We start from the raw sequence: 115,343 nt of genomic DNA on the forward strand, positions 1-115,343 counted from the left end.
TGCGGTGAATTGCAACCGTGGGAAAATGTTCTATAAACAAAGAGTACATTAGTGTTTGCAGGTTGAAAACCTGCTTTTTCGGAGCTACTTATGAAGTTCAAAGCATATAAGCATTCAGTCGAAGTCATTGATCGTCTCAGTTGAAGATCAATTGAATCGACTGAAAGTGTAAGAGCAGTTTAAAAGGTTTTGGCCAGTAGTAGCACTAAACGCGTGTCGGCGATATCACTGTCGTCTATATCTGTGCTGTGTAGCGCTAGGCTAGCATCAATGCCATGCCAAGACTTTTCTACCGTTGCACTATAATCCACATAGTTCTCTCCCAGTGCCTCTTCTCCACGCGAATAGCCGACTTGCAGGGTCAGTGAAAATTCGTTGGCTAAGGGGATCAGGTAAGCAGCGGATAAATAGCTGACACTTTCATCACTGTTGATGTAGTCATTGGTATAACCAAACAATAAACTAAAGTTACTTATCTCTGCATTAACCAGCAGTTCGCCATAATCTGAATCGTCACTGCTGGAATAACCTTGATAAGAGTAATAGTTAAACCCAATATCCAACAGCACATGCTCAAATTCGTGCGCGTACCCTAGGTAGTAATCAATTTCAGTATTTGCATCATCGTTGAAATCGACATTAGAGCCCCAAATCCCGCCATACCAACCCGATTCAGACTCGAAATCAACACTCGCTTGTAAAGCAGGGTTACTGTCAGTTTGGCTTATACCTCTGAATACGTAGTCTGAAGCGATGCCGACGGTAAACGAAGGTGCTGAGTGAGCAGTTAAAGGAGATAGTGCGATCAGACCCGCAATAATGGTAGTTGATTTCATGGACTTATTGAGCCTCAAAGTGCATTGATACGCTCTATAACTATAGGTTGAGCAGAGCAAGTAGACAAAGCGCTTATAGCTATTTTTTTACCGTCCAAGGAGGGTTCAACAACGCTTAAGAGTCAAGGCTAGAACATTGCCCTGACTCTACCATCACTGCAGCTACTTTGTGCCTCTGGCAAACCGCTTTCGGTGCCATAACAGCAATAACAACGCAAGCAGCCCGCTACTTGTTGTGGTACCTCCGCCACTATCACTGCTAACAGGTGTTGGTTGTGGCACTGCCGAGCGGTTGGGATCCAATGGATAAGCATCGTTGGCGTCAACTACACCATCATTATCATCATCGTTATCCGCGTTATTCCCAATTCCATCACCATCCGTGTCCACGCTCTCTGTCGGATCGAGCGGGAAAGCGTCTTCATCATCATTGACGCCATCATTGTCGTCGTCCTCATCGGCATTGTTGCCTATGCCGTCTGCGTCAGTGTCTGTGGACTCAGAAGGGTCTAGTGGAAATGCATCTTGAGTATCATTAACACCGTCATTGTCGTCGTCCTCATCCGCATTGTTGCCAATGCCATCACCATCCGTATCTACGGTCTCTGTCGGATCAAGTGGGAAAGCGTCTTCATCATCATTGACACCATCATTGTCGTCGTCTTCATCCGCATTGTTGCCAATGCCGTCACCGTCAGTGTCAGTGTCTTCGGTCGGATCAAATGGAAAAGCATCAATGTCGTTGGTTGCGCCATCATTATCGTGATCATCGTCAAGGTCATTTTCAATGCCATCATCATCCACATCGTTGCCGCCATTGGCGTCAGCACCGATCAACATAAAACCGTTAAGTTCTTGTTTGGTGATGAATTCATCATAACCATAGCTAATGCGCAATGAGCCTATTTCCTCACCGCGGAACATGGGGAGCGTAGCCGTTACATATTGGGGATTAGCTTGGTTAACGCTGGTTTGTAAAGTGACCCAATCGTTATCACCCAGCTTTAATTCAACCGCTACAGACTCTGCTAAAAAGTCTGCAATATATACTTCGACGGCAGGATTAAGTTTATTGACTGCCTGGTCAAAGATACGCGTATCATTTTGTAGCAAGCTCACCAACTTTAAATTTGTCACATAGAAATCGACAGTGTCTTGCAATGAATGAGTCAACGAGGAACGATAAGTTTCACCAAACAAGGTATTATCGAACTCAATAATTAATTGCGCCTGTTCACAATTAAGCTCTGGTACAATATGGGGGTCGAAACTAGAAGCTTTCAGCGTAACAGCCTCAGTCACTTCACCATCGCACTGCCAATAATACGTAGCGTTCGCAGCGTTATCATAGTTGTTCAATTGAGTATCGTTAATAAATGCTCGGTCAAAACTGGTACTACTTGAATACCAATACATTTCACTGCTCTGCGCTGAGATGTCGGCAGTAAAATATGTGCCCCCGCGGCCAATCAAGGTACTTGCATCGCCGACCTCGACCAACTGATCGGTGTACGGAATGTATTTAACTATCTGACCATTGGCACCTGTGGCGAGGCGGTCGGTAGAAAACCACGCTTCAATTTCATTTTCACTGACAAAACCACTCACGGCTAACTCCACCATGCCGCCGCTGAATGTATCGGTAGTTTTATAATAATTGAACCTGCGTGCGGTGTAATTATCGCCTGCGCCAAGTCCACTTCCATCAGGATCATAGGTCATACGATTAAAACCAATTTCCTCAGGAACTAAAGTAGGATCGACGTTGATCGTGAAATGTTCATCATTGGCTAAATCCAAACTCACGATTTCTGATTCTGCTTGCCCTGCGTCCCCGCTGATGGAAATCACATAAATATCCATTTCCTCAGGACCATCGGCAGATTGATCCTCGGTGGTGAAGGTATAATAGGTTGACGCAGAATCTGTCAGCGCATTGACCGCTAGCACAGGGTGTGAAAAGCCCCACGCCCAAGTTCCAGAACTAGAGCCATCGAGATAAACTCCAAAGCTTGCCGTCGAGCCATTGCCAGATACTGGAACAGTTTCACCATCGGAATCTAAGATTGCTTGATAGCCAAAAAACTGAGTTAAATCTGCACTTGAAAGAGAAAGCTCTGTGTCTTCTACCACATCTAAAGCAGTTGCAATATAGCCATTAAGCTGCGCACTCTCAGGCAATCCTGCATCATCACGTAATTGAGGATCGTCGAAAAAGCCAAAGCCGGCCGTTATATTGAGCGGAATTGCCGGTACTTTAACCGCCTTTGACTGCCCTGCCGGCAGATCGATAAAACGATAGAACCCCTCGGCATTATTTACCAATGATACAAATATGGATTTATCCGTGTCTTGCGACAATGCAACCTCAAAGGATTTCTCTAGCACGACTGGTACTTGGAGCGTTTGCTCACTGCTGATAATTTGTAAATTATCGAACAATACCATCGCTCCATTTTCAGGTGTTGGAAGTGCAGCCACATCGGCTATTTCAATGGTAAAGTCCAGGCTCATGGCGCTATTGGCTTCTAGCGTCAACTCCACCTCATTAATTGTGAGAGTGATGCCGTCTGGGAGCGCATCGGGTAGTGCGAGACTAATATCAACAGCGTCATCACTTAAGTTTTCAACCAGCAATGAAGCCGTATTTGTCCAACGGGTCGCCTGATTGTCTACCTTTCCAAAACTTAAGATCCCTTGCGGTACAACCAATGTGGCAGCAATAGCCGCTGGTATATTCATGCGGCCGGTGCCTTGCGCGAAAGGATCCTCGCCTAAGTCAACCGTTCCGGCCATTAACTTACTTTTAATATCCCGCGCTGACATGTCGGGAAAGGCCTGCTTCAATAACGCGGCAGCTCCAGCGACATGAGGCGCGGCCATACTGGTACCGCTCAGACTTCCGGTCGCCGAGTCAGGTAACGCCGATAAAATATCGCTACCCGGCGCAGTAATTTCCGGTTTTAATACCCCAGACGCTAGCATTTCACCTTTCGAACTAAAATAAGACAGTTCGTCACTTTTGGTACTAGAAGCTACGGTAATTGCATTGCGCGCGCTGGCGGGTGAAGTACTCCCAACATCGCCGTAACTCCCTCCATTACCGGCTGCGACAACGACGACAATACCAGCGTCTACAGCAGCGTCAGTCGCCTGGCTTAATGGGTCAGTTGCATCACCGCCACCACCTAAACTCATGTTGATCACATCAACCTGATCGTCCGTTTGTGGGTCTCCATCCGGATCCACAGCTCGTTCGATCGCAGCAATAATATTAACGTCTGAGCCAAAGCCTTGATCTGAAAGCGCTTTGTAGGCATGCAATTTAGCCTGTGGTGCCACCCCCAGCATCGTGTCGCTGTTTGCCGCAACGATGGCCGCAACATGAGTACCATGACCATCGCCATCCATCGGATCGCTATCGCCGTAATGGAAATCATAGCCATCAGTGACTTTGCACTCTGCACCAAAACACCCCCCTAGCGCGGGGTGCGTATAATCAATGCCGGTATCGATAATAGCGACCGTTATGCCGTCGCCCTGCAAGCTCTGCTCGTTGCTATCGGTCATCGCCCAAACGTCAGGAGCACCCACTAGAGGAACACTCTCAGCTAACGACTTGTAATAATAAGACTCAGCTACCACCCGCTTCACTTGTGGAAGCTTTTGTATCGCCGCTATTGTGTTGTCGTTAGCAATGACCACCAACGCATTCGACACGCGCTGAAATGCTTTGTCTAGGGCGACTTTTGGTGCGACCTGTTGCATCGATTGCCAAACATTATCTTGTTCAGCTTTTAACTGATAAAAATAATCCCTCACAGCTCCCTTAACCGCAGACTTATCTTGCGACGTCTGTTGTGTCAGTCCATTTTCGTCCGACGCAGCTTGTAGTAGCGAATGTCGATAGGCCAGTAGCGAGGGATTTTGCAATTCAACAATGTAGCGACGCTGTTCGTTTACGCCTAATTCAATCAACGGATACTGGCGATGTTTGGAATGGGTAATGGCGAGGGTTTGATGGTCCGCTAGATAGGCTGTGCGTACACCATTGTTCACCACTATATCCCGGGCTAGTGGTGGCTTTGATTGGGCAGAAACAACAGTACTGGCGAGGCCAGCTAATACAGCTAAGGCTACCTTTGATTTCATGATACGTCCTTGTAGAGCAAATTCTTATTATTGAAAGTTTGAAAAAAATAATAGCCACAGTCTAATTTTCATGCAACCGGTTTTAGCCTTAAGGCTTTTTATTGCATGTACAAAAAAGGAGACACTTCGGTCTCCTTTTCGATACAGACTGGGGCTTACTCCCCGTCACCGCGATACATGTCCATACTTGGGCATGAGCAGATCAAGTTCCGATCACCATATACATCATCAATCCGGTTGACGCTTGGCCAGAATTTATTCTTAGCCACTGCTGGCACTGGGTAAGCCGCTAGCATACGGTCGTAGCTTCGAGTCCAGTTAGCATCACAAATATCCGCCAACGTATGCGGCGCATTGTGTAATGGATTATCGGTAGCATCCCACTCCCCGCTTTCTACTTTGGCGATCTCTTCGCGAATGTGGATCATGGCCTCGATAAACCGATCAAGTTCAACTTTAGCTTCTGACTCTGTTGGCTCGATCATCAACGTGCCAGCCACTGGGAAACTCATGGTTGGGGCGTGGAACCCGTAGTCATTCAAACGCTTGGCAATGTCCATCTCTGACACACCCGATGTTTCCTTCAGCGGACGCAGATCGATAATGCACTCGTGTGCAACGCGGCCATTGCGACCTTTGTAAAGTACTGGATAATGACCTTCTAATTTCTTCGCCACATAGTTGGCGTTTAGGATCGCGACCTCAGTAGCCTTTTTCAGACCTTCACCGCCCATCATCTTAATGTACATGTAGCTGATCGGTAGGATTGACGCACTGCCCCATGGTGCTGCTGAAACAGCTCCATTATCACGGCCAGTATTGTCGATACTGACCACTGTATGGTTAGGTAAAAACGGCTGTAAGTGCGCTTTAACGCCGATCGGCCCCATACCTGGACCACCACCGCCGTGGGGGATACAGAAAGTTTTATGCAGATTCAAATGCGACACATCAGCACCGATAAAGCCGGGTGAGGTGATCCCTACCTGGGCGTTCATGTTGGCACCATCCAAATACACCTGACCACCGTGCTCATGCACGATGTCACAGATTTCACGCACTGTTTCTTCGTACACACCGTGAGTCGATGGATAGGTGATCATCGCGCAAGAGAGATTATCTGCAACTTCTGCCGCCTTTTTACGCAAATCCGCTAAATCAACGTTACCGTCTTTGTCGCAGTTAACCACGACAACTTTAAGACTGACCATCTGCGCCGATGCCGGGTTGGTACCGTGGGCCGAACTTGGGATCAAACATACGTTGCGATGCCCTTCGCCGCGGCTCTGATGGTAACGTTGAATTGCCAATAATCCGGCATACTCACCCTGAGCACCAGAATTTGGCTGCATTGACAATGCATCATAACCCGTGATGTTAATTAGCCAATCACTGAGCTCGCCAATCATCTCGGCGTAACCTTGAGCTTGATCCAATGGCGCAAACGGGTGTAGCTGACCGAACTCTGGCCACGTGATAGGGATCATCTCTGCTGTGGCATTGAGCTTCATGGTACAAGAGCCCAACGAGATCATCGAGTGATTCAAGGCTAAATCTTTGTTTTCCAAGCTCTTAATGTAACGCAACATCTCGGTTTCTGAGTGATACTGGTTAAATACCTCATGCGTTAAGATAGCAGTTTGGCGATGCAAATCTGCTGGAATAGACGTTGAACCCTGAGTGGTGACTTCAGCATCTAATTGCTCGATATCCAAACCGTGGCCTTCCCCGAGCAACACATCAAACAATGCAGCGATATCATCGCGAGTGGTCGTCTCGTCCATCGTGATGCCAACAGCATTATCTAGGTCGGCGCGTAAGTTCATACCGCGGGCACGCGCTCGCTCAAGCACCACCTGTTGGTCATCAACCACCACACCGATAGTATCAAACCAGGTACTGTGCAATAGGCCAACTTCTTTTTGGCTTAACCCGGTTGCCAAAATATCTGCCATCCGATGGATGCGTTGGGCAATCGTTTTCAGCCCCTGTGGACCGTGATAGACCGCATAAAATGACGCGATGTTGGCCAACAATACTTGCGCAGTACAAATATTTGAATTGGCTTTCTCACGGCGAATATGTTGTTCACGGGTCTGCAGTGCCATGCGCAAAGCAGGATTGCCGCGCATATCTTTACTTACGCCGATAATCCGCCCCGGCAAAGAACGCTTATATTCATCTCGCGTAGCAAAAAAAGCTGCGTGTGGGCCACCGTACCCCATGGGTACACCAAAGCGTTGTGCGCTACCAAAAACCACATCCGCACCCATTTCACCGGGTGATTTAAGTAATACCAAGCTCATGATATCAGCCGCCACTGCAACGATACCTTTTTTGCTCTGCACCGCAGCGATTAGGTCACTGATATCAGTGACTTCACCGGTTGAGCTTGGGTATTGCAGTAGTGCACCAAACACATCATGCGCTGTCACGCTTTCAGCTGGGCCAGTCACAACCTCAAAACCGAACATTTCCGCGCGGGTCTTCACCACATCGATAGTTTGTGGAAACACGTTATCGGCAACGAAGAACGTATTGCATTTTTTATTTTTGCTAACGCGTTTTGCCAGCGCCATCGCTTCAGCAGCTGCTGTAGCTTCATCAAGCAATGATGCTGACGCCAAGGGTAAACCGGTTAAATCAATCGTGACCTGTTGGAAATTAAGGATCGCTTCTAAGCGCCCTTGTGCGATTTCGGGTTGATAAGGGGTATACGCCGTGTACCAACCAGGATTTTCCAACACATTGCGCAAGATAACATTCGGTGTATGAGTACCGGTGTATCCCATACCAATAAACGAACGAAACACTTTATTTTTGTTGGCGACAGCCTTGAGCTGCGCAAGCGCATCTACTTCGTTTTCTGCCACGCCGACATTAAGCGGCTCCGGTAAGCGGATCCCTGCTGGTACGGTCTGACTGATCAGATCGTCCAAGGATTCGGCACCGATGGTTTCTAACATTTGGGCAATTTCTTGCTGGCCAGGTCCAATATGGCGTCTTACAAAATCCTGAGGTTGCTCTAGCTGAGCCAAAGTCTGATTGGTATTTGACATAATCGAGTACTAGTTGTGTTGCGCAATGAATATAAGTGCCGCGACTATGCGCGGCACATGAGTTTTAGCAGCGGTTTACCGCAAATTTAGTCTTCGTCGATGCTAGCTTCGTAGCCGTCGGCATCCAATAAGGCGTCGACTTCACTGGCGTCGTCAGCTTTAATCTTAAACATCCAACCATCGCCGAAAGGGTCTGAATTGACCAGTTCAGGCGAGTCTTCAAGATCTTCATTAACAGCGATGATTTCACCGCTGATAGGCGCATAAACATCAGACGCCGCTTTTACTGACTCGGCAACGACAATATCGTCGCCCGTGCTAACTTGATCACCGACATCCGGTAGTTCGACAAACACCATGTCTCCCAGCAGATCTTGGGCGTGTTCAGTAATACCCACAGTGAATACACCATCACCTTCTGGGCGAACCCACTCATGAGTAGCGGTATAACGAAGCTCTTTTGGAATGTTGCTCATAATTGATCCTGCTATTGAATTTTAGTTATCTGTTAAAACACTTTTGCCATTGCGAACAAAACTGGGTTTTACCACATTTACTGTAACCCACTTTTTGCGCATTTCCACTTCAACTGTCTCGCCTACATCAGCAGGTACCCGAGCCATGGCAATCGAATGGCCTAAGGTAGGAGAAAATGTACCTGAAGTGATAACACCATTCCCGGCCTCACAGCGAACGGCCTGACCTGCTCGCAGTACGCCCTTATCTTTCATTACCAAGCCCACTAACTTGTCTGTGCCGGCAGCTTTTTGTTGCTCTAGCGCCGCGCGCCCAACGAAGTTACGATCCTGTGGTTCCCAAGTAATCGTCCAGCCCATATTCGCCGCTAACGGGGATATCGTTTCATCCATATCTTGCCCGTATAAGTTCATACCAGCTTCTAAGCGCAGCGTATCGCGCGCGCCCAGTCCGCACGGTTTTACTCCTGCGTCGAGTAGTTGTTGCCATAACGCAACCGCATCAGCTTTGTTGACAATAATTTCGTAACCCGCTTCACCGGTATAACCCGTCGTGGCGATGAAAAGGTCTTCGGCTTGTACACCAAAAAACGGCTTCATACCTTCGACCGCTTCTTTTTGTGCCGCAGAAAATACCTGCTGCGCTTTTTGCTTGGCGTTGGGCCCCTGCACCGCAATCATTGCAAACTCATCGCGAGCCTGAATATTGACAGCAAACCCTTCGGCTTGCTGATTCAACCAGTTCATGTCTTTTTCACGCGTTGCTGAATTAACCACTACCCGATAATTGGTCTCGTCGAAATGATAAACAATCAGGTCATCAATAACCCCACCCGCTTCATTTAACATACCGGAATAAAGCGCTTTGCCTTTGACTGTTAATTTGGCGACGTCATTCGCTAGCAAATGGCGAAGATACGCCTTTGCTTCTGCACCCTGCACATCAACAATCGTCATGTGCGACACATCGAACATTCCGGCGTCTTGTCTAACTGCATGATGCTCTTCGATTTGCGAGCCATAATTGATGGGCATATCCCAACCAAAAAAGTCGACCATTTTGGCACCAAGGTCTACGTGGGCTTGATATAAAGCAGTATGCTTATTCATAGTGGTTGTCGCTACGCTGTTACTTATTTAGCCATTGAGTATAGAAAGCACCTGCTCGACAAACAAATTTGAATTACTTATCATCTCATAAGTTTTTTAAATGTATTTAGCACCTAACATTAGATTACTTAATCATGAAGCAACTCTCAATGGACGCTCTGCGAACGTTTGTCACCATAATCAACCAAGGCGGGTTTGCTAAAGCGGGCGACTTATTGGGCCGCTCGCAACCCGCTATCAGCCTACAAATAAAGAAACTTGAATCGCAACTCAACAGCAAGCTTTTTAGCAAAGTTGGGCAGCGTTACCAGCCAACTACCCATGGGCAGTGGTTGTATCAAAAAGCGTCCCAAATTCTTGCGTTGAATGATGAAGTATTCCATTTTAGTGAGCAAGACCCGCTGCGCGGCCGGATGCGCTTGGGGATCCCGAGTGAGTTCGCGTCGATATTACTGCCCTCAATCATTGGAGAGTTCTCCTCTCAATATCCTGATGTAGCGTTAGAAGTTACTTCATCATTGAGTCGTGATTTATTGCATGAACAGCAGCGTGACGCTTTTGATGTGATCCTAGCGCTAACCGATGACTCTATGGCTGCTCAAGCTGACTATCAGGTCCAAGATGAGCTGGTCTGGATAAGTTCACGCGGTCAACCAACAGACTCCGGCCTGATTTCTCTGGTTCTCGCCCCTGATGGCTGCGTCTATCGTAGCCGCGTGATCGAGTGTTTGAAACAACAAACGGTGCCCTGGCGTATCGCCTATACCAACGCTGACCTCAGTGGTCTCAGTGCAGCTATGAGTCAGGGCATGGGAATAACAGCACTAGCTAAACGCAGCGTGCCGGATAACCTAGTCGTTATAAACAAACCTTTCTTACCGGATTTAGGTAAGGTCAATATCTGCTTGTTCGACTTAGCCAAACAGCGGAGCCAGCGGAATCAGTCCACCATCAGTCGTACATTAATGCAATTTATTGCGCGGCGCCTGCCACGCTCTTGAAACACTTGAGAAATTTCAAATCTGGCGTAAGCTGAATGTGTTGGAGTTGTAAGTTGGCTATGGAACGGTCCCATCACTTAACAGGAATTACTATGACGTTTAAACACACACTTTCAAAAACTGCATGTTTAGCCGCGATTGTCGGCTTGGGTTTTGTTGGCAACGCGACTGCTGATGACCATGAAGAAACCTACTCAACAGAAGCGTATTGCTTATTACAAAAAGAAAATGTAGACCCAAGGTACTTACAAGCGTACGCCGACAAGTTAGGTCTTGTGCCGTCACGCAAAACGTGTCGTTCATTTTTGGAATTTGCTGAAGCGGTAACGCCAAAAGAGTGGGACTACCCGCAAGGCCGCCCATACCCTGGTAGCGTGATCCGCTTGACCAAAGATCAAATCGAGAAAATTAAAGCTGCGAAAAATAGCGATAAGTAATCGTTTCGTCCCCCTAGAAACTAGGGGGAAATCTTGATTTCTGAGTTGATCATAGCCGCATAAACCGTCAGATTAGACAAACGCATCGCACATTTCCCACGCGCTTTTTATTGAAATTTATTCTGCCCCTACTGACATCGTTTGATGACGTAGTTGCCCTAACAACACCTCTTGCTCATAAAGATTGGCGCCTTTGGCGTCGAGCGCACGCAGCGTAATCCGTGTATTTTCCAGCGGCTCTTGCCAGGCAATATCGAGCTTGCCGAAATGGGACTGGCGGTGAACGCTACTGACGCGAAATGAGTTGAGTTCATCGACAGGTTTATATGCGTCTGTCATGCCACTGACGGTAAAATCCCAGAGTGGATACGGCGGTTTGTCACCGAGCTGCCCCTTATCAACCGACACCTCTGTGAGATGACGATCGCCGGAAATGATCACAACACCGGAAGCGTTGGTACTAGAAATCAATTGATACAAACGTTCACGCTCGTGAGGCATATTCCCCCAGGTTTCCCACCCATGCTCATGAGCTACCACCTGAATACTACTGATCAGTAAACGGATCTCCGCGGGCTTGAGCAACTGCTCTTCCAACCATTGCCACTGGGTTTCCCCTAGCAAGGTAAGGGTTGCGTCAGAGGTCGGTTTGTATGGCCCGAGCCCCTCCTCATTGCTGTTCTCTTTACGCAATAAAGGATCACGATGATAACGCGTGTCTAACATGATCACCTGTACACGCTTGCCTGGTTCGCCAAAGACTCTTGAATGATAGATTCCAGCTTGTTTGCGAATGGGGTCATTATCAGCAAAACCGAAAAAATCAAGGAATGCTTGCTGGCTTAATGACTTCAATGGGTATTCTTTACCCCCATCATTCATGCCGTAGTCGTGATCATCCCAAGTTGCCATGATAGGTACCTGAGATCTAAAATCGGCAAACGCTGGCTTGCTGGCGAGCGTTTGATAAGCCTCAGTAAAGCGTTTTGGATCGCGCACGGGATGGGAAATACGTTGCCCCCATTGATCAACGTGGACATCAGCGTATTGATTATCACCAATAAATAAAAACAAATCGGGCGATGCCCTTCCGATGGTCTCCCAAATGGGTTGCGGTTCACGCTCTTTTGCACATGAGCCAATAGCAATACTGTTAATTGCATCTGGCCATCGCGGGCTGGCAGCGACACTCGAAACTACAAATAAGGCGCACCCAATTAAACCGTACTTCATACTGACTCCCATACCCAATTGATATGCAGTGTGATCAACCATCTAGAGTATTGCAACTCTTGAGATATTGCCATTCATGCGTAATGACATCATTATTTGCTAAATTCATCAAATGCCTGCATGGCATCTGCAGCGTACATCAATGAAGGACCGCCTCCCATGTAAATCGCCATGGCTAAGGTTTCTTCCACTTCTTCTTTGCTGGCGCCTAACTCAACCAATGCCTTTACATGAAAACCGATACAACCATCACAACGGGTCGAAACACCAATGGCCAGCGCAATAAGCTCCTTGGTTTTCTTATCTAAAACACCATCGGCCGTGGCGGCCTTAGCCATCGCGGAGAATCCTTGCATAGTCTCATTAATATCTGTGCGTAGTCCTTTCATATTTTTCGAAATGCGCTGGGTAATTTCAACGTATGACTTACTCATAGGGGGCTCCTTATGATCGTATAGGGTTAATCTCTCAACATGGGTAATAACAATAGTTCTATGTCACTTACCATTAAGTTTGCGTAACAAATAAAACTTCATTATATTAGCGATTACTAATATTAAATCAAACGTTTTAAGATGCTTCTTGCGCCTAATTTCGAAACCTTTAAAACCAGTGTAGTAAAAGCTGAACAGCTGTTAAAGCTGCTGGCGAACCAACACCGTTTACAGATTCTTTGCTGCCTACTGCAAAGTGAAAAATCAGTTGGCGAGCTCGAAGAAACTCTAAATCTGTCGCAGTCAGCCATATCTCAACATCTCGCAAAATTGCGTCATTCCGGGATAGTTTCAGGCCAGCGTAGAGGGCAGAAAATCTTTTATCAATTAACCAATATTGAAGCGCATGCCATTTTAACAACACTCTACTTAGCCTACTGCAAAGATAAGTAAAATCTAATATAGGAGAAAGTTATGCAAATCCAAAATGCAACTGCACAACAAGTCAAACAGTGGTTAGATGATGGGCAAGCAGTATTAATTGATGTGCGTGAACCCAACGAATTTACTCAAGCGCACATCCCTGGAGCAACATTGTTGCCGCTTGGCAATATTAGTGCAGCAGACTTACCAAAAGTGCAAGAGAATATCGTTATTTATTGCCAAAAAGGCGGCCGTGGCAATAAAGCCTGTATTAAGGTCACCAGCGAAAGTGATTTGACGGTATTTAATCTTGAAGGTGGGATTGAAGCATGGGCTGCCGCGGGCTTTCCCGTAAATAGTTAGATAATAATTTATCGCGCAGAGCATGCAGAAATGCGTTCCTATGGTATGGTTAGCACACCACGAAATCATAAAGTTAACCCTATCATGAAAATCGCCCTTATCGCTTTTCTTGCCTGCTTTTCATTCACCACATATGCCGCGCCAGGCGCGCCAGCGCCTGCTCGACAGGCCGCAGAAGGAGAAGGTCCTTACCCTCAGTTGATTTTACGTGGTGTCACGTTAATCACCGGCGAAGGTGCTCCGCCACGGGGGCCGGTTGATATCGTCATCGAAAACGATCGGATTGTGAACATCGTGAGTGTCGGGCATCCGGGCGTTCCAATTGTTGCTAAGCGTCCTCAGCTTGCTGAGGGTGGAAAAGAAATAGATTTGCATGGCCATTATGTTCTTCCTGGCTTTGTGGATATGCATGGCCATATCGGTGGGTCAGCTGATGATATTCCGGCTGAATATGTGTTTAAGTTATGGTTAGGGCATGGCATAACGACCGTGCGGGAACCCGGCAGTTTCAATGGCCTTGATTGGGTTATGGATCATGTTGAGCGCAGTGCTACAAACACTATTGTCGCGCCCCGGATCGTGCCCTACCTTGGGTTTGGGATGGGTTCCAAAGAGCCGATCGCAACCCCAAAGCAGGCAAGAGATTGGATTAAACAGGCGGCCAAACAAGGTGCCAAAGGCGTAAAGTTTTTTGGTGCTAGCCCAGAAATAATGCAAGCGGCGTTAGACGAAGCCCAAAAGCGCGGGCTGGGTACTATGATGCATCATGCACAATTGAATGTAATGAGCATGAACGCGCTTGATTCCGCTCGCTTAGGGCTTACCACCATGGAGCATTGGTATGGATTACCTGAAGCGCTGTTTGAAGATCAGATTATTCAGGATTACCCCACAGATTATGACTACAATGATGAACAGCACCGTTTTGCTGAGGCAGGCAAATTGTGGCAACAAGCCGCAGCGCCGGGGAGCCCCAAGTGGACGGAAGTACGGGATGAGTTGATCGCGCTCGATTTTACCATTAATCCAACGATGACAATTTACGAAGCCAGTCGCGACTTGATGCGAGAGCGTTTCGCTGAGTGGCATGCTGACTATACCCTCCCCACACTGTGGGAATTTTTCACTCCCAGCCGTTATGCGCATGGTTCTTATTGGTTCGATTGGACAACCCAAAACGAGATTGACTGGAAACACAATTTTCAACGCTGGATGACATTTCTCAATGACTTTAAAAACCATGGCGGGCGCGTAACCACAGGTTCAGACGCGGGCTACATTTATAAAATATACGGTTTCGCTTATGTGCGAGAATTAGAACTTCTGCAAGAGGCCGGATTTCATCCGCTAGAAGTTATTCAAGCTGCCACGCTAAACGGAGCACAGGCGCTGGGCATGGACAACGAAATTGGATCGATTACTATCGGCAAAAAGGCCGACTTTGTTATTGTAAAAGAAAATCCATTGCATAATTTTAAAGTGCTTTATGGAACTGGGCACTACCAATTAAACAGTGCTAACGAACCCGTTCAAACCCAGGGCGTCGTTTATACCGTGAAAGATGGAATTGTCTTTGATTCTCAACAGTTATTAGCCGATGTTCGTGCAATGGTAAAGCAAGCAAAAGAGTAACGCCACAACGCACATGATTTAACGGACACGAGTACCAACAAAGAATAATCCAACAAGCATCATTAAGAGGATTATTGGAGGCTCAGGCGGGGGCTCGCTTTGAGATTCATGCTTTGTGGCCTTGCCATTAGCAATGAATTTTTGCAATAAATCAGATTGACTCTTTGCATGACTGGCGGCGACCGTTGACTGGGGAGTCTCGTTCCCGGTGCGCTGACGTTCAAGGTTACCTTCATCATTAATGCTTTGACGCGTGAAAGGGTTTGCATCTGATGCAGTATTGTTTTGCTCAATGCGCTCATCAGACATTGTGGCTGGCTGTGACACGTCGGCTGATTTTGCGCCTACAGGTGATACCAACAATAGCGTTATAAAAATGGCTAAATATTTCATGATGATCCCCTAAACAAAGCTCAGAACAGAGGATAGCCAGAGCAACTAACTAGGCCTATGGCAATTTCCGCCATTTTTGCTACTCAATCACCAAGGGCCTGCTGCATAAGAAAACGTTTGGCTGGTGCGAGTTCGTTAGCGCCGGCCATTCCCAGTCCGCGGATAAGCTTTATAACGGGTTGGCTGCCAGAAAATCCGCGCTTGAACCCTTCCATGGTGGCAATCATCTTAACTGCCGCAGCCTTTCTATCTCGTTCAAAAGCGCGTAAGGGGGCAATGGCACCCAAATCCTCAATGGGGATATTCACGATAGCCTCAGCCAACGCAATGCTGTCCTGAAAACCAAGATTCACGCCCTGACCAGCGAGCGGGTGAATAGTATGCGCGGCATCACCAATCAACACTGCGCGATTGGATACCCATTGCCGCACATAACGCATGGTCAGAGGAATGCAATGCCGTGAATTAAGCAATTCGCATTGCCCTAACTGCATATCCAGGTGAGTTGCCAGGCGCTGACAGAACTTGTGTTCAGGCAGCCCCATCAAATCCTCAGCATACTGAGTATCTTGCGACCAAACGATGGAACACTGATCGATAGCGCTGAGAGGTAAAAATGCCAACGGACCTGTTGCAGTAAATGCCTGACGGGCAGTTTGTTGATGCGGTTGCTGAGTTTTAACCGTAGCGACAATTGCGCTTTGGTCATATTGCCAAAACGTCATGGGCGTTTGCATTAAGCGGCGCACTGTCGAATTAGCCCCATCGGCCCCGACCACCAAGCGTGCTGAAACTAGTTTTTGGTCTGCGGCCAAAAGTAATGCGGATGAATCATTAGATTCAATTTTGTTGAGCTGGAAATCCTCAATAATCGTTGTATTGGGCTGTCCTTTGACAACCGCATACAACGCATTAACTATGTTTTGATTCTCAACAATACAGCCTAACGCTGCATGTTCAGTGTCGGCAGCAGAAAAATCGATTCGCGCAAAGCTATCCTTTTCCCAAACCTGCATATTGGTGTATTCGCAAACTCTCTCCGACTGGACTTTGGACCATGCATTCACTCGTTGTAACAATCTTTGCGAAGTAACATTCAATGCCGATACGCGGCAATCTGTAACCTCTGGAAGCTCGCGATGCACCCTCCCTTGGCTGAGTACAACCACCTGCAAGTCACTGTCGGCTAACTGCGCTGCCAGCGCCAAGCCCACCATTCCAGCCCCGACGATGGCGATATCACAATTAACCAAAGCGATACCCCATAGCTCTGCGCGCAAAGCGTTGTTTTAGTGTGGAAAATTTATTCATTGCTAACAGTCCCACATTGCGACCAACCGTTAACGGGAAGAAGGTATTCGAGAAACAGCGGACCAACCCGTCAGTGCTGTGCATAATCAGTTGACGATCATCTTTGCGCATTTGCGCATACGTGTTCAGGTTGGAAAAGCTACCGATATCTTCGACATCAGTGTTTTGCAACAAAGCGACTAGATCCATAACGTCTCGTAATCCCAGATTAAATCCCTGCCCGGCAATCGGGTGCAAGGTTTGTGCGGCGTTCCCTACGACTAAACTGCGATGCCGCGTTACCTCTGAAGTATATCTTAAACACAATGGATAACTTTCACGTGCGCTGACTCGAACGCAGCGCCCAAAATGCGCGCCCAATAATGGCGTTAATTCACGGATAAAGAATTCATCATCATGCATTAAATGTTGTTTATATTCAGATGAGTCCTGTGAAACTGTCCAGACCAATGAATATAGCCCGCCTGCATTACCGGCTTGATTTAACCTTAGAGGCAGCAGAGCCAAGGGGCCACTCTCGGTAAAGCGCTCGTAGGCCCAGTTTTGGTGTGCAGACGTTACTTCCAGATTGGCAATTATTGCCTCTTGCGCGTAGTGTTCTGTGTTTTCCTCGTAGCCTAGATTTTGAGCAATACCTGATCCACCACCATCGGCAACAACCAATAAACGAGTATTCAATGTTTTTCCGTCAGAAAGAGTAATGTGCTGATGTGTCGATCCCGTCATCACTTGCGTGATCTTGCACGGACAACGAAATTGTAATCGACTATCCGCTCTCGCCAACTCTTTTTCCAGCGCCTGAAATAAACTTGTTCCCATCGCTTGCAACGGTGCAACGACACCCAGAAATGATTGCTTAAGCTCAGTTGCAGAAAGAAAACATTTTCCTATGAACCCCTGATCAGACACTTGAATGTGATGGATCTCACACCCATGCAGTTCGCCAAAATGCTCACTGACACCCTGAATTAACTCGGCCAAATATTGATACGTCGACGCTCCAAGCGCTAAACAGCGACTATCAAACGCTGGATGATGCTGCGCTTGCATAACTTTCGCTTCAACCAACGCGACTGACAATGATGTACAGCGAGCTAACGCCAGCGCTAAGGATAAACCCACTACGCCAGCGCCCACGATAGTCACGTCAGCATCGAATGCAATCACGTCATTGGGTTGCTTAGAGTTCGCGGCCACGTTGGATCAACGCCTCAATATCGGAAATAGTTTTAGGCACGTCCGCAGTCAAATTGATAAAGCCTGTATCCGTGATCACAATGTTATCTTCGATTCGCACACCAATCCCCTGATATTGCTCAGGCACATTCGTCGTAGGACCAAAATACAATCCTGGTTCAACTGTTAATACCATGCCAGGCAATAAAGGCCGATCGTTACCGTTAATTTTGTAATCTCCCACATCATGCACATCAAGTCCCAAGTAGTGCCCTAGTCCATGCATAAAGAAGGGTTGATAGGCTTTCTTAGCGATCAATGCTGCACATTCACCCTGCAATATATCTAGTTTAATTAAGCCATTCACCAACACCTCTAAACAGGCGCGCGTGGCTTTTGATAAAGTACTGCCTGGTCGTAATTGTTCGAGTGCCGCTGCCTGAGCATCGAGTACTAACTGATAAATTTGCGCTTGTGGCTCTGAGAAGGAACCGCTGATAGGAAACGTTCGCGTGATATCAGCAGCATACCCTGCATATTCAGCACCAGCATCAATGAGCACCAATTCTCCATCATTTAGAGCATCACTATTTTCGGTGTAATGTAAAATACAGGCGTTCTCTCCGCTACCGACAATAGTGTTGTACGCAGCATGTCGCGCACCTCGCGAGGCAAACTCGTGTAACAGAGCCGCCTCTAACTGATATTCATACTCCAGTTGCGTAACCTCACGCATGGCGCGGCAATGCGCAGCAGCGCTAATCGTTGCCGCTTTTTGCATCAACTCCAGCTCGTCAGGCTGCTTGATTAACCGCATTTCATGCAGTATCGGACGCACATCTAACAGAGTCTGTGGCGCTTGCTTACTCTGCTTAGGTGCACTCCTCAGTTTGTCTAACGCCGCAAAAACCAACTCGTCAGCAGACGCTGACTGGCCGATGGCAAAATATAAATGCGCATGTCCGTCAAGCAAATCGTGTAACGCCCATGGAAGTTGTTCAACTGTACAAGTATCGTCCATTAAGTAAGCGCTCAAGGCGGCATCGGGCCCCACTCTTCGACCGTGCCATATCTCTGCCTGTTGGTCCTTGTCCAAACAGGCAAGTAGGCTGTACTCCCCGTCATACTGATCGCTATTGGACAAGAGTAACCACGCATTGGGCTCATGAAACCCAGTTAAATACCAAAAATCACTGTCTTGACGAAAGTGATATTCGGTATCGCGACTGCGCGTTTTTAATTGTGCCGCAGGAACCACAACGACACTATTCGGTTGGAGTTTGGCGAGAAGTGCACGGCGACGTGCCAAAAAAGCAGTGCTATCCATACAACAGAAACCCTTAATGAACGGTTGGTGGCGCTTGACTATCGTCTAAGGGCGAATGACCAAGCTCGCTGAAACACAACATGGTCGAAACCCTCACGTATTCTTGGACTTCAAAGAGCGCCTTTTCGGATTCCTCATCGTCGGTCATCGCATCTTCTAATTTGACAATTTCAGCAAAATCTTCCAGCGCTTCTTTGACATCATCTGAGCAATTTGACAAGTCATTTTGCTGCAAACCGAAACCGGTCATAAAGCCCTGAACATAATTAATTAAGGCACTGCCACGTTCGTTTATTGGCGCTGAGTCATCGGGTAGCAGTAAGGAAAGCGCAAACTCGCCATCCACCATCTGCTGGCTGGTTTGTTCGAACAATTGCTGCAACGATTGTTCAACCTCTTGTGCTAATGGTTCACCTGCATTAAACATATCGGCAATGGCAGGCATCCAATTCCGGTCGCTCAAGGACAATCCTCCAGCCATCATGCCGCACAAAATGCCTTGTAATTCAGCAGCATCTGCAGTCACCTTATTGCGCATTAGCAGCGCTGATAACGTTTCGTAATGTAGTTCGCTCAAAAAACACTCTCAGGCTAAGAAATCACCTTTGTATGCTAACAAATTTATTCCAATACTGCGCGCTGGAAATATGATCTGCTTTCTACTTTCCAACGTTTGCGCTACCCTTACGCCAATAATAATTCAAACAATGCCTCCTGGGGTATTTGCCAGTTCATTCATGTCCCTGGCCGATGCTTTTTACCAAGGAAGTTGATTCCACTGCTTTTGTGCAAGCTCGGCTCGTATCGAGACGCCTGCGGCAGTGATGAAACTTCCGCCCTGAACTTTCGGTTCACGGGCGCACATGAACAGCGGTACTTTGGGAGGCGCCTTTTCAGTTAACAGGAAAACGATGGCCGTTATTAATTTTGGCTCAATTAACATTGACCATGTTTATCAGGTTGAGCATTTCGTTCAACCTGGTGAAACAATTGCTTCACATCACTACCAACAATTGCTTGGCGGCAAAGGCGCGAATCAGTCAATTGCGTTGGCTAAAGCCGGCGCTGAAGTACGTCATGTTGGACGCATCAACAATAACGACGCGCACATCAAGCAAACACTGATAAAACAGGGTATTGATTGCAAACACGTGCAATGCACAGACACCCCTTCCGGGCACGCGATTATCCAAGTGACTCCCAATGGTGAAAATGCAATTGTGCTATTTGGTGGCGCTAATCAAGAACTTGATCATAAAACGGTATTAGCGGCGCTCGATAACGTTAAGTCGACTGACTGGGTGTTAACCCAAAACGAGACTTCGGCGATTGAAGATGCGCTTAAACTAGCCAAAGAGAAGGGCTTGAAGGTCGCGTTTAATCCCGCGCCGATGACGGAATCGGTTAAGTCTTTGCCACTTGAGTGTATTGACCTGCTTATAGTCAACGAAGTCGAAGCCGCAGAATTTGCCGGAACCCAGGATATGGCTGGAATTGAGGCATACTTTACTGAGCACTGGCAGCATGGCGAGGTGATTATCACGTTAGGTAAGCAAGGCGTTATCATGTTGCGCAAAGGACAAAAAATCGAAGTCTCAGCGTTTGTTGTTGACGCCATCGACACCACTGCTGCAGGTGATACATTTATTGGCTATTTCCTCGCCGCATACACGGATCATGTCGATCCTAAACAGGCGTTGACCCGCGGGTGTGCAGCTTCTGCATTAGCTGTTACTGTTGAAGGTGCCGCGCAGTCGATTCCAGATGTTGATAAAGTTAATCGATTTTTAGCAAAGCACAGCTAAACCTATTTAATTGGACACACACATGGCAGAAAAAATAATTTTAGATACGGATCCGGGAATTGATGATGCGATGGCAATTTTCTTCGCGTTTCAATCGCCGGATATTGAAGTTCTAGGCTTAACCACTGTATACGGCAACGTGCCTGTAACCATGGCTGCACGGAACGCGGTTACGTTATGCGAACTTGCTGGACAGGATATCCCAGTTACTCAAGGCGTAGGGATGCCTTGGGTAGGTCCGGAATCTTCATATGCGCACTTTGTGCATGGCGACGATGGCTTTGGCAATATTGGCTTTCCGCTCTCAGATAAACCGCTTGATCCGCGCAGTTCGGCCCAATTTATCATTGATACTGTTCGGGCAAATCCTGGCGAAGTTACGCTGGTAGCAATTGGCCCATTGGGTAATCTTGCTTTGGCGTTACGTCTTGATCCAGAGTTACCTAAGTTGGTTAAGGGAGTCAAGATCATGGGTGGTGCAGCCTTTGTGAAAGGCAATGTCACTCCCGTAGCAGAAGCGAATATATGGAATGATGCCTTCGCTGCAGACATCGTTTTTAGTGCTGATTGGGATATCACCATGTTTGGTCTGGATGTCACCAACAACGTTCCCTTTGACCCTAGTTTTGTTGATGTGCTAGCCAGCAAGAATGGTAAGCTAGGTGGCTTCGTACAGCAATCTGCGCAGTTTTACATTGATTTCTATTCACAAAATCGTGATGACCGCGTGTGTTTCTTTCACGATGCGTTTCCGCTAGCTTTTTTGATTGATGAAAGCTTATTTGAACTCACCGAAGGCCATATCCGCGTCGCGACTGATCCATTAAATCGCGGTCAAACTGCCGTAGCTCCGCTGGGCACGACGGCGAGTCCATTATGGTTAGACGCGAAGAAAATCAAAGTCGCAACCGGCGTGGACCATGCCCGACTGACTCAGTTGTTTATCGATACCTACGCTAAATAAGCCTTGGAGCAAGCAGATAAATCGGCATTGCGCCGCCACTTCAGAGCGGCGCGTAATGCGTTATCAGAGTCACAACAACAACAGGCGGCACAAGACTTGTGCCACCAGCTGTCCACGCTATCCCTCTTCTCTAAAGCTAAAAGAATTGCCGTATATCTGGCCAATGATGGTGAGTTGAATTTGACTCCAACCATAACTGCATGTTGGCAGCTAGGTATAAAAACTGCGTTGCCAGTATTAGATCCGTACCGTTCAGGTCATTTGCAGTTTCAGCACTACCATACGAATACTCCAATGAATGCTAATCGGTATGGCATCGCTGAGCCAATCTACTCAGCTAACGATTGTGTCCGCTTAAACGAATTAAATGCACTGTTCCTGCCGCTAGTTGCGTTTGATAGTAAAGGCAACCGCTTAGGTATGGGGGGGGGCTTTTACGATCGTACATTAGCTGACTTAGAAAGCGCAGATAAACCAATTTTGATTGGTATTGCCCACGATTGTCAGCATACTGAGGAATTGCCCACAGAGCCTTGGGACATTCCACTCGACTATATTGTAACTCCCTCTTTGAAGTTAGCTGCCGCGGGATAGAAAAACGCTAAAAATTTTTCTGCTTGCTCTAAATTCAGCCTAAGTTGCGCTACAATTAGGCGCTTCACAGTTGCTGTATTTCAATCAAGGCTCACAATGACAAAAGACGATAAAAAACGCGCTGCAGCTACCGCTGCTGTCGCTTATGTGCAAGAAGACAGTATTATTGGGGTTGGCACGGGCTCTACCGTGAACTATTTCATTGACGCTTTAGCCCCTATCAAGCATAAGATCCAAGGTGCGGTGTCTAGTTCAGATGCATCGACCGCGCGACTGAAGGCTCTGGGCATTGAGGTTTTTGATCTCAACAGCGTGGATGATTTAGCGATTTACGTGGATGGTGCTGATGAAATTACCGAGCACAAACACATGATCAAAGGCGGTGGGGCGGCACTAACACGCGAAAAGATAGTCGCAGCAGTGGCTAAACAGTTTATTTGTATCATCGACGATACTAAACAAGTGCCGATGCTCGGTAAATTCCCGTTACCGGTTGAAGTGATACCGATGGCACGCTCCTATGTTGCGCGAGAAATTGTGAAACTGGGTGGCGACCCGGTCTATCGTCAAAACGTGATCACCGATAATGGTAATGTGATTTTAGATGTGCACAACTTAAACATCTTGAATCCCAGTGAACTTGAATATCAACTCAATAATATTGTCGGCGTCGTGACCAACGGCCTTTTCGCCCAGCGCGGAGCAGACCTAGTCTTGGTTGGCGGTGAAAATGGCGTTGAAACCCTGAAATAGCACAATTAAGTCTTTTTATTTACCAAGACATCTGGTATTTTCCAACTTCTTTTGGACGTCTAGATGTCTTAACTAACCTTCAAGCCGAGAGCCACGCATCATGAGTAAAGTTTCGCTGCCTAAAGATAAAATCAAGATCCTGTTATTGGAGGGCTTGCACCCCAGTGCAATCGAGACACTAGAAAGTAACGGCTACCACAACATTGAGAGTTTAAAAACGTCGTTACCAGAAGATGAATTGATCGAAAAAATTAAAGATGTGCACTTCATTGGGATCCGCTCACGCACTCAGCTAACTCAACGTGTCATTGATGCAGCTAACAAGCTGGTGGCCGTTGGCTGCTTTTGTATCGGTACCAATCAAGTTGATCTTGCGGCAACTCAAGCTCGCGGCATCCCGGTGTTTAACGCGCCATTTTCCAATACTCGCTCAGTCGCTGAATTGGTGCTGGGTCAAATTATACTGCTGTTACGTGGCATTCCAGAAAAGAACGCCAAGGCGCACCGCGGTGAATGGTTAAAAAGTGCCGTTGGTTCCTTTGAAGCGCGCGGTAAAACACTCGGTATCATTGGATATGGACATATCGGAACACAGTTAAGCATTCTCGCTGAGCACCTTGGAATGCGGGTGCAATTTTTCGATATTGAGGACAAACTGGTGTTGGGTAACTCAAGCCAAGTCAAAAGCCTTAAAAAACTTTTGAATACATCTGATGTCGTTACCCTTCATGTACCTGAAACCGTGCAAACGATGAACATGATTGGCAAGAAAGAGTTAGCCGAAATGAAACCCGGCGCTATCTTAATTAACGCAGCCCGCGGCACAATTATCGACATCGACGCGTTAGTGGACGCGCTGCAGCGTAAGCATATCAGCGGTGCTGCGATTGACGTTTTTCCAGTCGAACCCAAATCTAATGATGAAGAATTTGAGTCACCTTTACGCCAATTTGATAATGTAATTCTCACTCCGCATGTAGGAGGAAGTACACAAGAAGCACAAGAGAACATTGGTATTGAGGTCGCCGGTAAACTGGCCAAATACAGTGATAACGGTTCAACTTTATCGGCTGTTAACTTCCCAGAAGTTTCGTTACCGGCACATACTGATACGTCGCGACTGTTACATATCCATATCAACCGTCCTGGTGTATTGACCCAAATTAACCAGGCCTTTGCAGACAAAGGTATCAATATTCTCGCGCAGTATTTACAAACCAACGACAGTATTGGATATGTAGTTATTGATGTAGAAGCTGACCGCGCAATGGATGCATTCGCAGAAATGGAAAAAATTGAAGGTACGATTAAAGCCCGCGTATTGCACTAGCATTAGCTAACCTTGTGGGGACTGACTATCGTATTCGACGGTCAATCATTATATCCCATATCAAACGCAAAAAAGGAGAGTCGAGACTCTCCTTTTTTCACCCATAAACGGCTTCGCGCCGGCCTTGTTTTTTTAACAGCAAGGCAAGCAACGAGACGTTTAAAAGAATGTGTAAACCAATGTGATGGCCGTTTCGGTGTCAAGGTTATCGACACCTTCCGCAACATCGCTGTTATGATCCAGCTTTAATGATAGTTTCATAGAAAGCGCACCACTGATCGTAGCAGTCAATGCTGATTCTGCCCGCGACTTAGTGTTGTCTGAACCAATTTCAGTACTGAACTTTTGAGTGAACTTAGAGGTTTCAGAAATGAACCACGTGTAATTAAAAGCACCACGTAAGATTGCGCTATCAAGATCTTCACCAGTTTGGCTTTCAGAAAATGAATAACCAGGACCAATACTGTAATCGAAACTGCTTGTTTCATCTTCCCAGACTTTCTGGTTCCAACCGGCAGCGATAGTCGCTTGATATTTAAAGTTACTAAATCTGTCATCTTCATACGAAGCAAAGGCAAAGATCCGATGATCAGGGTTTTCTAATTTATAGTTTCCCTGTGCCGAAGCAAAGAATTTCTGCGCTGAAGTCTGTTCAACGTCCTCACCTAAATCGTTAGTGACCGTATCTTGCTTATACAGGCCCTCAACTAAATACTCGTTGCTCCACTTTTCTAGCTCTTGCTTGGCGTTTAAGCCAGCACTGGCGGATGTAGTTTCGGTATTTCCCGTGGTAAAAATCAAACCAAATTCACCGTCCATCGTAAACGTGGACTCTTCAGCGGCTGTCGCATTAAACGCCGCTAACACTGCCCCAGCAATAACTAACTTTTTCATGTCTTTTCCTTTCATCGAAATGGTTAACTCCCTCGTTTGCAACGGCAATGCGATCAACTTGGGTATACTATGATTAATTGATTAAAAAAATTGATAAACCAAAGCTACAGATGTTTCTGTATCCAGGCTTTTTGTCTCTGCATCATTTAGGCCACTATTGTAATTCATTATAAACGAAAGCTTCATCGCCATTGAATCCATTATTTTAGCCGAAATCGAAGTCTCAGAGCGCGAGCGCGTGGTCGCATCGTTTGCTTCAGTGCTTAAAAACTGTCGCAGCTTGGCGACATCGGACAATTGCTGCTTGTACTCAATTGACGCGCGTAATATAAATCCATGTTTTTCTTCATCCACCGCACCATCATGCTCAATCGCCACACCATAACCAGGACCAATGCTGTATCTGAATTGATAGTTTTTTTCGTTAATCGCTTTTTGTGCCCATCCTGCAGCAATTGCAGCCTGATACTTGTATGCACTAAATCGATTATTGTCATACTCGCCGAAGACAAATAAACGATTGTCAGGGTCATCGAGCTTATAGTCCATTTGTGCGGTTGCGTATACTCGTTGCGCAGTTACATCTGTCCTACGACCTTCGTCGCTATCTACTTCAGATTCTTTGTACAGTAACTCTAGACGGTATTGATTACTCCAATTGTGAGTTTCATGGGTCGCATCCAATGCCCCCTTGATACTCGACGTGTTGGTATTTCCCGACGCGGTAATAAACCCGAGCTCACCATCCATTTCAAATATTGGGTCTGAATCCAGTTCATAATCTACGTCAAAATCCAAATCATAAACTGACTTCATAATATTGGCACTGGCTAACACTGAGCCATGCGCGCAAAAACAAACACCCAATAACATGAGATGTAACTTCATCCAGCCTTAACCTTCTAACTCAATAAGGTACTAGCAATACGCGCTGTATCACGATTCGTCATTTCGGTAATTTCAGCAATATCGTCATCACTTAAGCCCAGTGCCGGCTGAGTGTCATCAGCCCACAATGCTAGTGCACGATACTTTTCTTTATGCGCCTGTGATTCGGTAAGCTGCGCAGCGAAGGTCATAATCGCCACATCTTGGTCTTGCGCCACTCTAGCGCCGTTGTGCATTTGCGCTATCGGGTAATAAATTGGCAGGGGTAATTTCCAGCGCTCTAAAATAGCACCGCTACACTGAGCAAACACGAAACCAAGTACCTTTCGTTGCTTTTGCCAAGGTACGCCCGTCTCATTTTCATCAATAATTTGTCGGTATTGTTCAGAAGCATTTTTGGCAATCACAAGCTCAGCCAAACCTTGTAATATACCCATTGCAAAAAATCGGTCTGTGGCTCGCTTTTTTAACACGCCGGCAGTATTTTTGGCTGCCATACCGCAGTACACCGAATTATGCCAATGTCGATTCATATCAACGAGGTCATTGTCAAAGTGCTTGAAGGCTAATGACGCAGTTTCTGCCATCACAATGTTATATAAAGCTTCACCACCAATGACGGTGATCGCTTTGGTTACTGATTCAATTTGGCTAGGAAATCTAAACAATGCACTATTCGCTAAGCGAAGCACTTTTGCACTTAAGTTCGCATCCACAGCAATCATGCGCGCAATATCATCTAGATCATGCTTTCCGTCATCCAGCATGCCACGCAACTTTATGCAAACTTGCGGCAGTGTGAATGACTCTGATGCAGAGTCTGCAAACGTTTCTATCGGCATGTCATACCCCAATCCTCAAACTACTTAAAGTATAACGATAAACGCCTTATGAATTAAGGGTTTTTTACTTTATAGATAGATTAATTATGGGCTTAATGGAGTCACTGTGACTGATCGCCAGAACCGAACAGATCGCTCTGTTCGGGCGCCTGTTCAATGTCTGCTTGTGACCTTTTTAACGACGCACTCGCTCTACGCTTACAATTTTGTAAAATGATACGCTTGGCGGCATCAGAGATTTGCGTCCAATACAGCCGTTCTTCTCGACTCCTAAAGCAGCCTTTACAGAAACCGCGCTGATTGGCCTCGCACACACCGATACAAGGGCTTGGAACAGAAAACATTTCAATCTGTTGCAGCTGTGGATTAGGATTTTGTGAACTCATAGCATAAACGTAGCCGATGCATGCTCAACACTATAGCGCATTATATATTTTGATCGTTAGTTTATTCATACCCTCGAAGCACTACCTTGAATTGTGAACATGAAGGCTTTAATGCGCTATGACTAGCTCTCTAATTGCTAACTATTGCATGTACATATAATACCGTGAGACAAAGAACGTCTAACTCTATCGCCGCAATTATCGCGTATTCCTAAGTATTTCTTAAATCATTCGTTTAGAAAGAATGTCAAGTTTTGATGAATTTATGTAAAACAGGCTTGACACGCACTATTTGCAAAGCTAGCATTACATAAAGTCAAGCTTAGTTGACTTTATGTTTGAGAAGGTAAATTTTATGGTAAATATTGAATCAAAACCCTTGGCACAGCGCATGCGTGAGTCTAATCGCAGTTTATTTATTTGGACGAGCTGCTGGGTGATTAGTCTTGCAGTAATTGCTTTTGGCCCAAAGTTTTTCTGGGACTATGCGCCAACCTACAGCGTCATAGCGATTGCCGTAAATCTGTTTATGGGTTATCGCATGATTATTGCTAACAAGCGTCATTTTGATGGTTTAGATGAGTTACAGCGCCGTATCCACTTCAATGCGATGGCCATTTCGCTGGGTGTAAGTATGGTATTTGGAGCGATATATGGACTGCTTGAAGCTATCCGCTTGATCTCCTTTAGCCCAAATCCGTCCAATATTCTGTTTGTAATGGGGATCAGCTATATCGTTAGCGTGTTTATTGGGTTTAGGAAATACCAATGAAAAACCGATTAAAAGTACTTCGTGCTGAGCGTGACTGGACCCAAGCCGATTTAGCGAAAGCCTTGGATGTCAGTCGCCAGACTGTAAACGCAATCGAAACTGGTAAGTTTGACCCAAGTTTGCCATTGGCATTTAAAGCAGCCCGTATCTTCGCATGCAGCATTGAAGATATCTTTCAGGATCAGCAATAAAAAAGCCAGCAAACGCTGGCTTTTTCAAAGCTGTTAACGAATTAACGTTTCTTTGCCTTTGGATTCGGCATGTCGGTAATGCTTCCTTCAAAGATTTCTGAGGCTAAACCGATAGACTCATTCAATGTTGGGTGTGCATGGATAGTTAAAGCAACATCTTCAGCGTCAGCGCCCATTTCAATCGCTAAACCAATTTCGCCTAACATTTCACCTGCATTGGTGCCCACAATAGCGCCACCGATAACTCGCCCTGATTCTTTCTCAAAAATCATTTTGGTAAGTCCATCTGTTGCTGCAGAAGCAATTGCCCGACCAGATGCTGCCCATGGGAATGATGCCGTTTCGTAATTGATACCTTGCTCTTTAGCTTCTTTTTCAGTTAAACCAACCCAAGCAACTTCTGGCTCAGTGTACGCCACTGAAGGAATACAACGTGGGTCAAAGAAGTGTTTCTTACCTGCAATAACTTCTGCCGCCACATGCCCTTCGTGTACCGCCTTATGCGCTAACATTGGCTGGCCCACAACGTCGCCGATAGCGTGGATGTGCGCAACGTTGGTGCGCATTTGCTTATCGACATTGATAAACCCGCGATCATCAACATTAACACCGGCTTTATCCGCGTCGATCAGTTTACCATTTGGCTTGCGTCCGACCGCAACCAATACTTTGTCATAACGAACCGGCTCTTTAGGCGCTTGTTTACCTTCAAAAGTTACGTATAAACCATCGTCTTTCGCTTCAACTGCAGTAACTTTGGTTTCCAGCATGAGGTTAAACTTGTTTTTCAAGGTTTTGGTGTAAACCTTAACAATGTCTTTGTCTGCTGCTGGGATCAGTTGGTCCAGGAATTCAACCACATCAATCTGTGTACCAAGAGCATTATAGACAGTACCCATCTCAAGACCGATGATACCGCCACCTAATACCAACATTTTTTCTGGAATGTCGGCCATTTCTAAGGCACCAGTAGAGTCAATGACTCGAGGGTCATCCGCGGGAATAAATGGCAAAGATACTGGCTCTGAACCGGCTGCGATGATGGCATGTTCAAATGTGATGGTGGTTTTACCATCATTGCCTTCGACCTCGAGGGTGTTCGCACCGGTAAACTTACCGTAACCTTGCACATGTTTGACTTTGCGCATTTTAGACATGCCAGCTAAGCCTTTTGTCAGCTGGTTAACTACGCTGTCTTTCCAGGCGCGAATTTTATCAAGGTCAAATTGAGGTTCGCCAAATGTCACACCGTGTGCAGATAGGTGTTTTGCTTCCTGAATTACCTTAGCCACATGCAAAAGCGCTTTGGAAGGAATACAACCAACATTCAAACAGACACCACCTAGGGTTTCGCGGGCATCTACCACGACCGCATCCATACCTAAGTCTGCAGCACGGAACGCTGCGGAGTAACCACCAGGGCCTGCACCTAACACGACTACCTGAGTTTTTATTTCGCTCATTACGACCTCAAATTTAATTCAAATCAGAATGCCAACATACGTGACATAAGTATGCGCAGATTCTAATGTTCTGCGCATCCGAGTGCAAAAATATTAGGTAAATTGTTGAACAAAATACCCATTTTTCCAGTTTTACAGCAGAATTTGGCGTAAATCGCCCAATACACTACTCAAGTGCACAGCAAACCGCGCTGCGACAGCACCGTCAATAACCCGATGGTCGTAGGATAGTGATAATGGCAACATCAAGCGCGGCTCAAACTCTTTGCCATTCCACTTCGGTTTCATTTCACTTTTTGATACCCCTAATATGGCGACATCCGGCGCATTTACAATAGGAGTAAATGCAGTACCACCAATTCCACCCAAGCTTGAGATAGTGAAACAGCTGCCCTGCATGTCAGCAGCTTTTAATTTGCCGTCTCGCGCTTTAATGCTGATTTCAGTCAATTCTCTGGATAATTCCAGCACGCCTTTTTTATCAACATCTCTCACCACCGGCACTACCAATCCTCCCGGCGTATCCACTGCAATACCGATGTGGTAGTACTTTTTCTGGATCAACGATTCGCCAGACTCTGACAGTGAAGTATTGAACACCGGATAGGCCTTCAACGCATCTGCGCACGCCTTCATCATAAACACTAGCGGCGTAATCTTAACCCCAAGCTTGCGCTTTTCTGCCAGCGCATTTTGTTCTTTACGGAACACTTCCAAGTCAGTGATATCAGCTTCTTCAAACTGGGTCACGTGTGGAATGGTAACCCAGTTGCGGTGCAGGTTCGGACCAGAAATTTTCTGTATACGCGTCAATGGAATTTCTTCCACTTCACCGAACTTACTAAAGTCTACTTTGGGCGGTGCCAGTACTTGTAAGCCTCCGCCACCCGCTGATACGTTAGCGCCTGGCGTCAGCTTCGGTCTGGATAGTTCATATTTAACGTACGACTGGACATCTTCTTTCAAAATCCGGTTCTTCGAACCTGTACCATTCACTTGCGTGAGGTCAACACCAAACTCCCGCGCCAGACGACGCACCGATGGTGATGCATGTACCTTGCCTGACTTCTGCTTTTCACCCGCAGACGGATGATGCGGTACCGGCGGTGGTTTTGGTGCAGCGCTACTGGTTTCGCTGGATTCTGCTTTTGGCTGCTCAGCTTGACGCTCTTGGGCTTTGTTCGGCTCGGCTGGTGCTGACTCAGCGCTAGCGCCGGCAACCTCGAGCAATAACACCAAACTGCCCTTAGACACTTTGTCTCCGACGCTTACTTTCAAGGTTTTTACCGTACCTGCTTGCGGTGCGGGTACATCCATCGTCGCTTTATCAGTCTCAAGTGTAATAAGGCCATCCTCTTCAGCGACGCTATCACCTTCTTTAACTAGTACTTCGATAACATCCACGTCGCTGGCATCGCCAATATCCGGAACGCTAACTTCTACAACACTTGGTCCGGCAGCAGATTCACTCTGCGCTGGAGTTGACGCAGCGTCATCGGAGGTTCTCTCCTGCGACTGCGCAGGGCTGCTCGTTGAGCTTGAACTTGCAGCTTTGTTATCCTTTCCACTCATTTCTAGAATGACAGAGCCTTGTGAAACTTTATCACCGACACTGACCTTAAGTGCAGTGATAACGCCAGCTTGCGGAGCAGGTACATCCATGGTCGCTTTGTCAGTCTCGAGTGTGATCAAGCCATCTTCTTCGGCAACCTCATCACCCTCTTTGACTAAAATTTCAATGATTTCAACATCACTAGCGTCACCAATATCTGGGACGGTTACCGTCACTGACTCGTTATTGTCGTTTGCTGGAGCAGCACTGCTCTCCTGTGTGGTTTCTGGCTCAGCCTCTGCTGCCTGAGCAGCTTCAGAATCATCATCTTGCGATTCACTGCCTGCGCTGACCTCAAGCTCGGCTAACAAATCGCCTTGCTTGATTTTGTCACCGACTTTTACTTTTAATGATTTCAGTGTGCCTGCAAATGGCGCTGGTATGTCCATGCTGGCCTTGTCACTTTCGACAGTTACCAGTGAACCATCCGCTTCAATGCTATCGCCCTCAGCCGCACAAAGCTCAATGACTTCAACTTCATCATCACCGATATCGGGTACTAATACTTCTTTAATCGACATACTTTACTCTCCCTATCGGTTTAGGCGTAAAACGGGTTAGGTTTGTCTGCGTCGATACCGAGCGCATCTGCAGCCTTAGCTAACGCCTTCGCATCTAATGAGCCGCCCTTATGCAACTCATATAGCGCTGCATAGGCGATATGTGCGCTATCCACCTCAAAATGCCGACGTAAATTGGCGCGACTATCCGAACGCCCAAAGCCATCAGTACCGAGTACCTTGTAGGTGCCTGGTACAAAAGCTCGAACTTGATCTGCATAGTTCTTGATGTAATCCGTTGCCGCAATAGTTGGCCCTGCGAAGCCCTCTTCCAACACTTCAGTGATGTACGGCTTTTGCGCTTTGGCATCCGGCTTCAACATATTGTGGCGCTCGACATCATTGCCGTTGCGTGCCAACTCGTTAAACGAGGTTACACTGTAGACTTGGCAAGCAACGCCATAATCGTCGTGTAAGATTTTTGCCGCTTCCTGCACTTGCAACAAGATGGTGCCCGAGCCGAGCAGGTTCACTTGTTTCTTAGCATTTGCATTGCCTAAGCGCTCAAGCGGATAAATCCCTTTGATAATGCCCTCTTCACAACCTTTTGGCATCTCAGGCTGAACGTAGTTTTCGTTCATTACAGTCAGGTAATAGAACACGTTTTCCTGATTCTCTAGCATCCGACGGATCCCGTCTTGCACAATTACTGCGACTTCATAACCGAATGTGGGGTCGTAACTGATACAGTTTGGAATTAAACCAGCCTGAATATGGCTATGACCATCCTGATGCTGCAGACCTTCACCATTCAATGTGGTGCGCCCTGCAGTACCACCAACCAAGAAACCTCGGGTTTGTGAGTCACCCGCCGCCCAGGCCATATCACCCACGCGTTGGAAACCAAACATTGAGTAATAGATGTACACCGGCAACATCGGCAGATCGTTCAATGAGTATGAAGTACCTGCGGCGACAAAGGATGACATGGCACCCAATTCATTAATGCCTTCTTGCAGTACTTGCCCTTTTTTATCTTCACGGTAGTAAGCAACCTGATCCTTATCTTGTGGGATGTATTTCTGCCCAGAGTTGCTGTAAATACCCACTTGACGGAACAAACCTTCCATCCCGAAAGTCCGTGCCTCATCAGGAATGATTGGTACCACACGCGGCCCTATTTGCTTATCTTTAAGCATAACGGTCAACACGCGCACAAACGCCATCGTGGTTGAAATCTCGCGGTCGCCTGAGCCTTTGATTATAGCTTCAAAAGCTTTCAACGGCGGAGCTGGCAACTCCTCTGAACTATTGACGCGACGCACCGGCATGTAACCGTTTAATGCTTCACGCTTTTCGCGCAGATATTTCATCTCTGGGCTATCTTCGTCAAACTTGTAGTAATTCAAATTAGCGCAGTCATCGTCTGACAATGGGATATTGAAGCGGTCGCGGTATTTCTTAACCGACTCGGTATCCATTTTCTTAACGTTATGGGCAATGTTTTTGCCTTCACCGGCTTCACCCAAACCGTACCCTTTAACTGTCTTGGCTAAGATCACTTGTGGACGACCTTCAGTCTCGGTTGCTCGTTTATAAGCAGCGTAAACTTTTACTGGATCATGACCACCGCGGTTTAAGCGCCAAATGTCTTCATCAGACATATTAGCAACCATGTCTTTAAGCTCAGGATACTTACCGAAGAAATTGTCACGCGTGTACGCACCACCTTTGGCTTTGTAATTTTGGTATTCACCATCAACTGTTTCGTTCATCACGTCGAGTAACTTACCTGACGTATCGCGCGCCAATAACGGATCCCAATAGCGCCCCCATATGACCTTGATCACTTCCCAGCCAGCACCCCGGAAAGTACCTTCGAGTTCCTGAATGATCTTGCCATTACCGCGTACAGGACCATCCAATCGCTGCAAGTTACAGTTGATAACAAAGGTCAGGTTGTCGAGATTTTCCCGTGATGCCAAACCGATAGCGCCCAAGCTTTCCGGCTCATCGACCTCACCATCACCCATAAAACACCACACGCGTTGGTTAGAACAATCTTTCAATCCACGATTGGTTAGGTATTTAAGGAAGCGAGCTAAGTAAATCGCTTGCATTGGACCTAGTCCCATCGAAACCGTTGGGAATTGCCAAAAGTCAGGCATCAGTTTGGGGTGAGGATATGAAGACACGCCCTTACCATCTACTTCCTGACGGAACATATCGAGTTGGTCGGCACTTAACCGGCCTTCAATAAACGCACGTGAATAAATGCCGGGGGATACGTGACCTTGAACAAACAAAAAATCGCCGCCATTATCATCCGTTGGAGCGCGGAAGAAGTGATTAAAACCTACGTCATACAACATTGCTGAAGACGCAAAGCTAGAGATGTGACCACCCAATTCAAGGTCTTTCTTCGAGCCACGCAATACCATCATCAACGCATTCCAGCGGATCGCATTACGGATCTTAGTTTCGATGGTTTGATCGCCTGGCATCGTCGGCTCTTGCCCGGCCGGGATACTATTGATGTAGGCAGTAGTAGCATCATACGGTAAATGAGCCCCGTTGCGACGCGCTTTTTCGATCAAAGACTCGAGTAAAAAGTGGGCACGTTCAACACCTTCATTTTCCAGAACCGATTCTAACGAATCGATCCATTCCTGTGTTTCTTGAGGGTCTTGGTCGTGCTGCATCATTTCTGACATGGTGCGGTCCTATCGTTGACTAACTGTATTATTCATTTTGGATAAGCCTAGCGCATTCAATCGTTTTTTGCGGCCAAATGTGAGGCTAATCCGTCTCTATTCTTCTAAGCGCTCGCTGCATGCGCAGATCACGCTGATTAATTTTTAACAATGTGGCTTCAATAAAGGCCAAGTGTGCATTGCTGGCAGTACGCGCAAGCCCAGGGTCGCGCTGGATGATTGCCGTCACAATTTTCTCGCGTTGTGCACGGATCTCTGCCGCTACGTTTGGCTGCTGTGCCAACATATCCAAGTTCCGTCGGATATTTTCTATCAACATAGATTGCATGGTACGCATGACATGCACTAACACCATATTGTGAGACGCTCGCGCCATCGTTAAATAAAACTCTCCTAACGCTTTCGCCTGACCACTTGTGTCAGTATCACTGGATTGATTAACTCCGAGCAACGCACGTTCAAGCGCTGCATCATCCTCTTTTTGCCCGCGCAAAGCAGCATAGTAGGCTGCCATACCTTCAAGCGCATGACGAAACTCCAACAAATCAAACTGAGTTTCCGGGCGCTCTGCCACCAATGCCAACAATGGATCTGTCATTGCTGAGTTGAGCTTGCGATTAACAAAAGTGCCGCCACCTTGGCGTCGGGTTACCAAGCCTTTGGCTTGTAGGTTTTGTATAGCCTCACGCAAGGAAGGGCGCGAAACCTCAAATTGGACTGCAAGTTCGCGCTCAGAAGGTAACTGCTCACCCGCCAACCAAGAGCCATCTAAAATCATGCTCTCGAGCTGTTCAGTGATTACGTCTGAGATTTTTTGTCGCGCCTGCAACATTGCCCCTACCTTTGTGACTTGCGATTGTTAAAATTTAAACAAATACCAAGCAAATGGTAATACCATTTAACCTATTAATCGGTAAGTTTAGGGCACTCACCATTATAGGTAAATGTTTTTTCTGCAAATAACCGAGGGGTAGCTTGGATCATAAGCTATACATCAAAGAAAACAGGGTATACAAAGTGATCCGACCTGATCCAACAGATCTCTGTCAGAAAGACAATAGGCAGGTATCCGGGATTAACTCGGCCTAAATTGCAAAGCAAACGCTAAAAAAATGTCAATCCACGTTCACATTTATAATCGCGCGATGTGAGTTTGGCGGTAGCGGCACTAAAGCCATCCAGCTAGGGTTAAAACAGACACGACCATCACCATCAACAACATGTTGCGTTTCGCTAATTTAACCAATACTTTTGGCTCTTCGCAGCAGCTGTATATGTCTGCACCTTCTGCAATAGGAACCGCTTCGGTATCTTCAGCGGCTTTGGAAACTTGGCATAGTAAGGTTTTGGCTGAGACTGAAAAATCCAGCAGTAACCCCGCCCAGACCGAAAACGCGCGTGCAAAATGTCCAACCAGCAGAAATCCCAAGGAAGCAATACGCACTGGCAACCAATCAATCCAATACTGAAAGGTCCCAGCGGCTTTCATCCAATCACTCGCCGCCTCCACTTGAGTATTATCTTTAGTATGTGCTTGTTCTTGTGTTTGAATGAATTGTATTAGCGATGCAAAAGACACATAAAATACCGCTCCGGCTGCGCCAAAGAATGTAAAGAAAACTAAAACAGCGGCGTAGTGAGTGTAATTGAGCCATACCAACTGCTGCCCAAAGGTATCACTGGCACCATTTTCATTTGGGCTGTGCCCCAATTTTTGGGCATATAATTCGCAAGCCACAAGGTCGCCACGATTAGAAGCTTGTAAAAACCCCCGATAAGCAGCGCGCAAATGCGGGCAGCCAAAACACAGCAGTAAAATCACGGTGTTTGCGAGCAAGCTCAACAAGCTCGAATCCAACACATCCATTAACAAAGCTGTCGCTAAGGCTGGCACAAACCCAATAACGAAAATTTTCCAGACCTCAGCTGACGGAGTTAGCCACCCCTGCTGTCGCACCCAAGCGAAATAACGCTGTAAGTGATACTGTGCTCGCCATCCTTCGGTTTGTGCAGTCACACGTTCAATCACGAGCGCCAGCAATAAACTAATTAATGTCATCATTAACGTCCTAGTGTGCGTCTAAAGTAAGCCCAATCAAAGGCTGTTCCGGGGTCGGTTTTTCGCCCAGGAGCGATATCATTGTGCCCAACAATACGCCCAAGCGTTATTAAAGGATAGTGTTGCCTAAGCACACCTGTTACCTGCACTAGCTGCCCGTATTGTGCCTCGGTATAAGGAATATCATCAGTCCCCTCAAGCTCAATGCCAATAGAAAAATCATTACAACGTTCGCGCCCTTGAAAACTCGAAATTCCTGCATGCCACGCGCGTTTGTTAAATGGCACAAATTGGATTAACTTGCCGCAGCGGCGAATGAATAGATGTGCAGAGACTTTTAAGTGAGCGATTTCAGCAAAAAAAGGATCACGTTCGGCCTGTAAGTGGCCGGTAAACAAGTCAACAACATCATTGCTACCGAATTGTCCAGGAGGAAGTGAAATGTTATGCACAACCAGTAACGAGACCTCCTCGGCGGGCCTTTCGTCGGCAAAAGGTGAAAGAGTATGCTCGCAGTCGATTAACCAACCGTCAGCAATTTTCATCAATTTTGTCTCAATTCCCGTATAGTGTAATAAAGCATGACGTTATTAAGGTAAAGATGCAACAACAAGAGCCGACTGCAGATGGGGTAACTAAGTGGATGGTGCTACTGGCATGGATAGCCGGCTTAGCACTCGTTACTTATGTATTTGCCGATTTACTCGAAGAACAGTTCAATCCCAACCAATCGCCTACTTCGCAGCGCAATGGTAGCCAAGTCGAGGTGCGCTTGGAACAAAACAGAGCGGGCCATTATGTGGCAAGCGGTACCATCAATAACCAACCCGTAGTATTTCTGCTCGACACCGGTGCAACAGATGTCTCCATCCCTGCACATCTAGCTTCTGAATTGGGCCTGACCCCAGAGCGTAAAGCCTATGCCCAAACAGCAAACGGCATCGTCATGATAGCGGAAACCACTATCCGCTCAATAACCCTTGGCGATATACAGTTAACCGATGTGGCGGCAAATCTAAATCCCGGTATGCAAAGCGATAAAATACTGTTGGGTATGAGTTTCTTGCGCCAGATAGAATTCACGCAAAAAGGTAACGAATTAGTGCTGCGTACTCTATAATCGCGCCAGATTTTATTTTTAACGAGAGTACCCAGCCAGCATGCAATTGCCTGACTATATTAAGAAACAAGAAATTACTCGCCTCGTTACGTGGAGTTTAGCCGAGGATTTAGGTGGTACAGTCGATAGTGCCTACGACTTAACTGCGCAGCTGATCGCGCCGGACACACAGGCAACTGCAGTGGTCATTACTCGCGAACCAATGGTGCTCTGTGGGCAACTCTGGGCTGAGGAAGTCTGCACTCAAATCGATACCGGGTTGCAATGCGTGTGGCACGCGCAAGATGGTGAATCATTGCAGGCTAATCAATCCATTTTAACGCTTTCGGGCAATGCAAGAGCAATCCTAACTGCTGAGCGCAGTATCCTAAATTTGCTCCAAACACTTAGTGCTACCGCGACGCAAACTCAGCACTATGTAACGTTGTTGGGAAACACCAAAACACAATTGCTCGATACGCGCAAAACTATTCCTGGCTTACGTCTAGCCCAAAAGTACGCTGTGCTTTGTGGCGGCGGGACTAATCACAGGGTCGGACTATTCGATGCTTTTTTGATCAAGGAAAATCATATTGCAGCATGCGGCAGTATCATGGCAGCGGTGAACAAGGCCCGTGAAATAGCACCTGAAAAGCCCGTTGAAGTCGAAGTTGAAACAATTGCAGAATTCACTCAAGCCATTGATGCAAAAGCCGATATCATTATGCTAGACAATTTTCCGCTGCATCTGATCCAACAGGCAGTTGAGTTAAATCAAGGGCGAAGTAAGCTTGAAGTGTCTGGCAACATAACTGATGAAGATCTACCATTGTTAGCAGCAACAGGTGTTGATTTTATTTCGAGCGGTGCGCTCACCAAGCATGTTCGCGCCATCGATCTGTCGTTACGTTTAACTATGAAATCAATCAGTTAACTAATGGATGTCGCATTTGAGACACACAGGTATATGTTTACATACTTGTCAGTTGCGCAACTCCATCTATACTTTGAATCAAGTACCGAGGCGCAAAACCCAAAACCGGCTTAGGTACCCTTTAAACTTTAAATACACAAAGCGTTAGACGGCGCGCGGAGAGATACCATGAACAACTCAATGACTAGTAAAAAAGGTTTTACCCTAATCGAATTGATGATCGTTGTTGCGATTATCGGTATTTTGGCAGCAATTGCATTACCTGCATACCAAAACTACACCAACAAGGCGAAATTCACTGAACTGACCAATGCCAGTGCGGGCGTTAAATCACAAGTTGAAGTATGTTATCAGTTAGAAGGTGACATTAACGTATGTAACAATGGTGCAAACGGTATCCCAGCAGCGATTCCTCCGGCAGCTGGTGTACCTGGCGTATCTGTAGCGGCTGGCGTTATTTCAATTACGGCTCCGACTGACGCAACGGGTGCTCTTGCGGGCTCTTCATACACGCTTACACCTGATACAACGAATGTAAACGGCGTATTAACTTGGAACGAAACTTGTAACCCACTTGACCTTTGCTAATAGCCTGAGCACATAAAGCCTAAAAGCCCAGTTCCGCTGGGCTTTTGTGTTTAATCGGCGCAGTGCATCGTTACTTCACACAGCAACTTTCGAATTTGGATACCCCTGTATGGCAAAAGCAATAGATACCTATACTTATACTGGCATGGATCGCCAAGGCAATGCTCGCAAGGGCGAAGTTAGTGCAGGTTCAGTAACGGAAGCAAAAAACTTACTGCGTCGTCAGGGCATTTCTGCCAACAAGGTTAAAAAGCTCAGCAAACCCTTGTTTGGTGGTAATAACAAGATAAGCGCCGCTGATATTGCGGTGTTCTCGCGCCAAATTGCCACAATGTTGGGCGCAGGGGTTACGTTGATCCAAAGTTTAGAGATGATTGCTCAAGGTCACGCAAAGCAATCCATGCGGAAAATGCTCGGTGAAATAACCCGAGACGTCCAAGGCGGTAAGCCTTTGTCTGATAGTTTACGTAGCCATCCTGAGCATTTTGATGATTTGTACTGTGACCTAGTTGGTACTGGGGAACAATCGGGTGCTTTGGAGACGATTTACGACCGTATTGCGGTCTACATGGAAAAGGCCGAAGCGCTCAAATCAAAAATTAAAAAAGCGATGTTTTATCCCATTGCGGTAATCGTAGTGGCGTTTATTGTAACCACTATTCTTTTAATCTTCGTGGTACCGCAATTTGAGGAAATCTTCAGCAGTTTTGGTGCTGAGCTCCCTGCCTTTACTCAGTTAGTACTGGGTATTTCCCGCTTTGTGCAAGATTACGGGATATATATTGCCATTACTCTCGGTATTTCTGGCTGGGCATTTATGCGTGCTCACAAAAAATCAAAATCGCTACGCGACAGTGTCGATAAGAAGATCCTTAAGATCCCTGTGATTGGCGAAATCCTTAAAAAAGCGGCTATCGCCCGCTTTACCCGAACCTTATCAACAACCTTTGCTGCCGGTGTTCCGTTAATTGGTGCTCTTGACTCTGCCGCTGGAGCATCCGGGAATGCAGTCTACCGGGACGCAATTTTGCACATCAAGAAAGAAGTTGCCGGCGGTTTGCAAATGAATACTGCCATGCGTGCAACCGGCGTGTTTCCCGATATGGTCAATCAAATGATTGCAATTGGCGAAGAATCAGGCGCAGTTGACGACATGTTAAGTAAAATAGCCTCAATTTACGAAGCTGAAGTTGACGATATGGTCGACGGTCTTACAAGTTTGCTAGAACCGTTAATTATGGCAGTTTTAGGGGTTGTCATTGGCGGCTTGATTATTGCCATGTATTTACCAATCTTCCAGATGGGTAACGTTGTTTAATTAGTTCTGGTAGGCTTAGACAAAATTTTATCGCAAGGCGTGTGATATGTCCGCTGTGTTTGCTTTGTTACACCAATCTCCCGCATTCTTTTTAGGGCTCGTTTTTATTGTAAGCCTTATGGTGGGGAGTTTTCTAAACGTCGTAATATATAGACTGCCAGTCATGATGGAGCGTCGCTGGAAGGCTGAATTTAATGACTACTTTAAAGCTGAAACGAACAATAATAACGATACTCAGCCGGCGCAAACCGAGCGCTTTGATTTAATTAAACCGGACTCTACCTGTCCAAAGTGCGGCCACAAGATCCGTGCGTGGGAAAACATTCCTGTCATTAGCTGGCTATTGTTGCGCGGCAAGTGTGCAAGTTGTAAAACGCCGATTAGTATTCGCTACCCTAGTGTTGAATTGATAACCGCCCTATTGTCAGTATGGGTTGCTGCGACCTTTGGTTTTGGCAGTGCGGGTATACTGGCCGTGTTCGTGACCTGGATTCTGGTCGCGCTTACCTTTATTGACGCTGACACCATGTTGTTGCCCGATGAATTAACCTTGCCACTACTTTGGCTAGGCTTAATTGCTAGCTTGTTTACTACATTTGTATCGCCACACGAAGCAATCATCGGTGCTGCAGCCGGCTATTTGTCATTATGGAGTGTTTACTGGTTGTTTAAACTGTTAACTGGTAAAGAAGGTATGGGCTATGGCGATTTCAAATTACTCGCCGCATTAGGTGCTTTTACTGGTTGGCAGGGCTTACCGATTATTATCATTTTGTCTTCTTTCGTTGGCGCGGTAGTTGGGATCGCGCTTCTTGTATTTAAACGCAATGGAGTAGGACAGGCCATTCCCTTCGGGCCTTACCTTGCGGCAGCGGGTTGGTTAACGCTACTTTACGGCGAGCAGATCCAGCAAACCTACTTACGCTGGGTACTCGCGTGAGTGATTACGTTGTTGGCTTAACGGGTGGCATTGGAGCAGGCAAAACGGCCGTCAGTGATGCATTTGCAGCCTTAGGCGTAAATGTTGTCGATGCCGATGTGTGCGCCCGAGAAGTGGTAAGTCTTGGCAGTCCAGCCCTTAATGCCATCAAACAACGTTTTGGCAACGAAGTCATCGCAGCAGATGGCAGTTTAAATCGGCCTCGCTTACGACAAATCGTATTTACTCAGCCAGAGCAAAAACAGTGGCTAAATGATCTTCTACATCCTCTCATTCGAGCGCGAATGCTCGAATTAATTGCCCAAGCACATTCACCCTATTGCTTATTGGTGGTTCCTTTGCTTCTGGAAAACAATATGCAAAACCTGGTGCAGCGGGTAGTGGTGGTTGACGTGCCAGAGCAACTGCAAATAGACCGCGTTTTAGCCCGCGATGGTAGTGACGAGGAAACCGTGAAGGGGATTTTGCAGGCGCAACTAAAACGTGAAGAACGTCTATCTCGCGCAGACGATATCATCGACAATTCACAGTCCTTAGAAGCACTTAATCAGCAGGTCAAAAAACTTCATCAGCAACTACTTGAGTACGCTCAAGTCTCATCAAACACTTGAAATTTTTTGCTTTTTCCTGTGTAGTGCCGTTTGAAGGAATGGGGAGAGGCTATGTCATCAGCGGTATACGAATTTCCGCTCAACGAAAAAGTGCGTAATTACCTGCGAATAGAGCAACTATTACAGCAGTGTGCTGGTAATGCCGAAGTTCATCACAATTCGGCCAATATCCATTTTTTCGAAGACCTCTTTACATTATTGGAGTTGTTTGAACGCCTCGACGTGCGTTCCGACATACTTAAAGACTTTGATGCACAGGAACGTAATCTAGTGCATTGGTCGCAACATCCTAAAATCAATAGCGACGCTCTGCAACAGACCTTGCAAACGATCATTCGTATGCGCGAGGCGGTGAAAAATACCAAGCGTATCGGCAGTGAGCTAAAAGAAGATCCATTTATCGCTTCCATTCGCCAACGTTTCGCGATCCCAGGCGGTTCGTGTAGCTTCGATTTACCCAACTTATACTTTTGGAGTAATCAAGCCGACGAAAAACAACACAATGATAAACAACAATGGTTGTCCAGTTTTCAAGTCATTGCCAGTGCGTTGGAGTTAACCTTATCTTTCCTACGTCAACGCGGTCAATTCCAAGCGGTTACCGCAACCAATGGTTTTTTCCCTGGGCTCAGTGATGATCGTGGTGAATTGATCCGCATACGCTTAGACGTAAATACTGGATGTTATCCGACATTAAGTGGCAATAAATATCGCTATGCACTGCGTTTCATGCATTTTGGGCAAGGCGATACCGCAAGTCGTCCGGTTGAAGACGATCTTAACTTTGAAATTGCGAGTTGTTGAAATGCAAGTCACCTGTCCTACTTGTCAAAAAAAGCTTGAATGGTCTACAGACAACCCTTTCCGCCCATTTTGTTGTAAGCAGTGCCAACTAATCGACTTGGGTGATTGGGCGACTGAAAGTCATGTTATTTCGTCTCCGGCCAATGATTCGGCCGCTAGTATGGAATTCGACGAAGAAGCCATCGCTGAGCTTATTGAAAAACAGCAACCTGAGTTTTTTAGATCATGAGTACATCCGCGCAGCAAATCAATACAATATTATTGGTCGGCGGCACTCATGGCAATGAATTAACCGGCGTTAGGATTGTTGAACAATGGTCGACAGTGCAACAACAATTGCCAACGACGAACATTGATATCAATACACTATTGGCTAACCCTTTAGCAGTTGAGAAGCGCGTGCGTTTTGTTGATGATGATCTCAATCGCCAGTTTACTGCCTGCAATTCTTCACCAGCGTCACCGAGCAGCAATGAAGTGCAACTGGCTACCAACTATAACGATATGTTTGGGGTTAACAGCGCTCAACAACCAGATTTAGTTATTGATATTCACAATACTACGAGCAATATGGGGGCAACGCTAATCTGTGTGTCAGATGACCCCTTTAATCAAGCCTTGGCGCGCTTTGTAAAAGACCAACTTCCTGCGGTTAATGTATTGCTTGAAAATGAGAAAAGTTACGCAGCGCATCCCTATCTATGTACCCTCGGTAAAGCTGGGATCATGCTTGAAATGGGTGCACAGCCGCAAGGTGTATGTCGAGCGGATCTCATGCTCCATAGCCTTGAGCTATTAGCTAGCATCATAAGCTTCTGTGAACAATGGAATAGCCAGACTCTACCCAGCTCTGCAGCCTGCGAAGTGTTTCAATTTATTGAAAACATTGAGTTCCCTCGTGATCCGGAAGGTAAGGTCAATGCGATGATCCATCCGCAATTACAAGATGCCGACTTCCTGCCGCTACATCCTGGGCATGCTATGTTTACTGGCTTTGACGGCAAAGTAGCAAACTGGCAAGGGGAAGAGACTGTCTATCCACATTTTATCAACGAGGCGGCCTACCAAAGGTTACATGTAGCCTTCGCTACCGCGAGAAAGATTTTTTGGTAACCGAAGTATGCGTCAAACTGGATTAAGGAAAACACCGTTGAAACGAAGTATGCATGGCTTTACGCTAATAGAATTGATAATTGTTATTGTCCTCTTGGGGATCTTAGCAACGGTTGCGGCGCCGCGTTTTCTCGACCTATCGTCTGATGCAAAAATAGCTACGCTGCAGGGTATAAGCGGCGAATTGAAGGCGACCATTGGTTTGGCGCAAGCGAAGGCGCGGGTCAATGGCTTGAGACCTGTGGCAACAAACCCTGGTGGTAGCCAGCAAACAGAATTTGTTGTTGATTTTGGTTTTGGCCAAACTGAAGTAGACTGGCGCAACCTTTGCCCCGAGAGCCGTGCTGAAGTCGGTAGTCGACTCGAATTCCTCGATTTTATCAATATCTCCGGGGATGACTTCGAGAGTCGAGTAACCAATCAATATACGCTATTCGGTTACGATGTACCTGCCTCGGGCATCCCGACCAATCAAGGGTGCTATATCCTGTATGATTCATTTGGGGATCCTGAGTGCACGCTTGAAGTCATCACTGCTGATTGCTAAGGGTGAGGGTAGTTGCCTTGTTTGAGGCGCTCAAGGATAGGTGTATTAGCACTCGGAAAGGTCAGCTCATCAAGTGCGGAAAAAGCCACCCACTCTACGGGTTGACCTTCAACGCCTCTGGGCTCCCCGATAAATTCATGCACTACACTCATATGCAGATTGACGGTCTTTTCCGGATAGTCAAAGCGTAACGAGAACCAAGGTTGTTGCACTGTCACAACAATCCCGATCTCTTCCTCTAATTCACGCTCGATGGCTTGGCTGAGAGATTCTCCTGACTCTATCTTACCGCCAGGAAATTCCCATTTATCGCCTTGATGTAGGTGTTTAGGACGTTTTGCCAGCAAGACTTGACCGCCCTGAATAATAACCCCTACCGCAACGTCGATTGCGTCAGACACTGTCAATCGCCCCTACTGACTCAGCTCAATTTACCGTGACACTGTTTGTATTTCTTACCTGAGCCACAAGGGCATGGGTCATTGCGGCCGACCTTTGGACCTTGGCGCATTTGTGCTGACCCTTTAGCGTCGCCGGCTTCATTCAGTGATTCATGCTCAAATTTCTTAGACATCGCCTCAGCCTGTTGACGACGTTGCTCCTCAACGGCTTCGACATCAGATTCAGCTTTGACTTGGACCTTACTTAAGATCGAGATAACCTCTACTTTCAGGGCTTCGAGCATGCCAGAGAATAGCTCGAAGGACTCACGCTTATACTCTTGCTTCGGATTTTTCTGTGCATATCCGCGCAGACCAATACCTTGGCGCAAATGATCCATCGCAGCCAAATGTTCTTTCCAGTGGCTGTCCAAGTTTTGTAACATCACGGCTTTTTCAAACTGACGCAGCACTTGCGGACCGACGACATCTTCTTTGGCTTTATAAGCGTCAGTGATCGCACCCAAAATGCGCTCACGCAGTTTTTCTTCGTACAATTTATCGTCTTCATCCAACCACTGCTGCAACGGTAAATCGACCGCAAAATCGCCTTTTAAACGTACTTCCAAATCAGCAACATTCCATATTTCTTCCAATGACTGTGGCGGAATATATTCATCGATAACGCCATTAACAACATCCTCGCGCACAACCGATATCGTGTCGCTGATGTCACCCTCGTCCAACAACTCATTACGTTGTTCGTAAATCACCTTACGCTGGTCATTGGCAACATCATCGTATTCGAGTAATTGCTTACGAATATCAAAGTTACGTCCTTCGACTTTACGCTGCGCATTTTCAATGGCTCGGGTTACCCATGGATGCTCGATGGCCTCGCCTCGCTGCATTCCTAAGCGTTTCATCATGTTACCCATCTTCTCTGAGGCAAAGATACGCATCAACGCGTCATCTAACGATAGATAAAAACGTGAGGAGCCTGGATCTCCTTGGCGACCAGAACGACCGCGCAACTGATTGTCAATACGGCGTGATTCATGGCGCTCAGTACCAATGATATGTAAGCCGCCTGCGTCCAATACCTGCTGGTGGCGCTCTTTCCATTCAGACTTTATGCGTTCAACGGTTTGTGGTTTAGGATCGTTTATAGCTTCCAACTCAGCTTGCAGATTCCCCCCCAACACGATATCGGTACCACGACCGGCCATATTAGTGGCAATGGTAACTGCGCCAGGCTTACCCGCTTGGGCAACGATATCTGCTTCCTGTTCGTGGAATTTCGCATTCAATACCTTGTGCGCGATCTTTTCCTTTTTCAGAATACGTGACAGTAACTCTGAATTTTCTATCGAGACAGTACCTACTAAGGTTGGTTGACCGCGCTTAACGCAATCTTTAATGTCTTCTACTATGGCCTCGTACTTTTCTTCTGCGGTTAAGTAGATGAGATCCGGCATATCTTTGCGGATCATGGGCTTATTGGTTGGAATAACAACTGTCTCTAAGCCGTAAATATGCTGAAATTCGAACGCTTCAGTATCTGCTGTACCGGTCATACCGCCGAGCTTATCGAATAAGCGGAAATAATTCTGGAAGGTTATCGACGCGAGGGTTTGATTCTCATTTTGGATTTTAACCCCTTCCTTCGCTTCTACCGCCTGGTGCAGACCTTCCGACCAACGGCGGCCCTCCATCGTACGCCCAGTATGTTCGTCAACGATGACGATCTCACCGTCTTTGACAATATAATCAACGTCTTTGCTAAACAATTTATGAGCACGCAAGGCTGCATTTACGTGGTGTAGCAATGAGATATTTTGCGCCGCAAATAATGATTCATCAGCGGGTAGTACTCCTTCCCGCTGCAAAATTTCTTCCACGTGGATCTGACCGCGTTCGGTCAAATGAATTTGTTTACCTTTCTCATCGATGGTGAAGTCACCATCGCCTTCCTGGCCTTCTTCGTCTTCTTTCTCTTGGCGAATTAGCTCTGGAATAATTTTGTTGATCTTGGTGTAGAGCTCAGAACTATCCTCAGCGGCCCCGGATATAATTAACGGAGTACGGGCTTCATCGATAAGAATTGAGTCGACTTCATCAATCACTGCGTAGTAAAGGTGACGCTGTACACGGTCTTGGGGGCTAAACGCCATATTATCGCGCAGATAATCAAAACCAAACTCATTATTAGTTCCGTAAATTACGTCACAGGCATAAGCTTCTTTCTTTTGTGCCGGACTCATTCCAGGTACATTACAGCCAACTGAAAGGCCTAAATATTCAAATAAAGAGCGACTCCAATCGGCATCACGTCGCGCCAAATAATCATTGACGGTAATAACGTATACACCTTTACCTGTCAGCGCGTTAAGGTATGTAGGTAAGGTAGCGGTAAGCGTTTTACCCTCACCGGTACGCATTTCAGCAATTTTGCCCTGATGTAATACCTGTCCACCAAGCATTTGCACATCGAAATGCCGCATGCCGTATACCCGCTTACTCGCCTCTCGCACTACGGCAAAGGCTTCTACCAGTAACGCGTCTAACGCTTCACCTTGTTCAATGCGTTGCTTAAATTCGCCAGTTTTAGCTTTAAGCTGCTCATCGCTCAACTGTTCTAAGTCAGCTTCTAAACCATTGATCGCATCAACCGTTTTGCTCATTTTCTTCAACAAGCGGTCATTGCGACTTCCAAAAATCTTCTTTGCAATACTGGCGAACATGTTTTAATCCAATTTCTTTTTTAATAAGTTACTTGCCTGCGCGAGTTAATCCAGCGTAGGCCTTGATGTTCTGCGAGGGGGGTTCGACAATGTCAAACCTCAGGTGTTAACGCTGCGTTGTTTAGTAAACAAATGGCAGCGGGTCTATCTGTTGTCCTTCACGCAATACTTCATAATGTACATGGGCTCCGGTGGAACGTCCGGTACTTCCCATTACGGCGATCTGTTGCCCTTTGGTCACAACGTCACCGATGATAACCTTGATCTCTTCATTGTGACCATAGCGTGAGACCAATCCATTGCCATGATCAATCTCTACTAAATTTCCATAACCATATCTCTCACCTGCCCAGGTCACCAAGCCAGCCGCTGTTGCAATCACAGGGTCGCCATGATTGCCAGCAAAATCGAGGCCTTTATGCATAGCAGGCTCACCTGAAAATGGGTCATCTCGCATGCCATAATATGACGACAACCACCCTGAGGTTACCGGCCGCCCTGCAACTTCGCTGATGGATTGGATATGGTGACCCAACAAGACACTTTCAAGTGCCTCAAGTTGTTTTAGTTGGTACTCCATATCGACATTCACTGCAGCAATAGCATCAAGCAATGCAGATGAGGCAAGCTGAGTTTTTTGCGCGGATGCAGCATCGTCATCTGTAACTGCTACGTCTGATGCGTCAAGGTCGATGCCTCCACGTTGAGCAATAACATCGCTGCGTAGACTCATTTCACGCAGTTTTGCTTGAGTCGCCGCCAACTGTTGTTTCACCACCGCAAGTTCGCCTTGCGTTTGCTCGTAAAGTTGGGCAACTCGCTGTTGTTCTAATTTAAGACCTGATTTCACCACATGAACACGCGTGAGGTATTCGTCAATATTCTCCGTAGGACGACTTGAGACGAGGGCGATCAAACTCAACAACACGGTAACGCTAACCAGCGTTCGTGCTTTAATATGTCGAACGAATCGAATTCGTTTGCTGCGTACTAATACAGTGAGTTTCATAGTGTTCTTTATCGCTAATTCGCCGGCGTATTCTACCGCGTTGAATAAATCACACAATCCCCTTTTGAAAATAGGGGCTTTAATTGCAAGTTAACAGAACACATATTACGGACCAAAAATAAAAAATGCCGCTTTGTTATGCGGCATTTTTGTTTAAACCAAGGCGGGTTGTGTAAAGCTGATTGGGGCTTCATCAGCTGAGTGATAAGTCACGAACTCCCAACTGCTTGTATCCGCTAGCATGGCGTTTAGTAGTTTATTGTTCAGGCCGTGGCCTGTTTTGTAGGCAAAAAGCTCACCAATGATGCTGTGCCCGCATAAGTACAAATCACCCACCGCATCCAAGATTTTATGCTTTAGAAACTCATCGTCGTAGCGCAAACCCTCTGGGTTAAGCACTCGGTACTCATCAAGCGCTACGGCGTTTTCCATGCTACCACCGAGAGCCAAATTGTGGGCGTTCATATACTCAAGGTCACGCATAAAGCCAAAAGTTCGCGCCCGGCTCACTTCGTTAACGTAGGATGCTGAATCAAAATCCATCACCATGTGTTGACGGGTTTGGCTAATCACCGGATGGTCAAAGTCAATTTTAAAATCGACCTTAAAGCCATTGAATGGACGTAACTCCGCCCACTTATCACCGTCTTCAACACGGATAGGTTTATTAACCTTAATAAATTTCTTCGCGGCGTTTAACTCTTCAATGCCAGCTGACTGTAATAAAAATATAAACGGGCTTGCGGACCCATCCATGATCGGTAGCTCGTGGCTATCGACTTCAACAATAATGTTATCAATACCCAAGCCAGCCAAGGCAGACGCTAAATGCTCAACGGTATGAATACTAATGCCATCGGCATTACTTAAGCAGGTACAGAGCATGGTGTCACCAACAGCATTCGCACGCGCTGGAATATCAACGTGCGGATCAAGGTCAACACGCCTAAACACAATTCCTGTGTTGGCAGGCGCTGGCCGGAGAGTCATTGTGACCTTTTCTCCTTTGTGAAGACCGATTCCAGTCTCCTGAACAGCTTGTTTAATTGTACGTTGACTTATCATATCTACATGTACCTAAAAATCGGTCGCAAATTATAGAGCATTGTCACAAAACTGTCAAAAACAGGTCCGACTTGCTTGCTAATTTGCGCTAATTTTGCTTAGTCTGCCTGCTTACGCAAAAATGCTGGAATATCAAGATATTCCAAATCATTGTTGGGTTGCGCCAGCTCGTCGGTCTTTAACGCTTGATTGCCATCCGTCGCTTGATGCGATGCGGACTCGCGCGACTGGGTAAAGTTCTTCGCCGAACTTGTTAAGCGTGACCCTTCGCTGCTAACCAGAGAAATATCAGGTTTGCGTTCAGCGCCGATGCCTGTAGCTACCACGGTAACGCGTAGCTCATCAGTCATTTCCATGTCGATAACCGTACCTACAACCACCGTAGCATTTTCAGATGCAAAGGCTTTAACGGCATTACCGACAGTCTCGAATTCGTCAATAGCAAAGTCTGGACCAGCGGTAATATTGACCAAAATACCGCGCGCGCCAGACAAATCGATGTCTTCAAGTAACGGACAGGCAATCGCTGCCTCGGCAGCTTCTTCAGCACGGTCTTCACCTGTAGCTCTGCCGCTACCCATCATTGCTGTGCCCATTTCCGACATCACCGTCTTCACGTCGGCAAAGTCCACGTTTATGAGTCCCGGACGAGTAATAAGTTCAGCAATACCTTGCACGGCTCCACGAAGTACATCATTCGCGGCACTAAAGGCCTGTAATAATGGTGTGCGTGGCCCCATCACTTTAAGCAGCTTCTCATTCGGAATTGTGATCAGTGAATCCACATGCTTGGATAATTCTTCAATCCCCTGATTAGCGAAATCACTGCGCTTTCGACCTTCAAATGGAAACGGTTTAGTTACCACTGCAACCGTCAAAATCCCCATTTCACGGGCAATCTTTGCCACTTCAGGCGCTGCGCCAGTGCCGGTGCCGCCACCCATACCTGCCGTAATAAACACCATATCGGCACCATCTAAGCTTTGACGAATGGTCTCACGATCTTCACACGCAGCCTCACGACCAATGTTCGGATCGGCACCTGCGCCAAGCCCTTTGGTAACACTGGTACCAATTTGCAATGTGACATCAGCAGACGAACTGCGTAATACTTGTGCATCGGTATTAACGGCGATAAATTCTACGCCCTCAATACTTTGCGAAACCATGTGCTCGATCGCGTTACCGCCACCGCCACCTACTCCAATCACTTTGATGACAGCGTCTTCGCCATGACTATTCATTAATTCAAACATACTTACTCTCCGGTTTTGTACGTTCATTGTGCTTGGTTAATCAACTAAACCATCCAGGGTTTAGGTAAATCCACCAAACGATTTAACGCTTAAAATTCACCCTTAAACCAGCTTTGGACACGACTAAAAATGCCCTCGCCAGACTTACTTTTTTTAGTTTTCTTATTATCCATGTGGAGCTTTCCGTACTGCAATAACCCAACTACAGTCGCAAAACTCGCATCATCTACATACTCAGATAATCCTTTTACTGCAAGCGGCTTACCCACTCGCACAGGCATCTGAAAAATTTCTTCAGCAAACTCAACGGCACCTTCCATTTTCGCAGTGCCTCCGGTCAATACCAAGCCCGCTGCGATTTGTTCGGCTAATCCACACGCTTGGATTTCTTCATAGATCAGTTCAAACAGCTCTTGGTATCGTGGCTCAATAACTTCCGCCAGTGTGTGGCGTGACATCGCACGAGCCGGACGACCACCAACACTAGGTACCTCAATGGTATCTTCCATACTGACCATATCTTTCAATGCGCAGGCGTAGTTCACCTTGATTTCTTCAGCATTGCTAATAGGCGTACGGAATATTTTTGCAATATCGCTGGTGATTTGGTTGCCAGCTACTGGAATAACTGCGGTGTGGCGAATGGCACCATCTGTATAAACCACAATATCAATGGTACCGCCGCCAATATCGACTACACAAACACCCAGTTCGCGCTCGTCGTCGGTAAGCACCGCGTAGCTCGAAGCCAACGCAGAGAAAATTAATTGGTCTGCATGTAAGTCGCAACGTTCAACCGATTTGACAATGTTTTTCGCCATGTCATCAGCACAGGTGATGATATGCGCGTTAGCTTCCATCCGCACTCCAGACATACCAATCGGATTTTTGATCCCTTCTTGTACGTCAATCGTGAATTCCTGCGGTAACACGTGCAGGAGTCGGCGTTCCGCTGCGATAGGCACTGAGCGCGCGGCATGGATAACGTTATCCACGTCTTCTTGCGTCACTTCCTGATTATTGATTGGCACCATGCCATTCTCGTTTTGACACTGCACATGACGACCAGAAATTGCCAAAAAGACCGAAGAAACCCGGCAATCTGCCATCAATTCCATTTCATTGATCGCACGCTGCACCGATTGAACGACCAGATTCAAATCATTTACGCCGGCTTTGTCCATGCCTTTTGATGAGTGCGTACCAACACCAACCACGCTCAACGAATTGTCGTCTAATAACTCTCCGACAACCGCCTTGATCTGGCTGGTACCGATATCTAAACCAACGATTAGGTTTCTATCCATTACTTTGGACATACTTATACATTCTCACTCATGTTACTGGCATCCGACCATCCCACTGCTAGTCCGGTGTCGTAGCGTAAATCAATATATTCAACGGCTCTTTGCTGTTGTTTTATCAAAGGGAAAACATCCACAAAACGTTGTAATCGGTCGATAAATTCCTGTCGACCTAAATTCAATTTAATCTGATTTTTCAGCGTCAATTGCCACGCAAATCGTTCACTCAAAAACAACTCATCAATCGGCAATGCTGCACCTGCTAAAATCATTTGCATGGCGTTATACCCCTGCAATGCCGTTTTCTCACTCCCACCTGGACCATACAGGCGCGGCAGACCTTGAATCGCATTACCTCCAGCAAATGTCTCGCCGAAAGGGTTTAGCAACAAATCGTCATTCCAATGTGCTACGGCCTGTTGCTCAACGATATAAACCGTTAAGCGATTCGGCCATTGTTTGCGCACTGAGGCCCGGTAAACCCAAGGCTGTCTCTCCAACAACGCGTAAACATCATTTACATCTAAGGCAAAAAAACTGCCCGGCTGTTGCTTGCGGATCAACGCCTCTAAACGACTTTCATCGATGTGCGTGCGTTCTCCCTCAAACACGATCTGTTGCACAGGCATCGCTTGAGCGTCATTTAGCCAACGGTACACACTTGCAGCGGTTAGCCCGCCCACAATCAATACCAGCACTAAAAAAACTACGCCAGCCCAAAATGTCGTGCTGCGCTGCTCAGTCGGGGTCATGACACTGCACTCGCCAAACTGGTCGCCAAAATCTCAACCACCAATTGTTGAAAACCAATACCCGCAGCGGCTGCCGCTTTGGGCACTAGACTCTTTTCAGTCATTCCGGGCACGGTGTTAGCTTCCAACAGGAAGAATTCACCGTGCGTATCCTGCATTAAATCAATCCGGCCCCAGCCACTGCATGACAGTGCCTCGAAAGCCTGCAACGAAAGCGCGGCAATGCGCTGCTCGCGTTCGGTAGATAATCCACTGGGGCAAAAATACTCCGTGGTGTTATCCTGATATTTGGCAGAATAATCATAAAAAACATGAGGGGTAGACATACGAATGGACGGTAATACTTGGCTACCTAAAACGGCAACCGTGTACTCCGGACCATCAATGAACTGCTCTATTAATACGTGTCGATCATAGTCGAACGCTGCTTTTACGGCAGTTTCTAATTGTTTAGCGCTTGTCACTTTTGCCATCCCAATACTCGAGCCTTCTCGAGCAGGTTTGACCATGACGATGTTCCCCAACTCATGCATTATAGCGCCGCATGATCCAACGTCAAAGCGCCTTTTGTCAGCAATTTTATATTTTGCTGTTGGTAGCCCTAAACACTGCCATATTTGTTTGGTATGAACCTTGTCCATCGCCAACGCAGATCCAAGAACACCGCTGCCTGTGTAGGGTATTTTAAGTTGCTCCAAAGCCCCTTGTAATGATCCATCTTCGCCACCTCGGCCATGTAGCATGATCATTACTCGGTCAAACTGCTCAGAGACTAATTCAGTTAAGGCTCTCTCTGCCGGATCAAAGCGATGGGCATCAATGCCCTGAGCATGCAACGCAGCAAGCACGGCAGCCCCTGAGTTCAGCGACACTTCGCGTTCAGCTGATTGCCCGCCAAACATCACCGCGACTTTACCGAAATCGTGTGCTGAATAGCGCTGCATAGATGTCGTCATTGCGCCAACCTCCGCTGCATATCAGGTAATGATAATTCTGCCGCTTGTAAATTCTTTGCTAATGCGCCAACACTACCCGCTCCCTGAGTCAGCAATACATCTCCAGGCTGTAGCACGTTAGATAATAATTCTGGCAATTTGCTGCTCTCGCCAACATATATTGGTTCAATTTGCCCACGCATACGAATCGAGCGACATAACGCACGACTGTCAGCACCTTCTATGGGCTGCTCACTGGCCGCATAAACATCAAGTAAAAGCAATACATCCACGGTCGATAATACGTCGACGAAGTCTTCGTAAAGGTCGCGGGTACGCGAATACCTATGCGGTTGAAAGATCATCACAATCCGCTTTTGTGGCCAATTGTTCCGTGCTGCCGCTAAGGTAGCTTTAACCTCAGTGGGGTGATGACCATAGTCATCAACCAAGGTAACAGCTCCGCTGCCAACAGAAAACTCACCGAGCTGTTCAAAACGGCGTCCAATGCCGGCAAATTGACTAAGTGCAGATTGAATGTGCTGCGCTGAGATGCCTTCGTCCTGTGCAACCGCAATTGCAGCAAGCGCATTGAGTACATTGTGCTCGCCGGAGAGTTTTAATTCGATAGGCAAATCGGCAAAACCCGTTCGCGATACGTGAAACTGCATACCGCCAGGCACTGCGCGTATATGCTTTGCTATCACGTCATTATGCTCGGCCAGACCATAGGTTAGTGTATTGCGCCCGATCCGTGGCTGTAAATTACGGATCACAGGGTCATCTCCACAAACCACTGCGCGGCCATAAAACGGGAGATTATGCAAAAATTGAATGAACGTATCCTGCATCCTTTCGAAGTCGCCGTCATACGTGTCCATATGGTCAGCCTCAATGTTAGTGACCACTGAAATCATTGGCTGTAAATGTAAAAAAGACGCGTCCGATTCATCGGCTTCAGCAATTAAGAATCGACTGGTGCCAAGTTTTGCGTTGGTACCGGCACCATTGAGTAGGCCACCGATGACGTACGTAGGATCTAGGCCTGCTTCAGCGAAAATAGTGGCAATTAGACTCGTTGTAGTGGTTTTACCATGGGTTCCGGCAATCGCTATACCATGCCTAAAACGCATGATCTCGGCCAACATTTCAGCGCGGCGAATAATCGGGATACGTTGCTCTTGTGCGGCTTGGATCTCGGGGTTTTGCGGATTTATTGCGCTCGACACGACCACAACATTAACGTTTGCTATGTTGTTGGCTGCATGTCCAATATGAACATTCGCTCCCAAGCGACTCAAGCGTTCAGTCATCGCATTGGTCTGAATATCTGAACCGCTGACTTGATAACCTTCGTTTAATAAAACTTCAGCAATACCGCCCATACCAGCGCCACCAATTCCAACGAAAAAGATATGCTGGATCTGGCGCATTTGTGGATTTTTAAACGGTGTCATGTCATTCATAAAACCGCCCCTCCGATAGTCTTCCTGCGCTTACTATTACTGACTTGGTCACATATCTGAGCAACCCGTTGAGTCGCATCAGCAATTGAACAGTCAAGAGCATTTAGGCGAACTTCATCCAACTGTTTAGGATCCTCTTGAATAGTGGCCAACAATTGTGGCAATTGGGTTTGCATATCTACTTGGTTGACTAAATACCCTGCGCGTCGCTCTACCAATGACCGAGCATTAGCGGTCTGATGGTCATCAACGGCATGCGGCAATGGAATAAAAATAGCGGCAATTCCAGACAGCGAAATTTCTGTCACGGTTATCGCTCCAGCGCGACAGATCACCAAATCAGCCCATTGATAAGCTGCTGCCATATCTTCGATAAATTCGCATACCCTGATGGTCCCGACTGGATGTTTTTCAATGTACGCTTGCTCCACAGCCGCTGCGTTACCCTTGCCGGTTTGATGCTGAACTTCGATATTGTGGAGTGATGCCAACAGCCCTGGTAATTCTTGGTTAAATGGCCTAGCGCCCAAACTTCCACCAATGATTAAAATCCGCAACGCACCTCCCTCACCAGCGGCGTGCGCTGATGTCGTTTGGCCGATACTCGCGCGGACAGGATTACCTGTAACTTCAGTTGCCGAGGATTGGGGTAATCCCCGCGCAGCGCCTGCAAATCCAAGTAGTACTCGCGATGCTATTTTTGCTAACCAGCGGTTAGTAAGTCCTAACACGGCGTTTTGCTCATGAATGAGCAAGGGTATTCCTTGCATGCGCGCGGCGATGCCACCCGCTCCGCTGGCATACCCTCCCATTCCGAGCACAACATCAGGTTGTAATCGACGGATCAGGCGCCATGCGCTGCCGATCGCTGTGACCAATTTGATAACTGCACTGATTTTACTCAGCAGGCCCTTTCCACGTAGTCCACTCACCTCAATAAAATGGATAGGTATTAAGTGCTTGGGTACGATTTCAGCTTCCATATGATCGGCAGTGCCTAACCAATGCACTTCCCATCCTTGTGCACGCAGGTACTCAGCTACAGCGATACCAGGGAATATGTGCCCACCAGTTCCACCAGCCATGATCAAAATGTTTTTTGCTGAACCAGAAGCCAAACTAGTCATCATTGGCCTCCTGACTTTCTGCTGGCTGCGTTAAACGCCTCTTTCCGCGCACCTTGCTGTTACCCAAGGCTTGTACTCCCTCAACACGCATTTCGAAATCAATCCGCAGGAGAATTGCGGTTGCAACCATCATGGTTATCAGACTCGAACCACCATAGCTTACCAGAGGCAATGTCAATCCCTTGGTGGGTAAGATACCAGCGCTAGCCCCTACATTTATTGCAGTTTGAAAACTAAACCAGATGCCAATGGCATAAGCCAAAAATCCATCGAAAGGTCGATTCTGAGCAATCGCTTTATTGCCAATACCCAAAGCCTTGATGACTAAAACAAGAACCAGAACTAAAACACTAACTACCCCAAAAAAGCCCAGTTCTTCTGCGAGAATAGCAACAATAAAATCGGTATGTGCTTCAGGCAAAAACTCAAGTTTTTGTAAACTATTGCCGAGTCCTTGACCAAACCAATCCCCACGTCCATATGCCATCAATGATTGCGTGAGCTGGTATCCACTGCCAAACGGATCGGCCCAAGGATCTAAAAACGAGGTAATCCTGCGCATGCGATATTCTTCAAAGACAATCAGCGCAACTACGGCCAGCAGTCCAACAAACACCAAGGCAAAAAATTGCCATAACCGTGCGCCAGCGAGAAACAGTAAACCAATCGTCGTTACTAGCATAACTACTACAGTTCCAAGGTCTGGTTGCAGTAGTAAAAGTAGCGCCAAAACAAAGAAAACAATGAGTGGCTTTACAAACCCTTTTAAATTTTCTGTAACCTCTTCATAGCGACGTACCAAGTAACCGGCCAAGTAACAAAAAAAGAATAGTTTGGCGGGTTCGGCCGCTTGAATTGTAATTGGCCCAAACACCAACCACCGTGTACTACCGTTTACATTGCGCCCAATCAGCAAAACTGCCACCAGTAAGCCTATGGCAGCCAATAATAAGTAAGGATTGGTCACACGCCAGAACTGCATCGGTATTTGTAATACAACGATGGCAGCTGAAATAGCCAAGCCCAAATAAATAGTGTGGCGAATGGCGAAATGAAATGGATTATCGAACAATCGCGCAGCGACCGGCATTGACGCCGATGTCACAATAACAAAGCCAATGGCCATCAATGCTATAGACACTAATACGATGGTTAAATCGTAATATCGCGGTGCATTATCACTATGCTGTAAAGCAAACAGTTGAGCTAAGGATAATTTCGCCGGTGAGAAAGACATCATGCTGCTAGCTCCGCAAAAGCTTGCTTGAAACAATCACCACGATGTTGATAGTTTTTAAACATATCCAGGCTAGCACATGCTGGAGCCAGCAAAATAATATCGCCTGACTGTGCGATGCTTTCAGCTAATTCAACCGCTTGCTGCATGTTGTCTACATAAACACTGTTGGGCTGCATTGCGAGAAATTGACGACCATCACGCCCCAGTGCAATGACGTAACGAACGTCAGTTAACTCTGCGGCTAGGACTGCCAAATTGGCGCCCTTCGCTTCACCGCCCATAATCACAATTAAATTATTCTGTGTTTGTTTTTTAGCTGCCACAATTGACGCTAATGCAGCACCAGGATTGGTAGCTTTTGAATCATTGATCCAGATTACACCTCGACGCACACCAACTTGTTCGTAGCGATGCGCAATTCCATGAAAATCTTCAATCGCAGCGACAGTCAACTGCGGCTCAATGCCCGCTAATATGGCAACTAAATAGGCCACTTGCACATTCAGCACATTGTGTTCGCCGGCTAGATTACAGCGCGAAAAATCAAGCGCAGCTATGCCATTGTGATAAACAATGTGGTTTTCGGGATTCCATGCCATACCAACCGGCGCGGGAGACAAACCAAAACTCAGGTGCGCATCGTGTTTAAAAGCGGATAGCACAGGATCATCGCGCAAAACCAAACACTGCTTAGCACCACCGTATATGCGCATCTTCGCATTCCGGTACGCTTCCATCGTATGATGTCGATCCAGATGGTCTTCAGATATATTCAGCACCGCTGCAATATCGCAGTGTAATGAACTCGTGGACTCAAGCTGAAAGCTGGATAACTCTAGGATGAACCAATCCACCGCGCTGTTCTGCTTATCCTGCAGTGCATCAAGCACGGGGGTACCTATATTACCAATCACAGCCGTCTTAACACCTGCTCTGGTAAAAATATGGCCGAGTAAAGATACCACTGTGGATTTGCCATTTGACCCTGTTATACCGATGATTGGCCGCGTATTCGCCTGTGCAAACAGTTCAATATCACCCAAAACAGCAACACCTGCCTGTTTCGCGTATTCAAGGGCAGGCAAGTCGAAGGGTACACCAGGACTCACAACCACAGCGTCGAACTGAGACAGTGACTGCGCTGGTATCTCACCCCAAGTTACCGGCTCGCTGACCTCTGCTAAAGGCGTCGCTCGAGTATCAAATAGAGTGACATTAGCAGCTTGCTGACGCAAATAACGCGCACATGACAAGCCAGTAAGACCTGCCCCAATAATCGCGATATTTTTGTCTGTATACTGAGTCACTTAATTAGTACCTTTTAGCGCAATTTCAGCGTTGCTAACCCAACGAGCACCAGGATCAAGGAAACAATCCAAAAGCGCACGATAACGCGTGGCTCTGGCCAACCTTTAAGCTCATAGTGATGATGGATCGGTGCCATCCGGAAAATCCGCTGACCCCTTAATTTAAATGAGCCAACTTGTAATATCACCGACAAGGTCTCGATTACAAAAACGCCGCCCATAATAATTAGTACAATCTCTTGCCGCACCAATACAGCCAAAATCCCCAACGTACCGCCCAAAGCCAGAGACCCGACATCCCCCATGAACACTTGCGCTGGATAGGTGTTAAACCATAAAAACCCAAGCCCTGCGCCAACAATTGCTGTGCACACAATCATCAGTTCACTGGTTAAAGGAATATAAGGGATATTGAGATATGCAGAGAAATTAACATTGCCGGTTACATAGGCGAAAATTGCCAAAGCCCCAGCCACTAAAATAGTGGGGACTATCGCCAGACCATCGAGCCCATCAGTCAAATTGACAGCGTTACTTGTACCTACAATAGCAAAGTATGCGATGAGTAAATATAACGCGCCTAGTTGCGGCATCACTTCCTTAAAGAAAGGCACCAATAACGCGGTCTCCGCATCCAGTGTTGCAGTGCTATATAAGTAGTACGCAACGACAATCGCAATAACGGATTGCCAAAAATATTTCCAGCGGGCAATCAACCCCTTTGGATCTTTGCGGATCACTTTGCGGTAGTCATCAACAAAGCCGATGACTCCATAGCTCACTACAATAGCAAGCGTTGCCAAGACATAACGATTTGTAAGATCAGCCCAGAGTAAACTGCTTACGAGTATAGCGGCGAGAATTAGCAAGCCTCCCATCGTCGGCGTTCCCGCTTTAGCTAAATGCGTCTGGGGACCATCGTCACGTACTGTTTGACCAATCTGAAGACGTTGTAACCAGCGGATCATTGCGGGGCCTATCAAAATAGCAATCAATAGCGCGGTCAGCGTGCTCAAAATCGCGCGCATCGTGAGATACGAGAATACGTTGAATCCCGGTTCAAACTGGGTTAGCCAATCAGAGAGCCAAATTAACATGCGATTTTCTCCCGTCGGCGTTCACGCTTTCCCAACGGTGATTCCTCTATAGCTTGAGTGACTCGTTCCATCTTGGCGCTGCGCGATCCTTTTACTAGGATAGTGATATCGCGCTGTTCCAGTGCTAAGTCAGAATTTAGAGTCGCAATCAGTGCCTCTAGCTCAGTAAAGTGTTGACCATTGGCTCCTAACACAGCACTCGCATGTTGGCTGAGGACTCCCAATGTGTACGCTTGTTCAATACCTTTTTCTAGCGCGTATTGGCCGATTTCCTGATGGTACACTCGCGCTTTGTTACCCAGTTCTGCCATATCACCTAAAATCAAGATACGCCGACCTGAATAGCTGGAAAGTAAATCGATCCCCGCTTTTACAGAAGCCACATTGGCATTGTAGGTGTCGTCTAACAGACGGATCTGATTAGATAGTTGCTTGACGTTTAAACGCCCGCTGACCTGCTGCATAGTGGCTAAGCCATCGCGCACATCTTCGAGTGTGGCGCCCACATTCATAGCCAAAGCGGCGGCGGCTAAAGCATTGCCGACATTATGGACCCCAGGAAGAACCAAATTGATCCCCGTCGAGCCTTGTGGTGTTTGCATATGAAAGGACGCACAGCCATCTAAACCTAAGGTGATATCAGTTGCATGAAAATCACTCTCTGAGCTACCTTCTTGGCTAAACGTTTGTACATTATGGCGCTTCAACTTGCCTTGCCAATACTCTATAAATTGACTATCTGCATTCAATATCGCCGTCCCTTGCTGCGTAAGCGCTTTGAAGATTTCGCTTTTCGCTCTTGCGACGCCAAATAAACTCCCAAACCCTTCTAAATGTGAGGCTGCTGCGTTGACGATAGTGGCAACATCAGGCTTAACCAGGTCGACGGTGTAAGCAATTTCACCTAAATGATTGGCACCGAGCTCTAGCACTGCAAAATCATGTTGAGATTCAAGGCGCAACAAGGTGAGTGGAACGCCAATATCATTATTGAAATTTCCAGCAGTGGCCAACACGCTGCCGCGGCGCTGTAGGATCGCTGAGGTCATTTCCTTAACTGTGGTCTTACCGCTACTACCTGTAATTGCGACCGTCTTCGGTGCCACTTTTTGCTTTATAGCGGCTCCTAAAAGGCCGAGCGCCAAATGTGTATCTTCAACTAAAATATACGGTAACTCAGTATGTACGGCTTGGCTTACAATTAACGCACTCGCTCCTTTACGTTCAGCTTCAGTAATAAATGCGTGGCCATCAAAATTTTGCCCACTTAAGGCTAAAAATAGCGCGCCATCAGTTAAAGCTCGCGTATCGGTTGTTACCGCATCGACTGTTACATCGTTGCCGTGCAAAGTGCCTTTCACATGTTCAGCAATCCATTGAAGAGTAACCGCAATCATATTGAATGCTCCTGTAAAATTTGCTTAGCAAACGCGCGTTCATCATAAGTGAGGCGCTCACCATTAATTTCTTGATAAGTTTCATGGCCTTTGCCAGCCAACAAAATAATGTCGTCTGGCCCTGCAGCGTTTAATGCATGTCTGATCGCACTCTTGCGATCATCAATCACCTCAACCGGGCAATCATTCGTAATCCCTGCTCGAATGTCTTGACTGATGGCAGAAACCGATTCGTTGCGCGCATTGTCGGCAGTAAGCACAACATGGTCGGCTAACTCACTAGCGACCTTCCCCATCTGGGGGCGCTTACCGGTATCGCGCTGACCACCACACCCAAACACACACCATAATTTGCCTGCACAATGCGCTTTTGCGGCTAAGAGTGCATGCTCTAAGGCATCAGGTGTATGTGCGTAGTCAACAATTAAACTCGGCGTGTTAGCTTGTGCAAATAGCTCCATCCGACCAGGAACTGGCACCAGACGCGGTAAGCCAGCCAATACATCAGCAAAGCGTGTTCCAAGGGCTAAAACACTGGCCGCCGCAGCTAGCGCGTTGTATACATTGAAGTGCCCGACCAGTTGTAACTTGATAGGGCTATTGCCCCAACTGCTGTAAAGTTCAAACTGTGTCCCTGTGGCGGTACTGGTAATATTGCGAGCACAACAATATTGTTGTTTTGGGTTGAACTGTTGCGTGTCTACCTCTACCCCATACCAGGTGATTTTTACGTGTTCGGGCGTGTTGGTTGCCCAGTTCTTGCTCTCCGGATCATCGGCATTGAGAACCACATGACGTAACGCTGGTTGGCTAATTAAGCGACGTTTCGCTGCAGCATAGGCTTCCATGGTGCCATGATAATCGAGGTGATCGCGTGTCAAATTAGTAAACACCGCCACATCGGTTTTAACTTGATTTAGCCGGCCTTGAACCAAAGCATGCGACGATGCTTCGAAAGCGACTTGATGCACATCTTGTTGCGCCATCTCAGCCAGAATGTAATGCATATTCAATGCATCAGGAGTGGTATTGAGACTTTCGATTAGTGAGTCCATGCTAAATGGATGCTGATACAATCCATATCCAAGCGTGCCGATCAAGCCACACTTCATGCCTAACTCGCAGCGCAATTGACTCAACAACTGTGAAACTGAAGTTTTACCATTGGTGCCAGTGACCGCAATTGTCGTCATTTTGGTTGCCGGGTAATCATAAAAGGCAGCCGCGAGCGCCGAAAGCTCCTGGGCTAAATTGTAAAACTCGACGATCACCGAATTTTGCCGCATGGTGCATCGGCCATGCGATGCGGCATCATCAGCCTCACAAATGATAGCCGGAGCCCCAAGACTAATCGCCTGTGGAATAAACTCTCGGCCGTCTAACTCATGCCCCTTCACTGCTAAAAAAGCGGTCTTAATTGACACTTCACGACTATCCAGAACCAAACGCTCAACGCGCACATCTGGCGCGTGTACGCCGAATTTGGCTAATAGTGGTTCAATACTTTGTACAAATTGACTAATGACCATGGCTTTGCGCTTCCAGCCATTGAACCGTAGAAATATCACCGCCAGTAGCGTCGGGCGCTACGTTCAAGAGCCGTAATGCGCCTCCCATAATTTGCGAAAACACGGGAGCGGCGGTATCACCTGAGTGATACAAGTCACCACCCGGTTCGTTGATTAACACTACGGTGACTAACTCTGGGTCAGAAACAGGTGCCAAACCGGCGAAAATATTCACATACTCATCACCGTACCCACCCGCAACGGCCTTGCGGCTCGTGCCCGTTTTACCGGCAATACGATAACCATTAACACTGGCCTTTATCCCTGAACCACCGTCTTGAGTAACGCTCTCCATCATAGCAATAAGCGCCTTAGTATTGCGCTCAGAGACCACACGGACTTCCTCTTCGAAAGCTAGTGGGCGTTGTTCGCCTAAAATAATATTGAGGTTTTTCTTGATCCCGCCGTTGGCGATAGTGAGGTACATTCGCGCCAGTTGGGCCGGCGTGACCGAAATACCGTAACCAAAACTTAGCGTAGCGAGTTCAAATTCAGACCAGCGATTGCGTTCGTGAAATAAACCTGAACTCTCGCCCGCGAGCAAGGTTCCCGTATCTGACATCAAGCCCATGTTGTAATAGGTATCGATCAAGAATTCTTTAGGCACCGCTAAAGCCAACTTTGATGTTCCCATGTTGCTGGACTTTTGCACGACTGTGGTCAAATCAATTTTGCCTAGGTTGCGCGGATCAGATACCACGCTGCCGCCGAGCTGCATACGTCCGGGCGAGGTGTCAATCATCGAGTCAGGTTCAACAATACCAAACTCTAAAGCCGCCAGTACGGCTAATGGTTTTACTGAAGAACCTGGTTCAACAGGGTCAGTAATGACACGATTGCGCACCCGATGAGGTGCCACTGTTTGACGGTTGTTTGGATTAAAAGAAGGACTGTTTACCATCGCCAGAATGTCGCCAGTCGCGACATCAACCACAATCGCAGATGCCGATGCTGCCGCATACGTCTCAGTGGCTTGTTTGATAGCTTTATAAGCCATTGCTTGGATACGCTGATCGATGGTTAGTTGTAAATCTTTTGCCTGCTCACCATTGGTTTGCTCAATGATTTCTACTTGTCGACCTTTCGCATCACGACGAATGGTTCGACTCGATGGTGTGCCCGTCAAATGATCATCGAACAAACGCTCTAGTCCCTCAATACCGCGGTCATCGACATCGGTAAAACCAATTAAATGCGCTGCCACCTCGCCCGCGGGGTAATAACGCCGTGATTCATTGCGTAATCCGACACCAGGTATATCAAGTTGCTCAACATATTCAGCCATTGCTGGAGACACTTGGCGTTGCAAATAAACAAAACGACGTTTAGGGTCATCTACCTTATCCAACAATTCACTAATATCTTGACCAAGCACTTCTGCCAACGCTAACCAGCGACGTTGCTGATTAAATGCATTCTCTTGATGAATAATTTTGGGATCTGCCCAAATTGCTCGGACGGGAACGCTTACCGCTAACTCTTCGCCATTGCGATCAACGATTAACCCGCGATGAACAAGAGAGTTACGAGTGCGAAGAGTACGATTGTCACCTTGCTCAATGAGTGCGTCGGGCGCAATTACCTGAATATAGGCTGCGCGCATAGCTAACACCGCAAATACTGCCAAAACACTGCCCAACACGACAAAGAAGCGCCAGTTAATAAGATTCGGCGCCTTGTTTTGTTTAGCGCCGCGCAGTTTAGGACGATTACCGTTGGGACTAACCGCAGAACTGTTATTCACTAGCACTGTCATTTGAGCCTCACTATCACTTCATCTGCAGGCTCAGGGCGACGCATATCTAAATCACGTTTAACCAAACTTTCTATGCGGTTGTGCTCGGTTAATGCGCCTTGCTCAAGAAGTAAGTGTCGCCATTCCACATCGAGGCGATCTTTCTCTTGCATAAGTTGCTCACTGGCAATAATGACCTGCCGGTTCATATGAGCACTCAAAATCACGGCGAGGGCGCTAACGATTACCAATAAAAACAACAAAACCCGCATCGGGTGGCGGGCTGCATCAGTCAGCATAATGACGACTGGATTAAAGGTGGTTGGCACTTGAGTCATAACTTTTCTGCCACCCTAAGCACAGAACTCCGCGCTCGCACATTTTCATTCAATTCTGCTTGATCAGGCTTAATCGCCTTGCCGATCAGCCGGAGTACTTTATCCGCATCTATTTCAGCCTGCGTAACAGGCATATGTGCAGGATAGCTTTTCCCCTTACTCTGCTCTCGCATAAAGCGCTTAACCAGGCGATCCTCTAACGAATGGAAACTGATCACTGCTAGTCGCCCCTCTTTGGCAAGTACCTCAGTGGCAGCTTTAAGGCCTTGGCGAAGTTGATCAAGTTCGGCGTTGATGTAAATTCTGATGCCCTGAAAACTGCGAGTCGCAGGATGCTTGTGCTTGTCTTTTACCGGCATCGCTTGGTCGATGATCTGCGCCAATTGAGACGTTGTGGTAATGGGGGTATGCGCTCGGTGCTCAACAATCGCATGCGCAATACGTTTACCAAAGCGCTCTTCGCCGAATTCTTTAAGCACCTGCGTGATATCCTGCTCATCAGCAACAGCCAACCACTCGGCAGCACTGATCCCGCGCGTGGTGTCCATGCGCATATCCAGTGGCCCTTCACGCATGAAACTAAAACCACGTGATGCATCATCGAGTTGTGGAGATGAAACGCCGAGATCCATCAAGACACCGTCAACCTGACCCACAAGACCTTGTTCTTCACATACGCGCTGCAATTCACCAAAAGGTTCATGGATAATTTGAAAACGCTCATCAGCGTTGAAACGTTGAGCAGATGTAATGGCCATGGGGTCGCGATCAAACGCAATCAACCGTCCTTCGCTTGAGAGTTGGTCTAAGATCGCCTGCGAGTGGCCACCACGACCAAATGTTGCGTCAATGTAGAGTCCGTCCGGTTTTATCTTAAGACCGTCGATACAAGCATCTAGCAAGACCGAGCGATGTTCAAACACGCCAGCCGTCACAGTGAGAAGTCCTGCAAACGCTCTGTGAGTTCGAAGCCCCCCGCTTGCTCTGCTGCCATATCATCGTTGACTTGTTCACTCCAGAGCGCCGCATCCCAAATTTCAAAGCGGTTCAGCTGTCCGACCAGCATGATTTGTTTGTCGAGCTTTGCATGAGCTCGCAACGGGGGAGGTAAAAGAAACCGACCACTTTTGTCCATTTCACCCTCTGTCGCATGGCCCAAAAGCAAGCGCTGTAAGCGCCTCTCTTGCGGGATCATAGATGAGAGTTTGGTGAGTTTAAGTTCGATTTCTTCCCATTCGGTAAGTGGGTAAAGCAGCAAACAGCTTTGTTGTATATCAACGGTGCAAACCAGATTTCCGCCACAATCATCAAGCAGCGCTTGGCGATACTTGGTGGGAATAGCCACCCTGCCTTTACTGTCAAGATTGATTGCATTAGCGCCGCGGAACATTCCCCTAGCCTTCTTTGTTGTTTTTTATTATTCGTATTTTGAAGCTCTAATTTGCAAACTACTGACCGTCAAAAATTATTATGATCCACAATTTGCCACTTTTACCCACATTTGTGAGTTTAGGTACCCAATGGCCCCACTGTCAAGCTAAATTCGGGATAAAACCGTAATTTTCGTGCTGATAAATCGCGCGCAAAACGCTAATTTTTGTGAAGTCGCTGATAAGATTAAAAAAAACGCCAAGCAAGGCTTGGCGTTTATTTTTTTGAAAAGTGCGGTTGGTCAGTAAAAGGATCTTAAGCGTTTGCTTGCTCAGCTTCTGGCTGTACCGCACGAATCTGTAAGCTCGCGATAGGAGCATCAGTATTATTTGACAGTTCAATCAAGCGGTTAAGTTGGCCCAACGAGATCATCGTTGCGTAAATAGCACCTAGGAAACCATTTTTATGCATTTCCATAACCACATCATCGTTAAGTTCACGCAGTTTCTTTTCATTGATTGACATCATGCCAGTCACGTTGCGCTTTTGACCATTCGCATAGGTTAAACCGATCTCAATTGACTCTAATAAACCAAGCTCGACAACTTGCTTGACAAATTTTTGTGTTAATAGCTCGCTGTTAGCCAAATCAGACAAGAATTGTTGACGCTTATTGAGGAACTCTGATGGTTCACCCGCTTCGGTGAATACAGCTTCGCCACCTTCTTTATTCAATAACTCACTGTTTTCATCAAAGAAAACGCCTAACTTATCGCCATCTGGACGCACATCAAAAGGGTAACGCTGGATGTTCATAGGTACGTGAGGTCCCTGCCACGCGCCATCTTTCACATAGAAATTTTGGTTTTGCTCTGTCCCCAACATAGCAACTACGTGGTAATTACCTGATTGTGGATCTTGAATAAAAACAATTGGCATTGAACCGGCCAATTGAGCAAACTCACGAATCGTTGCTGCTGCCAAGTGACTGTTTTTCGCAAACTCAAAGTCTTTGTGCGCGTTAACTTTTAGATCTTTATGTTTTGTTTTATCTAGAGGAATATAATTTACTGCCATGGATTTAATCTCAGTCTCATTAGTTTAGGGTGGACCACACCATCAATTTGTCTATGCATGAAGAAGGATAATGGAGAACCACAAAGAGTCGGTCTGGGTTTTACTGCACAATAAAACTGACCGGTTAAATTTTCGCTGCGTAGTATGTTAGATCTCAGTCCTGTTGTCGACAGGGATTGCGAGATTTATCTGTCTAGGCTAGGGTATCGCTTTACGAAACAGACTCCATCAAGGAAGCAACTCCATGTTCTGCAAAGCAATAGCCCTGGCCAGTGCGGTTACACTTTCAATGTCAGTGGTACAAGCAAACGACGATGATCTCGCCAAGACTGCTAACCGAATCGCCCAAACGAGTATTATTGTCGATGGTCATATCGATGTGCCGTATCGCGTAAAAGAGCAGTGGGTTGATGTAACCCAAGCAACTGTGGGCGGTGATTTCGATTACCCGCGCGCGAAACAAGGGGGATTGAACGCTCCCTTTATGTCAATTTATGTACCTGCATCATTGGATAATAGCCCACGTTCAACTCAGCTTGCCCACGAATTAATTGACTCGGTAGAGGCCATTGTGGCTCGTGCGCCTAACAAGTTTGCCATTGCTACCAGCGTTGCAGACGTGCACGACCATTTCAAACAAGGGCTTATATCGCTCCCCATGGGGATGGAAAACGGCTCGCCTATTCAGGGCGACCTAGCAAACTTGAAAACATTTTATCAGCGTGGCATACGCTACATAACGCTGGCGCACTCGCAAAGTAATCATATCAGTGACTCTTCCTACGACTTACGTCGCCAATGGAAAGGGCTTAGTCCATTTGGTAAGGAGCTAGTCAAAGAAATGAATGCGCTTGGGATTATGATTGATATCTCACATGTTTCAGATGCAGCGTTCTACCAAGCTTTGGAAATTAGCCAAGTACCGGTTATCGCCTCGCACTCAAGTTTGCGTAAATTCACGCCTGGTTTTGAACGCAACATGGATGATGAAATGCTCAAAGCGCTTGCGCAAAACGGCGGCGTCATCATGATCAACTTTGGCTCCGGGTTTATTAGTCCTATGGCGCGACAATGGCGCGATAAATTAGGCGAACGCCGTCAGGCCCTGATCGATGAGTTTGGTGAAGATAGCCAACAAGTAACCGAGTTTAATGAGCAATATCGCGAACAAAACCCTTATCCTTTTTCCAATTTGGATATGGTCCTTGACCATATTGATCACGTTGTAGCCACAGTTGGCATTGACTATGTGGGCATTGGTTCTGACTATGACGGGGTTGGCGACTCGTTACCCGAGGGTTTGAAAGACGTCTCCACTTTTCCTAATTTAGTCGCAGGACTACTTGCCCGCGACTACAGTGAAGCGCAAATTCGACAAATCCTTGGTGGTAATCTATTGCGGGTTTGGCAACAAGTTGAAGACTATGCCGCGCAGCATAGCTCATAGCCCAATTCACATGAATTAGAACATCAAGCTTACCAGGATCACCGTGACCAATATCAGCATGTATGGCAATGGCGAAGACCATAACGATAATGGTTGCGGTGTTTGGTTCGGCTCCACAGATTGATTAACTGGGGCAGTATCCATGAGCAAGCTTTGACGCCTTTGTGAACGCTTGCGCTGCCAATAGACCATCGCCAGCGTGGCTACAAACAATGCTATTGCCAGCCACATATCGAAGCCTTCGTATATATAGGCAGCCCAGAAATAAAGAAACACATAGGCTGCACCGCTTAACCAAAAAAATACTTTCACAACTACTCCGCAGGATTTAACTTTATTTGTTGTTGGATGAAATGAGTCAGCATTGCCAACATATGTTTATGCAACGGATTCGGCTCAGGTACAAAACAAAAATCAACAACTTCATCAAGTGGTGCTGTTACCGCCATCGCTTGAACTTGAGCATTATCTAAAAGTAAGTCACCGTGACAAAGTTCATAACGTTCGTCAACGATAAAGGTTGTGTTGGCGGCTAGATTAACCGCTAGGAAATTCTCTACGCCATGCAACGGCGTAGTTACATCCGCAGCTGAATGCGCTGCAAAGGTCGGTATGCTTGGATTGGCCAGTGCCAACTGAGATCGGATTTGACGGATCACTTGCATCAATTCAAATGCAGCAAATAGACTAACGTCTGGATATTTGTATGGATTCATGCCATGTGACACGTAATCCCCATCGATCCATTTCGCAATTGTTTGCATGCCCACAATGCGGCTCATTTGTTCTGCATTGTTAGATAGTGCCAATGCAGCTGAGAATAGCAGCAATCCGGTAACCGTATTTGGGTTGTTTAGCACATATTCGGTGGCAAGAGCACCGCCTGCAGAAAAACCACCAACGAAATGCAGGCGCCCGAGGCCACGACTTAAGTTAATAATTTCTGCCACGCTATCGCGCCACCTTGTCTCGAGTTCTGGGTCTTGCATGTCTGCATCAGCATCTCGTAGGCCATGACCCGGTAACAAAGCAACGACAACATTATAACCTTGTTGGTGCAGCGCAGCCGCTACCGAACGAAAATAAAATGGCGAATCACTGAGTCCATGAAATAGCACGATAACGGCATCGGTGGTTCTTTGATGGTGAAGTATGTAAGGCGCGTTACCTTCATTGCGCAGCACCAGAGAACAGACTCGCGTTGTATTAAGGTCTTGCTGCATGCAGCGTTGTGGATGCCCTAAGTGAGTTTGATAATACTGCTTAAATGCGTCGACAGCGGTGGCAAAATCACTCGCCTGTGAATAGTGACTAACTAACAGGCTCAGCGCTGCTACGCTGAGCCAACATCTACTGCTCAATTAAAAAATGCCTCTAAGTCATCGCTACCGCCAATGTGTTTTCCACCGATAAACACCTGCGGAACAGTATCTCGCCCACTGATAGCTTTCAAGCTAGTGAAACTTGCGGCTTGACCCAACACAATTTCCTCATAGTCAAAGCCCTTGTCCTGCAACATCGCTTTCGCCTTGGCACAATAAGGGCAGCCCGGTTTAGTGATGATTGAAACCGGCTCGCTAACTTCAGCATTGGGAGCCAAGTAAGTCAGCATCGTATCGGCATCCGAGACTTCAAATGGGTCACCAGGTAAATCAGGTTCAATAAACATCTTTTCAATAACACCATCTTTAACCAGCATAGAGTATCGCCAACTACGCTTACCAAAGCCTAAATCGGCTTTGTCAACGAGCATGCCCATTTTATCGGTAAACTCACCATTGCCATCGGCGATAAGGGTAATGTTATTGGCTTCTTGCTGTGCGGCCCATGCGTTCATAACAAACGTATCATTGACCGACATACAAATAATGTCATCTACTCCATTTGCCTTAAACACTGACGCTAACTCATTGTATCGTGGTAAATGGGTCGACGAACAAGTTGGCGTAAATGCTCCCGGCAATGAAAATACAATGACGGTCTTATTGGCGAATAATTCGTCAGTCGACTTTTTTACCCAAGCGTCGCCCTCACGAAGCGGAAACGTGACCTGCGGAATGCGTTGCCCTTCCTTATTTTCAAAATTTGGATTACTCATGTTTTTTCCTTGCTGCAATGTCGAGAACTAAGCATAGTGGTATGTGTAGTATTTGCATAATCAATTAATCCTATCAACGCAATCGGAACACACTGCATGGGTATCAAATCGCATGCTTTTATATCATTTCTCATGCCGAGCTTCGATTGCGGCAACACCTACTCAACGTTATCTTTTGACTACAAGCAGAAGTTGTTGTTCCTAAATCGGAACAGCTTTGCATGAGAGGCAAAACCCATGATTATGGTTATTGGTGGCGAAAAAGGTGGTACGGGAAAGAGTCGTATTGCACAAAATATGGCAGTGTACTTTGCCGTTGAACAACAGAAGTCAGTGGTTCTAGTAGACTGCGAAACCAATAAATCCACTAGCAGTTGGTGTATTGATAGAAACAGAAACACCAACCTCGTGCCGATCAAATGCATTTCACTGAATGGCAAAATACGCAATGAATTGCTCAACTTGGCGCATCATTACGATGTGGTGATTGTCGATTGCAGTAGCCACGATAATTTAGCGTTGCGTTCGTCTATTGCGGTTGCCCAGCATGTTCTGCTACCACTAAAACCGAAACGCAGAGACATGCACAGCATAAGCATAATGGAGGATGTTGTTGCTACCTGTCGCATGGTAAACCCAAAAGTCAATGCCGCATTTGTACTGACTCAATGCTCTACCATTACAAGCATGTCTGCGCGTATTAATGCAGCCAAAGAACATTGTCGAGGTTTTGAAATTCAGGTGCTTAACTCTGTGACGTACAGTCGCAATGTTTATGATGATTCGGCAGTGGAAGGAGGGTCAGTGCTGGAAAGTGACACGAAGGGGAAAGCCGCTACCGAAATCCGCGCGATTGCTGAAGAGCTCGTCGCACGTGCAATTAGCAAAAACGATTGGCGCCCACGAATTGATGATCTGGCCAGTGCGTAAATTGCACTGTAGTGATGTGACGCGGAATTCAAAATTGTTGCGATTTTTCTGCGTAAATACCTTTATTTTGCTGCTAAACCACTATACTTTGAACATATATTGAACAATGTCCATAATAGGGAAATTCTTTTGGTCGATAGTTCAGGTGCTACTTACAGGAGTCATTACACTCCCTTTTTGATGCCTTTGGTCACACGGTTAAAGTGGCGTGTTGTCGCCATCATTTGTGTGTTCTTATGCTGTTCGCAAAGTTACGCACAAACCGAAATTGAATTACAAAACGTAATGTCAAAAAATGGCTATCTCGCCTATTCCAGCGCACTCAGTTTATATCGCCAAGGCGCGCTAGAGGAGTCTCAGGCCGTTGCGCTAGCATTACTGGAAAATGCCCAACCAGAAACCCTCGACGCGGCGGCCGCCAAACGCATTATCGCCCTGATCGCAATGCGACGGGGGCAATACGACTTTGCCCAGCGCACGTTAACCCAAGTCTTGAATGAATTCCGTGCACGCGAAAAAATCCAGTTAGTCGCCCTAGTCCAAGCTGACCTTGGTAACAATCTCAGTCAACAATCATTACATTCAAACGCATTAAATCTCTACAATAGTGCCCTTAGCACCCACGAAGTTTTTGGCAATACTGAACAAACCGTAACGCTGTATAATAGTATCGCAGCGACTCTCGAGAAAATGGGCCAGTATGAGCGGGCCTTGGAAGCCTTAACCAAAGCGCTAGAGTTGCAACGCGAAAAAGGGCAAAGACAAGAGTTAACCGTTACGTTGTTCAACATCGCAGAGATCCATCGTGAATTGGCTCAGCTGGAGCAAGCTGAAGCGTATTTTAACGATGCACTGACACTAGCAATAGAGCTTAACAACCAAACCCAAGTAGCAAGAATTCAATCAAAGTTAGGATTTATCCACATCGAAAGTGGTAATTTTGCCGCCGCCGAAGCGTCGTTTAACCGAGCTATTAATTGGTTAGCCAAAATGGAACATTCGTTAACGCTTGCCGAGTCCAGAGCCGGTCTTGGGCAAGCATTAATCGGTCAAAATAAAATAGCTGACGGAATGGCGCTGTTGAACGAGGCGCTAACCCATGCAGAAGCACACGGCTTTTTAGCGCTCAAGACAAAAGTACGACTAATCCTTGCGCAGGTCCATTTACAACTTAGCAATTATCCAACGGCACTCGAGCAAGCTGAAATAGGATTAGAAGAAGCCACTCAGCGGAAAGAACTCCCAAGGCAAGCCGAATTTGAATCCGTACGTGTAGAAATCTATGAAAAAACAGGTGAGTTTGCGCTAGCGTATGCAGCATTAAAGCGCCAAAAGCAAATTGAAGCTCTTATTTTACAACAGCGGCGAGACAACGCGTTAACGGCGCTGCAGGCCGAAGTTGAGTATGTTAGGCAGGAACAAGACATTGCATTACTGCGCAAAAACAAGGCCTCGGAATTAAATCTGGCAGAACAGCGAAATGCACGCAATGTGCTTATACTCGCCAGCCTAATCGTGTTTTTATTGCTCGCATTTCTATTTTTCAGTCGCCATGCGCAAAAGCTACGCAATGAACAACTCACAGGGATCGTTAAACGCCGAACACAAGAACTCGAAAAGAAAAACGAGGAATTGCAGCAGGCCTATCGCACATTGGAACATATGAGTTTACGTGACTCATTAACGGGTTGTTATAATCGCCATTTTCTAGACGCTAACCTGCCGGCAGAGGTCAATCGCAGTCTATTTAGTCATCGTTCGGCTAAAGAGAGCAATCAACCACCTTCGCTGCACAATGATCTACTGTGTTTTTTGCTCGACATTGACGACTTTAAAGCAATTAACGACACTTATGGTCATGTAACGGGCGATCGAGTTCTGATTCAGTTTGGTAAAATTATCGCCAATGTTTTTCGCCACTCAGACTTACAAGTCCGCTGGGGAGGAGAAGAATTTTTAGTTATTTGCCGGAATACACCGCGCTTAGATGCCGCCATGCTCGCCGAACGTTTACGTGCAACAATTGCAGATACTCCATTTAGAGGGAGTAATGAGAAAAAATTCCACGTTTCCTGCTCGATCGGCTTTACCGCTTTTCCGTTAGACATTGAGCAACCCGAAAGACTTTCATGGGAGCAATGTTTTGGCTTAGCAGACCATTGTTTATATTCTGCTAAGCGCTCTGGTAAAAACTGTTGGATTGGGATTACCCAAGCGACTGAAAATAGCCAGGAGCCACTCAGTCCCCAAGAAAAGGCATTAGCTTTGGGCGCTTTGGAAGTACAAACGTCGCTTAATCATTTATCCTCAATCAAGTGGCAAGAAATAATCGCAGATACTCCAACTGATTAGCTATACACCCGTTTTCAAATCTTCAAGGTGATATTTGTCGATCAATGAATATAACGTTGGTCGGGTTACACCTAACAATTCAGCTGTTTTCGACATATTCTTATCTGCTCTTAAATAAGCTCGGCGGATCGCCTCGCTTTCTGCGTTTTCTCTCACTTCACGCAAATTTAAAATTTCTTTTACTGCTGGCGCTTCGGCCGACCGTAACCCAAGGTCTTCGGCTGTCACCAACTGCCCTTCCGCCAATATAACTGCGGATTTGAGCTTGTTCTGCAATTCCCGGATATTACCCGGCCATGGATGTGCCAGCATGGCGTTGATGGCGCATTCACTGAATCCTTTAACCTTAGCGTTGAAGTCACTGCAGTATTGGGTTAGAAATGTTTTAGCAAGTAAGATAACATCTTGCTCTCGCTCTTTAAGCGGCGGGATTTCTATAATGATTTCCCCTACGCGATAAAATAAATCTTCGCGGAAAGCTTCCTCAGCCACCATTTGTTGCAGATTTCGATGGGTTGCGCAAACCACTCGAATGTCGACCGGTATTTCAGTACGGCCACCGACACGTTCTATTACACGCTCTTGTAGAAATCGGAGCATTTTAGCCTGTAGACCAATTGGCATGTCGCCGATTTCATCTAGAAACAACGTACCGCCCTGCGCCATTTCGATTTTTCCTAGGGTCGTTTTATTGGCACCGGTAAACGCTCCCTTTTCATAACCAAATAATTCACTTTCCAGTAAATTTTCTGGAATTGAAGCACAGTTAATAGCGACAAAAGCCTTTTCGCTGCGTTGACTGTGTTCATGAATACTGCGCGCGAATACTTCTTTACCGGTACCACTTTCTCCCAGCAATAACGCACTTATATCAGTTTGCGCTATCTTCTCGGCTCGTCGACTCGCGGCTTGTATGCTTGGGCTATTACCAATTATCTTGCCCATTGAAGGGTTGGTGCGCACTAAAATCCGATTTTCATGCTCCAGTTGTGCCAAGTTTAATGCCCGATTGATAATGATTTTCATCGTATCTGAGTCAATCGGCTTTTGATAAAAATCGTAGGCTCCTAGTTCTATGGCCTTTAATGCGTTGGCTTTATCGTTATTGCCAGTTACTACAATTACTTTGGTATGCGGTGCCAGGGAGAGGATCTCTGACAAGGCTAAAAGTCCTTCGGATGCATTGGTAGGGTCTGGTGGCAATCCGAGATCTAAAGTGACCACTGCCGGCTCATGACGACGCAGCTGGGCTATCGCAGAACTTCTATCTTCGGCGTAGACAAGCTCAAAGTCAGTCAAACTCCATTTTAGTTGTTTCTGTATTCCTAAGTCGTCATCTACCACTAACACTTTTGTCATTGCGTTTCGCTTCCCTTATATCCGGCAAATTAATTGGTTGGGATTACTAAAGTAAAGGTCGTGCCTTTACCTACTTCGCTTTCTACTTCGATACTACCACCGATCGATTCAAGGTAGCTACGTGCATCATACGCACCAATGCCCATGCCAGCATTCCCCTTCGTCGTGTCAAAGGGTTTATATAAGCGATTGCGGATAAACTCTGCAGTCATTCCTTCACCGTTATCACTTATCGTCACTAGCTGCTGTGCATTCCCATCGTTGTACTCCAATGTCACCAAGACCCAGCCATTATCGGCAGTCGCCTGTTGCGCGTTATTGAGCAAGTGGTACATAACATTAGCAAACTTTTCAGCGTCCACAACGACATCGGTTTCTGAGCCTACTTTCAACTCAGGGCTGGGTTTTAGCGTTGCGCAACGTTGTTCAATTACCGTAGTAATAATGGCAGATAGTTTGAAGCTACCTTGCTTCGCTTGCGGTGCACTTTGCTTGTCAGTTAATTGCGAAAGCATCTTATCCATACGCGACTTAGTATGTTGCAAGGTCTCAAAAGTATCGTCTATAAACTCTGGATTATGCTTATGTTGTTGCGCATTACATAGAATCAAATCAATTTGGGCTAACACATTCTTTAAGTCATGCACTACAAAGGCTGACATTCTCGAGAACGCAGCGAACTGAGCATTTTCGGCAATTTGATTAGCAGCTTCATTATGAAAAATAAAATTACTAATTTGCGCGGTTACGGCATTCAAGTAGTCGCGCAACTCCCAATTTAATCGAACTTGTGCTTCTTGACTTCCTTTCAATACAACAATTCCCCACAACCCCTCATGCTCGAATAGAGGCACTACAATAATTTTATCCAATGCCTGCATTTCGAGTGATTCAAGCTTCAAACCTTCATAAACGTAAGGTTTGACCTTGTATTCCTCACTATCAAACAGCCAACTTGTTGAGTTAAAAAATGCGATAAGCTTGTTACCCACCGTTTCCGGTAAGTCCGCAAAGGCATCCGTCTTTGCAACATCCTGCAAGTTACCTTGCTGCAGCTTGAATAAAGCGCCTTGCTTGTACTGTAAGGCCCCAAGATAACCATGTAAGGCATTTTCATAGACATCCGTTATGTGGTCGCTTTGCGCCGTTAATGCAGTGGTTAATTTGACCCACTCTTGGCGGTAATCAAACTGATTCGCAAAAAAGTTTTTGGTAATGAAGACTTTTACCTTAGTGCGAAAACTTTGCGATAAAAATACCGTTGCTAACAGGGTTAGCGATAACGCAATGAATACTACTTGAATTGTGGCGCCCCATTGACCGCCGATATATTTCACCGCATAACCAATGGTTGCCATGATCAATAAATAACCACCAGCCACTAATAGCAGCGAACTATGTAGAACGACTTCTCTGGAGATGAAAATATCGACGCCCCAATGCTTGATGCGGCGAATCGCGATAATGAGTAGTGGCGCTAGTAATAAATAAATATATCCTCGTGCGGCTACGTACAGTGGCTCCACCTGAGCAACCATTGTTGCATTGGCATAGGTGACAAATTCAAACAAATTAATCACGCCAAGATATAACACGAGGGGCTTAAATGCCCAGCGATGCTCGCCAGCCTGACGGTAAACTTGTTCCAACAACACTAAGACCTCAAGCGCAATAATCGTTTGCAGGAGGAAGCGCCACGGCGTTGAGAGAAGCCCAAATTCGGGTAGTACGATAGCAGCCGTCGGAACCGCGAGAATAGCCCAGGTTACCGGTCGCGAGAGCACGCCCCACAGTGAGGTAAAGTCGTTGCGTAAAAACGCTGACAAGAACAGCAACCAGACCCATTGCTTACCACTATCAATGTAGAGCAAACGGTCTAGCGTGAAATCACCGCCAATCAAAGTAAGGTGTGCGCCCGCCCACAGCACAGTCACTAAAGTCGATAAGATTAATAAGTATTTTGCCAGTCCTGCCTTACGCACAGTGAGTAACAGTAATAGCAGGAGTAAATACCCCAATCCGGCAAGGCTGTATCCAATATCAGCTATCACAGTTTTTTGATTACCAAACTACCAATTGAGTATCCCGCGCCAAACGAGCACAAAACGCCTACATCATCTCTAACTAAATCCTCATGATTGAGCGCAAAAGCAATGACCGAACCCGCTGAAGCCGTATTAGCATATGTGTCCAACACAATTGGCGCTTCATCAGCACCTGGTAAGCGGCCCAGTAGCTTTTTACTGATAAGCGTGTTCATATTGATGTTGGCTTGATGCAACCACCAACGCCGGATTTGCGGGATAGTAAGACCGCAAGCAGTAATGTGTTGTTCTAGATGCTCAGCCGCTAATGGACAAACTTCTTTAAATACTTTGCGCCCTTCTTGATGAAACAACTTATCCGGTCCATATGGATCAGCGTCTGTCGCATGGGTCATGTAGCCAAAATTTGACCTGATATTGTTAGAAAAGGCGGTCAGGGCTTTGGTACCCAAGATCTCAAATACATGCTTACCACGCGCGGTGTCTCTGCGCTCGACAACAGTTGCCGTCGCCACATCACCAAAAATAAAGTGACTGTCACGATCGGTGTAGTTTATTTGGGGCGAGACTAATTCTGGATTGATCACCAGCACGCGCTTCGCAGTGTTTGCTTTTACCATCTCGTAGGCGCGATGCAAACCGAAGGTTGCAGCCGAACAAGCGACTAACATATCAAAACCGAATCCGGTAATACCCAAGGCATCTTGAACTTCAATTGCAATGGCCGGATAAGAACGCTGTGTATAGGCACAACTGACAATAACCGCATCGATATCTGTAGGATTAAGAGCAGCAGATTGAATGGCAGTTTTTGCTGCGGCGACTGCAATTTCGGCTTGTTGACTCAACTCTTCATCACTACGCTCGACAATTGCAGGACGCATCCGATTGATATCTAGCACACCATCCTTGCAATAGATATAACGACTCTTTATGCCAGATGCTTTTTCAATAAATTCTGCACTGCTGTGAGGTTTAGCCTCGAGTGTACCGGCAGCAATCGCTGCAGCATTCTCGGCATTGTATTTGTCAGCGAAGTCGTTGTAGCTTGCGACTAGCTCTTCATTGCTTATGGTGTGCGGAGGAGTCCAGACTCCAACTCCGCTAATAACTACCGCGTCTGTCATAAGTGTTCTCTGTGTATTTGGATGACATTAACTCTGTCTATTAATACTAGAATACCCTGACAACGCTTGATTGTCATGAAACAAAAAAGGCGCCTCAAGCGGCGCCTTTTTGATTTTTTGTAACATTTAGTTTTGGGTAATTTCCCAAACACTTACGGTACCACTAACTTCGTTACCACTGATTAGTAGAGGGTTACCCGTAGCGCTATCTTCAGCTGCCACGAATACAAGGCTTTCCGGCGCAAGGTCACCAATTACATCAGCTACACCAAGGCCTTCGGTAAGATCACGATTGATAACATATTCGGCAAATTTCACATCGTATGGATTAGTCACGTCATACACCATGATCCCGCCCATACGCTCAAGTCCGATAAAGGCGTAGACACGGTTGCCAATCATGCCAACTGTCAGTGCTTCAGGCTCAGGCCCTTTGTTTTCAGAGCGCGAGTCACTTTCGTTAACATCATTATCATTGTTGAACTGAGCGCCATGGACTGAAGCAGTGATACGTTCGAAATCGTCACCAGAATCGAATACCACTAACCCATTTTGATCCCAAACAGTAAATGAACGGCCACCATAGGTATACGCCATATCATATTCACCATCGCCATCAGCATCACCAATCTCAGCACTTACGCGCAGACCGTCTATGCTGCCCATCATTTTCAATGATTCAAGTTTTGAGCCTGGCTCAGCTGCAATATCTTCGATTTTCACTTCATCGGTATAGGATAAGCAACCATCATCAGCATCAAAATCAATTCCGCCAGCGGCGGTACAAGCGGCCTGATCGGCTGCAGGGAAGAAGTATTCGCGTGCATCACCCTCGTTTGCCGTTACTAGGAAAGTTGCTCCTTTCCACTCATAACTGGCAATCGTATCCGGCATGTAGACACCATACAGACCATCGTATTTACCGAAGCTCACTGCACCATCTTCATTACCGTCAAAATTCAATTCTGACCAATCTTTGAAGCCCAACCCAACAAGCTCTACAGATAAGTCTTCTAAATCGACGATGGCGACGCCATTGTTTTCTTGCAAAGTCACGTAAACGAGGTCATTGGTTGCCTCGATGGCTTCAGGCTCCAGGTCCTGTGCAACCGTAATATCGATCAAGTTGCCATTAATCGTGCGACCTGAAGGATTTGGAAAAACCATACCCTGTGCTTCCAAGTCTGCTTGCTGGCCATTAAACTGAGTAAAGTCTACCGTTTCGGCGGTTTCTTCAGGCTCGTTGTTCGCGAGTATATCAATGACTGAAATACTGCCTTCAGGATCATTGCTATAATCTCCATTTGGCTCACCTTCATTGGCAACAATCACTTTGCCGCCGTCAGGAGTGAACTTGACCATATCAGGTAGGTTGCCAACAGCAACACCATCTAGCAACGCTGGCGCATTATCGTTAAGACCATTGTAAAACAAGACCATGCCGTTATCGGCTTGAGTTGCCCCGGAAACTGCGACGGCAAGCAAATCACCAGAGACTGCAATACTATTAACACCGCCTAAAGCAGTACCCTCAAATTCAGTCGGTAGAGTAATCGACGTCGCTGACAAATTGACCAGATTAATCGGGTCTGAAAGTGCATCTGACGTTAAACCACTGGCATTGATAATCGCAATCGTTCCAGCTGAGCTATTCGTTGCGTATATGCGCTGCGTCTCTTGATGGTATTGCACAATTTCAGCAGCTCCACTAGCACCCAAACTTGCGCGGCCAACAATCGACAGCGTAATACCTAAAGATGCATCTGAGCCATCCTGACCGTCTTGTCCGTCCTGACCATCTTGCCCAGGCGCACCATCTTGTCCGGGATCGCCTTGTGGCCCTTGTAAGCCTTGTTCACCTTGTAATCCGTCGTCACCGTCTAAGCCACATCCTGCTAACGTCGCTGACACAAAAAACGCCAGAAGTCCGTACTTGAATACTTGTCGAGCCGCCATTTGCCTTCCTTTTTTTGTCGTTATTGCCACACAATAGTTTATTATTGCTTATCATGCTAAATACTGTGGACTAAGTCCACACCATTTATTCTTTTAAGCGGAAGTCAAAGGTAGACGGTTATTATTACAATTGCATGAAGTTGCCAGCACAACGCTCTGCAGCAACGGGATAAAGTTCAACAGCATGTGTAATGCGCACAAATACGCAATCACCCATAAATGCGGCATTGGAATCAGTGACTACGATAACCGAGTCTCCATTTAAGTCTGCAAGTTCATATTCGTATCCGCGTCGAGAGCCCTCGACAACTGCAGTGATAAGACCAAACAAAACACCGCCCCAAATCGCTCCCCTTAGTGCGTGAGCTCCATCAATATGCGCACCTGAAATAGCACCATGCATCATGCCATCAGCTATATTCGGTCCCATTGAGGATTCCAAATGGACAGGTTCAACTGCATCTACCCAAGCGTAAAATTCAGTTATGGGTTGCGGGTGTCGGTGTGCGTGGGCTGCACATCCTCCAAGTGCCCAAAAGGTAAGCACTACAAGTAATCCATACATAGTTTTTTGCATGCCAAAATACTCTCAACCTAAAATCTAATAGTGAATCCACAAAGCTGAATAGACCCTTAACGATAGGATTATTTTAACTTGCTTCTCGACGTTCAAATGACGCAAGATATCATTCATCCTATCGCTGAATCGATGAGCTACATATGCTTAAAAAATTTGTTTATACCACTGCTTTACTCACTCTATTGGGCTGTGCGACGTCTCCAACCGGCAGAAATCAAGTGCTGCTTTACTCCGATAGTCAATTATCTGAAATGGGCGCGCAGGCATTTAACGGAATGAAGGATTCAATCCAGATTTCCAATAAAGCAGTTGAAAACGAGTATGTGCAATGCGTCGCTCGTCCAATTATTGCCCAAGTGAGTCCGGAAGTATTTTCCGGGCAATGGGAAATCGTTGTGTTTGATGATCCACAAGTGAATGCTTTTGCCTTACCCGGCGGTAAAATTGGGGTTTATACGGGACTATTGCAAGTGGCCGAAAATCAGCATCAACTAGCCGCAGTAATTGGTCATGAGGTTGGCCATGTTATCGCCCAGCATGGTAATGAGCGGATGTCGCAAAGCACAATCATTTCTATCGGCTCACAGGCAGTAGGACAAATCATGGCCGCTAACGAAGTTGCTAATTCAGGTCCTATCATGGCGGCAATTGGTCTGGGCGTACAAGTTGGTGTGCAATTACCATTTAGTCGTACTCATGAATCTGAGGCCGATGAAATTGGACTTACCCTCATGGCTCAAGCTGGTTTTGCACCGCAGGAAGCTATCAAGTTGTGGGAAAACATGGAAGCGGCCAGCGGGGGGCAGCGCCAACCCGAATTGTTATCTACTCACCCAGCACCACAAACCCGCATTGCAGCATTAACAGCATTGCTGCCTGAGGCACAATCGATTGCACAACAACAAACGCAAAAACCTAAATGTCGGAGTTAGGAGCACATTAGCAATAAAAAAGGCCGCAAGTTGCGGCCCTCTTTTGTGCTGCCCAAAGGTAAGTTAGTCTTCTTTGTGAACGTGCACATCCATTTGTGGAAATGGGATTGAAATTCCTTCTTTATCGAAGCGCAGTTTCACAGCTTCTGTGAAGTCAAACTTTACACCCCAGTAGTCGCCGCTTTTAACCCAAGGACGAACTACAAAATTTACACTACTATCGCCCAGTTCTGAAACGGCAACTTGAGCCGCAGGCTCTGCAAGAATGCGTTCATCTTCTTTGACCATGGCTTCAAGCACTTGCTTGGCCTTAAGCAAATCATCGCCGTAACCAATACCAAAAACCATATCTACACGACGCGTTTCTTTGGCTGAGAAATTAGTAATGTTGCCGCCATAAATGGCGCCATTAGGAACGATAATTTCTTTGTTGTCTGGCGTGGTCATGATCGTGGTAAATATACCGATCGACTTCACCGTGCCCATTGTGCCACCCGCTTCAACAAAATCACCCGACTTAAACGGCTTAAATACCAACAGCATGACGCCGGCAGCAAAGTTTTGCAGTGAACCTTGGAGCGATAAACCGATAGCTAAACCAGCGGCACCTAAAATAGCAACCAGTGATGTTGTATCCACACCCAACTGATCAAGTGCTGCAACAATGACAAACAACATCAGTACTGCGTTGATAATTGAGGCTAAGAATGCAACTAGCATTTCATCGTATTTTGACTTTGCCATCACCTTGCTAAACAGTGACATCAATATGCCAACGACAATCTTACCGACAATATAGATAAGGATGGCGAAAACAATGTTAATGCCCCACGGGATCACATAGGTATTAACCAAGTTTTCAATTTCTTCAGCAGAGTACATGTATAAATTCCTTCTGATTGGGTTAACTATTTAACCAGAAGAAAAAATAGCAACATTTAGGCACATTTGACAATGAAAAAAACAACTCATTGTTTTGCCGAATTTTTCTCTTCTTTCCTTTCGGCTTTGAACCTATTGTTAAGAAGTTGAAGAGTGGTTGTAGTGAAACTGTTAAAAAGCTGTCACCAATCGCAGACACCTTTTACTTAAAGACTTTTAGCCAAATTTTTTTAGCAAATAAACTGGATTTTTCTGAGAAATTGACTATATTTCCAGCACGCTATAAACCTGCTCAGAGGATCAGGTGGCGAATTTGAATTAATATTTTTAAAGGAATTGAAAATGTTATTACTATCTATTTTGTTTACTGCAGTTTGCCTACTATTTATATACGCTTTAATGAGAGATACCGGAGATAACACGCCAGACGCGCGTGCCACCGGACATGTATTAACTCCAAACGGCGCCACAAAACAGGCTCGCAGAATCAGCAGCAAAGAGACCCAAGCGGTCAGCTTAAGCTAAAACTCAACTAAATACTTTGGCGCGCAAGCGCCTTTTTATTTTTGACCGTGTGCTGAACATTGTCGGCGTGGTATTCTTCCCGCATATAAATAAACATCTCTTATCCACTATGCGAATTTCCCGTTTTTTTGTTGCTAGCGATTTAGCTGTCGACACTGCGGTCATCATGCCCGCAGAGACTGCGCACTACATGGCTAACGTACTTCGGCTTTTGCCACAAACACCGGTAGTCCTATTCAACGGAGATGGCAACGAATATAGCGGCGTTGTCAGCAGTATTAGTAAGCGGCAGGCTGAGGTTTACATCGATGCGAAGTTGGCGATTGACCCACAATCGCCGCTGGTTCTCCATCTAGGTCAAGCGGTTAGCAAAGGCGATAGAATGGAGTGGGTGTTGCAAAAAGCAACCGAACTCGGGGTCACCCATATTACTCCCGTAATAACTGAACGATGTGCGGTCAAGTTAAGCGCAGAACGATGGGATAAAAAACTTTCCCAATGGGCGAAAATCATTCAAGCTGCGTGTGAGCAATCTGGCCGGAATACCCTACCGGTATTAAATAACCCTATCCACCTACCTGATTGGTTAAAAACATCTTCTGATCAGACTCGCATTTTATTTGATCCTTCGGCGCACCAGCGTATCCAGCAGCTCGAAGGTAATTGCCGAGGTTTCCGCATTTTGGTCGGCCCAGAGGGCGGTTTATCTGAACAAGAAGTCTACACCGCCGTTCAAAATGGCTATCAAGCGTTAACGATGGGGCCTCGCATTTTGCGTACTGAAACGGCGGCAGTTGCTGCTATATCCATACTGCAATCAAACTTCGGTGATTTTTGATGGTATCCCGAATTATCTGACAAAATTTTGACACACCTCAAAATTGAGTTTACCGTTCCAATGTTATGTTTGATTGTATTAACGCGAAGGTATTACGCAGTAACTTGAATGTCCAAAAAGCCTGAAGAAAGTGTCAGCACGGAGCAAATCACACAGTTAAAAAACAGGAGCGCAGTCGAAATCGGGAGAGCCAAAGCGCTCGACCAATTGATTAGTGGTGCGCCTTTAAAAACCGTCGCTCACACCATGTTGCAGGGTATTGAAGAAGCGCACCCAGGCGCGCGCTGTATTATTATGCTGCTTAATGAAGATAAAATAACCCTTTCTCCGCTGGTTGCGCCTAGTTTTTCATCTGACTTAGTTAAAGCCTTTGCGAATTTCCCGGTTGGTGCCAATAGTGGCTGTTGCGGCGCTGCGGTGTTCCATAAGAAACCTGTATATGTCGCCAACGTGCAAACCAGCAAAGACTGGCAACCTGTGGCAGCGATAGCCAAACAAGCGCGACTAAAAGCTTGTTGGTCAACTCCGCTAATTTCTCCAGAGGGTGAGGTCTATGGCTCCCTCGCGCTATACCCTAGCGAGAGACGGGAGCCAAGTGAAGATGATATCTATGCGCTTGATTATGAAGCGAAAATTTTGAGCGTTATCATTGAACGCTCGCGCATGATTTCAGCATTAAAAAAATCACATAATGAATTGGAGCTGCGCGTCGCAGAACGAACGAAGGAGTTAAGTGAAGCCAATGTGCTGCTTAGTAAAGCGCTCGATCAGCGCAATGAAGTGCGCATGCAATTACTGGAGATGGAAAACATGGCAGCGCTTGGCACTATGATGTCGAGCTTAACCCATGAGATTAATACCCCAATTGGGGTAGCGATTACCGCGGCAACCTACTTGCGAGCGATGCAACAAAAGTCGAAGACGCTTTTTGAACAAAATGCTTTGAAACGCTCTGACCTTGAAGCGTTTTATTTAGAATGTGGTGAAGCCTCTGAGATTATCGAGCGTAACTTAGCTCGTACCAGTCAATTGATAACGACCTTTAAACAGCTTTCGACCGACCAACACTCACAAGAACCTCGTAGCATCAATGTCATTGATTATATTGATGAAATACTCTTGTCTTTAAAACCGCGCTTGAAACGTTTTGGGCATTTATTTTGTTTGGATGTAAACCCCGCGTTAGAAATTCAAACAAACCCCGGTGCACTTGGGCAAATTCTGATCAACTTGATTATGAATTCAGCCATCCACGCTTTTGAACCTGGCCAACGGGGGAGGATTACCATCCGGGGGCGAATTGACAATAGTCATGACCAAAATGCGCACCTATTATTGGACTATCGTGACAATGGTAAAGGCATGTCTGAGCACACGGTAGCAAACATTTATAAACCATTTTTCACCAATGCCCGCAACAATGGTGGCACTGGCTTAGGCATGCACATTTGCTACAACTTAGCAGTGGATGTACTCAAAGGTACGTTGGATTGTGAATCGGTGTTGGGTAAAGGTACTTTGTTTCGATTACGGATCCCTGTCAATAATACCGAAAGTGACTAATACTTTACGCGTAGCTTGAAAAAAATTTTCTCACCGCCACTTTAATTATAAATCTCGAATGCAAGGATCCTCATGAGCATTAAATTAGCCATAGTCATGGACCCCATTGATGCCATCAACATTAAGAAAGACAGCAGTTTTGCCATGCTGTTGGAAGCGCAAGCACGTGGTTACTCGCTGCACTATATTGAAATGGCAGACCTTTATATTGATGATGGCCACCCCTATGCCAGTTGCCGTGAATTAACGGTACAAGAGGACCCTAAGCAATGGTTTACGCTGAGTGAACGTGCAGAAACATCATTGTCGCATTTTGATGTCATTTTAATGCGCAAAGATCCCCCGGTAGATGCTGAGTTCATTTATGCAACCCACATGTTAGAGTTGGCGGAAAGGCAAGGCTGTTTAGTTGTTAACAAACCGCAAAGTTTACGTGACTTCAACGAAAAACTTTTCACTACTTGGTTTGCTGAACACACCCCCCCCACATTGGTGACTGCCCAGAAAGCAAAAATTAAAGCGTTTCATGAACAGCATCGAGATATTATTTGCAAACCACTTGATGGTATGGGCGGAGTGTCTATTTTTCGCGTCACTGAAGATGGCACCAATTTAGGTGTGATAGCGGAAACCTTAACCAAAAACGGCCAGCAATATGCCATGTTCCAACGCTATCTGCCCGCCATTAAGGAAGGTGACAAACGTGTGTTAATTGTCGCTGGCGAAGTGATACCTTATTGTTTAGCACGTTTACCCAGTGGTAATGAGACCCGTGGAAATCTGGCTGCTGGGGGCACCGGCAGACCTCAGCCAATCAGCGCGAGTGATCGGCAACTAGCAGAGGCCATCGCACCTACTTTGGTAGAAAAAGGTTTACTCTTTGTCGGCTTAGACGTGATTGGTGATAAAATCACAGAAATTAATGTAACCAGTCCGACTTGTGTACGTGAACTTGAAGCCGCTTACAATATCAACATCTGTGGCAAGTTATTTGACGCTATAGAACTAAGGATCAATCAATAAGATATGTCAGACCAGGTCACCTTTGAGAACCACTTTTTAATCGCCATGCCGAGCTTGGAGGACCGTTACTTTTCGCGGTCACTTACCTACATTTGCGAGCATAATGAGCAAGGTGCGATGGGGCTGGTGATCAATCAACCGACGAATATGAATTTGAAGGCATTACTTGAACAGATTGATGACTCGGTAGTGGTGGACGATGCCCACGCAGAGAAGATCGTTTTGGCCGGCGGTCCGGTTTCCCAAGACCGAGGCTTTATTTTACACACGACTCAAGAGGGTTGGTCTTCAAGCTTGGCATTAACATCTGAAATCATGGTGACCACATCAAAAGACATCTTGCCTGCCATCGCTACCAGCCAGGGACCAGAAAAGTCATTAGTTACCTTGGGGTATGCAGGTTGGACGGCCGGCCAGTTAGAGCAAGAGATCCAAGAAAATAGTTGGTTAATTGTCGCAGCCGACCGTGACATATTGTTTGATGTACCTATCCATAAAAAATGGCAGGCTGCAGTAAATAAGCTAGGGGTTGATATCTGGCAACTGGCACCCAACGCCGGGCACGCGTAGCATGCAAGGAACGCTGTTAAGTTTTGACTATGGCATCAAAAGTATTGGTGTGGCAGTAGGGCAAAGCATCACTGCCACTGCTTCACCACTACATGCATTAAAAGCGACCGATGGTATTCCAGACTGGCGTAAAGTTGAACAACTCATCGCGGAATGGCAACCAAATGCATGCATCGTTGGCCTTCCCCTGAATATGGACGGCACAGAACAATCCATAACTGAACGTGCTCGCACCTTTGCTAATCGCTTAAAGGGACGTTTTAATTTAAAAGTAGAGCTGTGGGACGAGCGCTTGACGACAGTCGATGCCAAAGCTGAGCTCTTTGCCATGGGGGGATTTAAAAAGCTCGATAAAGGGAAAATTGATAGCGTATCAGCCTGTTTGATCCTGCAAAGCTATTTCGAAAATTACTGACTGTTTACGCCTAGCGACAATGTTGGCACTGCCAGCAAACCTCAAAGCTCGCACTATTGGCTTCGCCACAATTTAAACAAACCCAATCTTGGCCATTATTCTTGTTTGCGCAATCGTGCTGAAAAGCATCGATAAGCGCATAAGCTTTGGGTGCCCATTCAGGATCCGTAAGCCAAACTTCGGGCTGTGCATCCAATGGTGATACCTCGCCTATGGCACCAGCAATGAACTCGTTTTTGAGGAAGCACGGGATCCCGTGCTCCTCTAGCAATGACTTGATCCTAAACACCAAAAAGCGGTCATAATCGCGATAGATCAGCAACTTATCTAATCCATATCGATCGATACATTCGACAATGAACCTAGTCCTGAGCCTTCATTGGTATCCAACTTAATCATTAAGCGCAGGTCATTCGGAGAATCCGCATGATGGAGCGCCTGATCCAACGAAATCCGTCCGGCTTTATAATGATCATATAGCGCCATATCAAAGGTTTGCATGCCCGCTTCTTTCCCCTTTTGCATTGCCTCTTTCAGCGAACCGATATTATTTTTTTGGATCAAATCCGTGATTAAGGGCGAATTCAATAATATTTCTATCGCTGCTACCCGACCTTTACCGTCAATAGTTGGAACCAATTGCTGCGCCACAATCGCGCGGATATTCAAACTTAAATCAAAGCGTAGCTTTTCATGTAAGTCTTTAGGTGCGAGGTGCATGATCCGCTCAATCGCTTGATTGGCATTGTTTGCGTGCAGAGTTGCCACACATAAGTGGCCGGTATCTGCAAACGACATAGCATATTCCATGGTCTCCATTGAGCGGATCTCACCAATCAGAATAACATCAGGTGCTTGACGTAAAGATGACTTCAATGCATCGTCAAAAGACAGAGTGTCAATACCGACTTCGCGTTGCGTCACTACACACTTGTTATGTTCGTGTACAAACTCGATCGGATCTTCGATGGTTAAAATATGGCCTTTAGAATTCGCGTTGCGATGACCAATTAAGGCCGCTAGCGAGGTTGATTTACCGGTACCCGTTCCCCCAACAAACAGCACCAATCCGCGCTTCGCCATAATAATGTCTTTTAACACTGGCGGTAGCCCCAAATCATCGGCTTGTGGAATTTGAGTTACGATGCGTCGAATAACCATTCCGGCCAAATCGCGCTGCCAAAATGCGCTACAACGAAAACGTCCAATTCCCTCGCGAGCGATAGCAAAGTTACATTCCTTGCTGGTTTCAAACTCGTCGCGTTGCTTATCTGACATTGCCTGGTGCACTAAGTCCAAGGCATCGTCGGCCGAAAGTGCATCATCCCCTAAAGGGGTTAACTGGCCGTTGATTTTAGCACTTACCGGGTAGCCAACAGTAATGAAGACATCCGATGCGGACTCGCCTACCATCTGTTCTAAATAATCATCGAGTGAATGCATGGCCTAGAATCCTGGTTTAGGTTGTTTATCGATAGATTTACCTGCCGCGTCCTGCGGAGTGATAACCCCCATGCCAACGAGTTTTTGCAAACACTGATCCATCGTTTGCATACCATGCGCCTGCCCGGTTTGAATGACAGAGTACATCTGTGGCACCTTATCTTCACGGATGAGGTTACGGATAGCAGGTATACCAATCATTATTTCATGCGCTGCAATTCGTCCTCCCCCCACTTTTTTCAGCAAGGTTTGAGAAATGACCGCGCGCAATGATTCTGAAAGCATAGAACGCACCATGGCCTTTTCTTCAGCTGGAAACACATCAATGATCCGGTCGATGGTCTTTGGAGCTGAGTTAGTGTGTAGCGTACCAAAGACTAAATGCCCGGTTTCCGCTGCAGAAATCGCCAAGCGAATAGTTTCCAAATCCCGCAACTCACCCACCAGAATAACGTCTGGATCTTCACGCAATGCACTACGAAGTGCATTGTTAAAGCTATGCGTATCACGGTGGACCTCACGTTGGTTAATGACACAAAGTTTGTTTTCGTGCACAAATTCGATGGGATCTTCGATGGTTAGAATATGCTCACGCTTATGCGTATTGATGTGGTCTATCATCGCGGCCAAGGTGGTACTTTTACCACTACCCGTCGCTCCAGTAACCAAAACTATCCCCGTGGGCTGATTGATTATATCTTTGAATATGGCCGGCGCCCCAAGATCATCTAAAGTTAACACTTTGCTGGGGATTGTCCGTAAGACCGCCGCCGCACCACGATTCTGCACGAACGCATTAACCCTGAAGCGCGATAAATCTTTAACTTCAAAAGAAAAATCGGTTTCAAGATTTTCTTCATACTCCTTACGTTGCATATCATTCATGATCTCATAAATCAGCGCATGTACTTGTTTATGATCCAATGCTGGAACGTTTAAACGCCGCATCTCACCATCCACACGAATGATAGGCGGTAATCCTGCGCTTAAATGTAAATCCGATGCGTTGTTTTGCACACTAAAGGCTAAAAGTTCGGTAATATCCAAGGTCTGTGTCTCCGAGAAAACTAAACACGCTATGCAAACAATAGCAGATCGACTGGAAAGCGCCTACAAGATGATTGCGCACGCAACTGAAGTTGCCCATCGTCCAGCAAAATCAGTTAAATTACTAGCAGTTAGCAAAACTAAACCCGTATCAGATTTACAACAAGCGTATGCTGCAGGGCAACGTTTGTTCGGGGAGAATTACGTCCAGGAAGGCGTCGATAAAATTATCGAAATGAGCGCGTACAGCGATATTGAGTGGCATTTTATTGGGCCGTTACAGTCCAACAAAACTAAAGCCGTGGCTGAACACTTTGCGTGGGTACAAAGTGTTGATCGATTAAAGATCGCACGGCGTTTATCGGCGCAACGACCAACGGACCGCAGCCCCTTAAATATCTGCATTCAAGTCAATATTGATAACGAGGAAACAAAATCAGGAGTGGCACCAGACGAGGTTGAGGATTTCGCCAAGGAACTTACAAAATTACCAAATATCGAGTTACGTGGATTAATGGCAATCCCGAGCAATTCTAGCGACGTAGCAATGCAAAAGGCCAGTTTCAGCCGCATGAATGAATTGTTCACCCACTTGAAACAGCAATATTCAACCATAGATACATTATCTATAGGAATGAGTAATGATGCGGAAATTGCGATTGAGTGCGGTTCCACTATGGTAAGAATAGGCACGGCAGTTTTTGGGCGCAGAGATTAATCAAGTCAAGGCAACAATATTTTGGGAGTAGCATGCAAACTAAACACGTAGGATTTATCGGCGCGGGCAACATGAGCCGCAGTATTATCGCAGGATTGATCGAGTCAGGATATTCACCTAGCGCGATTACCGCTAGTAACCGGTCGACTGAGAAATTGATGAACCTACAAGATGAATTTGGCATCAACATCACCACTGACAACGATGCCGTTGTTGCCTACGCAGATGTTATTGTTATGTCAGTTAAACCACAACTGATGGCCGACGTGCTTGGCGCTTTAGATACTGCACAAATTACTGACGATAAGGTTTTCATGTCAATTGCTGCGGGGATTAAGTTACAGCGACTGAGCGAAATGTTACCGGCAGCGTCAAAGTGGGTGCGTGCAATGCCAAACACGCCTAGTGCAGTGGGAGCTGGCCTTACTGGTCTGATTGCCAACAGCAACGTTAGTGAAACAGAACGCGATCTCTGCGGTGATTTAATGGCAGCTGTTGGCGAAGTTGTTTGGGTAGACGAAGAAGCACAAATCGATGGCGTGATTGCGGCCGCAGGCAGCGCTCCTGCCTACTTCTTTTTGTTTTTAGAGGCGATGCAAGCAGAAGCTGAAAAAATGGGCTTCAGTCACACTCAGGCGCGTTTAATGGTGCAACAAGCTATGTTTGGTGCAGCCAAAATGGTGGTCAAGAATCCAGATGTTGAACTTTCCACGTTGCGTGAGAATGTGACATCCAAAGGCGGTACTACCGCTCAAGCACTGCAAACTTTTATGCAGGGTGGCTTAGAAAAATTGGTAAGCCAAGCGATGCAGGCTGCGGTCAAACGTGCCGAAGAAATGTCGAATGAATTTTAACTAAAAGAGCCCTTTATGAACGCTACTTATTTTCTGATCACAACCTTGTTCAACCTTTATTTGATGGTTGTTTTATTGCGTCTATGGATGCAATGGGTTCGCGCTGATTTTTATAATCCATTGAGCCAAGTCGTGGTAAAGGCAACCCAACCCGTGGTCGGCCCAATGCGCCGGTTGATACCCTCGATTGGCCCCTTCGATACCGCGACCTTTCTTTTCGCATTGTTAGTGTCTGTCGCTAAGATAACCACAATATCCTTAGTATTTAATGCAAACTTTGCACCGCTTGCGGTTGTTATTTCAGCCGGTGTCGATGTACTACGAGAAGGTTTAAGCTTGGTATTCTGGATCCTGATCTTACGAGCGATATTAAGCTGGATTAGCCAAGGTAATAATCCTATCGAATATGTCACCATGCAGTTAACTGAACCCTTCTTAGCTCCGATCCGCAGATTCATTCCGCCGATGGGAGGACTAGACTTATCAGTTTTGGTGGCGATCATAGGATTGCAATTTATTCGTATTTTACTGGGCGACATTTTCGGCGGCTTTTAATTTCTGGGGAGAAAACATGCGAGATTTCGCGTATGGATTAATTGGGCTCATTTTACTGGCCCTAAGTGGTGGAGCTAACGCTGAGCAAAAAGTTACACTGGGGGATTGGGACGTTCATTACATGGTCGTTAATACGACTTTTCTAACCCCTGAAATAGCCAAAGCGAATGGCATCGTTCGCAGTCGGTTTAATGCATTAGTGAACATTTCTGTGCTCGATGCCACATCCAAAAAAGCGCTAGATCCTGCCGTTTCAGGCAGTGCAACCAATTTGATCGGGACTACTAAGCAACTCAACTTTAAACGTGTTCGCGAAGGTGAGGCTATCTACTACCTAGCAGTATTACCGTATCGCGACCTGGAGACCTATCGCTTCGCAATTCAAATACAATCGGGCAACGAACAACAGACCTTAAACTTTTCGCAAAAACTATATACTGAATAGTCATTCAGCTTTGGCGCCTTCCGACGTCAAAATTTCGGTATTAACCATATCGCGAAATTTTTTTAACATTTCAAAATCTGATTCGGTAAAAACCCGCGGCTGTGGGTCGAAAACGCACAGGGTCCCCAGTGGCTGGTCATCGCTGCTACGTACCACTGCTCCGGCATAAAACCGCACCATGGGGCCTGACAGAACATTTTGCGTGTTCGCAAAGCGCGGATCTTTGCGCGCATCCTCGACATACATTACATCGTCTTCTGCTATCGCATGCACGCAAAACGACACTGACAAATCAGTTTCTGAATCTGAGATACCGTCTTTGGATTTAAACCACTGGCGCTCGGCGTCAATTAGCGTGATAGTCGCTATCGCTACATTAAAATATTGTTTAGCTAAGCGCGTAATGCTGTCAAAGCGCTTTTCCGGTGCGGTATCCAAAAGTTCGGTGCGATATAACGCCGCAAGACGAGCGGTGTCTTGCGCCAAGATTTCTGGGTAATGCATAGCGAATGAAACTCACGTTTAAGGTTAATTAAAACTGGTCAAACATTATCTGATTGCCATCAGGATCAGTAAATACACAGTGACATGGCCCTTCTGTCCCATTGGTTTTAGTAACGGGCGGATAGCCTGCTTCGATCATGCCTTCTTCTATGGCGCGGGCATTGTCGGGGTTGAACGTTAAAATATTGCGCTCAAACATATCTTTAAACAAACCAATCACTACCGCACCTTTTTGCAATATCAACCAGTTTTCTTCGATTGACCCGCAACCTTCACAAATAGCAAATCCAAGAGCCTCATAAAAGGCTTTGGATTTTTGCATATCCTTAACCGCTAAACTTACCGAAAATTGTCCAAGTTCCATTATTACCTCCTGCTCACATAAGGTAAAAATAGTCGTTAGAGGTCGATTCCACAATGTTGCCGACGCGCTTCACCGAGTCTGGCACGCCCATGGCCTATTGCTTTAAACCTAATATGCTTGTAGCACTCGACATTCGATGAGTGAACCTATCTACCTAAAGGCTTTAGCAGCATCTTTTAATGGTTTAGTAGAATTCGATATCTGGTCTTCGACTTGTTTAGAGACTGTGTTTGGCAACTTTTTCGGTTTAGCAAAATAAAAGCCCTGTAAATAATCCGCGCCCATGTCGACCAACATTCGATGTTCTTCTGCGCGCTCGATTCCCTCAGCAATCACTCGAATGCTATTGTCTCTGGCTATTTGGATAAGGTGTTCAACGATGGACTGTTTTAATGGATCCGAATCGATATGTTGCACTAGGTCCATGTCAATCTTAACGTAGTCTGGACGTACATCTTTAAGCATGTTTAGCCCAGACCATCCAGAGCCGACATCATCCAGCGCGACACCAAACCCTGCATTGCGATAAAACGCCAATATGCCACGTAAATGTGCCATATCTGTAACGCGGTGGGTTTCAGTGATTTCAAACACGATATCGCTGGGCTTAAATCCTAAATCCGCAATTGCCGTCGCTGTTGAACGCAGACAATAAGCCGGGTCGTATATACTGGATGGATTAAAATTGATAAAAACCTTGCTGTTAATGCCAGCTTTTGCTGCACATTCAACAGCAGATCGACGCGCAGCTAAATCAACGGAGAAAAGTAGCTCAGAAGAATGCGCCATAGAAAATATTAACGCGGGTGACATCAAGTTTTGGTCTTGATCAAAAGCACGAAATAGAGCCTCATGGGCGAAGGTGCGCAATTCGCCGGGTTTTGAATCGGCATAGACAATCGGTTGGAACCAACTTTCATACCTCTGGTTGTCTATCGCCTCTATAATCCAACTGCTTTTATGCCGATGAATAAACACATCGGCAGGCAGCACTTTACCAAATTGATCCGGTTGCAGTTGCTCTCCAGCTGGCGCAGTAATAATTTTCGATTTTGCCAAGGTTGGGGGTTCAAGAGTGCCAGCGAGTTGCAGCAGAAATTTTTCGATCCGCTCACGGCCGATGGTCAGTGAAATGCAATGCGAGTTTTCAGGTGTTGCGGCATACCCATTAATGCCGCACATGTGTGCCAATTTTCCAAAGGCGTCAGTGGTCGGCACATAGATCCAAAACGTCGTTTCGTCAAAATAGTATTCGTCTATACTTTCACAATCTTCACACCACATACCAAAGCTCCACCACACTGATATATGGATTAAATACTCGAAAAAACCTTATATGGATCGTGTTTTCAGAGAAATCTATTGAGTAAAACAGCGATGTCTACTGCTTGCGTGTAAACACCCAATCTTCCGCTGTGCTCAATGCTGCGTCATACGTGTAACCTTCTACATCGAATTTTTTCAGCTGCTCAACATCAGTAATGTGATTCTGTAGAATAAAGCGAGCCATTAATCCACGCGCTTTCTTAGCAAAGAAACTGATCACTTTATATTGCCCGTTCTTGAAATCTTTAAATACTGGCGTAATGATTTGCGCATCTAATTGGCGTTTTTTTACCGCTTTAAAGTATTCATTAGAAGCAAGATTAACCAATGTTTCTGACCCTATATGGGCAAGCTGTTGATTCAATACTTGTGTAATCCTGTCACCCCAAAACTCATACAAGTTCTTGTGTTTGGGAGTGGTTAACGATGTTCCCATTTCTAGCCGATACGCCTGCATCAAATCTAATGGTCGTAGCACACCGTAGAGACCTGACAATATGCGCAGGTGCTGCTGAGCAAATTCGAGCTCCTTTGGTTGCAGAGAGTCAGCTTGCAAGCCGGCGTATACATCTCCGTTGAAAGTTAGCGCTGCGGGTTTGGCATTATCGTTAGTAAATGGAAATTCAAAACTATTAAACCTTTCTGCGTTTAAGATCGCTAACTTATCACTGATTTTCATTAGCGATGATAATTCAGCAGGCGATAACTGACGGCAAACATCCACCAGCACTTTGGCGTCGCTTAACAATTCAGGTTGAGTCGTTGCATGGCTCACCTTAACAGGTTCGAGGTCTAGATTTTTCGCAGGGGATAACACAACTAACATAACAACAATTTCACTTTCATTTGTCTTTCGTTTGGTTAGAAGATTGCGGCAATCTGGAAAAAACCAAGCGATGACGAAAAATTATATTTAATTCCTGCAGATAACTAGCACTCAAAAGCCGACAGTTATACCCTATGCACATTAAGAACTATGAGAATCCAAAATGTCTGATCAATTGACCGCCTTGCGCGAAATGACAACTGTCGTTGCCGACACAGGTGATATTGAAGCTATCAAAAAATATCAGCCGGTTGACGCCACAACGAATCCTTCATTATTACTTAAGGCGGCAGAGTTACCGCAGTATGCAACCCTTATTGACGACGCAATTGCCTATGCCAAAGCCCAAGGCGGCTCTGTGCTTGAACAAGTTGACAATGCTAGCGATAAATTAGCGGTAAGCATTGGGCATCAAATTCAACAAATTATTCCTGGCCGTATCTCGACAGAAGTTGATGCTCGCCTATCTTTTGATACCCAAGCGACAATTGCTAAAGCGGAAAAGTTGATCCGTTTGTATGCTGATGCTGGTGTCGATAAGTCGCGAATTCTGATTAAAATTGCGTCTACATGGGAAGGGATAAAAGCTGCAGAATACTTAGAGAAACAAGGTATCAATTGTAACCTCACCTTATTATTTAGTTTCGCTCAGGCGCAGGCTTGTGCTGAAGCTGGCGTATTTTTGATTTCACCCTTTGTGGGCCGCATTTTAGATTGGTACAAGAAAAGTACAGGCACTGCTGAATATGCAGCTGAGGAAGACCCAGGCGTACTGTCGGTAACGAAAATCTATAACTACTATAAGCAGCATGGGTACACAACAGTCGTAATGGGAGCGAGCTTCCGCAACACTGGCGAGATCATTGAGTTAGCCGGGTGTGATCGACTCACCATCAGCCCGCAGCTATTAGAAGAGCTAGCCAACACCCCTGGAACTCTAGTCCAGAAATTACAACCTGCCACTGCTCTAAAAGCTCAACCGGCAGCGTTGTCAGAGAGCGAATTCCGTTGGGCGCACAATGAGGATGCTATGGCGACAGAAAAACTCGCTGAGGGGATCCGTAACTTTGCGGCTGACCAAAAAAAGCTGGAAGCATTACTTAAAGCTAAATTTTAATGGGTGTAATGCTTTAGCATTACATATTTATTACCCGCAATTCGTTCGTTGGTCCAATTCTGGGGAGATTAATTGAAAAGTAAGGTTTGCTGACTCAACAGTCAGCAAACCTTACTTTCAATAAGTGATTTATGTCTTGATTATGGGTTAATTTGCGAATTGCATCCTCACTTGCTGATGTCCCTCACAAATAGCTGCTCTGACCATTCGCTTGATTAACAATTCCTGCACTTTTTAACTGCACAGCACTGGCACAATCCTTTACTATAAGAGCGTATTAAAACAATTCCCAGATAAGGACCTATCATGCCGAATACCAATGCTTCTGCTCAATGGCAAGCCCTAAATCAACATGCCAAGCGAATGGACGGCCTGCATATGCGGGACTTATTTTCCCAAGACCCTGCACGGGCATCGCGTTATTCTGCAGAGGCTTGCGGTATCAATCTCGACTACTCTAAAAATCGTATTGATGATGAACTTCTGACGTCATTGTTTGAGTTAGCTCGGGAATGTAATGTCGAGCAGCAGCGTGACGCTATGTTTGCTGGTGAAACAATCAACACTACAGAAGGCAGAGCGGTACTACATACTGCGTTACGCAATTTCAGCGATAGAGCGATCTTAGTCGATGGACTGGATGTCATGCCTGAAATTACTGCGACTTTAGAAAAAATACGCACTTTCACCGATTCGGTCCACAGTGGTGAACACAAGGGTTACACAGGTAGTACGATCAAAGACATTGTAGCGATCGGGATTGGCGGCTCCTTTTTAGGCCCCAAGATCATGACCGAAGCACTAAAGCCCTTACAATCAGATAAAGTCAACGTGCACTTTGTCGCCAACGTTGATGGTTGTCATATCCGAGACGTACTCAGCAAACTGGATCATCGCACAACACTGATTGTAATGTCGTCTAAATCCTTCACCACACAAGAAACCTTGCAAAACACATTGTCTGCCAAAGCTTGGTTTTTAAGCGCTGGTGGCACCCAGCAAGATATTGCAAAACATTTTGTATGTGTGTCTTCAAACGTCAAAGCCGCAGAAGAGTTTGGCATAGCCAGTGACAATATTTTCCCAATGTGGGATTGGGTCGGCGGGCGCTACAGTTTATGGTCAGCGATTGGTTTACCTATCGCTCTTGCATTAGGCTTTGAACATTTTGAAGCGCTGCTAAAAGGCGCGTTCGCGATGGACGAGCATTTCCACAATGCACCATTACAGAGCAACCTGCCCTGCATAATGGCATTACTCGGTGTTTGGTACCGTAACTTTCAGGGCGCACAGAGTCATGTACTACTGCCCTACTATCACTATTTGCGTGGCTTCCCGGCTTATGTGCAGCAACTTGATATGGAAAGTAATGGCAAACAAGTCAATCAAGTTGGCGAACCGGTTAGCTGTGCTACGGGGCCGATCATTTGGGGCAGTGAAGGCACAAATGGACAACACTCATTCCATCAATTGATCCATCAAAGTAACACTTTAATCCCAGCAGATTTTATTCTGCCGCTTAGCGTATACGACAATCAGAGTGATGCGGCTAAACAGCATCATGCAATGCTTGCATCTAATTGCTTTGGCCAAACGCAAGCGTTAATGCAAGGAAAAAGCTATGCCGAATGTCTTGACGACCTTGCAAACAGTAATATCGACGAGCAAGAAAAGGCGCGCTTAGCAGCACATAAAACCATGCCTGGAAATAAGCCAAGTAACATTTTGCGCTTTGAACGTCTCGACCCGTTTACCCTTGGCGCATTAGTTGCTTTATACGAGCACAAGGTTTTTGTACAAGGGGTTATCTGGGGCCTAAACTCTTTTGACCAATGGGGAGTGGAATTAGGAAAAGTGCTTGGTAATCAGGTGCTTGAAGGAATTAACGGCGAACGCGACTTAGCTCAATTTGATGCTTCTACAGCAGCGCAAATCGCCGCTTTCCAACAAGTCCAAAGCACTAAATAGGTGCAAGGGCCCAGTAACCAAAATGTCATCAAATGTTAACTTTGCGTTAACATTTTGGTTTTATCTTGTCAGTCGTTGTGGTATTAATAACGTGTGAGTTGAGCAAGTTGAGAAGTATGCTTCGACGAACACTCGTAGTGTGCGCAAAAATAACTATAAGGAGATCGCCGTGAATAAAAAAGATGTATTCGCGATGGTAGATAGTGAAAATAAATCGAGCAAACAACGAAACAAAAAGCGCAAGTGGCGCGAAATAGAGGCGATTCAAGACCGCTTCAGACTAGAAAAAGAGCTCGCTGAATTCGATATGGATTTCGATTTGGATACAGCAATCAGATAAAACCAAACGGCCGCACTATTATGCGGCCGTTTTTGTTTGTACTGATCAGCTATAGCTGCCAATCAATTGGTTGTTTCTTTTGGGCGACTAACCATTCGTTTGCTGTCGAAAAGTGACCGCAACCAATAAATCCGCGATGTGCCGACAGTGGTGACGGATGCGGGGCATTGAGTATACAATGACGTTTGGGGTCGACATGGCTCGCCTTGCGTTGTGCGTGGCCGCCCCAGAGCATAAACACAACTCCTTCAGATTCGCGGCTAATCACATCGATTACGCGGTCGGTAAATTGTTCCCAACCCAATTTAGCATGTGAATGCGCAGCCCCATGTGTAACGGTTAAAACCGTGTTCAGCAACAAAACACCTTGTTCTGCCCAAGCCTGCAAATTGCCATGGGTCGGGATTGCATACTCTGCATAATCCCTGGTCAATTCTTTGTAGATATTTTTTAATGAAGGCGGTGGTTTTATACCTGCTGGCACAGAAAAGCAAAGCCCATGGGCTTGACCTTCGCCATGATAAGGGTCCTGCCCTAAAATAACCACTTTGACCTGCGCAAATGGGGTTAGGGCAAAAGCGCTAAAGACTTGGTCTTGTGGCGGGTAAATCACCTCACCTTGTTGTCTACGTTGCGCCAATTCCTGCATCATCGCGATGAAATATGGCTGCTGCTTTTCTGCCCCAAGCACATCATGCCAGGTTAATGCCATAACAGCCTAACCTAACGTAGCAAACAAATACGTTTTAAGTGCGGCATAATCAGCACTGCTTTCGGCCGCTAGACTTTCTTTACCTGCCACCTCAGCTAAAGCCGGCGGCAAATTGATCGGGCGACCCAGCACGTTCTCTACCGATTCTCTAAACTTGGCCGGATGTGCGGTACCTAAAAACAAGCCAGTCTCACCCTCTTGTAAATGATGCTGCAAAGCACGATAAGCCACTGCAGCATGGGGTTCGCTGATATAACCTAGCTTGGCAAGCTGCTTCATGGCCAACTGTGTATAATCTTCATCCACCATCTCGCCGGTGATGCAATCAGGCGTGATTTCCTTGCGTGCCAGCATAGCCTCAATGCGCGGCCAATTGTTCGGTTGACTCACATCCATCGCATTTGAGAGTGTTGCGATGGTTGGTTTAGGTTGCCATTGCCCGGTACGCAAAAAGCGCGGCACGGTATCATTCAGATTAGTAGCAGCGACGAAGCGTTTGATCGGAAGGCCCAATACTTTAGCAATAACACCTGCGGTCAGGTTACCAAAATTGCCACTGGGTACCGATACCACTAGCTGCTCACGCTTATCTTTAGGTAACTGCGCCACAGCTTCAAAGTAATAACAAACTTGAGCAACTAAACGGCTAATATTAATTGAATTTGCTGAATTTAAATGCAAACCATCGCGCACATCAGGATCATCAAACGCTTGCTTCACCAACGCCTGACAAGCGTCAAAGTCACCGTCTATCGCAACAGTATGTATATTCCCGCCTAAGGTAGTAAACAATTTTTCTTGCAGTGGGCTGATCTTACCTTTCGGGAACAAGATCACCACATTGATATTGTCGATACCATGGAATGCATGTGCTACAGCAGCGCCTGTATCACCCGATGTTGCCGTTAGAATCGTAATCGGTTGACCGTGACTGATATTCGCCAAGCATTGCGCCATGAAACGGCCGCCAAAGTCTTTGAATGCCAAGGTAGGCCCATGAAAAAGTTCTAAACAGTAGGTTTTGTCACCGATCGCTTCGATGGGTGCTGGGAAGTTAAAGGCTGTGGTAACGATGTTACGCAAAACTTCTGGTGCTAAATCATCGCCGATAAGGTGTGACAGAATCGCGATACTGCGCTCCACCAGAGGCATATCTAATAGTTCGTCGACGTTATCTAATGCCACAAACTGTTCAGGAAAAAATAATCCTTGTTGTTTGCCCAAGCCGGTTTTTACGGCTTGGGGGAAATCCACGCGCTGTTCAGCGACTTTTAAATTAACTAATTCCACGCAACTCTTCTCACTGTTATTCTGTTCTTGCCCCGATTGCCGGGACTGTGCATATATGACTAAATCCATCATCATTTTGCACATAATGTTGTTCTAAATAGGCTTTGATGGTCTCGGCTTTACTTAGTTCATCACTCACGCAAAACACCGTGGGCCCGGAGCCAGATATCCCAAAAGCGAGCCCGCCTAAAGCAAGTGTTGCCTCGCGCGCAGCATCAAATCCCGGCAGCAGTTGCTTACGCCAAGGCTCTGCAATCACATCATGAATAACTCTCGCAGCGCTGGCAGCATCTTGGCGATGTAACGCATCGATAAACACTCCGACTTGGCGCCCAAAGGTCAACACATCAGCGCGCGGATATTCGGTAGGTAAAATATCTCTAGCGGCAGCCGTCGACACGGATAAACCAGAGTAACAGACAACCCAATACCATTGCTTGAGATTAGGCAACACCCGACAAGGCGCTGAATTGTCTCCGGTCATTAACGTAATACCGCCCAGATAGGCCGGTGCAACATTGTCATAATGTATGCTGCCGCTGATCCGCCCTTCTAACTCAGCCATCATATTGAGTAATTGGTCAGCAGAGAATTTCTGCCCCATAAACTCATTTAACGCAGTTAAACCTGCCACAATAGAGGCGGCACTGCTGCCTAATCCACTACCAATAGGCAGACGTTTTTCAAGATGTAACGCCAGCGATGGCAGTGCTTGCCCTACTTTGGCGAGTTGCTCGGCGTAATAGTGATAGCACTGCATGACAATATTGTCTTGCATCGCGCCAGGTAATCGATTGGCAAACTTTCCTGACACCGTAAGTCGCGTCTCAGAAGCGCTTTCAACTCGCACACTGTCACCCAATTGGGTGCCATCGATGGGTTCTATTGCCGCACCTAATATGTCAAAACCAAGACTTATATTACCTATTGAGGCCGGTGAGTAAGCCGTAACCGGCGCAGATTGACTACTGGACATCTTGTTTCCATGGCATGGTTCTTAAAATATCAGCAAAGACGCCCGCTGCCGTAACCGTTGCGCCTGCTCCATAACCTCTTATAACATAAGGAATAGGCTGATAATAGGCACTATGTATCGCCAACGCATTTTCACCGTCTTTTACAGCGGCCAGCGGGTGTTCCAGAGGTACTTCTTGAATGCTCACTGTGCATTTCCCGTCACTAATTGCACCCACATAGCGTAATACTTTGCCCTCTGCTTTCGCTGTTTCTACGCGCTTCGAAAAGGCAGCGTCTACCGCCGGTAGGTTTGCTAAAAAAGCGTCTACCGAACCGGATGCATCAAAATCTTCCGGTAAAACCGACTCAATTTGAATATCCGTTAGTTCAAGCTTCATATCCGCTTCACGTGCCATAATTAACAACTTGCGGGCCACATCCATACCGCTGAGGTCGTCCCTGGGGTCAGGCTCTGTATAGCCCTTTTCGCGGGCTATTTTGGTTGCTTCTGAAAGTGTTTTCCCAGCTTCCAGTTCTCCAAATACATAAGATAGTGAACCAGAAAGGATCCCCTCGAAACGCACCAAACTATCACCGGCACTCAGCAACTTCTGCAAGTTATCAATGACCGGCAGTCCTGCACCCACAGTCGCCTCATATAAGTATTGGCGACTGGTTAACTGTGCCACATCGTGCAGTTGGTGATAATACTTGAGGGATTTAGTATTAGCTTTCTTATTGGGCGTCACTACATGAAATCCGCTTTCCAACAATCCTAAATACATATCGGCTACTGAGTCACTACTCGTGCAATCAACAATGACTGGGTTAACCAGCGCATTATCGGAGACGAAATCACTGATAGTTTCGGCTGAGAAAGTTTGCTCCGCAGCTGCTAAGCGGTCTTTCCATCCGTTGTTGAGGTCGATACCCAAAGGATCCAGTAATATTTTTCTGCTATTTGCAATCCCATAGACGGTTAAACGTACATTGCGCGCTAGTAATTGCGCTTGCTGACGCTCGATCTGGGCAAGTAAAGCACTACCTACGGTGCCGCAACCAATCAGAAATACATCAATAGTGTGTGAATTAGAGAAGAAGTTTTGATGGATAACCTTCACCGCTTTTTTACCCTTGCGACCTTCAATGACAGTCGAAATAGAACGTTCGGAAGAGCCCTGAGCAATAGCCACATTGTTCACTCGAGCTTGTGCGAGTGCAGCGAAGAAACGCGCTGCTAAGCCTTTTTGGTGACGCATGCCATCACCGACAAGTGTGACTATAGCGAGTCCTCTGCGCACTTCGATTGGATCCAGAAGCTGATTTGATAACTCCAATGCAAACGCGTCTTCCAATACATCTAACGCTTTAGTCGCGTCTTTCTCATGGATACAAAAACTAATGCTGTATTCGCTGGAAGACTGGGTAATTAGGCATATCGAGATATTTGCATGTGCCAATACTTCAAACACGCGACTGGCCATGCCAACCATGCCTTTCATACCTGGCCCTGCAACATTAAACATGGCCATATCATCAAGCTGAGATATCCCTTTGACACTGGTCCACTTAGTGCTTGGTTCAGCGCTGATCAAGGTACCTAGTGCTGAAGGGTTAAGGGTATTTTTAATCCAGCAAGGAATATGAAATTGAGCAATCGGACCAATCGTTTTCGGGTGTAAAACTTTAGCCCCAAAGTACGACAGTTCCATGGCTTCTTGATAGGTGAGCTTGTCCAGCAAGACCGCGCCTTCCACTTGATTCGGGTCAGCGTTATACACGCCATCCACGTCGGTCCATATTTCACAGCACTGCGCGTTAATGCAGGCCGCCAAGATAGCCGCTGAATAGTCAGAACCATTACGTCCCAAAGTCACCTTTTCACCGTCACTATTAGCGGCGACAAAACCTGGCATGATCAACAGTTCTGAACCATCCGTGGGTATGTCCGCAAAACGCGCTCGACTGGTCTGTAAGTCCGCAACACTGTCCAAATAGTCACCCTCAGCAACGACGTATTGCACAGGGTCTATAATCCTATTTTTGACACCTGAAGCGCTGAGCAAGTGACTGAAGAGCGTTACACTCACGTATTCACCAATACTTAGAATCCCTGCCGTTACTGCAGGCGGCGCCATCCCTAACAATCGAACGCCTTCTAATTGAGCGGCCAAGGACGATAAACGCTCGTTGATATAGGCTGACACTTGCTCAAGGTCAAATTCTGGCACAGCGGTATGCAGTTCAGTGGCAATGCTGTTTAGCGTCATTTCTAATTTGGCAAACAATTCACCAAAATCGCGACTTTCAGCTGCCTCATCGCAGAGTAAAGACAGTGCATTGGTAACACCTTTAGGTGCGGACAACACCACTGCAGCCCCTTCGGCTGCATGAGCTTGACGGCTAATATCCACCACATTTAAATAGCGCTGCGCGTCTGCAAGTGATGAACCACCAAACTTCATAACCTTCATCGCTTATTCTCCCTTACCTGTTCTCACCGCAAAAAAAAACCCGCTTGGACTAAGCGGGCTTTCGTTGAATTAGCTTTACGCACTAGCCAACGACCGCCCTGTTTAAGGTGGTTGTCATCATGCCGGTAGTGCTAATAATTGTTTTCATGGGTGCAATGTGACGTATAGACGTCTAGATGTCAATACCGTTTTTAAAATTTACCCCATTTGCTGCATCATTTGCTACCACCGAGACGCAACACTAACTGTATCAAAGTCGCATAGAGGTTCAACACGCAAAGAACTGCAATAAGAAAAGTTCCCGGCTATTGCAGCCGGGAACAGTAATTGACTAGATAGGCACTAACTCGATGATCAAGGCGAATTCACGATTTGAGGTGGCAGATAATTTCTTACTTAAATCGAGCTTATTAGTGGTGACCACACTGCCATCAGGCTGCTTAACTTTTAATGTGGCGATGTAACCTGGCTTAGCGAAAGTAAATTCAATAAAGCCATTATAATTCTCAGACACATTCGCACAGTTAAAGAACGGCGTTGATTTTCCTTTTGGCACATCAATCAAACAACTAAAGTTATTCGGTTGTGGATCTATAGAAATCGTCGTTAAGTCGACGTAGCTGGCCTTCTTAGTATTATTAGTTTCACAGCTTTCAGCCACTCCATTGGTGGTAATAATACAGTTAATGTCGACCACTAAGCCGTAAAATTTCTCAGTCCCTGATTTGCTGCTGACTGTAACAGTCACGGTATCATCCACTCGACCAGCAGCGACTTCATCCGGTGATATTGGTCCAGTACCCGTAATACTCGCGTTATATGCGTAGCCCTGTACACCTACGTTGGTCACACCATCGGTTTTCGCTTCCAGACGACCACGGCTGTAGGTGCCATAAAAATCATTCACCGGGTCAACAATAGTTTCGATATCTTCTTGGGTAACCGTTGCAATGACAGGATTTACCGTACTCCAATCCGATAACAAGGTTAGATTAATATCGTAGAAGGGCGTGTAGGCTTTCCAGTCTGGATCATTAGCCGCAATCATACCTTGTACCGCTGCCAAGTGTGATGACGTCATACGGTCAAGATAAATCCCACGGGCAATCAATTGATAACCCCCGGGCAATACTGTCATATCCCGTCCTGCTGGTTTCGTAGGGCGTGCACCGCCAACGATTTCGGCTTCGATAACACCTTCTGAATAGGTGGTATAGGCGGTTAAATTAGCACCGGCAAACAAATACGCATCGTCAAATTCAACAATGTCAATTAACTGCCAATCGGGATACAAGGTAAAGAATCCGTTCACGCGTTTAAAGCGACAGGCCTCGTGATATTTGTCGCCGATACCCGACGCTAACGAAAAGTTACCCAAATTATCGCGGAAGTAATGTTTATGTGGGCCCCCATTTTCCATGCGGTAATAGTCTTCATTGGCTATCGTTGTGGCATTGTCATGATGGTCGCGGCAACACTGAACACATAAAGAGGGTTGTTGGTTATTAGCCGGAACCCCAGTCATTTTTGTCATTTCGCTGCCTGGTTTGACGATTAATTCACCGTTATTCAAAACGGTCATTGCGGCAGACATGCCTTTACCACTGCCAGCCAATGCGCACGTGCAATTAACTGTTAAAAATTCCTCTTGCTCAAGCTTATCGGTTTGATTCTGCAATTCGATGTAGCGAATCGTTTCGAACTGTACAATGTTATTCTCGCCTTGATTATCAATATCAGGTACTGGCTTACTGGTTTCAATCTTTTCGCCGTTACCCAAATCATAAGAAATAACATCCGGAGCAGCGCCTGGCGTGTAAGCGACCTGAGGCTGATTTTTCGCGTTGTTAGTTTCATTCGTTGCCTGGAAACTTCGGCCTACAGGAATGGGAGCAATGTTGCCGTCAATGGTTACATTCTTCGCATTCCCTTCACTGTCTACATAAGCTACCGTGACAGTTACCGCCTTCTGTGAGGGGTATGTGGGCAGCACCAGAGGTAAGCCGGGATTCCCCGCATTTAGCCAGGTATCGGCGGTACCATCTGCATCAGTGTCAACAAAGTATTGGTCTGTTACTTGCCAACTACGGGTAAATTGATGCACCTGCCCAGCGGCTGATTTGATCGCAATATTCACCGGCCCTGCTGCAATTGCACCGCCAAAGTTATTCACAATGTCATTGTACGCAATCACCCCCGCAGTGGTCTGTAACTCTTCGAATTGACGCAGATCATCAAGCTTCTCTTGCGCCAATTCGGTGGCTACGGAGCGTAAATTTATCGTCGTATCCGAACGAATAAACTCACTTTGTAACGTGACATAACCGGTTACACCGATCATTACGATCAATGCCACCACTATTACTTCAACTAAGGCAAAACCTCTCATACTTACCTCTCTAAAAATCGCGCCAGCTGCCAGGAATGCGAGCGACACGCTGGAAAGTGTCGTTTAATTCGAGTTGAGCCAGGACGTCAGCATCGTAAACTGCGTTGTAGGTACCGTTAGCGTGACCAACTGGATGATTTGAAGCAACCACGCCATTGACCAAAGCACCACCAATCATATTGATTTCAAAATTAGCTACTACGCCAGGTTTACGAAAAGAAAAAACCATTCCATTTATCTCGGCGCCACCATTCATGGTTAGATCACCGTCGGTTACTACTAAAATCACCGGGTCAGCGATTGTCCCTACCACTGTACCGGCGTTGATTTGGCAATTGCCATCCATCCAAATTAAGCCTGATGTGCCGGCATTAAGTCCCGCACAGGTGTTGATAATTTGATCCGCATCGGACCTTAACGTGGCCCATTCATTCTCAGGAACGTTAAATAAATACTCCATCAGATCGGTTGGAAAACTCGGATCATTGTCAAGAATATCCAAGTCCTTAAAACCCTTCTCCGAGTAGGGCGAAGAACTGCAGTTGCCATCATTAAATTCCTGTAAGCCACAGGTTGTACCGCTACCATTGTTTAGGTCTACGGCTAAATCTGTCCAAATCGACAATGGAACACCAGTCCCACCACCGTTGGGATTCGCTGCAACCTCAAAGTTGCCTCCCACCGACAAACCTCCCGCTACGATCAGCGGTACATCCGGTGGATTGGCCAGCACCGAATACTGCAAAGCTTGCTCAGTGACTGTTACAGAGGCTAAACCATCCGCTGAAGTTCCAACCGAAGTAATAGTTACCACATCTACCGTAGACGACAGACGATTAACCTGCTGACGCACCCCGTTAGCATTAAATTGGCTTTGATTGGTCAGCACTTCATTAAATGCTGCGCCGTTCCACCGTGGTTCATCATGCAAACGACCGAATGATTTGCTTAAGCCAGCCTCCGCAGCAGCAAATGCTTCTTTATAGTTTTGCGTATTCAGCGTAATTTGATGTTCAACTGATTTGATCCGCCCCGTATACAAGGTTCCTAAAGTCACCAAGACCAACAAAAGAATTGACGCCGCCAACATCATGGCGCCGCGCTGAGAAAAAGAAGAAGGGTGTTGAGGAAGATGATTAATCATAATTTCTTACCACAAAGCTTGAATCGAAACGCCGACTTATCGCATTGTCAGCCACTAGCTGGGCTTGCAGACTGATAGTAATTTCGTTGGCTGCAATGCCATTTTCAATGATTTGATTGAGTACAAAGGTCAGCGATGTCACGACTGTCATACCGGGATCCGTTAATGGTATCCAGCCTAAATCCGCGCATTGTAATCCATTAGTACGCATTTCCACGACGCCATTGCGCAGCCGATAACCGTAGTTTTCATTTACCCCAGCTGCTACGTCCATTACGCCATTATTGTTATCATCGTAGGCAAACACGATGCAGCTGTTGAGTAACTCACCAGGAAACTCACTGATTTGTAATGTTCCGGCAAAGGGCGATGGATTCGCTGCTGGATCGGCAATCATGACCAATGTGCTGCCATTATAGCCAGCACGTCGAACGTCCCGAGTGATCAACGTCATGACGTTGCCCACTTCTTCATTTAGCCTAGAACTGGCCAGTAATTTTGCATTCACGCCCATCCCATAGCCAACTAAACCAGCGAGTGCGGAAATTGCCGTCACGCCAATTGCTAGTGCAATCAATAATTCAATGAGTGATGCGCCGGTTTGTTGTTTTCTACTTTTCACTAACATTGTGGATATGTCCCCAAGTCACCAACCTCAGTGCAAACACGGAGTCTACCTACGGTGTTTAATTCAATGCGCGCTTCGGTACTGCCATCAGAGAGCACAAACGACCCAGCGTTATTTAACGCCATCCCGCGTTGACCGTCATACACCGTGAATCCGTTCCCACCAAAATTAATTTCCTGCAAAACGATATTTTCAAAATCGGCTGCCGCAACCACGCGCTCCACGCCATCCACTAAACAACTATTCGCCACCTGACAGTTGCAAGGTCCAACATCACTAATACCAATGCACCAAGGTGTTGTTGCTTCAAACGAGACCGTCACATTGTTGCCTGAGCTAATCGCTCGCGCGCGCGCAGCTTGCATGGCAAAATAACTCGACTCAACAGCACCTTTGTGTGTCATGGTGCGTTGTGCGTCGATGATTGATGGCGCACCCAACGAGATAACTAATCCGATCAATGCTATGACCACAACGAGCTCGATCAGAGTTAAACCGTGAGTGATGTACGTGCTTCGCAAAATTAATACCTAAACGTTAATTAATTAAATCTATACTATAGTCCTATTGAATCATTGTAGATGAGATCCCGCACTTAAGCGTATCTGTCTGCACAATTGGTATAAGAGGTAATAATTATGTTTTTAATCAAGTCACGCGGATTTAGCCTGATTGAGTTGATGATTGTGGTTGCTATCATTGGGATTATTGCCGCCATCGCTGTGCCCTCTTACACCAGCCATGTCATAGATGCTCGACGCGATGATGTCCAAAAACAATTACTGCAACTACAAATGCAGCAGGAAGCTTTTCGCCTAGAAAATGTTACTTATGCTGCAGCTGCTAATTTAGCCCTGCCGGCGAGCGACTTTTACACATTCAATGTGGCCAATGTATCGGCAACGACATATACCATAACGGCTACGGCTAAGGGCAAACAAACTCAGGATACGGGCTGTACGACTTTAAGTCTTGACCAATCCATGAATCGAACACCAGTGAACTGCTGGTAAATCAAATCCAGCGGTATTCGATTAACGCTCGATATCCCCAAACGTGTGATAAATGTAGGCGTGCACAAGAATACTCAGTGAACGCCTCCCAGTTGGCTCTTTTTCGAAGATTCAGTAATTAAATGCGATAAAACTGATTGCAAGCCGAACCAAACTTACCTACCTTTATAAATCATATAAAACAGACAAATCAATCTTATGTTGTTATTTCACAATAAAACGCAACGGTTTGCGTTGTTTTGCGGAGTTTTACTCATGTCGATAGCCCCATTTGCCAGTGAGTGGCAAAACCCACAAATCGTCGCGGTAAACAAAGAGCCTGCGCGCGCTAACTTCCATGTTTTCTCTGCTGCTCCCGCGAAATATACCGCTTTTCCTTGGGATGCAGAAAACTATCTTTTATTGGATGGCAACTGGCGATTTAAGCTGTTATCACACCCTAATGCTAGTGACGAGGATTTTATCTCGCCTAATTTCGATACTAGTCAATGGCGTGACATGCCAGTTCCCGGCAATTGGGAAATGCACGGAGTAGGCTACCCTAATTACATTAATATGCGCATGGCACACAGCGAATCCCCAGTCGCTGGCGAACTGCCTAGCGACAATAATCCCACGGGACTTTACCGGAAACAATTTGAACTTCCTGTCAGTTGGCAAGAGCAACAAATCTTCATCCATCTAGGCGCGGTGAAGTCGGCCTTTTATCTGTGGGTGAATGGCGCATATATCGGCTATGCTGAGGACTCAAAAACAGCAGCAGAGTTTAATATTACGCATGCTTTGCAACCCGGTCAGAACACAATCGCGTTGAAAGTGATCAAGTGGTCTGATGGCACCTTTCTAGAGCTACAGGACATGTGGCGGTTAAGCGGTATTGAGCGTGAAGTATACCTCTATGCAACCCCACAAACTCGCATTCAGGATATCAACATTAATGCCGGATTAGTCAACAATTACCAAGACGGCCAACTGACAGTCTCTACTGCAGTGCAAGCTCATGGTCATAACGCCGAAGCTGACGCGGTGCAACACACTCTGACCGACGCTCATGGGGTTACAATATGGGAGCACACGGCAGAGATAAAATGGTCACATAAAAACGGTGTGGCAACTGCCCGAGCCTCGCTTGAAAATGTTGCCCGTTGGAGTGCTGAAACACCTCATTTGTACAACCTCAAGACTGCGTTGCTGAATACAGACCAGCAAGCAATCCAGCACACGTGGCAGCGCATCGGTTTTCGAACCAGCGAACTGCGCAACGGGAACGTCCTCATCAACGGTCAACCCGTCCTGTTTAAGGGCGTAAATCGCCATGAACACGACCCACAGACCGGGCATGTGATTTCGGTAGACAGTATGCGACGCGATATTCAGCTCATGAAGCAGCTCAACATTAACGCTGTGCGAAATTCGCATTACCCCAACCACCCGTATTGGTATGACCTAGCAGACGAACTTGGGCTTTATGTTGTTGACGAAGCGAATATAGAGTCGCACGGCATTGGTGCTGCGAACCAAGGGCACTTTTATCAACCTGACGAGCATATGGTGAATATGCCAGACTGGCGGGATGCCTACATTGACCGCGTGCGGAATATGTATGAGCGCACAAAAAATCACGCGTCGGTCGTGATTTGGTCACTAGGTAACGAATCCGGTGACGGTGCAAACACAGAAGTCCTATACGATTGGTTAAAACAGCGTTCCACTTTGCCAGTGATGGCAGAACAAGCCCAACTCAGGGCTCACACTGATATGTACTCACAAATGTACGCCAGCGTAGAATTAATGGAACATTACGCCCTAATGGGAGAAACCCGCCCTATGATCCTATGTGAGTATGAGCACGCCATGGGCAACTCTGTAGGCAATCTCGATGATTATTGGCAATTGATCCGCAAGTACCCGTTATTGCAAGGTGGGTTTATTTGGGATTGGGTAGACCAAACCATACTCACTCAAGCTCGAGATGGAACACCGTTCTTTGGCTATGGTGGCGATTTTGAGCCCGAAGGCGCGTACCATGATGGCAACTTTTCTGCCAATGGCTTGCTCGCCGCCGATCGCTCGTTCCATCCTCATGCCTACGAAGTAAAACACGTATACCAACCTATTCAAGTAAATGCCATAGATTTGCAAAACGGCCAAATCGATGTGTTTAACGAATACTTTTTCAGTAGTCTTGATAATGTAGTGTCTACTTGGCAATACGAACGTAACGGTGTTCCGATTGCAGCCGGTACACTCGACTTGACGGGTATCCGCCCACAATCCAGTAAGTCTTTTACGCTTTCCTTACCTGCCCTTTTGCCGGGTGGACGGGATTACCTTACATTTGAGTTTGCGCTTAAGGCTGCGACACCAACATTGCCGGCCAATCACAGCCTTGCACGCGCTCAGTTTGCACTGCCTTATTCAGCTGCTGTGACTAAAAATAATCACGCATCATTAGCCCCGTTGACCGTGGCAAACGAAGAGACACTAGTAAGTATCCAAGCTTCAAACGGAGTGGCATATCGCATCAATAAAGTGAGTGGTTGGATTGAACAAGTTAGCGTCGCTGGTCAACCCCTACTGCAAGCGCCGATATTACCTCATTTCTGGCGTGCCCCAACCGATAACGACTTTGGTGAAGACTTACCCGACAAAGCAAAAGTGTGGCAATTCGCAGGTAAAAATGCAGAAATCAGTCAATTTAGCGTCGAAAATTCAATAAATGGCACAGTCATTGTAAATACAGAACATTCCCTGCCTGACGTTGAAAGTCGCTATAAATCAATCTATTCATTTAACCCCGATGGCAGCGTGAATATTGATATTTGGTTTTATGCCGCGCCTCACCGTTTCTTCCCAGAATTACCTCGTATCGGCCATCGCTTTCAGCTTGACCAACATTATGAGCAGGTTCGCTGGTATGGCCGCGGTCCACACGAGAACTATATCGACCGCAATACCTCGGCATTAGTTGGACAGTATGAAAGTAAGGTCGAAAATTTGCGTTATGACTATGTACGACCGCAAGAGAACGGCCATCGTAGCGATGTTTTTTGGGTCAGTTTCATGGACCAAAACAAACAAGGATTACGCATTGAGGGTGAGCCGACTCTAGGCTTTAATGCCGCGCATACTGATCTCTATGATTATGACCAGTTTAATAAACAAGGTTTACACCCCCATGAAATTCCCATTCACGACACTATTTTCGTGAATATTGATTACCGCCAACGCGGCATTGCCGGCACCGACTCATGGGGAACCCCGCCACTCTTCAAGTATCGACTTCCTTGGCGGGATTACCGCTATTCATTCCGAATTACTCCGTTGGTGGGGACTGAATAGTCGTAAACAAAAAAATATAATCAATAAAAAAGGCACCCACGGTGCCTTTTTTATGTCAGCTTAATACAAGCCGAATCGCTGTAAAGTCATATGCAAGCGCGCAGAATCAACAGGTTTAGTAATGAAGTCTAATGCCCCCAACGAGAGCACTCGTTCCTGCATTTGCGGCTGGATGTCACCGGATACCACTATAACAAAGACTTCAAGTGACTTTTGTTTGATTTGCTTAAGAACTTCTACGCCATCCATAAAAGGCATGGTCAAATCTAAGAATAATAAGCTGATGGGGCGTTGTTCTAAAATTTCCAGGGCTTGCTCACCGTTGTCCGCCGTAAACACTTGCTCTGCCAATGGCTCTGGCAAGCAGCGTTTAACCATTTTGCGCGCCAGCGATGAATCATCACAAATGAGTACAGGAAACGCCATAACAGGTCCTCTATTATTATTTTTATGAACAGCGTTAGAATTATTTTTTGTTGACCCAAAATAGACAAAGATCAACAAGTTGGTCTTAAAATACCCGATATGTTGCGAAAAGAAAAGTATTCCGCCAGTGCTTCCCCTAAACTACACTCGCGGGGTAAGTTGAATTGAATGCCGACGTACAAGAGATGGTAATGAATGAGAATAAAATAGGCGCCAAAGTGGCCTACCAGATCCTGAACGGATTTGATAAAAATTATCGTTGGTATACGCGCATCACACGCGGCGCGCAATCACGGTTTGAGCAAGGTCAGTGGGCCGCGACGCAGCAAGCGGTCAAAGAACGTATCAGCATCTACGAACAAAGCTTGTCTGATGTGGTTAGCGAAATCTATCAACAAATTCATGTTCATCATCAAGATCTCGCTTTTTGGCAACAACTTAAGCAACATTTTTTACATTTACTCGACCGTCATCCACAGTATGAGCTTGCGGAAACCTTTTACAACTCAGTCATTGGTCGCGTGTTTCGTCACCGCCAAATCGACGAAAGTATCATGTTCGTTCTGC

General features: G+C 46.4%; 108 protein-coding genes and 1 other RNA gene (1 of these 109 only partly in view). 42 read left to right on the top strand and 67 right to left on the bottom strand.

Annotation, left to right across the window (positions count from 1 at the left end; translation table 11 throughout):
- Positions 1-179: 179 nt before the first annotated feature.
- The 5 genes from CSH92_RS05135 to gcvT form a co-directional block, all read right to left on the bottom strand.
- The gene (locus tag CSH92_RS05135; RefSeq protein ID WP_100656542.1) at positions 180-836 is read right to left on the bottom strand and encodes a TorF family putative porin; all 657 of its coding nucleotides are present in this window, start codon (positions 834-836) and stop codon (positions 180-182) included.
- A gap of 162 nt (positions 837-998) precedes the next feature.
- A complete protein-coding gene (locus CSH92_RS05140) occupies positions 999-4,988 on the bottom strand; it encodes a S8 family peptidase (RefSeq protein ID WP_100656543.1) in 3,990 nt (1,329 codons plus the stop codon).
- A gap of 155 nt (positions 4,989-5,143) precedes the next feature.
- Positions 5,144-8,047, bottom strand: a complete 2,904-nt coding sequence (gene gcvP / locus CSH92_RS05145; RefSeq protein WP_100656544.1) for an aminomethyl-transferring glycine dehydrogenase — start codon at positions 8,045-8,047, stop codon at positions 5,144-5,146.
- A gap of 86 nt (positions 8,048-8,133) precedes the next feature.
- Complete coding sequence (gcvH, locus tag CSH92_RS05150) at positions 8,134-8,523, bottom strand: glycine cleavage system protein GcvH (RefSeq protein ID WP_100656545.1); 390 nt, start codon at positions 8,521-8,523, stop codon at positions 8,134-8,136.
- Between the two features lie 21 nt (positions 8,524-8,544).
- Complete coding sequence (gcvT, locus tag CSH92_RS05155; protein ID WP_100656546.1) at positions 8,545-9,633, bottom strand: glycine cleavage system aminomethyltransferase GcvT; 1,089 nt, start codon at positions 9,631-9,633, stop codon at positions 8,545-8,547.
- A gap of 134 nt (positions 9,634-9,767) precedes the next feature.
- Between gcvT and CSH92_RS05160 the strand changes: the two genes are divergently transcribed.
- Complete coding sequence (locus tag CSH92_RS05160; RefSeq protein WP_100656547.1) at positions 9,768-10,634, top strand: LysR family transcriptional regulator; 867 nt, start codon at positions 9,768-9,770, stop codon at positions 10,632-10,634.
- A gap of 92 nt (positions 10,635-10,726) precedes the next feature.
- Positions 10,727-11,071, top strand: coding sequence for a hypothetical protein (locus CSH92_RS05165; protein ID WP_240612740.1), 345 nt, complete (start codon positions 10,727-10,729; stop codon positions 11,069-11,071).
- Between the two features lie 117 nt (positions 11,072-11,188).
- Here the strand turns inward: CSH92_RS05165 and CSH92_RS05170 are convergent, their stop codons facing one another.
- Complete coding sequence (locus CSH92_RS05170; protein WP_164084660.1) at positions 11,189-12,304, bottom strand: alkaline phosphatase D family protein; 1,116 nt, start codon at positions 12,302-12,304, stop codon at positions 11,189-11,191.
- A 92-nt stretch (positions 12,305-12,396) separates the two neighbouring features.
- Entirely contained in the window at positions 12,397-12,738 is a 342-nt protein-coding gene (locus CSH92_RS05175; protein ID WP_100656549.1) for a carboxymuconolactone decarboxylase family protein, read from the bottom strand.
- Positions 12,739-12,879: 141 nt separating this feature from the next.
- On the opposite strand from CSH92_RS05175, the gene CSH92_RS05180 reads away from it, so the two are divergent.
- From CSH92_RS05180 to CSH92_RS05190, 3 genes are all read left to right on the top strand, one after another.
- Positions 12,880-13,191, top strand: a complete 312-nt coding sequence (locus CSH92_RS05180) for an ArsR/SmtB family transcription factor (protein WP_100656550.1) — start codon at positions 12,880-12,882, stop codon at positions 13,189-13,191.
- A 21-nt stretch (positions 13,192-13,212) separates the two neighbouring features.
- Complete coding sequence (locus tag CSH92_RS05185) at positions 13,213-13,524, top strand: rhodanese-like domain-containing protein (RefSeq protein WP_100656551.1); 312 nt, start codon at positions 13,213-13,215, stop codon at positions 13,522-13,524.
- An 84-nt stretch (positions 13,525-13,608) separates the two neighbouring features.
- The gene (locus CSH92_RS05190) at positions 13,609-15,156 is read left to right on the top strand and encodes an amidohydrolase family protein (RefSeq protein WP_100656730.1); all 1,548 of its coding nucleotides are present in this window, start codon (positions 13,609-13,611) and stop codon (positions 15,154-15,156) included.
- Between the two features lie 18 nt (positions 15,157-15,174).
- On the opposite strand, the gene CSH92_RS05195 is transcribed toward CSH92_RS05190, so the two are convergent.
- The 5 genes from CSH92_RS05195 to CSH92_RS05215 form a co-directional block, all read right to left on the bottom strand.
- Positions 15,175-15,549: a hypothetical protein gene (locus tag CSH92_RS05195; RefSeq protein WP_100656552.1), complete on the bottom strand. Its 375-nt coding sequence runs from the start codon at positions 15,547-15,549 to the stop codon at positions 15,175-15,177.
- Between the two features lie 83 nt (positions 15,550-15,632).
- Positions 15,633-16,802 carry an FAD-dependent monooxygenase gene (locus tag CSH92_RS05200; protein WP_124916922.1) on the bottom strand — a complete coding sequence of 390 codons (1,170 nt, stop codon included), beginning with the start codon at positions 16,800-16,802 and terminating at the stop codon, positions 15,633-15,635.
- Positions 16,795-18,057: an FAD-dependent monooxygenase gene (locus CSH92_RS05205; RefSeq protein ID WP_100656554.1), complete on the bottom strand. Its 1,263-nt coding sequence runs from the start codon at positions 18,055-18,057 to the stop codon at positions 16,795-16,797. The genes CSH92_RS05200 and CSH92_RS05205 overlap by 8 nt, the downstream gene beginning before the upstream one ends.
- Positions 18,041-19,363, bottom strand: coding sequence for a Xaa-Pro aminopeptidase (pepP, locus tag CSH92_RS05210; RefSeq protein WP_100656555.1), 1,323 nt, complete (start codon positions 19,361-19,363; stop codon positions 18,041-18,043). Before pepP ends, CSH92_RS05205 begins: the two co-directional genes overlap by 17 nt.
- Before the next feature lie 13 nt (positions 19,364-19,376).
- Positions 19,377-19,940 (bottom strand): UPF0149 family protein, encoded by a 564-nt coding sequence (locus CSH92_RS05215; protein ID WP_276307855.1) that lies wholly within the window; start codon positions 19,938-19,940, stop codon positions 19,377-19,379.
- A gap of 131 nt (positions 19,941-20,071) precedes the next feature.
- Here CSH92_RS05215 and ssrS point away from each other — a divergent pair.
- The 6 genes from ssrS (at position 20,072) to serA (ending at position 24,809) form a co-directional block, all read left to right on the top strand.
- A non-coding RNA gene (ssrS, locus tag CSH92_RS05220) (6S RNA) lies at positions 20,072-20,252 on the top strand.
- Between the two features lie 22 nt (positions 20,253-20,274).
- Positions 20,275-21,168, top strand: coding sequence for a ribokinase (locus tag CSH92_RS05225; RefSeq protein WP_100656556.1), 894 nt, complete (start codon positions 20,275-20,277; stop codon positions 21,166-21,168).
- Positions 21,169-21,190: 22 nt separating this feature from the next.
- Positions 21,191-22,132, top strand: a complete 942-nt coding sequence (locus CSH92_RS05230; protein ID WP_100656557.1) for a nucleoside hydrolase — start codon at positions 21,191-21,193, stop codon at positions 22,130-22,132.
- A 3-nt stretch (positions 22,133-22,135) separates the two neighbouring features.
- Positions 22,136-22,726: a 5-formyltetrahydrofolate cyclo-ligase gene (locus CSH92_RS05235; protein ID WP_100656558.1), complete on the top strand. Its 591-nt coding sequence runs from the start codon at positions 22,136-22,138 to the stop codon at positions 22,724-22,726.
- Positions 22,727-22,822: 96 nt separating this feature from the next.
- Positions 22,823-23,479, top strand: coding sequence for a ribose-5-phosphate isomerase RpiA (gene rpiA / locus CSH92_RS05240; protein ID WP_100656559.1), 657 nt, complete (start codon positions 22,823-22,825; stop codon positions 23,477-23,479).
- A 100-nt stretch (positions 23,480-23,579) separates the two neighbouring features.
- Positions 23,580-24,809, top strand: a complete 1,230-nt coding sequence (gene serA / locus CSH92_RS05245) for a phosphoglycerate dehydrogenase (RefSeq protein ID WP_100656560.1) — start codon at positions 23,580-23,582, stop codon at positions 24,807-24,809.
- A 159-nt stretch (positions 24,810-24,968) separates the two neighbouring features.
- Here serA and CSH92_RS05250 read toward each other — a convergent pair whose 3' ends face one another.
- The 4 genes from CSH92_RS05250 to CSH92_RS05265 form a co-directional block, all read right to left on the bottom strand.
- Positions 24,969-25,703, bottom strand: a complete 735-nt coding sequence (locus CSH92_RS05250) for a DUF481 domain-containing protein (protein ID WP_100656561.1) — start codon at positions 25,701-25,703, stop codon at positions 24,969-24,971.
- 81 nt (positions 25,704-25,784) lie between these two features.
- Positions 25,785-26,591, bottom strand: coding sequence for a DUF481 domain-containing protein (locus tag CSH92_RS05255; RefSeq protein ID WP_100656562.1), 807 nt, complete (start codon positions 26,589-26,591; stop codon positions 25,785-25,787).
- Between the two features lie 14 nt (positions 26,592-26,605).
- On the bottom strand, positions 26,606-27,433 hold the full coding sequence (locus CSH92_RS05260; protein WP_100656563.1) for an HDOD domain-containing protein: 828 nt from the start codon (positions 27,431-27,433) through the stop codon (positions 26,606-26,608).
- A gap of 101 nt (positions 27,434-27,534) precedes the next feature.
- A complete protein-coding gene (locus tag CSH92_RS05265; RefSeq protein WP_100656564.1) occupies positions 27,535-27,819 on the bottom strand; it encodes a DUF1289 domain-containing protein in 285 nt (94 codons plus the stop codon).
- A 355-nt stretch (positions 27,820-28,174) separates the two neighbouring features.
- On the opposite strand from CSH92_RS05265, the gene CSH92_RS05270 reads away from it, so the two are divergent.
- Entirely contained in the window at positions 28,175-28,591 is a 417-nt protein-coding gene (locus tag CSH92_RS05270) for a hypothetical protein (protein ID WP_100656732.1), read from the top strand.
- Positions 28,588-28,782 carry a helix-turn-helix transcriptional regulator gene (locus CSH92_RS05275; RefSeq protein ID WP_100656565.1) on the top strand — a complete coding sequence of 65 codons (195 nt, stop codon included), beginning with the start codon at positions 28,588-28,590 and terminating at the stop codon, positions 28,780-28,782. The genes CSH92_RS05270 and CSH92_RS05275 overlap by 4 nt, the downstream gene beginning before the upstream one ends.
- Positions 28,783-28,823: 41 nt before the next feature.
- On the opposite strand, the gene lpdA is transcribed toward CSH92_RS05275, so the two are convergent.
- From lpdA to ampD, 6 genes are all read right to left on the bottom strand, one after another.
- A complete protein-coding gene (gene lpdA, locus CSH92_RS05280; protein WP_100656566.1) occupies positions 28,824-30,245 on the bottom strand; it encodes a dihydrolipoyl dehydrogenase in 1,422 nt (473 codons plus the stop codon).
- Positions 30,246-30,377: 132 nt separating this feature from the next.
- Positions 30,378-32,378 carry a dihydrolipoyllysine-residue acetyltransferase gene (gene aceF, locus CSH92_RS05285; protein WP_100656567.1) on the bottom strand — a complete coding sequence of 667 codons (2,001 nt, stop codon included), beginning with the start codon at positions 32,376-32,378 and terminating at the stop codon, positions 30,378-30,380.
- A 20-nt stretch (positions 32,379-32,398) separates the two neighbouring features.
- A complete protein-coding gene (aceE, locus tag CSH92_RS05290) occupies positions 32,399-35,071 on the bottom strand; it encodes a pyruvate dehydrogenase (acetyl-transferring), homodimeric type (protein ID WP_100656568.1) in 2,673 nt (890 codons plus the stop codon).
- Between the two features lie 85 nt (positions 35,072-35,156).
- The gene (locus tag CSH92_RS05295) at positions 35,157-35,903 is read right to left on the bottom strand and encodes a GntR family transcriptional regulator (protein ID WP_100656569.1); all 747 of its coding nucleotides are present in this window, start codon (positions 35,901-35,903) and stop codon (positions 35,157-35,159) included.
- A gap of 336 nt (positions 35,904-36,239) precedes the next feature.
- Positions 36,240-37,133, bottom strand: coding sequence for a beta-lactamase regulator AmpE (gene ampE, locus CSH92_RS05300; protein ID WP_100656570.1), 894 nt, complete (start codon positions 37,131-37,133; stop codon positions 36,240-36,242).
- Positions 37,133-37,675, bottom strand: a complete 543-nt coding sequence (gene ampD / locus CSH92_RS05305) for a 1,6-anhydro-N-acetylmuramyl-L-alanine amidase AmpD (RefSeq protein ID WP_100656571.1) — start codon at positions 37,673-37,675, stop codon at positions 37,133-37,135. The genes ampE and ampD overlap by 1 nt, the downstream gene beginning before the upstream one ends.
- A gap of 56 nt (positions 37,676-37,731) precedes the next feature.
- On the opposite strand from ampD, the gene CSH92_RS05310 reads away from it, so the two are divergent.
- From CSH92_RS05310 to CSH92_RS05355, 10 genes are all read left to right on the top strand, one after another.
- Positions 37,732-38,250 (top strand): retropepsin-like aspartic protease family protein, encoded by a 519-nt coding sequence (locus tag CSH92_RS05310; protein ID WP_100656572.1) that lies wholly within the window; start codon positions 37,732-37,734, stop codon positions 38,248-38,250.
- A gap of 40 nt (positions 38,251-38,290) precedes the next feature.
- The gene (gene nadC, locus CSH92_RS05315) at positions 38,291-39,163 is read left to right on the top strand and encodes a carboxylating nicotinate-nucleotide diphosphorylase (protein ID WP_205662123.1); all 873 of its coding nucleotides are present in this window, start codon (positions 38,291-38,293) and stop codon (positions 39,161-39,163) included.
- 180 nt (positions 39,164-39,343) lie between these two features.
- Complete coding sequence (locus CSH92_RS05320) at positions 39,344-39,751, top strand: pilin (protein WP_205662124.1); 408 nt, start codon at positions 39,344-39,346, stop codon at positions 39,749-39,751.
- 109 nt (positions 39,752-39,860) lie between these two features.
- Positions 39,861-41,069 carry a type II secretion system F family protein gene (locus tag CSH92_RS05325; RefSeq protein ID WP_100656574.1) on the top strand — a complete coding sequence of 403 codons (1,209 nt, stop codon included), beginning with the start codon at positions 39,861-39,863 and terminating at the stop codon, positions 41,067-41,069.
- A 46-nt stretch (positions 41,070-41,115) separates the two neighbouring features.
- Positions 41,116-42,009 carry a prepilin peptidase gene (locus CSH92_RS05330; protein WP_100656575.1) on the top strand — a complete coding sequence of 298 codons (894 nt, stop codon included), beginning with the start codon at positions 41,116-41,118 and terminating at the stop codon, positions 42,007-42,009.
- Positions 42,006-42,620, top strand: a complete 615-nt coding sequence (coaE, locus tag CSH92_RS05335; RefSeq protein ID WP_240612741.1) for a dephospho-CoA kinase — start codon at positions 42,006-42,008, stop codon at positions 42,618-42,620. Before CSH92_RS05330 ends, coaE begins: the two co-directional genes overlap by 4 nt.
- 51 nt (positions 42,621-42,671) lie before the next feature.
- Positions 42,672-43,424: a cell division protein ZapD gene (gene zapD, locus CSH92_RS05340; RefSeq protein ID WP_100656576.1), complete on the top strand. Its 753-nt coding sequence runs from the start codon at positions 42,672-42,674 to the stop codon at positions 43,422-43,424.
- On the top strand, positions 43,405-43,653 hold the full coding sequence (yacG, locus tag CSH92_RS05345; protein ID WP_420807491.1) for a DNA gyrase inhibitor YacG: 249 nt from the start codon (positions 43,405-43,407) through the stop codon (positions 43,651-43,653). Before zapD ends, yacG begins: the two co-directional genes overlap by 20 nt.
- Positions 43,650-44,537, top strand: a complete 888-nt coding sequence (locus CSH92_RS05350) for an aspartoacylase (RefSeq protein WP_100656578.1) — start codon at positions 43,650-43,652, stop codon at positions 44,535-44,537. The genes yacG and CSH92_RS05350 overlap by 4 nt, the downstream gene beginning before the upstream one ends.
- A gap of 37 nt (positions 44,538-44,574) precedes the next feature.
- The gene (locus CSH92_RS05355; RefSeq protein ID WP_240612742.1) at positions 44,575-45,084 is read left to right on the top strand and encodes a pilus assembly FimT family protein; all 510 of its coding nucleotides are present in this window, start codon (positions 44,575-44,577) and stop codon (positions 45,082-45,084) included.
- Here the strand turns inward: CSH92_RS05355 and mutT are convergent.
- The 20 genes from mutT to CSH92_RS05455 form a co-directional block, all read right to left on the bottom strand.
- The gene (mutT, locus tag CSH92_RS05360; RefSeq protein ID WP_100656580.1) at positions 45,081-45,485 is read right to left on the bottom strand and encodes an 8-oxo-dGTP diphosphatase MutT; all 405 of its coding nucleotides are present in this window, start codon (positions 45,483-45,485) and stop codon (positions 45,081-45,083) included. The two genes, CSH92_RS05355 and mutT, sit on opposite strands and share 4 nt — an antisense overlap.
- 20 nt (positions 45,486-45,505) lie before the next feature.
- Positions 45,506-48,208: a preprotein translocase subunit SecA gene (gene secA / locus CSH92_RS05365; RefSeq protein ID WP_100656581.1), complete on the bottom strand. Its 2,703-nt coding sequence runs from the start codon at positions 48,206-48,208 to the stop codon at positions 45,506-45,508.
- 121 nt (positions 48,209-48,329) lie between these two features.
- The gene (locus CSH92_RS05370; protein WP_100656582.1) at positions 48,330-49,217 is read right to left on the bottom strand and encodes a M23 family metallopeptidase; all 888 of its coding nucleotides are present in this window, start codon (positions 49,215-49,217) and stop codon (positions 48,330-48,332) included.
- A 153-nt stretch (positions 49,218-49,370) separates the two neighbouring features.
- Positions 49,371-50,282, bottom strand: coding sequence for a UDP-3-O-acyl-N-acetylglucosamine deacetylase (gene lpxC, locus CSH92_RS05375; RefSeq protein WP_100656583.1), 912 nt, complete (start codon positions 50,280-50,282; stop codon positions 49,371-49,373).
- 98 nt (positions 50,283-50,380) lie between these two features.
- Complete coding sequence (gene ftsZ / locus CSH92_RS05380) at positions 50,381-51,538, bottom strand: cell division protein FtsZ (protein WP_100656584.1); 1,158 nt, start codon at positions 51,536-51,538, stop codon at positions 50,381-50,383.
- Positions 51,539-51,627: 89 nt separating this feature from the next.
- Complete coding sequence (gene ftsA / locus CSH92_RS05385) at positions 51,628-52,857, bottom strand: cell division protein FtsA (RefSeq protein ID WP_100656585.1); 1,230 nt, start codon at positions 52,855-52,857, stop codon at positions 51,628-51,630.
- A gap of 2 nt (positions 52,858-52,859) precedes the next feature.
- Positions 52,860-53,594 carry a cell division protein FtsQ/DivIB gene (locus CSH92_RS05390; RefSeq protein WP_100656586.1) on the bottom strand — a complete coding sequence of 245 codons (735 nt, stop codon included), beginning with the start codon at positions 53,592-53,594 and terminating at the stop codon, positions 52,860-52,862.
- Positions 53,591-54,550 (bottom strand): D-alanine--D-alanine ligase, encoded by a 960-nt coding sequence (locus CSH92_RS05395; protein ID WP_100656587.1) that lies wholly within the window; start codon positions 54,548-54,550, stop codon positions 53,591-53,593. The genes CSH92_RS05390 and CSH92_RS05395 overlap by 4 nt, the downstream gene beginning before the upstream one ends.
- Positions 54,547-55,995, bottom strand: coding sequence for a UDP-N-acetylmuramate--L-alanine ligase (gene murC, locus CSH92_RS05400; protein ID WP_100656588.1), 1,449 nt, complete (start codon positions 55,993-55,995; stop codon positions 54,547-54,549). Before murC ends, CSH92_RS05395 begins: the two co-directional genes overlap by 4 nt.
- Entirely contained in the window at positions 55,992-57,125 is a 1,134-nt protein-coding gene (gene murG, locus CSH92_RS05405; protein WP_205662126.1) for an undecaprenyldiphospho-muramoylpentapeptide beta-N-acetylglucosaminyltransferase, read from the bottom strand. The genes murC and murG overlap by 4 nt, the downstream gene beginning before the upstream one ends.
- Complete coding sequence (gene ftsW, locus CSH92_RS05410; protein WP_100656590.1) at positions 57,115-58,359, bottom strand: cell division protein FtsW; 1,245 nt, start codon at positions 58,357-58,359, stop codon at positions 57,115-57,117. Before ftsW ends, murG begins: the two co-directional genes overlap by 11 nt.
- Entirely contained in the window at positions 58,359-59,669 is a 1,311-nt protein-coding gene (gene murD, locus CSH92_RS05415; RefSeq protein ID WP_100656591.1) for a UDP-N-acetylmuramoyl-L-alanine--D-glutamate ligase, read from the bottom strand. The genes ftsW and murD overlap by 1 nt, the downstream gene beginning before the upstream one ends.
- A 14-nt stretch (positions 59,670-59,683) precedes the next feature.
- Complete coding sequence (gene mraY, locus CSH92_RS05420; protein ID WP_100656592.1) at positions 59,684-60,766, bottom strand: phospho-N-acetylmuramoyl-pentapeptide-transferase; 1,083 nt, start codon at positions 60,764-60,766, stop codon at positions 59,684-59,686.
- The gene (murF, locus tag CSH92_RS05425) at positions 60,760-62,163 is read right to left on the bottom strand and encodes a UDP-N-acetylmuramoyl-tripeptide--D-alanyl-D-alanine ligase (protein WP_100656593.1); all 1,404 of its coding nucleotides are present in this window, start codon (positions 62,161-62,163) and stop codon (positions 60,760-60,762) included. Before murF ends, mraY begins: the two co-directional genes overlap by 7 nt.
- Positions 62,160-63,692 (bottom strand): UDP-N-acetylmuramoyl-L-alanyl-D-glutamate--2,6-diaminopimelate ligase, encoded by a 1,533-nt coding sequence (locus CSH92_RS05430; RefSeq protein WP_100656594.1) that lies wholly within the window; start codon positions 63,690-63,692, stop codon positions 62,160-62,162. The genes murF and CSH92_RS05430 overlap by 4 nt, the downstream gene beginning before the upstream one ends.
- Positions 63,682-65,487 (bottom strand): peptidoglycan D,D-transpeptidase FtsI family protein, encoded by a 1,806-nt coding sequence (locus CSH92_RS05435; protein WP_100656595.1) that lies wholly within the window; start codon positions 65,485-65,487, stop codon positions 63,682-63,684. The genes CSH92_RS05430 and CSH92_RS05435 overlap by 11 nt, the downstream gene beginning before the upstream one ends.
- On the bottom strand, positions 65,484-65,765 hold the full coding sequence (gene ftsL / locus CSH92_RS05440) for a cell division protein FtsL (protein WP_420807495.1): 282 nt from the start codon (positions 65,763-65,765) through the stop codon (positions 65,484-65,486). Before ftsL ends, CSH92_RS05435 begins: the two co-directional genes overlap by 4 nt.
- A 35-nt stretch (positions 65,766-65,800) precedes the next feature.
- On the bottom strand, positions 65,801-66,739 hold the full coding sequence (gene rsmH / locus CSH92_RS05445) for a 16S rRNA (cytosine(1402)-N(4))-methyltransferase RsmH (RefSeq protein WP_100656597.1): 939 nt from the start codon (positions 66,737-66,739) through the stop codon (positions 65,801-65,803).
- Positions 66,736-67,194 (bottom strand): division/cell wall cluster transcriptional repressor MraZ, encoded by a 459-nt coding sequence (gene mraZ / locus CSH92_RS05450; protein ID WP_100656598.1) that lies wholly within the window; start codon positions 67,192-67,194, stop codon positions 66,736-66,738. The genes rsmH and mraZ overlap by 4 nt, the downstream gene beginning before the upstream one ends.
- A 296-nt stretch (positions 67,195-67,490) precedes the next feature.
- Positions 67,491-68,252: a SapC family protein gene (locus tag CSH92_RS05455; RefSeq protein ID WP_100656599.1), complete on the bottom strand. Its 762-nt coding sequence runs from the start codon at positions 68,250-68,252 to the stop codon at positions 67,491-67,493.
- Between the two features lie 244 nt (positions 68,253-68,496).
- Between CSH92_RS05455 and CSH92_RS05460 the strand changes: the two genes are divergently transcribed.
- Positions 68,497-69,699 (top strand): dipeptidase, encoded by a 1,203-nt coding sequence (locus CSH92_RS05460; protein WP_100656600.1) that lies wholly within the window; start codon positions 68,497-68,499, stop codon positions 69,697-69,699.
- Positions 69,700-69,714: 15 nt separating this feature from the next.
- Here the strand turns inward: CSH92_RS05460 and CSH92_RS05465 are convergent, their stop codons facing one another.
- From CSH92_RS05465 to CSH92_RS05475, 3 genes are read right to left on the bottom strand one after another with little or no spacing between them, the layout of a single operon-like run.
- Complete coding sequence (locus CSH92_RS05465) at positions 69,715-70,011, bottom strand: hypothetical protein (protein ID WP_100656601.1); 297 nt, start codon at positions 70,009-70,011, stop codon at positions 69,715-69,717.
- Between the two features lie 2 nt (positions 70,012-70,013).
- Positions 70,014-71,060, bottom strand: coding sequence for an alpha/beta hydrolase (locus CSH92_RS05470; RefSeq protein WP_100656602.1), 1,047 nt, complete (start codon positions 71,058-71,060; stop codon positions 70,014-70,016).
- Positions 71,057-71,797: a glutathione peroxidase gene (locus CSH92_RS05475; protein WP_100656603.1), complete on the bottom strand. Its 741-nt coding sequence runs from the start codon at positions 71,795-71,797 to the stop codon at positions 71,057-71,059. Before CSH92_RS05475 ends, CSH92_RS05470 begins: the two co-directional genes overlap by 4 nt.
- 237 nt (positions 71,798-72,034) lie before the next feature.
- On the opposite strand from CSH92_RS05475, the gene CSH92_RS05480 reads away from it, so the two are divergent.
- Positions 72,035-72,727, top strand: coding sequence for a nucleotide-binding protein (locus CSH92_RS05480; protein WP_100656604.1), 693 nt, complete (start codon positions 72,035-72,037; stop codon positions 72,725-72,727).
- A 129-nt stretch (positions 72,728-72,856) separates the two neighbouring features.
- The gene (locus tag CSH92_RS05485) at positions 72,857-75,079 is read left to right on the top strand and encodes a tetratricopeptide repeat-containing diguanylate cyclase (RefSeq protein ID WP_124916923.1); all 2,223 of its coding nucleotides are present in this window, start codon (positions 72,857-72,859) and stop codon (positions 75,077-75,079) included.
- On the opposite strand, the gene prsR is transcribed toward CSH92_RS05485, so the two are convergent.
- The 5 genes from prsR to CSH92_RS05510 form a co-directional block, all read right to left on the bottom strand.
- Positions 75,080-76,438, bottom strand: a complete 1,359-nt coding sequence (gene prsR, locus CSH92_RS05490) for a PEP-CTERM-box response regulator transcription factor (RefSeq protein WP_100656606.1) — start codon at positions 76,436-76,438, stop codon at positions 75,080-75,082.
- Positions 76,439-76,467: 29 nt separating this feature from the next.
- Positions 76,468-78,489 carry an XrtA/PEP-CTERM system histidine kinase PrsK gene (prsK, locus tag CSH92_RS05495; RefSeq protein ID WP_100656607.1) on the bottom strand — a complete coding sequence of 674 codons (2,022 nt, stop codon included), beginning with the start codon at positions 78,487-78,489 and terminating at the stop codon, positions 76,468-76,470.
- On the bottom strand, positions 78,486-79,610 hold the full coding sequence (locus CSH92_RS05500) for a beta-ketoacyl-ACP synthase III (RefSeq protein WP_100656608.1): 1,125 nt from the start codon (positions 79,608-79,610) through the stop codon (positions 78,486-78,488). The genes prsK and CSH92_RS05500 overlap by 4 nt, the downstream gene beginning before the upstream one ends.
- Positions 79,611-79,736: 126 nt before the next feature.
- Positions 79,737-81,566, bottom strand: coding sequence for a choice-of-anchor I family protein (locus CSH92_RS05505; RefSeq protein ID WP_100656609.1), 1,830 nt, complete (start codon positions 81,564-81,566; stop codon positions 79,737-79,739).
- Between the two features lie 124 nt (positions 81,567-81,690).
- Positions 81,691-82,143: a hypothetical protein gene (locus tag CSH92_RS05510; RefSeq protein WP_124916924.1), complete on the bottom strand. Its 453-nt coding sequence runs from the start codon at positions 82,141-82,143 to the stop codon at positions 81,691-81,693.
- 143 nt (positions 82,144-82,286) lie between these two features.
- On the opposite strand from CSH92_RS05510, the gene CSH92_RS05515 reads away from it, so the two are divergent.
- Complete coding sequence (locus tag CSH92_RS05515; protein ID WP_100656611.1) at positions 82,287-83,078, top strand: M48 family metallopeptidase; 792 nt, start codon at positions 82,287-82,289, stop codon at positions 83,076-83,078.
- A 63-nt stretch (positions 83,079-83,141) separates the two neighbouring features.
- Here CSH92_RS05515 and CSH92_RS05520 read toward each other — a convergent pair whose 3' ends face one another.
- Entirely contained in the window at positions 83,142-83,960 is an 819-nt protein-coding gene (locus tag CSH92_RS05520) for a mechanosensitive ion channel family protein (protein ID WP_100656612.1), read from the bottom strand.
- Between the two features lie 634 nt (positions 83,961-84,594).
- Between CSH92_RS05520 and CSH92_RS05530 the strand changes: the two genes are divergently transcribed.
- From CSH92_RS05530 to ruvX, 5 genes are all read left to right on the top strand, one after another.
- Positions 84,595-85,323, top strand: coding sequence for a 16S rRNA (uracil(1498)-N(3))-methyltransferase (locus CSH92_RS05530; RefSeq protein WP_100656735.1), 729 nt, complete (start codon positions 84,595-84,597; stop codon positions 85,321-85,323).
- A 108-nt stretch (positions 85,324-85,431) separates the two neighbouring features.
- Positions 85,432-86,886 (top strand): sensor histidine kinase, encoded by a 1,455-nt coding sequence (locus CSH92_RS05535; protein WP_100656614.1) that lies wholly within the window; start codon positions 85,432-85,434, stop codon positions 86,884-86,886.
- A 72-nt stretch (positions 86,887-86,958) separates the two neighbouring features.
- Entirely contained in the window at positions 86,959-87,909 is a 951-nt protein-coding gene (gene gshB, locus CSH92_RS05540) for a glutathione synthase (protein ID WP_100656615.1), read from the top strand.
- Between the two features lie 3 nt (positions 87,910-87,912).
- Positions 87,913-88,479, top strand: a complete 567-nt coding sequence (locus tag CSH92_RS05545; RefSeq protein WP_100656616.1) for a YqgE/AlgH family protein — start codon at positions 87,913-87,915, stop codon at positions 88,477-88,479.
- A gap of 1 nt (position 88,480) precedes the next feature.
- On the top strand, positions 88,481-88,894 hold the full coding sequence (gene ruvX, locus CSH92_RS05550) for a Holliday junction resolvase RuvX (protein ID WP_100656617.1): 414 nt from the start codon (positions 88,481-88,483) through the stop codon (positions 88,892-88,894).
- Between the two features lie 10 nt (positions 88,895-88,904).
- Here the strand turns inward: ruvX and CSH92_RS05555 are convergent, their stop codons facing one another.
- The 3 genes from CSH92_RS05555 to CSH92_RS05565 are packed head-to-tail and all read right to left on the bottom strand — an operon-like array spanning position 88,905 to position 91,384.
- The gene (locus tag CSH92_RS05555; protein ID WP_100656618.1) at positions 88,905-89,216 is read right to left on the bottom strand and encodes a putative signal transducing protein; all 312 of its coding nucleotides are present in this window, start codon (positions 89,214-89,216) and stop codon (positions 88,905-88,907) included.
- 5 nt (positions 89,217-89,221) lie between these two features.
- Positions 89,222-90,337 (bottom strand): PilT/PilU family type 4a pilus ATPase, encoded by a 1,116-nt coding sequence (locus tag CSH92_RS05560; RefSeq protein ID WP_100656619.1) that lies wholly within the window; start codon positions 90,335-90,337, stop codon positions 89,222-89,224.
- 3 nt (positions 90,338-90,340) lie between these two features.
- Positions 90,341-91,384, bottom strand: a complete 1,044-nt coding sequence (locus tag CSH92_RS05565) for a type IV pilus twitching motility protein PilT (protein ID WP_100656620.1) — start codon at positions 91,382-91,384, stop codon at positions 90,341-90,343.
- Between the two features lie 31 nt (positions 91,385-91,415).
- Here CSH92_RS05565 and CSH92_RS05570 point away from each other — a divergent pair, with 31 nt between their 5' ends.
- The 4 genes from CSH92_RS05570 to CSH92_RS05585 are packed head-to-tail and all read left to right on the top strand — an operon-like array spanning position 91,416 to position 93,956.
- Positions 91,416-92,102 carry a YggS family pyridoxal phosphate-dependent enzyme gene (locus tag CSH92_RS05570; RefSeq protein ID WP_100656621.1) on the top strand — a complete coding sequence of 229 codons (687 nt, stop codon included), beginning with the start codon at positions 91,416-91,418 and terminating at the stop codon, positions 92,100-92,102.
- Complete coding sequence (gene proC / locus CSH92_RS05575; RefSeq protein ID WP_276307858.1) at positions 92,102-92,956, top strand: pyrroline-5-carboxylate reductase; 855 nt, start codon at positions 92,102-92,104, stop codon at positions 92,954-92,956. The genes CSH92_RS05570 and proC overlap by 1 nt, the downstream gene beginning before the upstream one ends.
- Positions 92,957-92,971: 15 nt before the next feature.
- Complete coding sequence (locus CSH92_RS05580) at positions 92,972-93,511, top strand: YggT family protein (RefSeq protein ID WP_100656623.1); 540 nt, start codon at positions 92,972-92,974, stop codon at positions 93,509-93,511.
- Positions 93,512-93,527: 16 nt separating this feature from the next.
- Positions 93,528-93,956 carry a DUF4426 domain-containing protein gene (locus CSH92_RS05585; protein ID WP_100656624.1) on the top strand — a complete coding sequence of 143 codons (429 nt, stop codon included), beginning with the start codon at positions 93,528-93,530 and terminating at the stop codon, positions 93,954-93,956.
- Here the strand turns inward: CSH92_RS05585 and CSH92_RS05590 are convergent, their stop codons facing one another.
- The 4 genes from CSH92_RS05590 to yaaA form a co-directional block, all read right to left on the bottom strand.
- Positions 93,957-94,460 (bottom strand): GAF domain-containing protein, encoded by a 504-nt coding sequence (locus CSH92_RS05590; RefSeq protein ID WP_100656625.1) that lies wholly within the window; start codon positions 94,458-94,460, stop codon positions 93,957-93,959.
- Between the two features lie 28 nt (positions 94,461-94,488).
- Complete coding sequence (locus CSH92_RS05595) at positions 94,489-94,824, bottom strand: VOC family protein (RefSeq protein WP_100656626.1); 336 nt, start codon at positions 94,822-94,824, stop codon at positions 94,489-94,491.
- 150 nt (positions 94,825-94,974) lie between these two features.
- Positions 94,975-96,108, bottom strand: coding sequence for an EAL domain-containing protein (locus CSH92_RS05600; RefSeq protein ID WP_100656627.1), 1,134 nt, complete (start codon positions 96,106-96,108; stop codon positions 94,975-94,977).
- Positions 96,109-96,205: 97 nt separating this feature from the next.
- Positions 96,206-96,976 carry a peroxide stress protein YaaA gene (gene yaaA / locus CSH92_RS05605; RefSeq protein WP_100656628.1) on the bottom strand — a complete coding sequence of 257 codons (771 nt, stop codon included), beginning with the start codon at positions 96,974-96,976 and terminating at the stop codon, positions 96,206-96,208.
- A gap of 163 nt (positions 96,977-97,139) precedes the next feature.
- Here yaaA and tal point away from each other — a divergent pair, with 163 nt between their 5' ends.
- The 3 genes from tal (at position 97,140) to CSH92_RS05620 (ending at position 100,401) form a co-directional block, all read left to right on the top strand.
- Positions 97,140-98,093 carry a transaldolase gene (gene tal, locus CSH92_RS05610; protein WP_100656629.1) on the top strand — a complete coding sequence of 318 codons (954 nt, stop codon included), beginning with the start codon at positions 97,140-97,142 and terminating at the stop codon, positions 98,091-98,093.
- Between the two features lie 306 nt (positions 98,094-98,399).
- Positions 98,400-100,061 (top strand): glucose-6-phosphate isomerase, encoded by a 1,662-nt coding sequence (gene pgi / locus CSH92_RS05615; RefSeq protein ID WP_100656630.1) that lies wholly within the window; start codon positions 98,400-98,402, stop codon positions 100,059-100,061.
- A 169-nt stretch (positions 100,062-100,230) separates the two neighbouring features.
- Positions 100,231-100,401, top strand: coding sequence for a DUF3545 family protein (locus CSH92_RS05620; protein ID WP_164084661.1), 171 nt, complete (start codon positions 100,231-100,233; stop codon positions 100,399-100,401).
- 49 nt (positions 100,402-100,450) lie between these two features.
- Here the strand turns inward: CSH92_RS05620 and ung are convergent, their stop codons facing one another.
- The 8 genes from ung to CSH92_RS05660 all read right to left on the bottom strand — a co-directional run bounded on the left by ung (position 100,451) and on the right by CSH92_RS05660 (position 110,516).
- Positions 100,451-101,113, bottom strand: coding sequence for a uracil-DNA glycosylase (gene ung / locus CSH92_RS05625; RefSeq protein WP_100656631.1), 663 nt, complete (start codon positions 101,111-101,113; stop codon positions 100,451-100,453).
- A 6-nt stretch (positions 101,114-101,119) separates the two neighbouring features.
- Entirely contained in the window at positions 101,120-102,403 is a 1,284-nt protein-coding gene (thrC, locus tag CSH92_RS05630) for a threonine synthase (protein WP_100656632.1), read from the bottom strand.
- A 16-nt stretch (positions 102,404-102,419) separates the two neighbouring features.
- On the bottom strand, positions 102,420-103,379 hold the full coding sequence (gene thrB, locus CSH92_RS05635; RefSeq protein ID WP_100656633.1) for a homoserine kinase: 960 nt from the start codon (positions 103,377-103,379) through the stop codon (positions 102,420-102,422).
- Positions 103,369-105,834 carry a bifunctional aspartate kinase/homoserine dehydrogenase I gene (thrA, locus tag CSH92_RS05640; protein WP_100656634.1) on the bottom strand — a complete coding sequence of 822 codons (2,466 nt, stop codon included), beginning with the start codon at positions 105,832-105,834 and terminating at the stop codon, positions 103,369-103,371. The genes thrB and thrA overlap by 11 nt, the downstream gene beginning before the upstream one ends.
- 331 nt (positions 105,835-106,165) lie before the next feature.
- Positions 106,166-108,223, bottom strand: a complete 2,058-nt coding sequence (locus tag CSH92_RS05645; RefSeq protein WP_100656635.1) for a type IV pilus modification PilV family protein — start codon at positions 108,221-108,223, stop codon at positions 106,166-106,168.
- A 10-nt stretch (positions 108,224-108,233) separates the two neighbouring features.
- Positions 108,234-109,367 (bottom strand): PilX N-terminal domain-containing pilus assembly protein, encoded by a 1,134-nt coding sequence (locus CSH92_RS05650; RefSeq protein ID WP_100656636.1) that lies wholly within the window; start codon positions 109,365-109,367, stop codon positions 108,234-108,236.
- On the bottom strand, positions 109,360-109,995 hold the full coding sequence (locus tag CSH92_RS05655; protein ID WP_100656637.1) for a prepilin cleavage protein: 636 nt from the start codon (positions 109,993-109,995) through the stop codon (positions 109,360-109,362). Before CSH92_RS05655 ends, CSH92_RS05650 begins: the two co-directional genes overlap by 8 nt.
- Positions 109,989-110,516, bottom strand: coding sequence for a GspH/FimT family pseudopilin (locus CSH92_RS05660; RefSeq protein WP_124916925.1), 528 nt, complete (start codon positions 110,514-110,516; stop codon positions 109,989-109,991). Before CSH92_RS05660 ends, CSH92_RS05655 begins: the two co-directional genes overlap by 7 nt.
- Positions 110,517-110,633: 117 nt before the next feature.
- Between CSH92_RS05660 and CSH92_RS05665 the strand changes: the two genes are divergently transcribed.
- Both CSH92_RS05665 and CSH92_RS05670 read left to right on the top strand, forming a co-directional pair.
- The gene (locus CSH92_RS05665; RefSeq protein WP_100656639.1) at positions 110,634-111,008 is read left to right on the top strand and encodes a type IV pilin protein; all 375 of its coding nucleotides are present in this window, start codon (positions 110,634-110,636) and stop codon (positions 111,006-111,008) included.
- A gap of 255 nt (positions 111,009-111,263) precedes the next feature.
- Complete coding sequence (locus CSH92_RS05670) at positions 111,264-114,350, top strand: glycoside hydrolase family 2 TIM barrel-domain containing protein (protein WP_100656640.1); 3,087 nt, start codon at positions 111,264-111,266, stop codon at positions 114,348-114,350.
- Positions 114,351-114,410: 60 nt separating this feature from the next.
- On the opposite strand, the gene CSH92_RS05675 is transcribed toward CSH92_RS05670, so the two are convergent.
- Complete coding sequence (locus CSH92_RS05675; RefSeq protein ID WP_100656641.1) at positions 114,411-114,776, bottom strand: response regulator; 366 nt, start codon at positions 114,774-114,776, stop codon at positions 114,411-114,413.
- A 185-nt stretch (positions 114,777-114,961) separates the two neighbouring features.
- Between CSH92_RS05675 and aceK the strand changes: the two genes are divergently transcribed.
- A protein-coding gene (gene aceK / locus CSH92_RS05680; RefSeq protein ID WP_100656737.1) for a bifunctional isocitrate dehydrogenase kinase/phosphatase crosses the window boundary here: on the top strand, positions 114,962-115,343 show its 5' end (the start). The gene runs 1,334 nt beyond the window's last position; 382 of the gene's 1,716 nt are visible here — the first part of the coding sequence; it begins with the start codon at positions 114,962-114,964; its stop codon lies off the right edge, out of view.

It is taken from the genome of Neoalteromonas flava (genome assembly GCF_002807685.1).
In the GTDB taxonomy this organism is placed as follows: domain Bacteria; phylum Pseudomonadota; class Gammaproteobacteria; order Enterobacterales; family Alteromonadaceae; genus Alteromonas_E; species Alteromonas_E flava.

Coding starts and splice junctions, on each gene's coding strand:
- CSH92_RS05160 (WP_100656547.1), top strand. CDS start 9,768: ATGAAGCAACTCTCAATGGACGCTCTGCGAACGTTTGTCACCATAATC.
- CSH92_RS05325 (WP_100656574.1), top strand. CDS start 39,861: ATGGCAAAAGCAATAGATACCTATACTTATACTGGCATGGATCGCCAA.
- mraY (WP_100656592.1), bottom strand. CDS start 60,766: ATGTTAATTTGGCTCTCTGATTGGCTAACCCAGTTTGAACCGGGATTC.
- mraZ (WP_100656598.1), bottom strand. CDS start 67,194: ATGTTCCGCGGCGCTAATGCAATCAATCTTGACAGTAAAGGCAGGGTG.
- CSH92_RS05270 (WP_100656732.1), top strand. CDS start 28,175: ATGGTAAATATTGAATCAAAACCCTTGGCACAGCGCATGCGTGAGTCT.
- CSH92_RS05295 (WP_100656569.1), bottom strand. CDS start 35,903: ATGTTGCAGGCGCGACAAAAAATCTCAGACGTAATCACTGAACAGCTC.
- murF (WP_100656593.1), bottom strand. CDS start 62,163: ATGATTGCGGTTACTCTTCAATGGATTGCTGAACATGTGAAAGGCACT.
- CSH92_RS05260 (WP_100656563.1), bottom strand. CDS start 27,433: ATGCCGATAGAAACGTTTGCAGACTCTGCATCAGAGTCATTCACACTG.
- CSH92_RS05515 (WP_100656611.1), top strand. CDS start 82,287: ATGCTTAAAAAATTTGTTTATACCACTGCTTTACTCACTCTATTGGGC.
- tal (WP_100656629.1), top strand. CDS start 97,140: ATGTCTGATCAATTGACCGCCTTGCGCGAAATGACAACTGTCGTTGCC.
- serA (WP_100656560.1), top strand. CDS start 23,580: ATGAGTAAAGTTTCGCTGCCTAAAGATAAAATCAAGATCCTGTTATTG.
- gcvH (WP_100656545.1), bottom strand. CDS start 8,523: ATGAGCAACATTCCAAAAGAGCTTCGTTATACCGCTACTCATGAGTGG.
- CSH92_RS05275 (WP_100656565.1), top strand. CDS start 28,588: ATGAAAAACCGATTAAAAGTACTTCGTGCTGAGCGTGACTGGACCCAA.
- CSH92_RS05645 (WP_100656635.1), bottom strand. CDS start 108,223: ATGAGAGGTTTTGCCTTAGTTGAAGTAATAGTGGTGGCATTGATCGTA.
- CSH92_RS05330 (WP_100656575.1), top strand. CDS start 41,116: ATGTCCGCTGTGTTTGCTTTGTTACACCAATCTCCCGCATTCTTTTTA.
- CSH92_RS05580 (WP_100656623.1), top strand. CDS start 92,972: ATGAACGCTACTTATTTTCTGATCACAACCTTGTTCAACCTTTATTTG.
- ruvX (WP_100656617.1), top strand. CDS start 88,481: ATGCAAGGAACGCTGTTAAGTTTTGACTATGGCATCAAAAGTATTGGT.
- CSH92_RS05530 (WP_100656735.1), top strand. CDS start 84,595: ATGCGAATTTCCCGTTTTTTTGTTGCTAGCGATTTAGCTGTCGACACT.
- CSH92_RS05230 (WP_100656557.1), top strand. CDS start 21,191: ATGGCAGAAAAAATAATTTTAGATACGGATCCGGGAATTGATGATGCG.
- ampE (WP_100656570.1), bottom strand. CDS start 37,133: ATGATGACATTAATTAGTTTATTGCTGGCGCTCGTGATTGAACGTGTG.
- aceE (WP_100656568.1), bottom strand. CDS start 35,071: ATGTCAGAAATGATGCAGCACGACCAAGACCCTCAAGAAACACAGGAA.
- CSH92_RS05590 (WP_100656625.1), bottom strand. CDS start 94,460: ATGCATTACCCAGAAATCTTGGCGCAAGACACCGCTCGTCTTGCGGCG.
- CSH92_RS05595 (WP_100656626.1), bottom strand. CDS start 94,824: ATGGAACTTGGACAATTTTCGGTAAGTTTAGCGGTTAAGGATATGCAA.
- CSH92_RS05140 (WP_100656543.1), bottom strand. CDS start 4,988: ATGAAATCAAAGGTAGCCTTAGCTGTATTAGCTGGCCTCGCCAGTACT.
- CSH92_RS05665 (WP_100656639.1), top strand. CDS start 110,634: ATGTTTTTAATCAAGTCACGCGGATTTAGCCTGATTGAGTTGATGATT.
- CSH92_RS05675 (WP_100656641.1), bottom strand. CDS start 114,776: ATGGCGTTTCCTGTACTCATTTGTGATGATTCATCGCTGGCGCGCAAA.
- CSH92_RS05435 (WP_100656595.1), bottom strand. CDS start 65,487: ATGACAGTGCTAGTGAATAACAGTTCTGCGGTTAGTCCCAACGGTAAT.
- CSH92_RS05655 (WP_100656637.1), bottom strand. CDS start 109,995: ATGTTAGTGAAAAGTAGAAAACAACAAACCGGCGCATCACTCATTGAA.
- zapD (WP_100656576.1), top strand. CDS start 42,672: ATGTCATCAGCGGTATACGAATTTCCGCTCAACGAAAAAGTGCGTAAT.
- ftsW (WP_100656590.1), bottom strand. CDS start 58,359: ATGTCTTTCTCACCGGCGAAATTATCCTTAGCTCAACTGTTTGCTTTA.
- lpxC (WP_100656583.1), bottom strand. CDS start 50,282: ATGATAAGTCAACGTACAATTAAACAAGCTGTTCAGGAGACTGGAATC.
- CSH92_RS05650 (WP_100656636.1), bottom strand. CDS start 109,367: ATGATTAATCATCTTCCTCAACACCCTTCTTCTTTTTCTCAGCGCGGC.
- CSH92_RS05180 (WP_100656550.1), top strand. CDS start 12,880: ATGCTTCTTGCGCCTAATTTCGAAACCTTTAAAACCAGTGTAGTAAAA.
- pgi (WP_100656630.1), top strand. CDS start 98,400: ATGCCGAATACCAATGCTTCTGCTCAATGGCAAGCCCTAAATCAACAT.
- CSH92_RS05390 (WP_100656586.1), bottom strand. CDS start 53,594: ATGACCCCGACTGAGCAGCGCAGCACGACATTTTGGGCTGGCGTAGTT.
- ftsL (WP_420807495.1), bottom strand. CDS start 65,765: ATGCTGACTGATGCAGCCCGCCACCCGATGCGGGTTTTGTTGTTTTTA.
- CSH92_RS05505 (WP_100656609.1), bottom strand. CDS start 81,566: ATGGCGGCTCGACAAGTATTCAAGTACGGACTTCTGGCGTTTTTTGTG.
- CSH92_RS05600 (WP_100656627.1), bottom strand. CDS start 96,108: ATGTGGTGTGAAGATTGTGAAAGTATAGACGAATACTATTTTGACGAA.
- CSH92_RS05535 (WP_100656614.1), top strand. CDS start 85,432: ATGTCCAAAAAGCCTGAAGAAAGTGTCAGCACGGAGCAAATCACACAG.
- CSH92_RS05480 (WP_100656604.1), top strand. CDS start 72,035: ATGATTATGGTTATTGGTGGCGAAAAAGGTGGTACGGGAAAGAGTCGT.
- CSH92_RS05545 (WP_100656616.1), top strand. CDS start 87,913: ATGTCAGACCAGGTCACCTTTGAGAACCACTTTTTAATCGCCATGCCG.
- CSH92_RS05350 (WP_100656578.1), top strand. CDS start 43,650: ATGAGTACATCCGCGCAGCAAATCAATACAATATTATTGGTCGGCGGC.
- gcvT (WP_100656546.1), bottom strand. CDS start 9,633: ATGAATAAGCATACTGCTTTATATCAAGCCCACGTAGACCTTGGTGCC.
- gcvP (WP_100656544.1), bottom strand. CDS start 8,047: ATGTCAAATACCAATCAGACTTTGGCTCAGCTAGAGCAACCTCAGGAT.
- ftsZ (WP_100656584.1), bottom strand. CDS start 51,538: ATGTTTGAATTAATGAATAGTCATGGCGAAGACGCTGTCATCAAAGTG.
- CSH92_RS05510 (WP_124916924.1), bottom strand. CDS start 82,143: ATGCAAAAAACTATGTATGGATTACTTGTAGTGCTTACCTTTTGGGCA.
- CSH92_RS05165 (WP_240612740.1), top strand. CDS start 10,727: ATGACGTTTAAACACACACTTTCAAAAACTGCATGTTTAGCCGCGATT.
- CSH92_RS05395 (WP_100656587.1), bottom strand. CDS start 54,550: ATGACGACATCTATGCAGCGCTATTCAGCACACGATTTCGGTAAAGTC.
- CSH92_RS05185 (WP_100656551.1), top strand. CDS start 13,213: ATGCAAATCCAAAATGCAACTGCACAACAAGTCAAACAGTGGTTAGAT.
- ung (WP_100656631.1), bottom strand. CDS start 101,113: ATGGCATTAACCTGGCATGATGTGCTTGGGGCAGAAAAGCAGCAGCCA.
- CSH92_RS05195 (WP_100656552.1), bottom strand. CDS start 15,549: ATGAAATATTTAGCCATTTTTATAACGCTATTGTTGGTATCACCTGTA.
- CSH92_RS05585 (WP_100656624.1), top strand. CDS start 93,528: ATGCGAGATTTCGCGTATGGATTAATTGGGCTCATTTTACTGGCCCTA.
- prsR (WP_100656606.1), bottom strand. CDS start 76,438: ATGACAAAAGTGTTAGTGGTAGATGACGACTTAGGAATACAGAAACAA.
- ftsA (WP_100656585.1), bottom strand. CDS start 52,857: ATGTCCAAAGTAATGGATAGAAACCTAATCGTTGGTTTAGATATCGGT.
- CSH92_RS05455 (WP_100656599.1), bottom strand. CDS start 68,252: ATGGCAGTAAATTATATTCCTCTAGATAAAACAAAACATAAAGATCTA.
- CSH92_RS05320 (WP_205662124.1), top strand. CDS start 39,344: ATGACTAGTAAAAAAGGTTTTACCCTAATCGAATTGATGATCGTTGTT.
- CSH92_RS05175 (WP_100656549.1), bottom strand. CDS start 12,738: ATGAGTAAGTCATACGTTGAAATTACCCAGCGCATTTCGAAAAATATG.
- aceF (WP_100656567.1), bottom strand. CDS start 32,378: ATGTCGATTAAAGAAGTATTAGTACCCGATATCGGTGATGATGAAGTT.
- CSH92_RS05135 (WP_100656542.1), bottom strand. CDS start 836: ATGAAATCAACTACCATTATTGCGGGTCTGATCGCACTATCTCCTTTA.
- CSH92_RS05370 (WP_100656582.1), bottom strand. CDS start 49,217: ATGAAACTCACTGTATTAGTACGCAGCAAACGAATTCGATTCGTTCGA.
- CSH92_RS05475 (WP_100656603.1), bottom strand. CDS start 71,797: ATGAGTAATCCAAATTTTGAAAATAAGGAAGGGCAACGCATTCCGCAG.
- secA (WP_100656581.1), bottom strand. CDS start 48,208: ATGTTCGCCAGTATTGCAAAGAAGATTTTTGGAAGTCGCAATGACCGC.
- CSH92_RS05170 (WP_164084660.1), bottom strand. CDS start 12,304: ATGAAGTACGGTTTAATTGGGTGCGCCTTATTTGTAGTTTCGAGTGTC.
- nadC (WP_205662123.1), top strand. CDS start 38,291: ATGCAATTGCCTGACTATATTAAGAAACAAGAAATTACTCGCCTCGTT.
- yaaA (WP_100656628.1), bottom strand. CDS start 96,976: ATGTTAGTTGTGTTATCCCCTGCGAAAAATCTAGACCTCGAACCTGTT.
- rpiA (WP_100656559.1), top strand. CDS start 22,823: ATGACAAAAGACGATAAAAAACGCGCTGCAGCTACCGCTGCTGTCGCT.
- CSH92_RS05570 (WP_100656621.1), top strand. CDS start 91,416: ATGCAAACAATAGCAGATCGACTGGAAAGCGCCTACAAGATGATTGCG.
- CSH92_RS05255 (WP_100656562.1), bottom strand. CDS start 26,591: ATGAAGTTACATCTCATGTTATTGGGTGTTTGTTTTTGCGCGCATGGC.
- CSH92_RS05190 (WP_100656730.1), top strand. CDS start 13,609: ATGAAAATCGCCCTTATCGCTTTTCTTGCCTGCTTTTCATTCACCACA.
- thrA (WP_100656634.1), bottom strand. CDS start 105,834: ATGAAGGTTATGAAGTTTGGTGGTTCATCACTTGCAGACGCGCAGCGC.
- CSH92_RS05310 (WP_100656572.1), top strand. CDS start 37,732: ATGCAACAACAAGAGCCGACTGCAGATGGGGTAACTAAGTGGATGGTG.
- thrB (WP_100656633.1), bottom strand. CDS start 103,379: ATGTCCAGTAGTCAATCTGCGCCGGTTACGGCTTACTCACCGGCCTCA.
- murC (WP_100656588.1), bottom strand. CDS start 55,995: ATGAATGACATGACACCGTTTAAAAATCCACAAATGCGCCAGATCCAG.
- CSH92_RS05225 (WP_100656556.1), top strand. CDS start 20,275: ATGGCCGTTATTAATTTTGGCTCAATTAACATTGACCATGTTTATCAG.
- CSH92_RS05430 (WP_100656594.1), bottom strand. CDS start 63,692: ATGGTCATTAGTCAATTTGTACAAAGTATTGAACCACTATTAGCCAAA.
- ampD (WP_100656571.1), bottom strand. CDS start 37,675: ATGAAAATTGCTGACGGTTGGTTAATCGACTGCGAGCATACTCTTTCA.
- murG (WP_205662126.1), bottom strand. CDS start 57,125: ATGATGACTAGTTTGGCTTCTGGTTCAGCAAAAAACATTTTGATCATG.
- CSH92_RS05250 (WP_100656561.1), bottom strand. CDS start 25,703: ATGAAAAAGTTAGTTATTGCTGGGGCAGTGTTAGCGGCGTTTAATGCG.
- CSH92_RS05520 (WP_100656612.1), bottom strand. CDS start 83,960: ATGTACTCTGCTGAAGAAATTGAAAACTTGGTTAATACCTATGTGATC.
- CSH92_RS05460 (WP_100656600.1), top strand. CDS start 68,497: ATGTTCTGCAAAGCAATAGCCCTGGCCAGTGCGGTTACACTTTCAATG.
- pepP (WP_100656555.1), bottom strand. CDS start 19,363: ATGGATAGCACTGCTTTTTTGGCACGTCGCCGTGCACTTCTCGCCAAA.
- CSH92_RS05560 (WP_100656619.1), bottom strand. CDS start 90,337: ATGCATTCACTCGATGATTATTTAGAACAGATGGTAGGCGAGTCCGCA.
- gshB (WP_100656615.1), top strand. CDS start 86,959: ATGAGCATTAAATTAGCCATAGTCATGGACCCCATTGATGCCATCAAC.
- CSH92_RS05265 (WP_100656564.1), bottom strand. CDS start 27,819: ATGAGTTCACAAAATCCTAATCCACAGCTGCAACAGATTGAAATGTTT.
- CSH92_RS05500 (WP_100656608.1), bottom strand. CDS start 79,610: ATGACAGACGCGGTAGTTATTAGCGGAGTTGGAGTCTGGACTCCTCCG.
- lpdA (WP_100656566.1), bottom strand. CDS start 30,245: ATGAGCGAAATAAAAACTCAGGTAGTCGTGTTAGGTGCAGGCCCTGGT.
- CSH92_RS05670 (WP_100656640.1), top strand. CDS start 111,264: ATGTCGATAGCCCCATTTGCCAGTGAGTGGCAAAACCCACAAATCGTC.